We start from the raw sequence: 114222 nt of genomic DNA, 5'->3' as shown, positions 1-114222 counted from the left end.
GGGTTTGCGCCGGCGCAACGGTAATCGAGTCACCCGTGTGCACGCCCATCGGGTCGAGGTTTTCGATCGAGCAGATGATGATGCAGTTGTCCGCCTTGTCGCGTACCACTTCCATCTCGTACTCTTTCCAGCCCAGCAACGATTCTTCGATCAGCAACTCTTTCGTCGGCGAGGCTTCCAGGCCGCGCTTGCAGATGGTTTCGAATTCTTCTTCGTTGTAGGCGATGCCGCCGCCGGAACCGCCCATGGTGAACGATGGACGGATGATGGTCGGGAAACCCAAGGTGCGCTGCACGGCCCACGATTCTTCCATCGAGTGCGCCACGCCGGAGCGGGCCGAACCGAGGCCGATCTTGGTCATCGCGTCCTTGAACTTGGAACGGTCTTCCGCCTTGTCGATGGCTTCCGGCGATGCGCCGATCAGCTCGACGTTATATTTCGCCAGCACGCCGTTGTTGAACAGGTCCAGCGCGCAGTTCAGCGCCGTCTGGCCGCCCATCGTCGGCAGGATGGCGTCAGGACGCTCCTTGGCGATGATGCGTTCAACGACCGACCAGGTGATCGGTTCGATGTAGGTGACGTCGGCCATTTCCGGGTCCGTCATGATGGTCGCAGGATTGCTGTTGACCAGGATGACTTTGTAGCCCTCTTCGCGCAGCGCCTTGCACGCTTGCGCGCCGGAATAATCGAATTCGCAGGCCTGGCCGATCACGATCGGGCCAGCGCCAATAATCAGAATACTTTTGATATCTAAACGTTTAGGCATTTTTCTTTTTCTCCTCCGCAGCCATCAAGTTGATGAAGCGGTCAAACAGGTAAGCAACATCCATCGGGCCCGGCGACGCTTCAGGGTGGCCCTGGAAGCAGAAGGCCGGCTTGTCCGTGCGGGCAAAGCCCTGCAGGGAGCCGTCGAACAGCGATTCATGGGTCACGCGGCAATTCGCGGGCAGAGTTGCCGCGTCGACTGCGAAACCGTGGTTTTGCGAGGTAATCAAGACCTGTTTCGTTTCCAGGTCTTGCACCGGGTGGTTCGCGCCGTGGTGGCCGAACTTCATCTTCAGGGTCTTCGCGCCGGAAGCGATCGCCATGATCTGGTGACCGAGGCAGATGCCGAAGGTCGGGATACCCTTCTCGATCAGCTCCTTGGTTGCCGCAATCGCGTAGTCGCACGGCTCCGGGTCGCCGGGACCGTTCGACAGGAAAATGCCGTCCGGGTTCAGCGCCAGGGCATCGGCTGCGGTGGCTTGCGCCGGCAGCACGGTGACCTTGCAGCCGCGCGCCGTCAGCATGCGCAGGATGTTGCGCTTGACGCCGTAGTCGAAGGCGACCACGTGGTATTTCGCGTCCGCGTCAGCCAGTTGGCCGTAGCCTTCGCCCAAGGTCCATTCCGTTTCGCGGTACTCGTAGGCGGCCTTGCTTGATACCACCTTGGCCAGGTCCATGCCGGCCAGGCCGGGGAAGGAGCGGGCCAGTTCCAGCGCTTGCGCGGCGGATGGCTCATTGCCTTGCGTGCCGACCAGGATGGCACCGCCCTGCGCACCTTTTTCACGCAGGATGCGCGTGAGCTTGCGTGTATCGATGCCGGCGATGGCGACGATATTTTCAGCTTTCAGGTAGTCGGACAGGGAGAGCGTGGAACGGAAATTGGATGCCAGCAATGGCAGATCGCGGATGATGAGGCCAGCGGCGTGAACCTTGGAAGACTCGACGTCTTCCGGATTGACGCCCGTATTGCCGATATGCGGATAGGTCAGGGTGACCATCTGGCGGCAATAGCTTGGGTCGGTAAGGATTTCCTGATACCCGGTCATCGAGGTGTTGAAAACAACCTCGCCCGTGGTATGACCGGCGGCACCGATCGAAAAACCTTTAAAGATCGTTCCATCAGCAAGCGCTAATATGGCTGGAACGGCAGGGCCAGAAAAAAATGGCGGCAAGGGCAACTCCTGATAAAGTTACCGTAGCTGCGCCACGTCAGACCGACCGCCTAGATACCCGAGCCAGATGCACTCAGGGTGTTTCAACGGTCATTTTGAATGAGGGGATGGGTAGTCGCTACGGTATATGTGTGATTGGCTAAACCTTTGAATTATAACCAAAAGGAAGCTTTTCCACAAGGAAGAAAATACAGAAGGCCCGGCATTTTTTGCGCAGCAGCATAAATCCTGCGCCCCATGAAAAAAGCCGCCCGGCTTGCGCGGGGCGGCTGCTTCTGCAACTGCGGCGACTACTTAGGCCGTCAAAGCAGCAATACCTGCTTTGGCGATTTGCGCATCTTCGGCGGACTTCACGCCCGAGACGCCGACGGCGCCCACGTAGTGACCATCAAACACGATGGGCACGCCGCCTTCGAGCAAGCCGTCGATTTCCGGCGCGCTCAGGAACGATACGCGGCCGCCATTGATCATCTCTTCATAGATGCGCGATTCGCGGCGGCCCAGGGCGGCCGTCTTGGCTTTCGATGGGGCGATGTGCGACGAGATCGGCGCCACGCCATCCATGCGCTGCAGCCACAGCAGGTGGCCGCCATCGTCGACGATGGCGATCGTGACCGCCCAGTTATTCTTGACCGCTTCCGCTTCGGCGGCGGCAGCGATTTTCTTTACGTCGTCCAGGGTCAAAATCGGTTTCGATTGCATGGTGCATCCTTGTTATGTTGAATCAAAATTGTATACGAAATGCGCAGCGGCGCGATCGATTACTGATCGCTTACTGCTCGCGTTTGGCTTTCAGCTTTTGCTTGAGCTGCGCCATGACGGCAAACGTCGCCTGCTCGCCCGCCAGGATGGCCTGGTTGCGGCTGTTGAAATCGTTGCCCTTCATGGTGCCCAGGCTGGGCTGGATCACCACGTCCGCATCCTTCAGTTCGAACTGGTTGATGCGCTGGCCCATGATGGCGAAGGTCTGCATCAGCACTTCCATCGAGCTGATGGCCTTTTGCGTATCCGTTTGTGACGAGATATTCACGGCAATGATGAAATCGGCGCCCATGTCGCGCGCAAAGCGCACGGGCACGGGAGCGACGAGGCCGCCATCGACATAGGTGTGGCCGGCGATCGTCACGGGCTGGAACACGCCGGGCACGGCCGACGAGGCGCGCACCGCCATGCCGGTGTTGCCACGCTGGAACAGGATCGGCTGGCCATTTTTCAAATCGGTCGCCACCACGCCAAACGGAATCTTCAGCTTTTCCAGCGGCACGCCGCCGACAGCCTTGTTGACATAGCTTTGCAGCGCCTCGCCCTTGAGCACGCCGGACGACTTGCCGAACAGGGGCAAGGCCCAGTCGGAAATGGCCGCCTCGTCCATGTCGAAGGCCATCTTTTGCAGGGCGAAGCCGGAGTTGCCTGCCGCATACAGGGCGCCCACCACGCTGCCGGCGCTGGTGCCGGTGACGATGTCGGCGTGGATACCCTGCGATTCGAGCGCCTTGATCACGCCAATGTGCGCGAAGCCGCGCGCCGCGCCACCGCCCAGCGCCAGGCCGATCTTGATCTTGCGCGGCGTGACGACGATGGGTTCCGGTGGCGTCAATACTTGTATGGGTTTCGGGGCGGTGGTATCGCAGCCGGCCAGCGCAAAGGCGGCCAGGGCAAGCAGGGTCAGGCGTTTAGGGAACATGGTGGAGAGTGAGAACCGCGCGCGGCAGTGGCAACAAAGGAGAGCCGATTGTAGCGCAAGCGGGGCCGCTGGCACTGAAGACAGTCTTAAATGTTTATGGTGACAAGGTTCGTGTGCACCGCACTCTGCCACCACACGGCTGCTAGACTGGCACCTGGCTTCTTACTTGCTCCCACTATGTCAGAACATCAATTTGCCGACAGCCGCGCCCTGAGCGCCCCTTTTTCACAGCAACTGGTCAGCCACCCCGGCGACGGCGCCCTCGCCTGGCTGACTTCCGTGCTGGCCACGCAGGCGCCCGCGCTGCGCTCATCGAACGCCATTTTGCTGGCCTACACGGGCAATCCGGCCGCCATCGCCTGGATCGACGCGAATATCGGCTCGCCCGTGGCAGGAGCATGGGGCGTGGCGGCGGCCCTGCTGGGCACGCCCTGGCCGCGCATCCTTGACTGGCTGCAGCGCGGCGGCCCGCACCGGCTGATGGCGCTCGATACCCTGTACGCCTACCGAAAACCCGCCGTCAACATGTCGCCGCTGGAACAGATCGCCGCACCCGTGCTGCCGCAAGCGCCCGCGCGCGCCGGCCTCGATGCCGCGCTGGCCGCTTGCCTGGCCGCGTCCGCCACCCCACGCATCCAGGCGGCCGTCAACTCGATCAACATTCATGCGGACGACATCCTGCGCGGCGGCCCACGCGGCGTTGCCGTGGCCGACTTGCCGCGTCTGTACCTCGATCCGGCGCCGTTCAAGCATGCGCCCGCCATTCTGGAGCAGCACGCGACCGTGGTAGACGGCATGCGCGAAAACCTGCAGAACTTGCTCAAGGGCATACTGTGAACAGGCCAGCTCTGGTGACCATCGACTTGAGCGATATCAACACCGCGCGCCAGTTGCATGCCAGCCTGGCAGCCGCGCTGGCCTTTCCTTCCATGTATGGCATGAACTGGGATGCCTTCTGGGATGCCATCACGGGCCTGGTGGACATGCCGCAACAGCTGGAACTGCGCGGTTGGCCAGCCTTCGCGGCACGCCTGCCCGCCGATGCGGCCATGCTGCAGAACATCCTGGCGCGGATGGCGCAGGACATGCCGGCCCAGGCAGCGCAAGTGCGCTATACCTGAGCCTGCGACATTGTCTACTTCGAATACCCCTGTTCATTGAACTGTCCCGCATCCAGGGTGGCCCAAGCATGCCGGATGCCCCACCACATCAGATAGGCATTGCCGCCGCCACGCGCGCGGAACCACGGTTTCACGGGGTCGATCGGGCGCACCTTGGCCGGCGGCAAGATCAGCACGCCGGTCGTCTGGCCGGCATCGCTGGTGCCCGCCACCAGCACGTTCTGGCCAAAGTGATTCGCCTGCGCGATGCCCAGCGCCACATTCGTCAAGGCCGTGGCGGCGCCCATTTCGCCCAGTAGCGCCGGGGTGTTGAAGGTTTGCTTGAGAAAATCGAAGGCCGGCAATTCAGTCGTCAAGGTTTGCGCCAGGTAGGCGATACGGTCAGGCGACGCCGGCCGGGTGTTGTTCGCATCGTGAATCACATAGCCGATATCTACCTCACTCTTGCGCCCATTCGCGGCCGCTTGCGCCAGCGTCGCCTGCCAGGCCTGCACCGTGGGCGGCGGCAAGCCCTTCTGCGCCGTAAATGCACTGACCTGCTGCGTGGCCGGATAGCCTATCCACGCCAGCGCATCGCGCTCCGTCTTGTAATGGGGACCGGCCAGGACCAGCAAGACCATGTTTTCATTGATCTGCTCATCTTTCGGAAAGCTGGGCGCATCCCAGCTCATCACCCACACCGTTTCAGCGGGATGCGCCTGTAAGTAATCGAGGGCAGCCGCCAGAGACACAAAGCCTGCATTCGCGCCGCCGGCCGTCACGCGCACGTCGGGCGGGGTGGACTTGGTCCAGGAGTTGGGGAAGTTCGGGTTGCCGATGGAAAAGGTATCGATGATCTCCTCGCGCAGGACATCGCCAGCCTGGATGGGATCAAGCCGCTCTGCCGGCACCGCATATTCAACATGGATGCCTGCCAGTTCGTTCCAGCCTATTTTGTTTTTTACGTCATGGGCATTGTAAAAATAGGTGGGATTTGAAAAATACATTCCATGAAATCTCAATATAAACCCCAATACGTACTGACTATGAAAATCACTAAAATCACTTTTACTTTTTTCTGATTGCGCGATATCCGAAACAAACCTGACATCGGAAAATTCTTTCGGATATAGTTCCACCATGTCATCTTTTTTATTAGGTCTTACTTTCCCAAGGGTCCATAGCAGCTGCCACTCAGTAGGATAATCTTGACGTTGGAGTGGATTTAACCATTGCACACCCACTACTTGCGCAGTAAATGGCATTCCGATATTCATAGTGTCAATCTTGTTTTTTCCGACAATTAATTCTGATTTGACGATACATGACGATAGCCCCATCGTTGCCATAATTGCCGCCATGGAAGTAGCTATAAAATTTTTAGCCATGGTTACTATCCCTTATTTAAATATTTCTTATGAAATTTCAGGATGCGCTATTTTCTCGTGAGTTTTTTATTTTATCTGGCATCGAACCTTCTGAAGAACTTTCACTCCAGGCTAACGCTGACAAACCTTTAAAAATCCCTTTTGCAAAATATTTGTGCAGCATTTTCATTTCGTTATTACCTAAAAAACCCTCAAGAAACCGCCAATCCGCCATCGTCCTCAACTCCCGCAAATCCGTTTCCAACAGATGGCAGCAGCCCACGGCCACGTCATACGCCAGCGCCTTTCTGGAATGCTCGCTGTTGGTCAGGATGGTGGAGTGATCGGTGGCATAGGTCCCCACGTTGCCGGCCAGGCCGGCCTGGATTTTCCGCTGGCGCCATGCTGTGTATTGCGCGCTCGCCGTCTCGGGATGGTCTTCTTCCGTGACGTGTTTGCCTTTCTCGACCTTGCCTTCGCGCTTGGCCATCATGCGCAGGGAGGCGTGGTATTCGTATTGCAGTGCCGCTTCGCTCTCCTCGTTGCCGCGCGCGGCATCGGTGCGCTGTTTTTCGCCATGCAGGCCGCCACGCGGTATCTCCAGCTCGCGCTCGCCATGGAACGGGTCGCCCTGCGGATGGGCGGCATCCTTGTTGCGATCCCAGCCATGCGGATGCAGTCCCATGTCAAAGCTGGGGCAGATAGCGCCAAATAACTTCGCCTGCGGGAAGAAGGTCTCTGGCAGGTCGGGCGCTTCCAGCGGGATTTTCCAGTACTTGTCGGGCGAGGCATTGATACGCTTGCGCATCAAGGTGGTGGCCACAATGGCGATGGGCGCAAACGCCACGGTGAGTATCTGGAACAGCCAGTTCTCTTGCGCTTCCAGGCCCTTGGCCACGCTATACGTGGAAATCATGGAAGGCGGATTCCAGAAATGGTCGCTGCCAAAGTCGATGGCAGGACGATGATCGCCCCAGTAGTCGTACGCGCCTTTTACGCCGACAGGAAAACCTTCGGCAAACACGCGCTGGGTAAATATTCCCTTCCCGCCCGCTCTGGCGATTTCACCCGGATCGAGCTTGCCCTGGCGGTCTTTCTTTGGCAGGCCACCCTTGTCCAGCACGGGGCCGGCCAGGCCGCGCCAGCCCATGCCTTGCACCGTCAAGGAGGAAATCACCTGGTCGTGCGGATTGCAATACAGGGTCACGCGTCCCACGGTCGCGCCCCGCAGGCCATAACTGTCAATATCGTGCTGCGCCTTGAACGGGTGGTGCGCACTGCTCATGGCCTGGTCGATTTTCCCGGCTGGCCATTGTGCGGCGCGCCGCTCGCCGATGAGGGCGAAAAAGGCGGCCAGTGTGTCGATGCGCGCCGCGGCCGTCTGGCGACCCGTGCTACCGTCGGCCGCCTTCAGATTCGACGACGTCCAGTTCTCCGCCATATTGTTTTCCACCACGCTGTACGGTGGATTGCACAGCACGTAATTATCGGCAATGCAAGGCCACAGCCTGCCTTGGGAGTCCGCCACCTTGGGCAGGCGTTCACCCAGGAAGGCCGCTGCCATGCTGACCATATTGCCCTGGCTATGACACACGATGGTGATCGGCACGTCGGCCTGCTTTTTCCGGATGGCCTCGATCAACCGCGCCAGGCGGTAGGCGGCCAACACGAAATACGGGCGTGGCGGGCAGGCGTACACCTGTCTGTCATTGGTCGGATTCATGTGCTGAATCTGCATCCACAAAAACAACTGGTCCGACAAGCCTTCGCCCCACAGGTCCGGCAGCGAACTACAACCGTTGGCGAACGGTCCGCCACCCCAGTAATTCTGTTCGTTCAGGAATATGCCGTCGCCATACGTCTGCAACTCCTCGTCATTGGCCGCATAACCCCAGCGAAAGCGGATCACGGGCGAATAGCCATCGCCTTCCATGAAGGTTCTGGGTTTCATTAGGGGATTGATGAAACCGTCGCGCGTCAGCTGCTTCAGATAGCGGGCCGGCGTCATGGCGATGCCCTCTTGCGCGCCGCGATCAGGATCATGCTGGCGCCGGTGCAAACGTGCATTCAATCCCGCGCACAAACCTGTTTCCGCCTCGTCATACCACTCGCCATCGGAATTGACGCCATGCACGAAAATCATGATGCCCGGCAAGGGCAAGCGCGTGGTAATCGGCAGCGTGTCATGGTCGAAGCGCAGCAAGCCGTTTTTTTCGCCTATCTGCAGGTATTTGCTTTCATCGAAGGGCAAGGAGCCCGCCTTGGGCCTGTGTACGCTCATGCCTGACTCCCGTGAATGATGGACAACGCAATATCCACGCTCAGTCGCGCGGCCTGAAAATACGCACCTTGAGTTTTTCCAGGCTGTCGCCCACGATGGCGGCGCCCTTGCCTTCGCTGTCGGCATCGACCACTTGCTGCGAGCCATCCTCGCGATCCACGACGATTTTGACGCCGCTGACGGGACTGTCGTCGAGGCCGGAAAGCACCTGCGGCATGCGACCCAGGTCGCCCTCGTCAAAGCTCGGCAGTTCAGCCTTGCTGCTGGCCGGGCCATTCCAGTGATGGCCGTCGGTCTTGATGGTCAGCGCACCCGGCCCACCCAGTTCCACGTTGCCGCCCGCCAGTTTCAGATAGGCGCCACCGGCCGTCATGAACGTGATTTCATCCTGCGCCATGCCGATCATGCGGGTATTGGCCGTTAATTTCAGGGCCTTGGCGGCGTTCAGCTGCATCTCGTCAAACTGGCTCTGCATGAGAAATTTCCCATGGTGCGCGATCTGGGTGATGCCGCCCTTGTGGGCAAACACGGAAACGCCAGCGCCGGCCTGCATGCTGCAGCGCTGGCCCGCGATCACATGCACATGCTGCTGCGCCACCGTGTCGACATTCACGCCGGCGTAGCTGACGATGGTCTTCGGGCTGCTCAGCGCCAGCCCGGCGGGCGCTGTCAGGCTGGCAGCGGGCGCCACGGCACCAGCAACCGCCTCTTTCAAGGCGGCGGCAGGCACCACGTCAACCGGCAGCGCCTGGTGCGCGCCAGCGTATTCGCCCAGCGATTTGAACAGATCCAGGCACTCTTGCATCAACGCCAGATGTTCCTCAGCGGATAACTGGCTGCCTGTCGCGTCGAGGCGCCGCCAGGCCGACAACAGCAGCGCCTTGCCGCTGCGGATCGCGCCGCCGTGATCGCTGCGCAACTCGAATCCGTCGCCGCGCTGCTGACCAGCGCCGCCGGCGCGCGGCTCGACCAGGAACCCAAGGTTGAGCTCAGTGGTGGCGTGATCGCTGGCCAGCTGGGCACTGATCTGCCTGGGCGTGTCGTCAAAACGCAGCTGATTGCCGCCCTGGCCGCGCACTTCGCGGCTGCGCAGGCCCGCCAGGTAGCGGTTGCCCGGCAGTGCGCCGCGCTTGCTGAGTGCAGGCGGCGGTGCCACGGCGTTGAACAATTGTCCCAGTACAATCGGCCGGTCAGGGTCGCCTGCCAAAAAACCGATCAGCACTTCCGAGCCGATGCGCGGCAATGCCAAGGTGCCGCACTGGTGCGCGCTGCCCTGTCCATCGCCAGCCCAGTTGCTGACGACGCGCAGCCAGGCCGTGTCGCGCTCCGTATCCGAGGCGCCGGAACCTTGCGCATGTGCATGGTCGGCAGCGCGGGTGGCAGGAAAACGCACCTTGATGCGCCCTTGCTCGTCGCAATGCACTTCTTCACCGCTGGGTCCGACGACGATGGCGCTTTGCAGCTGCGGCTGTGGCACATCGCGCTGTGGATCGAATGCGGGCACCAAGGCCACGCTGGAACGCACGCAGCTGAAGCGCATGCGATAACGCGGCGTTTCCGGCCCCGTCTCGCCTGCCACCCAGGTTGCGCCTTGCGCCAGCCAATCACTGGCGGCGAACAGACGCGCGATGCGCGCATCCAGGGCGCGCGGCAGGTTGTTACTGGCATGCACTTCCAATGCCGTGACAAGGAAACGCCGGGCATCTGGCCGATGCTGGTCGATTTCCGGATGACCTTCCAGGCTGAACTGCTGGCCGGCACACAGTGAACGCACGACGCCCTCGCCATGAAAACACTTGGTTTCCACGTCATGGCGCGCCATCGCCAGCAAACCCAGCTGGCGAAAATCTTCTGCGTCATTGCCCATGTGCGGCGTCGCCACGAAATAGTCGTCGAGGCTGGCTGCAAGGCAATTGCCGCTGGCACCCTGGTCCGCCATGCCATCCGCATCCGTCTGCATGAACTGGCGGTTGCGCGGCGCCGCATAATCCCAGCTATGCCGCCCCACGCTGCCTGCCTGCAGGGTGCGCACGGCACCCCAGGCCGTGATGGTATCGCTCTCTTCGGTGGCGTCCGCCCGGTGGTAGCGGATGACAGGCGCCACGTTCTCCGGCAGGCGGCTGGCGTCGTCGAACAGCAACAAGACATGCGACGGCATGGCGTCGGATGTCCCATGCCGTGCGGCGCCAGGCTGGATGACCCAGGAAATGCCGCGCCGCCGCAGCAGGCGCCGGATGAATGCGGCATCGGATTCATTGTGCTGCATGGTCAGTTCGCGCGCCGGAAAGTGACGCCCGGCCAAGGCCTGATCGATTTCGCAAGCAAACGTGGCGCCGATGATGGTATTGCCCAGCCGCCATTCGGCAATCAGCAGTTCGACGATCTCCAGCTCCGTCTTGCCGCGGAACACACGCGTATTGCGGCGTTTTCCCATCAAGGTCAGCGCATCGTGCAGCACCAGCTGGTAAGTGGCGAGGCCGCCATCGCTCAATCCAGCGGAGGCCTGCGCGACGATGCCGCACACGCTGCGCAACTGCCCTGCGTCGGTAACGATCTGCAACTCGGCAGGAACACCGATGAACTGCTTGAGCGGCAACTGCGCATCGAGCGAGACGCAACGTATGCGGTACTCCAGGCCGGCGCAAATGGCTTCGCGCCCATCTACCTGCTGCGGTAACAGCACATCGTCGTTGATTCCGTCCGCATACGCCAGCCGCAGGCGCAATGGCCGGTGATGGGCGTTCAGTTCCTTCGCCGCCAGCATGAACTGCATGAATTCGTCCGCGCTCTCCATTCCATCTCCCCAGTGCCGATACGCCTCGCTCCCAGCTCATCAGTATTCATACATTTGCCGGCTGCCAATTGCGGCGCATCAAGCGGCACCGGGAAATCGGATGTCGTAGCACATGGCGTCACAGTCGCGGCGGGCCTCTTCGCTCAGCAAGCGCGCGCCCTGCCCCAGGCCCGCTGCGCCCTGCTCCACCCTGGCCGTCAGGCTGCTGCCATGCACGTCGGCAGCGCGCAGGATCAGACGGATTTCGTATTGCATGCATGGCAAGCCAAACAGGCTCAACATGTTTTTCAAGGCCAGCGCAGCGGAATGTCCGGGGAGAAAATCGTCGAACTGTGCCCGAGTCAAAGGCCCCAGGTACAGGCGCATGCGCAAGTCCCGGCGCCGGCAGCGCGCGCCCAGCATGGCGCCCTGCCCCAGGCTCACATTGCTGCGATTGAGCAGGGAATGCTCATTGCTTGGGCGCACGTGCCAGGTGCTGACGAAGGACTCGATACGCAAGGGCACGCCGAAATAATCCGCCAGCACATCGGCCATCAACTCGGTGCTGACGGGCCGCTGCCGCAGTGCCGCAGCGTAGTAAGCAAGCGCTTCCGGCGGCAGCGCACCGGTGCTTGCCAGGCGCGCCGGCCAAGCGCCAGCCAGCGCCAGCTGTAATGACAAAAACCCGGGGCGGCCGCTTGCGTCGACCTGGCACTCGATCCGACTGCCGGCCCAGGCCTGATAAAACAGCACGGGCGCGCGTTGCGCCAAGGCATCGAGAAAGGCTCGCGCGCCGGCATTGCCCGTGGCACGCTCCTGGCGCACCAGCCGCTCCGTATAGTGCAGGGGCAAGGTGCCATTCACACCCAGCAAGCCCATGAAACTGGGCCGCAGGTGCAGGCGGCCATGCTCGCCGTCATGCCACACCGCCTCTATCTCGCAGGCGGGAAACGCCAGCGCAACGCTCTGATGGAAACGCAAGCCATCGTGCAGTGCGGAATCGGCGCACGCGCCCTGCCGGCATAGCCAGCGTTCGAGCAGGCGCACGGTCTGAAAGAAACCAAAACGGTATGGCGCCTGGGACAGCAGCGCGATTACGCCAGTGCTTGCTGGCCATTGCGGGGCGGGCATCGCAGCAACTCCTTCCCACTTTTGTGCGAAATGACGAACAAACGGCAATAGCTGTTGACATGAACATACATGCCCAGCACATGCTCGATCACTTGCGCAAAGACATGCAGGCCGCTGCCGACGTAGGCCTCTTCATCCACCGTCAGCAAGACGTCGATGCCAAATACCAGCACGCCGCCACTGGCGTCGGGCATCCAGGTGCTGCTGGCGCGCTGCGTCAAGGCCTGGATACCTTGAATTTGCCGTTGTGACGTGAGTGAAGCAGGCAAATCATGCAGCGCCAGCATTTCCTGAAACAACGCCAGACCATCCTCCTGCAAAGACTGATGATTCAACGACAACAATGCCAGCAAACGGGCTTGCGCAGGCAAGTCAGCTTTAAAGCGATACGCCGGACTCGGCTGGCGCAACAGGCGCACCGGCAGCGCGCCAGCCGGCCCCTCGTGCCGCAGATCGCCATCCGGAGCACCGACCGGCAATGCACTCGGCAAGTTGCGATTGCTGCATGTCAGATCGACCGATACCGTCGTTATCCCGGCATAGGTATCGTCCTCGTCGCCGTCGACAAACGCCAGGCTGCTTTCGTAACCGGGATGGCTGAGCGCCCGCGCCTCATCGCGCCGCGCCACCCAGTAACGGCTCTGCGCGCCGCCAGCCTGCCCATGGCGCATGGCATAAAACGGCTGGCAGTGCGTCAGCGTGCCGGCATGGGCGCCCTGCCGCACCAAGCGCACGGCATCGACACTATGAATGTCATACGCGTGCGCATATTTATGCTCGGCCAGCAGCGGATACTCGCTGTGCATTTGCGTCAACCGGATCGGCGCTGCTGCCTGCTGGAACAAATTAATCACCGGCGTGCAGGCAAGCAGCAAATTGCTTGCCGATACAGACCGTAGCAGGCGTGCGCCAGCGCTGCTGGCAGCGATGTTCCGCAGGCCCAGATGCAAGGTCCAGCGTTGGCATCCAGGCGGCAACAGCGGTGTGATCTGGCCAAGGTCGATATCAAAGAACTGGAATTTGTCAGGGCAGGCGAAGTATTCTGTCAGCAGGCAGTAGGCACGGTGGGAACCCGGCTTGCGCGGCAACAGCGCCTCCTCCGGCAAAAAACCGACGGCACGCAGCGGTACTTGCGCCAGCGGCAACTGCACGCCGCCGGCCTCGATCCAGGCATACGCGGCATGCAAAAACAGGGCATCGCGCAAGGTGGCCGTCAGCGATGGCGTGCCATCGATGAAGACGCGCACGGCCGGCAGCCTCAATTGCTCCAGCGTACCGGCGGCCGACGTGGAGACGATATCGATGGCGATCGCAGTCGATATATCGGACGGTAAATTGACCGCCGCAGCAACATCCATCACGGGAACGAAGCGCGCGCCGGCAAGGCTGAGCGGCGCCAGCACCACGTCATAGGCGGTGCGAAACTTGCAGACGACGCCCTGGTATGGCGGTGCATGCATCAATGTTCCACGCGGCAAGATATCGATGCCGTCGCGCGCCTGGCCCGGCACGCCGCTGGCGTCCACGTGGGCAATCGAGCACGCGGGAAACGGCCTCAGGTAGTGTGGAAAATTCACTTCCAGCATGGACTCGGTGAAAACATGGCGTGCGTCATCGATCTTCTTGGCCGTGCGGGCATTGCACAAGGCATATGCCTCGATCAGGCGCTCGATATGCGGGTCCTGGCAACTGTTGCCAGTCAGACCCAGTGCACCGGCGACGCCGGGATAGCGCGCAGCGAATTCCTGCTGATGCGTACGTAACATATCCAGTTCGAGTTCATAGTATTTCAGCAACGATTCCATGCTGGCAGCTCCAAAGCAGGGCGGGCGACACAGGTCGCCAGACGGAAACTGCATTATTCAATAATGATAGAAAAGTAAGTTGCGCAGGAACAATAAGTCGAGCTGCGGCATGGCAGCAGCATCGTTCCCTGCCGAAATATGCTTGACAGCCCGGCCCCACTTCCCTTACATTAAGTGCATGTCCTCCTTCAAACATTCCTCCCCTTCCCTGCTGTCGCTATCGCGACTACTGCTAGCACGCGCATAAGTTTGCCGCATTGCTTCGCCTGGCCACACGCCGGCGTGTTTCAAAAACCCTGGAAGGTTTGATGATGTTTGCACCATCCCCCGCTACACCCGTAACTTCTGACGCGACCGCCACCGCTGGCGCCGTTGCCCTGTTTTGCCTGCTAAAACTACCGACCGCTTGCCTGGCCTAGTGTTGCGTGGCCGCCCGGCAAGCTTGCGCCACAACCATTGATTTCCCCCCTATCTTCAGGAGTACCCGATCATGATGTTGCAAAACCCAGCTTCCAAATACCGCGCCTTTCCTCCCGTCAAATTGACCGACCGTCAATGGCCGAACCAGATCATCAGCAAACCGCCTATCTGGATGAGCACCGACTTGCGCGACGGCAACCAGTCCTTGATCGAGCCGATGAGCGCGGAAAAGAAGCTGCGCTTCTTCGAGATGCTGATCGCCATCGGCCTGAAGGAAATCGAAGTGGGTTTCCCATCGGCATCGCAGACGGATTTCGACTTCGTGCGCAAGCTCGTGGATGAAAAGCGCATCCCGGACGACGTCACCATCATCGTGCTGACCCAGTCGCGCGAAGAATTGATACGCCGCACGGTGGAATCGGTGGTCGGCGCCAAGCGCGCCATCGTGCACCTGTACAACTCCGTGGCGCCCGTGTTCCGCAAGGTCGTGTTCGGCATGTCGCGCGAAGAAATCACGCAGATCGCCACCACCGGCACCACCCTGGTCAAACAGCTGGTGGCGCAGCATCCGCAAACGGAATGGGGCTTTGAATACACGCCGGAATCGTTTTCCACCACGGAACTCGATTTCTCCAAGCACATCTGCGACGCCGTCAGCGCCATCTGGAAGCCGACGCCGGCCAACAAGATGATCATCAACCTGCCATCGACCGTGGAATGCAGCACGCCCAACGTGTATGCGGACCAGATCGAATGGATGTCGCGCAAACTGGCGCGCCGCGATTCCATCATCATCAGCGTGCATCCGCATAACGACCGCGGCACGGCCGTCGCGTCGGCCGAGCTGGCCGTGATGGCGGGCGCGGACCGCGTGGAAGGCTGCCTGTTCGGCAATGGCGAGCGCACGGGCAACGTCGACCTGGTCACTTTGGCGATGAATTTGTACACGCAGGGCGTGCATCCGGGCCTGGATTTCTCCGACATCGATACCGTGCGCAAGTGCGTGGAAGAGTGCAACCAGTTGCCCGTCCACCCGCGCCACCCATATGCGGGCGACCTGGTCTTCACGGCCTTCTCCGGCTCGCACCAGGATGCGATCAAGAAAGGTTTTGCCAAGCAACAACCGGACAGCATCTGGGAAGTGCCGTACTTGCCCATCGATCCGGCCGACCTGGGCCGCAGCTACGACGCCGTGATCCGCGTCAACAGCCAGTCCGGCAAGGGCGGCATGGCGTATTTGCTGGAACAGGAATACGGCCTGGTCTTGCCGCGCCGCCTGCAGATCGAATTCTCGCGCGCCGTGCAAGCCGTGGCCGACGCCACGGGCCGCGAAATCGCCGCGCAGGATATCCACGAAATCTTCCAGAAGGAATACCTTGAGCAGACGGCGCCGTACGCCTACGCTTCGCACCGCATGGTGGAAGACACCAGCAGCGATGAATCCGTGCAGATCGACATCAGCCTGTCGCACCGCCAGACGCCGCTGGCCCTGCAAGGCGGCGGTAACGGCCCCATCGACGCCTTCGTCAATGCGCTGGGCCTGGACATCAAACTGATGGATTACCATGAGCACTCGATCGGCTCGGGCGCCAACGCGCAAGCGGCTTGCTACGTGGAATTGCGCCTCGACAACGGCCCGACCCTGTTCGGCGCCGCCATCGACAGCAATATCGTCACCGCCTCGTTCAAGGCTGTCTTGTCGGCCGTGAACCGCCGCATCGCGCAGACGGACGCCGAAAAAACAACAGCAGCCGACGTGGCGGCCAGCGCCGCCTGAGCACGACTCGGGCATCCCTCATAGGGAGAAAAAGCGGTACGGCTTGATCGCCGTGCCGCTTTTTCATTTCTATTGGGCAATTAGTAGTGCAAATCAGGTATCGCCGACCGTATAATCGATGCATAACAAGACCACCGGAGACAGATCATTAGCTACCGAGGGAATCAGTATGAAATTGACGGATATGAAGATAGGCGTGCGCCTGGGTGCGGGCTTTGGCGTGGTGCTGCTGCTGATGGCAGTGCTGGTGGGTACGGGACTGTTGCGTCTGGATAAAATCGGCGCGCTCAGCGAGTCCATCATCGAGAAGGACTGGGCCAAGGCCGACGCCATCGCCACCATCCGCAGCACCACGCGCTCGAACGCGGCGCTGGTGCTGGAACTGTTCATCCATGAAGATCCGGCCCGCGCCAACGCCATCCACGGCGAAATCAATGCCAACAAGGCCACCATCAGCGATGCGCTGGTCATCCTCGACCGTCTGATCGTGCTGCCTGAAGGCAAGGAACTGCTGGCTACCCTGAAGCAGCAGCGCAAAGCCTATGTCGCTTCGTTCAGCCAGGCCGACAAGCTGCTGGTGGCAGGACAACGCGCGGAAGCGGCCGTGCATGTGCGCGACGATACCCTGCCCGCCCTGAACCGCTTGCAAAAGACGGTGAACCAACTGAACGAAATCCAGCGCGCAGTGGTCGTGCATGGCGGCCAGCAAATCCAGCATAATATTACAGCAGCGAATATGCTGATGGCCAGCCTGGGCACGGTCGCCCTGCTGCTGGGCGTGCTCTTTGCCTGGTGGGTCACGCGCTCGATCACCACGCCCATCGCCTATGCCCTGCGCGTGGCGCAAGCCGTGGCCGCAGGCGACCTGAGCAGTAAAATCGTGGCCGACGGCAAGGATGAAACGGGCCAGCTGCTGCAGGCGCTGCGCGATATGAATACCAACCTGGCCACCATCGTGGGGCAAGTGCGTGGCGGCACGGGCACCATCGCCGTGGCGTCGAGCCAGATTGCCAGCGGCAATGCCGACCTGTCGGCCCGCACGGAAGCCCAGGCCAGCGCGCTGGAAGAAACGGCCTCGTCGATGATCGAACTGACGAGCACCGTGCGCAGCAACAGCGACAATGCGCGCCAGGCGGACAGCCTGGCCCGCTCGGCATCAACCATCGCCCACCGCGGCGGCACGGCCATGGCGGAAGTGATCGGCACCATGGATGCCATCAATGCGTCCTCGCGCAAAATCGTCGACATCATCGCCGTCATTGACGGCATCGCCTTCCAGACGAATATCCTGGCCCTGAACGCGGCGGTCGAAGCGGCGCGTGCCGGCGAACAGGGACGCGGCTTTGCCGTGGTGGCCACCGAAGTGCGCAACCTGGCGCAGCGCTCGGCGGCGGCGGCCAAGGAAATCAAGGAACTCATTGCCGACTCCGTCAACCGCGTCGGACAGGGCGCGCAGCTGGTCAGCCAGGCAGGCGCCACGATGGATGAAGTGGTGGCCAGCGTGGGCCGGGTCAGCGCCATCGTCGGTGAAATCAGCGTCGCCAACCACGAGCAAAGCGAAGGCATCGAGCAGATCAATGCCGCCATCATGCAGATGGACCAGACGACGCAGCAAAACGCGGCCCTGGTCGAGGAGGCAGCCGCAGCGGCGGCGGCCATGCATGAACAGGCAGGCGAACTGGAAACCCTCGTCAGCCAGTTCAAGCTGGAACAGAACGCCGTCGCCAAGGCGCCGCCTCGCCCTGCGCCAACCTCCACACCGCGCTTGAACTAGTTCAGCTATTCCACCTGGCGCGCCAGTCGGATGCCGGAAAATTGCCAGCGCGCACCAGCCGGGAAGAAATTGCGGTAGCTGGCGCGCGCATGGCCAGCCGGCGTGGCGCATGACGAGCCGCGCAGCACATACTGGTTCAGCATGAACTTGCCGTTGTACTCGCCCAGCGCCCCGGGCGCCGTGCGGTAGCCGGGATATGGCGCGTAGCTGCTGCTGGTCCACTGCCAGCAATGGCCAAACATTTGCCGCAAGCCCGCGCCCGGCGCACCGGCGGCCGGATGCAGTTGCCCCACTTGCACGGCGACGCCCTGCGCCGCCACTTCCCACTCCGCTTCCGTCGGCAGGCGCGCGCCAGCCCAGTGCGCATACGCGTCCGCTTCGAACAGCGACAGGTGCGTGGCCGGCGCCTGCAGGTCGAGCGGGCGCAGCCCGAACAAAGTGAATTCCTGCCAGTGCCCGGCGTCATCGCACTGCCAGTACAGCGGACATGCCAGTTGCTGGCTGCGCACCCAGTCCCAGCCTTCGGCCAGCCACAGGTGCGCCGTGCGGTAGCCGCCCGCCTCGATGAAGGCGAGAAATTCGCCATTCGTCACCAGCGCGCTGGCCAGCTCGAACGGCGCCACGTATTGCGGATGGCGTGGCAATTCATTGTCGAAGCAAAAACCATCGCCCGCATGGCCGATCTGCGCCAGGCCGCCGTCAAACGCGAGCCAGGCGGTGGGCTGTGCAGCTTGCGGCGCTGGCGGCGCGGCGTTGTCAAGATAAGGGGGAAACAGGGCGCTCTGCGCCAGCAGGTGTTTGACGTCCGTCAACAGCAGCTCCTGGTGCTGCTGCTCATGTTCGAGGCCCAGCGCCAGCAGCATGGTCAGGCGTTCGCGCTCGTCGCGCGCCAGTTCGCCCGCCAGCAGGCGGGTGATGCGCGCATCGACATCGATCCGGTAGGCGCGCACTTGCGCCATGCCGGGGCGCGTCAGCAAGCCACGCTGGGCACGCGGATGCTTCTCGCCCACGCCGTTGTAGTAGGAATTGAACAGCACGCGAAAGGCGGGGTGGAATGGCGTGAACGCCGCTTCCATGCTTTCCAGAATAAACGTTTCGAAAAACCAGGTGGTATGCGCCAGATGCCATTTCACGGGACTGGCGTCCGGCATCGACTGGGCGCCGCAATCCTCGTCGGACAAGGGTTCGGCCAGGCGCAGCGAGTGCTGGCGCACCTTGTTGTAATGATCGATCAGCATCTTTTCTTAGTCCCTGATGACGCGCGCGTAAATCACGGCAAACCACTGCTGCGGGTCCGTCCAGACTTGCACGGTGGAAAACCCCGCCTGCTCCAGCAAGCCGACGAAGCTTGCACGGGTGTATTTGTAGCTGTCTTCTGTATGGATGCGTTCGCCTTTCGCGAAGCGCCGCTGGCCACCTTTCCAATGGACAACTTGCTCGCTGCGCGCTTCCAGGTGCATTTCGACGCGGCGCTCGTCGGCATTGAAAAAGCCGTGGTGCTGCCAGGCGCGCACGTCGAAGTCCGCGCCGATCAGACCGTTCACGTGGCGCAGCATGTTCAGGTTGAAGGCGGCCGTGACGCCCAGCGCATCGTCATAGGCGGCGTCGAGGATGGCGTCGTCCTTGATCAGGTCAACGCCGATCAGCAAGCCGCCATCGCCGTCCGCATTCGCACGCAGGCGGCGCAAAAAGGCGGTCGCTTGCTCAGGCGCAAAATTGCCGATCGACGAGCCGGGATAGAAGAACAGGCGCCGCACCTCGCGCACGCTGTCGGGCAAGTCCAGGCGGCTGGAGAAATCCAGGCCCAGGCCCGTCATCTCGATATGCGGAAAGCGCTGCTGCAGCCGGCTCAGCGATTCACTCAGGAAATCATAGGAAATATCCACAGCCACATACTGGGCCGGGTGCAACAGGGGGAACAGGCTGGCGGCCTTGGCGCAATTGCCCGCACCGAGGTCGATCAGGGTGCTGCCCGGCCCCACGGCGTGCGCGATCTCGGCGCCGTGACGGGCGAAGATGGCCGCCTCGGTGCGCGTCGGATAGTACTCGGGCAAGGCGCAAATGGCTTCGAACAGTTTCGAGCCCAGCGCGTCGTACAGGTACTTGGGCGAGGTCCAGGCCTCGCGCGCCAGCAAGCCGCTGCTGATCTCGACTATCGTGGCAGGAGTGGCGCAGGCCACTCGGACGTTGCTGGCGGGAGACAAATCTGACTGCTGTTGCGCGAGTGGCATGGTCATGGGCTGGCGTCGTCTATCAAGGTTCACGAAGGGCTTGCACGGTCAGCCACCGGGCGCCGCCCCTGCCACAGCGGTTTGCGGGCGCCTTTTCCGATGACTTTTTCCCATCATAGCGGAATCCGCACAAGCCAGCCGTGCGACAGGTAACTTAAGCTCAAACGAGCAGTACGTACACAAAATGGGTATTACCCAGCAAAAATGATAATCCTGTCGTATACTACACATTGCCGGCCAATCAATCCGCGCCCCTTTGCAGTTCCCAGGCCCCCCTCTCCCCCGCGTGCCTCCCTTTACGATAGCCGTTAACACCATGCTCGAATTGCGCCATCTGTCGAAGTCCTATGCCCATGCCCGTCCCGTGCTGGCCAACATTTCCTGCCGCTTCAAGGCAGGGGAATTCATTGCCATCATGGGTGACTCGGGCGTCGGCAAGTCGACCTTGCTGAACCTGATCGCCGGCCTCGATACGCCCGATGCGGGTGCCGAAGCGCACCCTATCCTGGTGGACGGCATCGCCATGTCCAGCCTCGATGACGCCGCCGCCACCCGGCTGCGTCGCGCCCGCATGGGCTTTATATTCCAGGCCTTCCACGTCTTGCCGCACCTGACCCTGCTGCAAAACGTGGCCCTGCCGCTGCTGCTCAACGGACTGCCCCAGGAGCGTGCCGCCAGCATGCTCGAAGCGGTCGGCCTGGGCGGACGCGGCGGCGACTTTCCGCAGCAATTGTCCGGCGGCGAAATGCAGCGCGTGGCCATTGCCCGCGCGCTCGTGCACAAGCCGGCGCTGGTGCTGGCCGATGAGCCGACCGGCAACCTCGATCCCGATACGGCACACAGCATCCTGCAATTGCTGCGCGCCGAAATCAAGGCCAACGGCAGTTGCGCGATCATGGTCACGCATTCGCTGGCCGCCGCCGAAATGGCGGACAGAACCATGATCCTGACGAAAAACGGCTTACAAAATACAACAATCGTCGACCAAATTGATCAAACAATCAGTTAATTTAACTGACCATCTTTCACAAGTTTTGTTATCGTAGTATTATTGAAAACACTTGCCTGGTTATCAATGTTGTAACGCGAATGGTATCACGTCACCCGGACAGCCGTACTGCGATGACGAACTATAGCTGGGACCACATACAGTGGTCTCGTCCCTTGCATAACCTGAAGGAGGAGTAAATGAACGTTCGGCAAAAGAAGCTGGAAATGATTGAAGCGATGAACCGGGCGCGTGCGCTCGAACCATCGAGTTTTGTGCCCAACAAGCTGCTCGATACCCTGATCGAGAAGATGAACCTGAAAAATGATGCGGAACTGTGCCGTGTTCTGGAAGTCCAGCCTCCCATCATCAGCAAGATTCGTCACGGCAAACTGTCGGTCGGTGCAACGATTTTATTGCGCATGCATGAAAAATCGGACATCACCATCCGCGAACTGAAGGAACTGTCCGCCACGCCAGTCCATTGAATGACCCGCTGTTGTAATGCCATGCCAGGCACCCAGGTTCCCGGCGCCATGAACTTTTGCCATGCAATTCGCGTAGTTCGCTCACCGCAGCACATCCGAGCACGATAGCGAAGAGACCCAGCCCAAACCATGCTGACCGTTTCTCTGCCCATCCGCTCCAGCGTCCCTCCCCGCTTTCACTCCGCATTCCCCCTGCCAGCCAGCATTTCCACTCAAACTTGATCTGACACAACACGCATAGTCTCCGCAGGCATCAAGGTCAGCTTTTAACCAGTGATCCCAACCGCATGTCCAGCGACCCTCTTGCACCGCCCGTGCTGCGCCTGACGCTCACGCGCGATCCCCTCGCCGACGCCGGCGACTGCCCCGCCGCGCCCGGCTGGCACAGCGAGACCCACGTGCTGTCGGGCGCGCGCGGCATCGGCAGTTGCCGCACCGCACTCGATATCGGTCCGGCCGACGTGGTGCAATTGCTGCTGTGCGATGGCAGTTCGCTGCTGGCGAGCAGCCTGGACCTGCCACGCTATCTGGGGCCGGCCACGGCGGCACGCGACGGTGCGCCCGCCAGCATCGAAGTGGGACTGGCCTTGCGCCCGCAGGCGGCGCGCCCGCCGCCCGGCGCCAGCCGCGACGGCCTGGGTGCCTGGATGCTGCGGGCCGTGCGCGTGTACCGCTGCGGCGCCGCCGCCATGACGGCGCTGGCGGCGGCGGGCGCCTTCCAGGACCGCCAGCTGGAACAGCGCCTGGGCCTGTACCGCTGCGGCATCGAAGCGGGCAGCATGACGGCCGTCGCCAGCCTGCCCGCCGGGCCGGAACCGGTGCTGCTGCTATTGCATGGCACCGCGTCATCGACCCAGCGCAGCTTTGGCGGCCTGTGGCGCAACGGCCTGGCGCCACAGTTGGCGGCGCAATACGGCAACCGCATCTACGGCTACGAGCACCGCAGCCTCAGCGACAGCCCCATCGAGAACGCACTGGCGCTCGTGCGCCAGCTTCCGCACGGCGCCGTGCTGCATCTGCTGGCCCATTCGCGCGGCGGCCTGGTGGGCGAATTGCTGGCGCGCGCGCAGCGCATCGACAGCCGCGGCGCCGTCGACCTGGCTGGCGACAGCCTGGAACGGCTGAGCGAAAACACGGTGGGCGGCGAAGCGTTCAACAGCCACGATATCGAACACTTCACGGCGCAGGCGCAGCTAGGCGGGCGCGGCGGCCACGACGCGGATGCGGCGCGCCTGCGCGAACTGGGCGAGGAGTTGAAGACGCGCGCCATCCGCATCGCCCGCTTCGTACGCGTGGCCTGCCCGGCACGCGGCACCACCCTGATGTCGGGCCGGCTCGACCGCTGGGCCAGCGTGATGTGCAACCTGCTGCCGCAGGATGATGTACCCGATGGCGGCATGGCCTTCCTGCTGGCCTTGGTGCAGCAGCGCTGCGACGCGCGCATCCTGCCTGGCCTGGAAGCGATGATGCCCGACTCGCCCCTGGTGGCGCTGCTCAACGCGCCTGACGTGCGCGTGGCCAGCCCGCTGCACGTGCTGGCCGGCGCGTGCAGCGGCGATGGCTTGCTGGGCTGGCTGGGCGACTGCCTCGGCGACCAGCTGTACGGCGGGCAGAACGACCTGGTGGTCAATTGCGCCTCGATGGCGGGCGGCGCCACGCGCAGCACGCCGGTGCGGCAACTGTTGCTGCGCGGGCCGCAGACGCACCACCTGAACTACTTCGAGCGCGCAGCGTCCGGCATGGCGGCAGTGCAGGCGCTGACGGGCGACGACACCGCCTACCAGCCGCTGGCCGGCATCGAGCACGGCGCGCTGGGACGCGGCGGCGAAGTGCCGAAGCGGCGCGCGCACGCCCCCATCGTGCTGCTGCTGCCCGATATCATGGGCAGCCATCTGCAAGTGGGCAGCAACCGCATCTGGTTCGACCCCGTCAACCTGGTCGAAGGGCGCATCGAGCGCCTGGCCGTGGGCCAGCCGCACATCGTCAGCGCCGGCTGGATCGAATCCTGCTATGAGCCGTTGGCCCGCTTTCTCGCGCAAAGCCAGGAAGTGCGGCCCTTTACGTATGACTGGCGTTTGTCGCTGCAGCACTCCGGCAACGCCTTCCTGCCCGTGCTGGACGAGGCCATGCACGACGCCGAACAGCGCGGACAACCGTTGCGCATCCTTGCCCACGGCATGGGCGGGCTGGTAGCGCGCCTGGCATTGAAGGACCGCTGGCAGCGCTTCGGCGCCCTGCCCGGCAGCCGCCTGCTGCAGGTGGGCACGGCCAACCGGGGCACGCAAGCGATGGTGCAAGTGCTGCTGGGGCGCGATCCGCTGGTGCGGATGCTGGCCTGCTGGATAGGCTGGAAGCACACGCGGCGCCAGTTTCTCGGCTTCGTGCGCGCCTTTCCCGGCGTGCTGGACATGCTGCCGTGGCCGCAGCCGCAGGTGGCGGGCAGCATCGATTATTTCGACAGCGGCGCCTGGGCGCAACTGGCCGCCGGCGACGCGCAAGCGGGCCTGCCCGACGGCTGGCAGGCGCCCGAGGCGCCAGCGCTGGCGGCGGCGCGCGCCACCGTGGCCTTGCTGGAGGCCGCCCCGCCCGATGCCCGCCATTGCAGCTACCTGGCCGGCTGCGCCGACACGCCGGTGGCGCTGCGCCTGCGCGACGGCGGCATCGAGACGGCCTGGTCGCCGGACGGCGATGGCCGCACGGCCTGGCAAGGCGCGGTGCCGGACGGCGTGGAAGCGTGCTACCTGCCGGTGGCGCATGGCGACCTGCTGCTGCAAAAAGAAACCTACCCGGCCATCGCGCAACTGCTCGACAACGGCCAGGGCGCAGGCCTGTCCCGGCGCCCGCCGCACGCGCCTGGCGGCGACCCGCCCCGCTTCCGTGCATACGCTCCCGATGCGCGGCCGCTGTACCCGCAGCCGCAGGAACTGCTCGACGCCGCCCTCGGCGCCGCCGGCCCCGCCAGCGCTGTCGAGAGCCGCGCGCCGCAGCTGAGCCTATCCGTCATCCACGGCAGCATGGCCTCGGCCGACGCACCCGTCATGAGCGGCTGCTACGCCTACGAGTCGCTGCGCGGCAGCATGAGTTTTCTGGACCGCCTGCTGGCCGGCAAGCTGCAGGAAATCCACGCACTGGGGCGCTTCCCGCAGCGTCCCGACTCTGCCCTGGTGGTGCTGCAGCCCGATGCCGCGCGCCGGCCCGGCGGCGCCATCGTCATCGGCCTGGGTGCGCTGGGCGAACTGACGCCGGGCGAACTGGCGCGCGCCTTTGCCGGCGGTCTGCTCGAGTACGCGTGCGTCTGCCTGCAGGTGCGTGCCGCCGGCCATGCGGCTGCGCCGCCGATGGGCGCACACGGCTTGCGCGTGGCCAGCCTGTTGTCCGGTTCCGGCTATGGCGGCTTGAGCATCGCCCTGTGCGCGCGGGCCCTGATCGACGGCGTGCGCAGCGCCAACCGGCGCCTGGAAGACGCGGGCATGGCGTGCCGCATCGGCCACATCGCCATCTATGAACAATCCGAGGCGCGCGCCATCGCCGCCGCCGTGGCCATCGAGCAGATCATGGCCGAGGCGCGCTATCAGGGCAGCTTCACGTTCGAGCGGCGCATCCGCCACAGCCCGGGCGGCTACCGGCGCATCCTGCCCAGCCTGAGCGGCGACAATGGCTGGCGCCGCGTGCAGATCGTCGCCGCGGACCTCTCCGGCGCCCTGCGCTTCACCGTGCTGACGGACCGCGCCCACAACAGCGTCGACGAGGAGCCGAACCAGCGCCAGGCCGTCGATGGCCTGATCATGGACGCCACCGACAACACCACCGACCAGCCGGGCCTGTCGCGCGCGCTGTACGAACTGATGCTGCCGAATGGGCTGAAGGCGGCCATCCCCGAGATGCGCGGCCTGATCCTGGCCGTCGACCAGAGCGCCGCCATCTATCCGTGGGAACTGATGCGCGACGAGGCAGGCAGCGAGGAAAGCCCGCTGTCGACGCGCATCGGCATGGTGCGCCAGCTGGCCAGCCTGCGCGAACAGCCACCCGCCACCAGCCCGCCCAGCAACAGTGTGCTGGTGATCGGCGACACCGATTCCGGCCTGCCCGAGCTGCCCGCCGCGCAAGCCGAAGCGCAGGACGTGGCGCGCATGTTCCGCGCGTACGGCTACCAGGTGCGCGAGCTGCTGCGCCCGCAGGCGCAACGCGTGCTGGTGCACCTGTTCGACGAGCGCTATTTCGCCATCCACCTGGCCGGCCACGGCGAAGTGGCCGGCCCCGGCATCGCCCATACGGGCCTGGTGCTGGGGCCGAAGACGCGGCTGACGGCGGCGCAGGTGGGCAAGCTGAAACGCGTGCCGCAATTCGTCTTCATCAATTGCTGCCACCTGGGCGACATGCGCCCGGACGCCATCGCGCCGTGGTCGAAACTGGCCGCCAGCCTGGCCACGGCCTTCATTGAAATGGGCTCGCAGGCGGTCATCGCGGCCGGCTGGCGCATCGACGACCAGGCGGCCAGCATCTTCGCGCACAGCTTTTATCACGCCATGCTGAGCGGCGAATACTTCGGCGACGCCGTGCGCCTGGCGCGCGAGGCAGCGTATCTGCAGTTTCCCGCCTCGAACACCTGGGGCGCCTACCAGGCGTATGGCGACGACCGTTACCGTTTCCCGAATACCCAGAGCCGGCCCTGGCAGGCGCCCGATTACCACTACCACGGCCACCTGCTGGCCGACCTGGAAACCCTGCATGCGCGCCTGGCGGGCGCCGACCCTGCGCGCCGCGCCGCCATCGAGGAAAAGCTGGCCAGCATCGAGGAAGCCGTGCGCGCGCGCTTCTTCGGCTGCGCCGACATCCGCGAAAACATGGCCGCCACGCGCGCCGGCCTGGGGGGACTGGAGAACACCCTGCGCGCCATCGAGCACTACCGGGCGGCGCACAGCGCAGCCGACGGCAAGGTGTGCTTGCGCGCGCTGGCGCACTGGGCGGAATTGGAGATACGCCAGGGCGCGGCCCTGTGCGGCATCGATGCGGGCGCCGGCATCGAGGTGCCGGCCGTGCCGGATATGGCGCAGGGACGCCAGTTGCTGCAGGATGGAAAACAGCATATCGACCTGCTGGTGGCGCTGGCGCCCACGGCGCAGCGCCTGGCCCTGCTGGGACGCTACTGGGCCTTGCAGGCGCGCCTGGCCTGCGCCGGGGGGAGCTCCGGCGCGCCGGCCTTGCGCGCCATGACCGATGCCTGCCTGGGGGCGCTGGAAGAAGCGCAGCGGCGCAGCGGCGTGGCCGACTGCGACCTGATTTTCCAGGTGCTGGCGGGTGCCCTGCTGTTGAAAGCCCATGGCGACAGCGATGCCTGGCGCGCACTCGATGCGCAACTGGGCGACTTGCTGCACGACGCCATCGCCTATGCGCGCCAGCGCCACGCCGACGAACACCGCGCCATCGACGCCGGCGCCCCCGTGCGCGCCGCCCTGCTGGCAGCCCTGTGGCACGTGCCGGACGGCCAGCCCTTCGACGCGCCCGCGCGCGCCGCCTTCCTGGCCCTGTACCACGACGCCGTGCGGCGCCACGGCAGCATCGGCGAACCCGAAGCGATCATGCTGCCGCTGCACTTCCTGCTTGAACTGCTGCCGCCCGACAGCGCGCAGACCGGCTGGCGCAGCGCCGTGCAGGCGCTGGCCAGCCAGCTGCAGTCCTCACTTCCCGCTATCAGCCAGGCACCACGCCGTAATGGCGCGCATAGCGCTCGTCCAGATTCGCCAGCGGCATCATCATGAACATGTCGGCGCTTTCGAAATCAGGGTCCCACGCCGGTTCGCCGCAAATCCAGGCGCCCGAACGCAGATAGCCCTTGATCAGCGGCGGCACTTGCGGCTTGTGCGCCGCTTCCACCTGGTGGATGGGGAAAGGCAGGTGCGGCGTGACGCGGTATTCGCTTGGGGCCATGTGCTTTTCCGCCAGCGCCTGGTACACGGCGACGGCGTTATGCCCGCCATCGGCCAGGCTGATGCTGGCGCAGCCGACCAGATAGTCGCAGCGCTCGCGGCGCATGTACTCGGCCAGGCCAGACCACAGCAGCATGATCACGCTGCCGCCCCGGTACTTGGGATGGATACAGGCACGGCCCGCTTCGACCATGCGGCCGCGCAGGTTCTTCAGGCGGCTCAGGTCGAACTCGTTTTCCGCATACAGCCGGCCGATCTTGGCCGCCTTGGCCGCGCTCAGCACGCGGTAAGTGCCCACCACTTTCAGGGTATCGGCATCGCGCACGATCAGATGATCGCAATGCGCGTCGAACTCATCGCTGTCGAGGCCATCGGCATTCGCCAGCGAGCTCAATCCCATGGTCTCGATAAACACCTTGTAACGCAAACGCTGGACTTCGCGCAATTCCGCCGCGGTAGTGGCCTGGCTCAGCACCAGTTGGACCGGCCGGGCCTTGGCTTCGTTTGATGCGACTATGTTCTGCATGGTTTCATCCCCTGTGATCAAGACGACTCCAGCGTACTTGTCTAATATGTCAGGAAAATGACAGCCGAATGTCATTTCCATGACGCAAGTCAATGTCAGGGGAAGAGCGTGCGCATTTACCACACTCGCCGGCGCCGTCCGTGAAAACGCCGCTTACAGCGTGATGCCAGGCGTGTAGTCGACGAAAGCATCCTGGCGGCAAAAGCCCACCAGTTTCATGCGCGCCTGCGTGGCGATGGAAATGGCCAGCGAACTGGGGGCGGAAATGGTCGCCAGCAGGGGAATCTGCATGCGCGCCGCCTTGCGCGCCAGCTCGTAGCTGCCGCGGCTGGACAGGAACACGAAGCCGCGCCGCATGTCGACATCGTGCAGCGCGAGGTGGCCAATCAGCTTGTCGAGACCATTGTGTCGGCCGACATCCTCGAACACGTGCACGATATCGCCGTCGGGCGTGCACCAGGCGGCCGCATGCACGCCGCCCGTTTCCTGCATCAGCGCCTGGTGTTCGCGCAAGCCGCTCGACGCGCGCGCCAGCGCGGCCGGCAGGTCGATCTGGATCAGGGATGGCGGCAGCGCTTGCGGCTGCAAGTCGAGCATGTCGATGCTGTCGATGCCGCACACGCCGCAGCCCGTGCGGCCCGTCAGTTGGCGGCGCCGGTCCTTCAGGCGCACGAAATCTTCCTGCGCGATGTTCAAAGCCACTTCGGCGGAGTCAGGGCGCAGCAACACTTCGCAATCGAAGATGGCGGCAGCCGAAGCGACCACGCCTTCCGTCAGCGCGAAGCCGTAGGCAAACGCTTCCAGGTCGCGCGGGGTGGCCATCATGACGACGTGGGAAATGCCATTGAAGACCAGCGCCACGGGGATTTCCTCGGCGACGTGGTCGATGGCATCGGTGGACTGGCCCGCGCGGTGGCGGATGATGGCGCGCTCGACGAAGCCGGCGCGTTCAATACTGATTTCTTCTGACATGGCAACCATGGGGGAACTATCACAGGCCCCATGGTAAACCAGAACGGACAAGCGGGGGGACGGCCCCTCCGCTCGCACCATCAATCCTTCTTCGGACGGCCCGTTTTCAGCTGCGGCAAGCCGGCCAGCACGTTTTGCAGGGTGGCCAGGTCGATCTGGCTGATCAGCGCCACACCGATGCGCAGCAATTCGCTTTTCTTGATTTCGAAACCGGCCTTCAGGCAAGCTTTCTTGACCTGACCCAAGACTTCGTATTCCGCTTCCGGCATGGTGAAGCTGTCGCGCACCAGTTTCGGCTTGCGGGCTTTTTCCTTGACGGCGGCGACCTTGGCGACAGGCGCTTTTTTCGCTGGCGCAGGCTTGGCGGCCGCTTTGGCTACCGGTTTGACGGCGGCTTTCGCTACCGGCTTGGCGACTGCCTTGGCGGCTGGTTTCGCAGCAACCTTGGCGGCCGGCTTGGCAACAGCCGGTTTGGCCACGACGGCCTTGGCCGCCGGTTTGGCGACAGGCGCCTTGGCTACCGCAGGCTTGGCGGCAACGGGCTTGACTGCTGCCGGCTTCGCAGCGGCGGCTTTGGCGGCCACTGGCTTGGCGGCGGCCTTGGCCACCGGCTTGGCTGCCGGTTTGGCTACCGGTTTCGCGGCAGGCTTGGCGGCCGGTGCGGCCTTGGCTGCTGCCGCATTGATCGAAGCGCTGGTGGGGAACATCGATACGGGCGCGCTGTCGGCTTTTTTCATGGGGACGGTTTTGGTCATGGATTATCCAATCTAATAAATAATATAAACAATATATACTCTTTTTTGAAATCTTGCTTGCTACACATCAAGCCATGCATACGGCATGACCTCCTAGGCGCTGGCGCGGATGGTGAAATCGACGCCGACCTCATCCCAGAATTCCTGCTCCTTTTCGATCCAGAACGACACGGTGGGATGGTGCGCCACCCAGCCGCGCTTGATGTCGAGCTCAATTCGGCTCTTCATGCGCAGGCGCAGTTCGCTGAAATCGGCTTCGATACGTGCATGCATGAGCAGAATCGACAGGCGCAGCGCCAGCACGGCCTTGGCGAAATCGGGGTCGGACAGCACTTCGCCAATCTTGCGCAAGTTGCCCTTCTGCGCCAGGATCAAGCGGCTCATGGTCTTCTGTTCGCGCGTGGTAAAGCCGGGCAAGTCCGCGTTTTCCACGATGTAGGATGCGTGCTTGTGGTAGCCCGTCTGCGACACGGCCAGGCCCACTTCGTGCAGCAGGCTGCTCCAGCGCAGGCATTTCACCAAAGCGTCTGACGTGGGCTTGAGTTGCGCATACATGGCCAGCGCCTGCTCGGCCACCCGGCCGGCACGCTGCTGGTCGATATGGAATTTCTCCATGCAGCCCTGCACCGATTGTTCGCGGCGGTCGCGCTTGGTCGAACGCAGGTACAAATCCCACATCACGCCCATGCGCAGGCCAGCCTCGATCGGCGTCATGACGGGAATGGCCAGTTCGCGGAACAGGCCGATCAAGATGGCCAGGCCACCGACGATGGTGCTGGCGCGATCAGGGCGCAAGCCGGGCATGTCGATGCGGCTGGTGTGGCCGAGCTCAATGAAGCGCCGTGCCAGCGCATCGAGGCTGACACCAGACAGCAAGCCATCACCGAGCTTGTTGCGGACGATGATGTCAGCGATGGTGCGGATGGTGCCGGAAGAGCCGTAGGCCGTCTTCCAGTGCTGCGGGCGGTACGGCGGTGCGGCATCCTCGAAATGGCTGCGCGCCGACAGGATGGCCGCCTCGAACGACGGCGCATCGATGCGCCCGCCGATGAAGAACGACAGGCTTTGCTTGACGGTGCCCAGGCTGAAGGACTCGACGCGCTCGATATCGTTGCCGCGCCCCAGTATCAGTTCGGTCGAGCCGCCGCCGATATCCATCACCAGCCGGCGTTCGCCGGGAATGGCCAGCGCATTGGCCACGCCCATGTAGATCAAGCGCCCCTCTTCCTCGCCCGAGATGATCTCGATGGGGTAGCCGATGGCTTGCTCGGCCAGCGGCAGGAAGACGGCGCCGTTGCGCGCCACGCGCATGGCCGAGGTGGCCACCACGCGCACGGCATCGAGTTCGAAGCCCGCGAGGATGGCGCGAAAGCGCTGCAGGCAAGCCAGCGCCCCCTGCATGGCCGCCTCGGTCAGGTCGCCATTGGCGTCCAGGCCGGCGGCCAGGCGTATCGGGTCGCGCACGCTCTTGACCACGCGTATGGTGTCGCCATCATGCTTGCCGACGTGTAAACGAAAACTGTTGGACCCCAGGTCCACCGCTGCATACATACTGGCCTCTTGTCTTGTCATTGCTGTGCCAACTGAAAAAGTTGGCAAATTCAGTTGCTAAACTATATAAATCATTTAAACGATTTAAAAATCCTACCACACTACCCCCATCGTATGACAGCGGCGTGACAGGATTGTGACAAGAAGTCGCGCAGCTGCGACGTTTAGGGCACGATGGTGGTAAACAAATACACCGCGAAAATCACCAGGTGCACGGTGCCCTGCATGACCGTGGTGCGGCCCGTGCCCAGCGACAGGGTAGCCACCATCAGCGACAGCAGCAGCAGCACTGTGGATTTGATATCGAGTCCCAGGGTGATCGTCAGGCCCGTGGCCAGCGATACCACCACCACGGCGGGTATCGTCAGGCCGATGCTGGCCAGGGCGGAGCCGAGCGCCAGGTTCAAGCTCGTTTGCAAGCGGTTGGCGCGCGCCGCACGCACGGCGGCCAGGCCTTCGGGCAGCAGCACGATGGCGGCGATGACGATACCGACCAGGGTCTTTGGCGCACCCATGGCGGCAATCGCCGTCTCCAGCGCGGGCGCCAGCGACTTGGCCAGCAGCACCACGGCGCCCAGGCACACCAGCAGCGCGCCGGCGCTGACCCAGGCGACGGTGGGCGTGGGCGGCGCCGCATGCACCTCTTCGTCGCCGACGGCTTCCTTGGGAAGGAAATAGTCGCGGTGGCGCACCGTCTGCACCAGCACGAAAGTGCCGTACAAGACCAGCGAGATGACGGCGATGAAAATGAGCTGGCTGGAGTTGTAGTACGGGCCGGCGGCGCTGGAGGTGTAATTCGGCAGCACCAGCGTCAGGATGGCGATGGCCGCCAGGGTGGCCAGCGACGCGCTCACGCCCAGCAGGCCGAAGGTCTGCTCGCGGTGGCGCCCGGCGCCCAGCAGCAGGCAAATACCGACGATGCCGTTCAAAATGATCATGATGGCCGCAAACACGGTGTCGCGCGCCAGTCCCGTCGTTTCCGGCCCGCCGGCCAGCATCAGCGAGACGATCAGCGCCACCTCGATCAGGGTCACGGCCAGCGCCAGCACCAGGGTGCCATACGGTTCGCCGATGCGGTGCGCCACCACTTCCGCGTGGTACACGGCGGCCAGCACGCTGCCGATCAGGCCAGCCACCAGCAGGATCTGATAGTAGCCGCCGACATTGAAGGTGGAACCGAACAGGAACAGCCAGCCGGCAAGGGGGGCGGCAAGCGGCCATACAGGCAGAGATTTGAGCATTTTCATTGTGGGCCTGGCAAGAGTAAGAAAGGGGAACTGCGGTGCGGACAGCAAAGGACAGCCAGGACAGCCTGACGTGCACCCCACAGCATAACTTGCCTAGCTTAAATGAAAGTTAGAGAATGCACATGTTCGGGTGCCGGCGGCCAGCATGGCCTGTCTGGTAACATGCCGTTGCAATTTTCTTGTCTTTTTGCTTGCTGCCGCCGTCATACTGCAGGGTACGCCTTACCGGCAACGACCAAGGACAGACCATGATTTCAATACACAACACGGCCATGCGCACCTTCTTCTTCGCGGGCAGCGTATTTTGCGCCGCCGCATACGCGGACACGCCGCCAGCGCGCGAAGCGCAGGTTGACGCGAACTGGGCCACCCCGCCTGCGCCTGCCGCTGAGTCAAAGTGGCAAGACAGCCTGCCGCCCGCGCCACCGGTGGCGCCGCGCGAAGAAAAGATCCTGCCCAAAAGCGAATGGCTCACCGTCGAGCCGATGAAGGCGCCTGACCGGCGCTGCGATCCCGGCCTCGACGCCCTGTTCCTGAGCAAGGAGTGCGGCAAGGAACCCAGCTGGCTGGGCTCGCGCAAAAAGTAAGCCGGCTTAAACGTCCAGCGTGCTGGCGCCCTGCGCTTCCACCACCCTGTTGCGGCCCGCCTGCTTGGCCGCCTGCAGCGCCTCGTCGGCCCGCTTGAACAGGCTGACGGTGCTGTCCTCGGCGCGGATGGTGGTCACGCCCAGGCTGGCCGTCAGCTGCAGCACAGCGCGTTCCGTCTTGACCGGCAGCACTTCGACGGCGGCGCGGATACGCTCGGCCACCATCAGCGCATCGACCAGGGTCGTGCGCGGCAGCTGGATGGCAAATTCGGCGCCGCCCAGGCGGCCCATCAGGTCGCTGTCGCGCAGTTGCTGGCGGCACGTATCGACGATGGTTTTCAGCACTGCGTCGCCCACCGGATGGCCATAGCTGTCGTTGACGCGCTTGAAATGGTCGATATTGAGCACCACCAGCGCCGTCGGCAAGCCGGGCCGGCGCGCCAGCGCCATCCACGGCGCCAGCGCCTGGTAAAAACCGCGCCGGTTCGGCACGCCAGTGGCAGCGTCGAGCACCTCCAGGCGCGCCAGTTCGCCGCCCAGTTTTTCACGCGACAGCAGCAGGTAGCCGAAGGCGTTCGTCAGCATCATCAGGTACAGGGCGCCAAAACCGGCCAGCTGCAACAGCTCGGCGTCAAAAGCGGGGATAGCGGCAGCGAGCACGCCGCGCGCGGCGATCAGCAGCGACAGGATGCCCATGCTGACGACGAGGAAGCGGCGCAGCATGCTCGCCTCGCGCCATTTGAGGCACAGCGCGGCCACGCCGGCGAGGAAAAAGCCGGCCACGATCAGCGAGCCGCCGGCACTGCGCAGCAGCGGCGCCACGTCAAACAGGTAGCAGGCGGCAAACAGCGCCACCGACAACCCCAGCGCCGGCAATACATAACGGCGCCAGCCGCTGCGCCCGGCCGCCTGCCACAGCGCGCCCGCGTCCAGCGCCATGCCGGCAAACAGCAGACTGTTGCCCAGCAAGATGGACAGCATATCGGGCAAGACGCCGCGGAAATACAGCAAACACCAGGCCACGGCCTGGCACTGCTTGGCTACCGCCCAGGTGGACAGGCTGAGCGACTTCTTGCGCTCGTACTCGAAGAAGAACAGGGCCGCGCACAGGCTCAGGTTGCCGAGCGCCAGGGCCAGTACCAGAGTCTTGATATCCATGGGCTACGTTATCGATGCGCAGGCGCGGCGCGCCAGGTCAGATTTCGTGTTCGACATTCGTGCTGCCGTCGCCGACCTTACTGGCCCACGCCTGCACGAAATACTGCTTTTCCACTTCACTGGGCGCCTCATGCCAGAACACGATGAGGGTGCCCTTGTGGTCATGAATCTGCGCCACTTTTTCAATGAATCCGAAGTTGGCGGCCACGTCGGCCAGCGCCGCCGCATAACCATATACGCGCGTCAGCCGCTCGATGCGGTCAGGCTCGGTAAAACTGTTCGTCGCGGTAATGATGGGGTGATCCAAAAACATGCTTGTCTCCATGGTGCCCGACTGCGTGGCCGTGCCGCCGCGCGCCATATGCATATACGCATGCTCGGCGCGGATTAATCGGGTATGCTCATGGGAGCTTATCAGATTTCTCTGAATGCAACAAAGCATCTTCCCCAGTCCACTCAGCGAAGTCGTCCTATGCCGGATAGCAAATTACCTGCCGTGCGCGCCCCCCAGGTGCATACCTGCGGCGACCGGCGCCGCCTGGAATTCCAGCCAGGCATGATCCAGAGCGAAATGTTGCTGTCGCGCCCCGACCATCTGCTGCTGCGCTATGCGCGCGCCATGATGTGCTTCACCCTGTTCGTGCCGCGTCCCCGGCACATCCTGATGGTGGGACTGGGCGGCGGCTCGCTGCTGAAATTCTGCCACCGCCACCTGCCAGACGCACGCATCACGGTGCTGGAACTGCGCGCCGACGTGATCGCCCTGCGCGAGCAGTTCATGCTGCCGCCCGACGACGCGCGCCTGCGCATCATCGAAACGGACGCCGTCAGCTATATCCGCCAGCATCCGGGCTGCGCCGACGTGCTGCTGCTCGACGGCTACGACGAAACGGGCCTGCCGCCCGCACTGGGCAGCGCGCGCTTCTATGCGGACTGCCTGCGCACCCTGCTACCCGGCGGCGTGCTGGTAGCCAACCTGTTCAGTTATGACGCGCACTACCCTGCCATGCTGGCGCGCCTGATGCTCACCTTCCGCGGCGCCGTGTGCCACTTCGACGGCATCGCCGGCAACAACCGCATCGTCTTCGCCGCCAGGCCAGACAAGCTCGGGATGGGCCGGGCCCTGCGCGTCGTGCGCCTGGTGCGCTGGCGGCGCGTATGCGGCCTGGGTTTCCTGAACCGCTGGCTGCCCGCATGGCAGTTGTGGCGCGTGCGCCGGCGGTCAGGCGCGGACAGCGACTGAACGTCGCCTTCCCCGGCCATGGATGTTGTTGCTTAATAGCAGTAATTTGGTGCAAAATCAGCATGATGGATGTGGTTTATGACAAACTGTGGCCTGCGGGGCCGGCAGGCGCCGCCGAATCCAAGTATCCATGAAGTGAGATAGGAAAAAACATGCTGCGTGGCCGCCTGCCATTGTCGATTTCTGCCGCGGCCGCGCTGACCCTTGCCTGCGGCGCCAGCATCACCGCCGTGCTGTTCGCCGCCATCAGCCAGCTCGAATACGACAAAATGAGCCTGAGTCTGCAGCAGCGCGCCGGCGCGCGCGTGGCCGCCATCGAGCAGGGACTCGACGACGCGGTCGAGGTGCTGACCACGACCAACCAGCTGTTTGCCGCCGTCGTACCGGTCACGCGCGAGCAGTTCCACGACTTCACCACGCCGCTATTGCAGCGCCACCCGTTCATCCAGGCCTTCAATTTCCACCGCATCGTGCCGCATGCGCAACGCGCGGCATTCGAGGCCGAGCTGCGGCGCATCGTGCCCGATTACGCCATGACGGAAATGCGCGATGGCGTCGTCTTGCCCGCGACAACGCGCGCCAGCTACCTGGTGGTGGATTACCTCGAACCGCTGCAGGGCAACCGCCCCGCCTTCGGCCTGAACGTGCGCCCTGACGGCTTGCTGGCCAGCGCGCTGGAACAGGCCATCATCAGCGGCCAGACCACCGCCACGGGCCTGCTGGCCCTGGCGCAGGGTCCACAGCAGGGTTTCGTCATCCTGCGCCCCGTGTACCGCCATGGCATGCCCTTGCAGACGGTGCAGCAGCGGCGCGCGGCGCTGATCGGCGATACGGCGGCCATCGTCCGCGCCGGCGAACTGGTGCAGAAAATCCTCGCCGGCGCCGACCTGCTGGGCGACCCGCAGCTTGAACTGAGCGTCTACGCCGATGCTGAAGCCGACCCGCGCCAATTGATCTTCCGGCATGGCCAGGCGCCTGCCGCCGCAGCGGGCGACGCCTGGGAGTCGCTGCCACGCTGGCTGCGATTTGCCTATCACAGCCATTATGACCGGGGCTTTGCCTCCGCTGGCCGGCCCTGGCATGTGCGCGTGGTGGCCCATCCGCGCCCCTTCCTGGCCGACCATCTGGGCTCATTGTTCACCCTCATCACGGGTTTGCTGTTCAGCGTGCTGACGGCCGCCTTTGTGCAATCGCTGACGCAGCGCTCGCGCCGCGTGCAGCTGCTGGTGGAGCAGCGCACGGCCGACCTCAAGCGCAGCAATGAACTGCTCAGCGCCGATGTGCGGGCGCGCCAGCGCACGGAACGCGCCCTGCAGGAAAGCGAAAAACGCTTCCGCCGCCTGCTGGCCCTGTCCTCGGACTGGTACTGGGAACAGGATGTCAACTTCTGCTTCACCCACATCACCGGCGGCTTTACGGACAAGTCGAACATGCCGCTGGAACGCTTCATTGGCATGACGCGCTGGGACAACAACCCGGAGATGCGCAATTCGCGCTGGGGCAAACAGCATATCGCCAACCTGGAAGCGCACCTGCCCTTTTCCAACCTCGAATATGCGATGAAAGACCGCGATGGCCAGCTGCGCTGGTTCAGCATCAATGGCGAACCGCTGTTCAACGAGCTGGGCGAATTTCACGGCTACCGGGGCACAGGGTCCGAAATCACGGAACGCAAGCTGGCCGAGCAGCAAATCCAGCACATCGCCCACCACGACGTGCTGACGGGCTTGCCCAACCGCGCCCTGCTGCGCGACCGCCTGGCGCAGGCCATGGCCCTGTCGCGGCGCAAGAACCGGGCCCTGTGGGTGCTGTTGATCGACCTCGACCGTTTCAAGTTCGTCAACGACAGCCTGGGCCACAAGGCCGGCGACGTGCTGCTGAAAACCATCGCCACGCGCCTGCAGGCCAGCCTGCGCGAAAGCGATACGGTGGCGCGCCTGTCGGGCGACGAATTCGTCGCCATCCTGTGCGAACAGGCCGACGAAGTGCTCAGCGGCGCCATCGTGCAGCGCGTGATGGATGCCGTGGCCCAGCCGGTACTACTCGACGGCAAGGAATTTTTCGTTACCTGCAGCATCGGCGTGGCCGTCTACGACATGTCGCGCTACGACGCCCCCGGCGACGTGACCTTGCATGGCGAGACGCAGAACCTGATCGAGCAGGCCGACATCGCCATGTACTGCGCCAAGAAACAGGGCCGCAACAACATCAAGTTCTACACGACGGCCATGAACCAGGCCACGCTGGAGCGCCTGCGCATCGAGACGGCGCTGCGCAACGCGCTGGAACGCCAGCAGTTCGTGCTGCATTACCAGCCGCAGGTGGACCTGGCCAGCGGACGCATCGTCGGCGTGGAAGCACTGCTGCGCTGGCAGCACCCGGAACTGGGCATGGTGGCGCCGCAGCGCTTCATCGCGCTGGCAGAAGATACGGGCCTGATCGTGCCGATCGGCGCCTGGGTCATGCGCGAAGCGTGCACGCAGGTGAAACGCTGGCATGCGGCGGGACTGGACACGCTGCGCCTGGCCGTGAACCTGTCGGCGCGCCAGTTCAACGAGCCGAACCTGGTCGCCTTGATCGCCGAAGTGCTGCAGGAAACGGGCCTGCGACCCGCCTGTCTGGAACTGGAACTGACGGAAAGCCTGTTCATGCACGACGTGGCGCTGGCCGTCAGCCAGCTGCACGACATGAAGGCGCTGGGGGTGCAACTGTCGATCGACGACTTCGGCACCGGCTATTCCAGTTTCGCCTACCTGCGCACCTTCCCCATCGACGTGCTGAAGATCGACCGCAGTTTCGTCGGCGATGTGGCGCGCGACGCGGACGACGCGGCCATCGTCGTCTCCATCATCGCCCTGGCGCACAATTTGAAGCTGCGCGTGGTGGCCGAAGGCGTGGAAACAGCGGAACAGCTGGACTACCTGCGCCAGCACGGCTGCGACGAAGCGCAAGGCTATTACTTCAGCCATCCGCTGCCGGCGCATGAGGTGGAAGTCCTGCTGCGGGCAGCCATCCACGACACCGGCGCCCTGGCCTGAGCGTACGGCGCTGGCCTTACAGCTTGTGCTGCAGGAATTCGAGGAAGCAGCTGATGCGCTGCGCCAGCTGCGTATTGCGGTAATACACGGCGTGGATCTGCTGGCGGTAGCCCGTGTAGAACGGCTGCAGCACCTGCACCAGGCGGCCGGCCGCGATGTCGTCCTTCGTCATGAAGTCGGACAGGCAGACGATGCCCTGGTCATGCAGCGCCAGCTGGCGCAGGGTTTCGCCACTGGACGCGGCCAGCGCGGGCACGATCTGCAGGCTGTTGCCGGCAGCGTGGCGCAGCGGCCAGTGATTGCCCAGTTCATATTGCGCAAAACCCAGCAGCGCATGGCCGGACAGCGCTTCCGGCGTGTCGGGTACGCCGTGGCGCGCCAGGTAGTCGGGCGTGGCCAGCACGTGCAGCGGGCTGGCAGTCAAGGCGCGCGCATGCAGGGTCGAGTCGACCAGGGCGCCGATGCGGATGGCGATGTCGGTACGGTGCTCGAGCAGGTCGGCGATCTGGTCGTTGCTGGTCAGCTCCAGGCGGATGTCCGGGTACATGGCGCGAAACTCGGCCACGTGGGGCACCACGCAATGCAGCATGAAGGGCGAGGCGGCATCCACGCACAGGCGCCCGGCCGGCTTCTGGCGGCGGATGCGGATCGACTCCTCCACGTCTTCCATCGAGGCGAGGATGGCGCGCGCCTTGTCCAGCAAAAGCTGCCCCTCTTCCGTCAGCTCCATACGCCGCGTGGTGCGCGTCAGCAGCGAGGTGGCCAGCTTGTCTTCCAGGCGCGACAGGGCGCGGCTGACGCCCGAGGTGGTTTGCCCCAGGTGCACGGCGGCCGCGCTCAGGGTGCCGCTGTCGATGACGGTGACGAAGATTTTCAGGTCGTCCGAGTTGATATCCATTCTTGCCCTTGTTTCACAGATCGCGCCATTATAATGGAATCACGGCAACAGTGAGGGCGAGCGGCTACGTCAGGCAACGTAGAACAAAATGGCGATAAAATGACAGCTACTGCCAGCCAGCACGAACAGATGCCAGATGCCGTGGCCATGGCGCAGCTTGTGGTCGGTGGCGTAGAAAGCGATGCCGCCCGTGTAACACAGCCCGCCTGCCACCAGCCACAGGAAGCCGTTCCACTCGAGCGCCGCCAGCAGCGGCTTGATGCCGATGACGACCAGCCAGCCCATGGCCACGTAAATCACCAGCGACAGGATGCGCGCGCCTTTCGCGTACACATATTCCTGCACGATGCCAAACAGCGCCAGTCCCCAGACGACGCCGAACAGCGACCAGCCCCACGGCCCGCGCAGGGTCACCAGCATGAAGGGCGTATAGGTTCCCGCAATGAGCAGATAGATGGCGCAGTGGTCGAGGCGCTGCAGCACGGCCTTGGCCTTGCCGCGCACGCTGTGATACAGGGTGGAAGTGAGGTACAAGGTCAGCAGCATGGCCGCATACACGCTGCAGCTGACGATTTTCCAGGGGTCGCCCGTGCGGGCTGCTGCGACGATCAGGATGACGCCGCCGATGGCCGCCAGCGCGGCGCCCACCGTATGGGAAATGCTGTTGAAGCGTTCACCGTGGTACATGCTTAAGCCGAGCGTATCGAGATGCAGCAAAACTCCGGGGTCAGACCTTCAAGGTCTGACCCCAGTCCTTGTTTTGGGGTTTCAATCAAGCCGCTTCCGCCTTCTTGCGCGCGGGACGGCGCGCCGGGGTCTTGCGCGGCGCCTTGGCCGGCTTGTCTTCAACGACCGAAGCGACTTCCACCGGCGCAGGCTCGATGACTTCGACTACCGCCTCAACCGCCTTCTTGGCCGGCTTTTTCGATGCTGCCGCCTTGCGGGCCGGCGTGCGCGGCTTGGCCTTCGGCTTGGCTTCCACGACCGCTTCCACTATCGGCTCAGGTACAGGTTCAGGCATGGCTTCCACCGCAGCGACTTCGACAACTTCGGCGCGCGCTTCACGGGCACCATCGCCATTCTTGCGGCCGCCACGGCCATTGCGGCGCGAACCGCGCTTGGCGTTGCCCTCTGCCACCACCTCGGCCACCGCTTCCACGGCTTCGGCCACCTCGTGCAGCACTTCCGGCTGCGGCGCCGGCGCATACTGCTCGATGACGTCCGATTCGGCCTCGGCCACCGGCACGAAGGCCTGTGGCGCTTCACTACGGCGTTGCTCGTTCTGCTTGCGGCCGCCACGGCCATTGCGGCGCGAATCGCGGCGGCTGCCGCCTTCGCGGCTGTTGCCCTCTTCCGCCGTCGCGCCGGCCTCGCCACTGGCGATGGTCTCGCTGGCGGCATCCGCGTTCACGGCAGCGGGCACGGCCACCAGGCCGCTGCTGCGGTAGACATACGCGCCCGATTTCTCGTCGCGGCCAAATTCCAGCAAACCGCGCGTCTGCGCTTCTTCCAGCAGGTTGCCGAAGGTGCGGAAACCGTAATACGATTCACTGAAGTCCGGTTTGCGGCGCTTGATCGCTTCTTTCAGCATCGAAGCCCAGATCTTGCCGCTGTCGCCACGTTCGGACACCAGCGCGTCAAAGGTTTCGACGGCCATTTCAATCGCTTCCGTCTTGCGCGACTCGTATTTTTCCTTGCGGCGCACTTCTTCGTCGGGCGAGCGCTTGACAGCGGCAGCCGGGCTTTCGCGCGCGTCGCGCTTGGCGGCCGTGCGGCGGCTCTCGCGCACCAGGTCATCGTAGAAAATGAATTCGTCGCAGTTCGCCACCAGCAGGTCGGAGGTCGACTGCTTGACGCCCACGCCGATCACCTGCTTGGCGTTTTCGCGCAGTTTCGACACCAGCGGCGAAAAATCGGAATCGCCACTGATGATGACGAAGGTGTTCACGTGAGCCTTGGTGTAGCACAGGTCCAGGGCATCGACCACCAGGCGGATGTCGGCCGAATTCTTGCCGGACTGGCGCACGTGGGGAATTTCGATCAGCTCGAAGTTCGCCTCATGCATGGTGCCCTTGAAACTTTTATAACGGTCCCAGTCGCAATATGCCTTCTTGACAACGATGCTGCCCTTGAGCAGCAAGCGTTCGAGGATGGGCTTGATATCGAATTTTTCGTAATTTGCATCTCGCACGCCGAGCGCGACGTTCTCGAAGTCGCAAAACACGGCCATGCTGAGGTTTTCTGGGGATGACGCCATAAGGGTGAATTCTCGCTGGATAATAAGGGCGGACGGGAAGCGCAACGCCTCCCTTTTCGCCTAGTATATTCGCCCATCGCCCGTTTCGGCGACAACTATCGTGCGCGGCAGCCTATTGCGCACCGCCGACGGCGCCGGCGCCCGGCCAAACCACGCTTTCATCGACCGAATACAACTGGCACGGCAGGCTGCTGCGCCGCTGGCACGAAGCGAGTGCGCGCACATCGGGACTTTCGCCCTCCTCGGCCCAGCCCCAGGCGCCACTGGCCGACAGGGCAAAGGCGCGCGGCGCGGTTTTCTCCAAGAAGACGCGGTAGGCAGCGCGGCCCTGCTCTTCCAGATACGGCACGGCGGCGATATCGTCCTGCGGCGCGAAATGCGTGGCAGACGGCGGCGGCGCATCGGCCACGCGATAAACCTGCCGCACCGGCATGCCGATTCTCTGCAGGAAGCGCTCCGTGGCGGGCAGCCACACGGCCACGCCATCGCGGCTGCCCAGGGTCAGGTGGGCATCGCGCTTGAACGGGCCATAGGCCAGCAGTTGCGCCCGGCCGCCGGAACCCGTGAAAGAGCGAAACAGGCGCTGCGCCAGCGCCGGCGAAAAATACGAGTCGTTCGCGCCATACAGCCACAGGCTGGGAATGTGGTTGTAGGCGCCCAGGGTGGCGAAAGTCTTGGCCAGCGCCCCTTGCCAGTCGCAGCCGGGCATGTCGACGCGCAGGCCGCCGGCAGAATTGAGCACGCCGCGCACGCCGGGCAGCACCCTGGTGGCCAGCGCCAGCGCCGCCATGCCGCCATACGACTGGCCCGCGACGACGATGCGTTGCGGGTCGACCCAGCTCTGGCGGCGCGCATACGCCAGTGCGGCGAGCATGTCGCGCGCCTGGCCCTGGGCATTGCCCAGCATGTCGCAGCCGAAATCGCGGTAGGCGCCCGTGGAGCGCGCAAAGCCGGCGCGCATGGGCAGCATCACCGCATAGCCGCGGCGCACGAATTCGGTGGCCATATAGATGAAGCGCTCGCGCTGCTGCAGCCGGGCCGGGCCGGCCTGCTTGCCGTGATTCATCAGCAGCAAGGGAAACGGGCCGGGGCCGGCGGGACGGAACACCGTCGTCTCCAGCATCTCGCGCAAGCCGTCGCCGGCCGGCACCATGATCACCTGCTCGTTCAGGCGCGCATCGAGCGGCAACTGCGAGGGAACAAGCTGGGCTTTCAGGGGCAGGCAAGGCAGACTGAGCAGTAAAGCCAGGAAAATGGGGCGACGCAGATGGAAAATGGCGGACTCCGTGGACGACTTCCCTGCCAGTCTAGGCAGTGAAATGCCACAGAGCAATATGAAAATATTATGTGATGCACCTATTTTTTACGGCAATCACTGGCCGGAAAAATTGTTGCCTTGCACCACCACACTTTTCCCGCTGACGGGAGTAAACTGGACGTATTCTGAAGGAGTCGCCATGTCCATCTCCGCCCTCACCAGCGGTACCTCGGGGCTGACCGCCAACCAGCGCGCGCTGGATGTGGCCGCCAACAATATCGCCAATGCGAATACGCCGGGCTTCCAGCCGCAATCGGCCAACTTCCAGGAAGCCAGCCCGGCCGGCACGGGCGTCACGCTCTCCGTCGAAGGACGCAAGCTGGCCAGCGAAAGCGTCAGCGGCACCAATGCGAATGCGCTCAAGGCCGCCGAAAGCCGGCCGAACGGCGTGGGCCTGGCGTCCGAACTGACGGATAACCTGGTCTACAAGGCCGGTTTCAACCTGTCGGCGAATGTCGTCAAGGCGGCCGACCAGGCCTTGGGCAGCCTGATCGACGTCAAGACTTGAAGCCCTGAGACTCTCTACACCATAGCCAGCGCCAGCGGCGCCATGGCCGGCGCAATCAGCGCCAGCAGCCGTTCGGCCGGAATGCCGTCGCGCGCCTGCACCGACAGGCCATGCAGCAGCGCCGCATAATAATCGCCCAGCGCCTGCACGTCGGCGTCCCCTTTTAACTCTCCTGCCAGCTGCGCCGCGCGCAAGCGCTCGATGACGGCTTGCGTGCGCGCGCGGCGGTGCTGCGCCAGCCAGTCGGCGATGCCGGCGTTTTCCGCACTCGTATTCGTGGCGGCCGTCACTACCATGCAGCCTTGCGGCTGGCCGCTGCGCGTGTACAGCAGCACGGCTTCTTCCAGCATGCGCGCCACCGCCTCGCGCACATTCAGGCTGGCCGCCAGCGCGTGCACGGCAAACGCGCCCTCGCCCGTTTCATACAGCTCCACGGCCTCGCGGAACAGCTGCTCCTTCGAGCCGAACGCCGCATAGATGCGCGCCGAGGCGATGCCCAGCGCCGCCACCAGGTCGGCCATCGACACGCCTTCATAGCCGCGCGTCCAGAACGCGTCGCGCGCTTTTGCCAGCGCCAGCGCGCGGTCAAATTCCCTCGGTCTTCCTGCCATGTTGATCCTCTGCTTGCAAACTGGCGGCCAGTATAACGCCTGGCACGCAACCCGCCTTCGCGATTTATTTTGCAGCGACGCCTTGACCGCGCCAACAATTTCACCTATTCTTTGTCGATCGACAAATAATAGGAGCCGATATGAAAACCATCCAAGGACCCAGCCTGCACCTGGCCCAATTCGCCGCCGATACGGCGCCCTTCAACACCCTGCCCGCCATCGCCGAGTGGGCGGCCGGCATGGGCTTCAAGGCCCTGCAGATTCCCGCCTGGGATGCGCGCCTGTTCGACGTGGCCCAGGCCGCACGCAGCCAGCAATACTGCGATGAACTGGTCGCCATGCTGTCCGGCCATGGCCTGGTCATCAGCGAACTGACGACGCACATCCTCGGCCAGCTGGTGGCAGTGCACCCGGCCTACGACGCGCTGTGCGACAGCTTCGCGCCGGCACACCTGCATGGCCAGCCGGCAGCACGCACGGCATGGGCCATCGAGCAGGTGAAACTGGCGGCGATGGCCTCGAAGCGCCTGGGCCTGACGGACATGGGCACGTTCTCCGGCTCGTTCGCTTGGCCGTATCTGTTCCCGTTTCCGCAGCGCCCGCCCGGCCTGATCGAAACGGCCTTCGACGAGCTGGCGCGCCGCTGGCTGCCCATCCTCGACGTGTGCGAGGAACAGGGCGTCAACCTGTGCTACGAAATTCACCCCAGCGAAGACCTGCATGACGGCATCAGCTTCGAGATGTTTTATGAACGCGTAGGCCGCCATCCGCGCTGCAAGATGCTGTTCGACCCCAGCCACTTCGTGCTGCAGCAGCTGAACTATCTGGAATTCATCGATATCTACAAGGAGCACATCCGCATGTTCCATGTGAAGGATGCGGAGTTCAATCCGACGGGACGGCAAGGCATCTATGGTGGCTACCAGTCGTGGGAAAACCGCGCCGGGCGTTTCCGTTCGCTGGGTGATGGCCAGGTCGATTTCAAGGCGATCTTTTCGAAGATGGCGCAGAACGACTACGCGGGCTGGGCCACGCTGGAATGGGAATGCTGCCTGAAGGACCAGGAAGTGGGCGCGCGCGAAGGCGTGGCCTTCATCAACGCCCACATCATTCCCGTCACGGACAAGATTTTCGACGACTTCGCCGGCGCCCCCGTCAGCGCGCAACAGATCCATCAATTGCTGGGCATCCAGCACAACTAATTAGGGAAACCCCATGAACGAATTTACACACGACTACGTCCGCATCGACGGCCAGCGCCTGCATTGCGTCATCGCTGGTCCCGGCACCGGCAAACCCGTGCTCTTGATTCCCGGCTGGCCGCAAACCTGGTATGCGTGGCGCCATGTGATGGCGGCGCTGGCCGCCAATGGCTACCGGGCCATCGCCATCGACCCGCCCGGCAGTGGCCACTCCAGCCGCCCGGCCGATGGCTACGATACGGGCGCTATTGCCGCCACCCTGCACCGGGCCATGCTGGCCCTGGGCCACGCGCAGTACGACGTGGTGGGTCACGACATCGGCATGTGGGTCGGCTATGCGCTGGCCAGCGATTTCCCGCAGGCCGTGACGAAACTGGCGCTGACGGAAGCCGTGATTCCCGGCCTGGCGCCCGCTCCGCCCATCTTCGTGGCGCCGTCCGACAATATCTTCCTGTGGCATTTCATGTTCAACCAGGTGCTCGATTTGCCGGAAATGCTCACGGCGGGCAAGGAGCGCGAGTACATCCGCTTCATTTTCGACCGCTGGTCGTACCGCCGCGACAAGGTGGCCGTCGACGTGTATGCGGATGCCTATGCCACGCCGGGCGCCCTGCGCGCGGGCTTCGCCTACTACCGCGCCATCCCCGAAACCATCCGGCAAAACCTGGAACGGGCCAAGCGCAGCCTGGCGATGCCCGTGCTGGCCATCGGCGCCGACCACGCGACGAATGATGCGCCCCTGCTGACCATGCAAGGCAAGGCGGATCATTTACAAGGCGCCATCGTCGTCGAATGCGGCCACTTCATCATGGAAGAACAGCCGGAAGCGTTCATCGCTCACCTGCTGCCCTTCCTGGCGGGAGAGCCCGCATGAGCCTCGATCCACTGATCGCCGCCTGGCTGGAGGAGAGCAAAAATGCGCCGCCGCCTGCCTCGCAGGCAGACCTGCGCGCCGCCACGGAAACGGGGCTGCGCCAGCTGCACGGGCCATTGGAAGACGTCGCCTCGATCAAGGATTACGTGCTGCCGGGTGAGCATGCACTGACGGTGCGCGCCTACGTCCCGGCCGGCGCGCAGACGGCCCAGCCTCTGCCCGCCATCGTCTTCGCGCATGGGGGAGGATGGTGTCTGTGCTCGCTGGACCTGTACGACAATCCTTGCCGCGCGCTGGCCAACGCCACCGGCTGCGTGATTTTTTCCGTCGATTACCGGCTGGCGCCCGAGCACAAGTTCCCCGTGCCGCTGAACGACTTTTACCGGGCCTTGTGCTGGGTCGCCGAACATGCGGCGGCGCTGGGCATCGACGTGAAGCGCCTCGCCGTGGGCGGCGACAGCGCGGGCGGCAACCTGGCCGCCGCAGCGGCACTGATGGCGCGCGACCAGGCCGGCCCCGCGCTGGCGCACCAGCTGCTGCTGTACCCGGCGCTCGATTTTGCCTTCGACACGGCTTCCTACCAGCGCTATGCGCAGGGCCATTCGCTGACCCGGGAAGCGATGCGCTTTTGCTGGTCGGCGTACCTGAACGAGCCGGCCGAAGGCGCGCAGCCTTATGCTGCGCCCCTGCGGGCCGCCTCGCTGAAGGACTTGCCGCCGGCGACCGTGCTGGTGTGCGAATTCGATCCGTTGCATGACGAAGGCGCGGCGTATGCACGGCGCTTACGCGACGACGGCGTAGCGGCGCAATACGTGCAGCTCGACGGCATGATCCATGCATCGATGCACATGCTGGGCCTGACGCCAGCGGCGCGCGGCCTGTTCGACGTGGCGGGCCAGGCCATGCGGCAGGCGCTGGGAACGTAAAAAAACCGCCGCCGGGGATGGCTCCACGGCGGCGTATCACATCAGTCCACCAGCTTGCGCACCTCGATGCCATTCAACCATTTCACATGGCGCGGCCCCGTGCGAATGTCCTTTGCCGAGATGAGGGCAATCTCTCCATCGTTGTCGTCGAGCGCCTTGCCGTTTTTTTCGTAGTAGACAATCACGCCCTCGCCGGCCGGCGCGTTGTACAGCTCGCCCCAGGAAAACACCACCGCGTAGCCATCGGTGGCCGTGGCGATGATGGCGAGCTTCTTGACGTCGTTATGACCGGGCGCATCGAGTACCGCCTTGTCGAGGATGTCGCGCAGGCGCACGCCCTTGTAGCTGGTGATGGTCTCGGCCTTGTCGCCGTTGTGGCGCGTGACGGAGATTTCCCCGCCGTTGGCCGGCGGCAGCTGGCGCAGGTCGGCCACCTTCAGTGTCAAAGGCGTTTCCACCATGCCCGTCACCCTGAGCGCGTGGCTCATGTTGTCGCGCGCCGGAGCCGGGTCTGCCCATGCGGGCACCGCAGCCAGCAGCAGCGCGGAGGTAAAGCCAGCCAGTATTGTCTTCAACATGCTGTGTCCTTTCATGACAGTGATAAATCAGAACTGGTACTGTGCATTGGCCAGCCAGGTGCGCCCGGCGCTGGGGAAGCCGTCGGACAGCGCGTAATTGCGGTCACCCAGGTTCGCCACGCCCGCTTCCAGGGTCAATGCCGGCAAGGGGCGGTACACGGCCTTCAGGTTCAGCGTCGTAAAACCGCCAAGTTCCAGGGTGTTCGAGACCCAGCGCCCGCTGTTCGATTCAGCGATGGCCACCACGTCGACCTGGCGCGCCGCGTGCAGCACGGCGTGCGCCGTCAGCTTGTGGCGCGGCACGTCCGTCAGGCGGATGGCGCGGTCGCTGACATTTTTCATGTCCGTATACGTGTAGTTGCCGCCGAAGTCCAGCCAGGCGCCGGCGCGGCCGCGCAAACCCAGTTCCACACCGCTGATATGCGCCCGGCCCGCGTTCTGCATCTGCGCGCGCACGCCCGACACGTTCGCCACGCTCTGGATCTTGTCCTTCACGTCGCTGTAGAACAGCGCCGCCTCCAGCGCCAGGCCTTGCGCATTGCCCTGATAGCCCAGCTCATAGTTCATCGCCTCTTCCGCGCGCAAGGCCGGGTTTTCGATATACGTGCCCAGGCGCTGCGAGTAGCGGTCCTTCAGGGTCGGCAGGCGCGACTTGCGCGCCACAGTGGCATACACGCGCGCATCAAGACCGATCTTGTGGAACAGGCCCGCCTGCAGGTCGGTGGCCGATTGATTACTCGGCAAGGTATACGCATTGCCGGCGCTGTAGACGGTGTCCGGGCGCAGTGCATTGCGCGACACGCCCAGCGACAGTTCCGTCGCCACATTGATGGCGATGCTGTCTTCCGCACCCAGGGTCCACAGGGCATCCTTGTACCAGGTATTGCGCACGCCCTTGGCGTCGAGTTCCTGGTGTTCGTCGGCCTTGACGCTGGCAACGACGCGCAGGCTGTGCGCGGCCAGGCGGAACGATTCGAGTTCCACCGCGCCGCCGTTCGTGCGGTCGTTATAGATGCTGCGCCCGCCGCTGACACTGCCCTGGCCGCTGGTTTTCAGGGTCGTGTAGCTGCCATTGGTGAACGAGGTGATTTCATTGTCGTAGCTGTCGTGGTACAGCCGCAATTTCAGGCGTTCCTGCTGGCCCAGGCGCGTCTGCGAGACGAAATACACGCTTTCCTTGTTCCAGTACGGCCATTGCCAGTAGCGCGCGCCGACGGGGTTGGTCGATGGCGGCTGGCCCTTTTCGCCATGCTGCTTGTAGTAGCTCAGTGCATACTCGTCGCCCGCCTGCGCGCCATCGGGCGTATAACCCACCTTGAACGACAGCTTATGGTCCTTGCGATACGCATTGTTGCGCGTGCCGCCGTCTTCCGTGGCCGTGGGACGGAAGTCGGACGACAGGGGGAAACCGTCGCTGTCGATGTACGACACGCCCGCCTGCAGATACCACAGGCCCTGGTTGGTGCCCACGTTGGCCGATACCTGGCGCTCGCTGCCCGAGCCGAAACCGATCGAGGTATCGCCCTCAAGGCGCGCCACGGGTTTGCGCGAGATCAGGTTGATGGCGCCGCCCAGGGTATTGGCGCCGTAGGCCACGGAGCTGAAACCCTTGGCCACCTGGATGGCGGCCAGGTCGCCAGTCGTGAAGCGGTTGAAATCGACGTAGCCGTCATACGGCACGTAGACGGGAATGCCGTCGATATACAGCGGCACCTGGCGCGCATCGAAGCCGCGGATGGCGACGGTTTTTTCGTTGCGCGAATTGGTCGACAGCGACACGCCCGACAGCAGATTGAGGGCGTCGCCCACGTTGTCGCGGTTAAAGCGGCGCATCTCGGCGCGGCTTACTTGCGACCCCACCTGCTGCTCGCCTACTTGCCCCAGCTGATCGCGCTGGCCGATCACCGTCACCGTGCCCAACACGAACGGTGCCGCCGCATCCGCGTCTTCCTTGCCAGCGGCCTGCTGTGCCAGCGCCAGCATCACGGCGCCTGCCATTACCTGTTTCAACATCGTTTCAATCTTTCCATTATCGTTGTATATCGTCTTATATAGCGATATACAAAAAAATACAAAAAAAGCGGCCACACATGCGGCGGCCGTCATCCAACAGCGCAATATACAGAGGTATATAGCGATGCTCAAGCGACAAGACCAAAAGCGTGCGCACAAGTCAAATTCCATGCCTTTTTCATGCAGCGCAGCATTTCGCTGTGCGAACGCATGTTTCACAAAACGGTTGACATGCGAGATCCGGCTAGGCAAACTGGTTTTCAGGGAGTCAAAAAATGAAGACAAATATGACCAATATTCAGGCCGCAGCCGATCCGGAACTCATCGTCTTCAGCGATGACGAAGAAGGCAAGGACCGCCAGTTCGTCAACGCGCTGGCGCGCGGTCTGGAAGTGCTCCGGTGCTTCCGCCCCGGCGAAGTATTCCTGTCGAACGCGGACATGGCCAAGCGCACGGGCATCCCGAAACCGACGATTTCGCGCCTGACCTATACCCTCACCAAACTCGGCTACCTGAATTATTCGGACAGCCTGGGCAAGTACCAGCTGGGCGCTGGCGTGCTGGCCCTCGGCTACCGCATGCTGTCGAACCTCGACGTGCGCAAGATGGCGCGCCCGCTGATGGAGGAACTGGCCGAACATGCGCAGGCCTCCGTGTCGCTGGGCACGCGCGACCGCCTCAGCATGGTCTACGTGGAAACCTGCCGCAGCAGCGCCAACGTCACCCTGCGCCTTGACGTCGGTTCGCGCATTCCCCTGATGACGACGGCCATGGGCAAGGCCCTGCTGTGCATCCTGCCGCAGGCCGAGCGCGACTACCTGATGGACCATGCGCGCGAGCACGAGACGGAGCGCTGGCCGCGCATCAAGGCCGGCATCGAGCAAGGCTTCAAGGATTACCAGGAGCGGGGCTTTTGCATCTCGGCTGGCGAGTGGCAGAACGACGTGCATGCGGTGGGCGTGCCCATGCTGGGTGCAGACGGCGAACAGGTCATGGCCTTCAATTGCGGCGGCCCGGCCTTTTTGCTGTCGCGTGAAAAACTCGAAGGTGACCTGGGACCGCGCCTGGTCGCCCTGGTCAAGACAGTGGAAAAAAACCTGGGCCGCGGTTAGACTGCGCGCCCCCCTCTCAACGACAGCTCAAATCAAAGCGCCGAGGAAACCGATGATACGCGACGAAGAAACCCTGAACATCCTGCTCGACAGCATCGCCCGTTTCGTGCGCGAAGTGCTGGTGCCGAACGAGGCGCTGGTGGCCGAAACGGATACCATTCCGCCCGCCATCGTGGCGCAGATGCGTGAACTGGGCCTGTTCGGCCTATCCATCCCGGAAGCCTATGGCGGCCTGGAACTGAGCATGGAAGAGGAAGTGCGCGTGGCCTTTGAAATAGCCCGCACCTCGCCCGCCTTCCGCTCGCTGATCGGCACGAACAACGGCATCGGCTCGCAAGGCATCGTCATCGACGGCACGGAAGCGCAAAAACAATACTATCTGCCCAAGCTGGCGGCTGGCGAGATCATCGGCTCGTTCGCCCTGACGGAAGCGGGGTCCGGCTCCGACGCGGCCTCGCTGCGTACGAGCGCCGTGCGCGACGGCGATTTTTATATCCTCAACGGCAGCAAGCGATACATCACCAACGCGCCCGAAGCGAGCATTTTTACCGTCATGGCCCGCACGGACCCCGTCAAGCGCGGCGCCTCGGCCATTTCCGCCTTCATCGTGGAAAAGGATACCCCGGGCCTCTCGCTGGGGAAAATCGATAAGAAGATGGGCCAGCAAGGCGCGCATACCTGCGACGTCATCTTTGAAAACTGCCGCGTCCCGGCCGCGAACATCATCGGCGGCAAGGAAGGCGTAGGCTTCAAGACGGCCATGAAGGTGCTCGACAAGGGCCGCCTGCACATCGCCGCCGTCTGCGTGGGTGCGGCCGAACGCATGCTGGGCGACGCCCTGGCGTATGCGATGGAACGCCAGCAATTTGGCCAGCCCATCGCCGAATTCCAGCTGATCCAGGCCATGCTGGCCGACAGCAAGGCCGAGATCTACGCGGCGCGCAGCATGGTGCTCGACGCCGCGCGCCGGCGCGACAACAAGGAAGACATTTCGACGGAAGCGTCGTGCTGCAAGCTGTTCGCCTCCGAAATGTGCGGCAGAGTGGCCGACCGCTCCGTGCAGATCCACGGCGGCGCCGGCTATATCAGCGAATACGCGGCCGAACGCTTCTACCGCGACGTGCGCCTGTTCCGCATCTACGAAGGCACGACGCAGATCCAGCAGATCGTCATCGCCCGCAACATGATCAAGGCAGCGCAAAAGTGAAGGAGGTCGCGATGGATATTCCAGCCTTGCTGGCCGGCTTGCCGGCGCGCCTGTCGGCCATCCCCGCCCGCTGGGCGGCGCGTGCGCCGGACGCACCGGCGCTGCATGAAGGCGGACGGCACTGGACCTACGCACAGCTGCAGCACAGTGTGGAAAGCGCCGCGCAGCTGCTGCGCCAGCTGGACGTGCGTGCCGGCGACCGCCTGATGGTGGTGGGCGAGAACAGCGCGCTGCAAGTGGCGCTGATATTTGCAGCGGCCAGCATCGACGCGTGGATCGTCAACGTCAATGCCCGGCTGTCGGCGCGCGAGATCGACACCATCGCCACGCACAGTTCCGCGCGGCGCGTGCTGTTCCTGGCCGGCGCCTCGCCGGAAGCGGCCGCGCATGCCGCGCGTCTGGGCGCGACCACTGCCACGGTCGACGGCATGGGCGAGCTGCTGGTGGGAGAACTGAATGTAGACAGCATCGCTGAAGCCTGCGTGCCCGACAACGAACAGGTGGCCGCGCTGATCTACACGACGGGCACCACGGGCCAATCGAAAGGCGTGATGCTCACGCACCGCAACCTGCTGTTCATCGCCGCCGTTTCCAGCACCTTGCGTGGCTTGACCAGAACCGACCGCGCCTACGGCGTGCTGCCGATTTCGCACGTGTACGGCATGGCCTCGGTGGCCCTGGGTACGCTGTATGCGGGTGCCGCGCTGTACCTGGTGCCACGCTTTTCTGTCGATGGCCTGCTCTCGGCCCTGAAGAATGACGGTTTGACCATCGTGCAGGGCGTGCCCGCCATGTATGCCAAGCTGCTGCAAACCCTGGGTGGCGCCGATACGCCGCTGCCCACGCGGCTGCGCTTTGCGTATGCGGGCGGCTCGCCGCTGGCGCCGTCGCTCAAGCGCGAGGTGGAAAAGCTGCTGGGCACCGCGCTGCACAATGGCTACGGCATGACGGAAAGCGCACCCACCATCAGCCAGACGCGCCTGGAAGCGCCGCGCCGCGACGATTCGGTCGGCATACCGATACCGGGCGTGGAAGTGCGCGTGGTGGACGTGGCCGGCCTGGATGTCGCGCCGGGCGAGCCGGGAGAATTATGGATACGCGGACCGAACATCATGGCCGGCTACTACCGCGAACCGGCCATGACGGCGGCCACCATGCGCAACGGCGGCTGGCTCAATACGGGCGACATGGCGCGCCAGGAACCGGACGGCGCGTTGTTCGTTGTCGGGCGCACCAAGGAACTGATTATCCGCTCCGGCTTCAATGTGTATCCGCTGGAAGTGGAAACGGCGCTCAATGCCCACCCATCCGTGGTGCAGTCGGCCGTGGTCGGGCGCACCCTGGACGATGGCAACGAGGATGTCATCGCCTATGTGGAGCTGGACCCGCGCCAGCCAGCCAGCGTGGCACAATTACAGGCCTGGCTGGCGCAAACCCTGTCGCCGTACAAATGCCCGTCCGCCATCATCGTCATGGAAGCGCTGCCGGCGGCCGCCACGGGCAAGATTTTAAAGGGGCAGCTGCGGCAAATGGCGCAGAATGCACGATAAGTTGACCATGTAGTACCAGACCCGACAATAAAACCAAGCCACATCACCGGAGGAGACACGATGAAACTCACCTACACACGCATCGCCATGGCAGCGCTGGTTGCCAGCGCCTGGATGACGCAGGCCAGCGCCGACGAATTCCTGGTCGGCGCGGAAATCCCGCTGACGGGCAACCTGGCGCGGGTCGGCGCCGGCATGCAGGAAGGGATCATGGTCGCGGCCGAGGTCTTCAACAAGACCAACGGCAAGCACACCATCAAGATCATCACCGTCGACGACGAATCGGCGCCCGCCAAGGCCATCGCCGCCGTGGAAAAGCTGGCCAGCCAGGGCGTGGTGGCCATCACGGGCGGCTATGGATCGAACAATATCTCGCCCGCCTCGGACACGGCCAATAAACTGGGCCTCGTCTACATCACCTCGGGCGGCGTGGACGACAGCCTGGTAGCGAGCGGACGCAAGAATTTTTTCCGCATCAATAACACGGCAGGCTACGAAAAAGCCATGCTGGGACTACTGCAGGACGTGGGCGCCAAGTCCGTCTCCATCGTGTATTCGACCAAGGACGCCACCACGGGCCTGGCGAAAGACGTGGAAAAGGCCCTGACGGCCAAGGGCGTGAAGGTGACGACGCATTCGTTCGACCCGGCCATTACCGACTTCAAGCCCATCATCAACAAGATCAAGCTGCAGGACAAATCGGAAGTGGTGGCCATGGTCGGCTACGAAAACGATTACGTGGGCATCATCCGCGCCGCCCGCGTCCTGAAACCGAAGATCAAGGCCATGGTGGGCGTGTGGTCGCTGGCCACGCCTAAGATGGCATCCGACTTCCCCGACCTGATGCCGAACGTCTTCGGCACGGCCCTGCTGCCCTTCCCGACCGAATTCAAGACGGCCGACGGCAAGGCCTTCAGCGATGCCTACAAGCTGCTGTACAAGAAAGAACCGGACTACCTGGGCCAGTTCGGCTATGTGCAATCGATGCTGCTGTTCGAAGCCATTGCGCGCGCAGCCGACAAGGGCACGCTCAAAAAAGGCGGCGTGGCCGACGAGATGCGCAAGACGGACCGCGAAACCCTGATCGGCCGGGTGCAGTTCGCCGCCAATGGCGACAACCAGAACTTCGTGCACCGCATGGCGCAGCACCAGGACAAGAAGGTGGTGATCGTCTGGCCGAAGGAACACGCCACGGGCAAGCTGGCCTATCCAGCCCTGCCCTGGTAAGCAGCCTCCCGCTGCACACGCGCGCGCCTGCCGGGCGCGCACCGATGAACGGCAGTTCTGCGCTGTGTACACGCGGCGCCAGGGCTGCCTGACGGGATGACGACATGACAGAATTAATCTTGCAAGCCCTGTATTCGGGCTTGCTGCAGGGCGGCTCCTACGCCCTGATCGCACTGGGACTGGCGCTGGTCTTCGGCACCATGAAAGTGATCAACCTGGCGCACGGCGAACTGGTACTGCTGGCCGCTTACATCGCCTACAGCGTCGAATCGGGCCTGGGACTCGGTCCCATGTTCGCCATTCCCATCGCGCTGGTGATCGTCAGCCTGACGTCCGTGGGCGTGTACCTGATCGTCAGCCGCATCAAGAAGGACCGCGAAATCAATTCGCTGATCCTCACCTACGGCATCGGCGTGATACTCACCAATGTCATTTTGCTGGTCTGGAAGGCGGACATCCGCTCGACCTCATCGAGCTGGCTGCAGGAAGGCATCGAGATCGGCCCGTTTTTCAGCATGCGCAGCGAAGTGATTTTCTTCGGCGTCAGCCTGGTGCTGATGGCGGCCCTGTGGCGCTGGCTGGCCACCAGCTGGTATGGCCGCGCCGTGCGCGCCGTGTCCAGCAACCGCGACGCGGCCAAGCTGATGGGCATCGACCCGGGCCGCACGGAACTGGTGTCCTTCCTGGTCGCCGGCATCCTGGCCGCCTTCGCCGGTGTCGCCCTGTTCAGCTATGGCGTGATCCAGCCTGCCTACGGTGGCGCGTTGACGGTAAAAGCCTTCATCATCACGGTATTGGCCGGCATCGGTTCCATCCCCGGCGTGCTGCTGGCCGCCGTGCTGCTGGGCGTGGCCGAAGCGCTGACCGTCACCCTGGCCAGCTCCGCGCTGCAGGAATTGTCCGGCATGGTGCTGTTCCTGCTGGTGTTGTTCATCATGCCGAACGGCCTGTTCGGCGCACAACGGAGGCGCGGATGAAGCGCTCAACTTTCCTTTCAACGGCGGGTTTGCTGCTGGCCGCGTATATCGCCGTGCCGCTGGCCCTGGGCGGCAACCAATATGTGATGAGCATGGTGGTGGCGGCCCTGATCATCGGCGGCGTGGCCATGTCCTGGGCCCTGCTCGGCAATCTGGGCGGCATGGTCAGCTTCGGCCATGCGGCGTTCTTCGGCGTGGGCGCGTATGTCTCCGCCCTCACGACCGTGAAACTGGGCGTGCCCGTATTTGCCGCCATGCTGCTCGGTGGCGCGGGCGCGGCCATCGCCGCCGTCATCATGTTGCCCGTGCTGCGCCTGCGCGGGCCGTACTTTGCGCTGGCCATCCTCGCCTACGCGCACATCTTCCGCATCCTGGCCACGGAATGGAGTGCCGTCACGGGCGGCGCCGGTGGCGTGAACAATATCCCCACCTTGCCCACCGTCTTCGGCTTCGATTTGGCCAGCAAGACGGGCGCCTACCTGGTGGTGCTGACCCTGGTGGTGGCGTGCGCCTTCGCCTACAGCCGCATCCGCGCCAGCCATTACGGCATCGCCCTGCGCGCCATGCACGACAGCGAAGACGCCACGCGCGTCGTAGGCGTCAACAGCACCTTGCTGAAAGGCGCCATGCTGCTGGTGTCGGCCTTCATGGCGGGCCTGTTCGGCGCCTTCAACGCCCACTACATCAACTTCCTGGAGCCCGACTACGCATTCAACAGCCTGTGGGTGACCTTGCCCATCGTAGCGGCCATCTTCGGCGGCTACCGCACGATACTCGGCCCCGTGCTGGGCGCCGTGGTGGTCTATCTGGTCGACCAGCTGATCTTCAAGTCGCTGATCCCCACCGGGCACCAGCTGGTGCTGGGCGTGCTGCTGGTGGCGATGATCGTCTTCAGTCCGAACGGCCTGCTGCCGCTGCTGAAAAAAGCGCTGATCAAGGAGAAAGCGAAGGAGAACGCACATGCTTGAACTCGATAATGTGTCCGTGCGCTTCGGCGGCCTGACGGCCGTCGATTCCGTCACGTTAAAGGTGGGCAGCCACGACGTGATCGGCCTGGTGGGCGCGAATGGCGCCGGCAAGACTACGCTGTTCAATGCGATTTCCGGCCTGGTGCGCCCTACCAGCGGCAGCATCCGCTTCGAGGGACGCGACATCATGGCCACGCCCATGTACCAGCGCGCGCGCCTGGGACTGGGCCGCACCTTCCAGATTCCGCAACCGATGCATGAATTGACGGTGCGCGAAAACCTGATCGTGGCGCAGCGCTTCGGCACCGGCAAGGTGGACCAGCGCAAGATCGATGAAATCCTCGATTTTACGAGCTTGCTTGATAAAGCCGGGCGCGACGCGGCCAGCGAACTGGCGCTGACGGAACTCAAAGCGCTGGAAGTGGCCAAGGCGCTGGCGACGAACCCGAAACTGCTGCTGCTCGATGAAGTGCTGGCCGGCCTGGAAACGAACGGCAAGCGCCGCTTCATGGGCATGCTGAAGGACTTGCACGCGGCCTTTGGCGTGGGCATCGTCATGATCGAGCACGATATCGAAACCATCAGCAATCTGTGCCAGCGCGTGGCCGTGCTCAATTTTGGCCAGCTGATCGCCGACGGCACGCCGGATTGCGTCTTCCGCGATCCGGCCGTCATCGAAAGTTATACAGGGGCAGCCCATGCTTGAGATAGAAAATCTGCGCGCCGGCTATGGCGCCATCAATGTGCTGTGGGATGTGTCGCTGTCCATCCAGAAGGGCAAGCTGACCACCATCATCGGCCCGAACGGGGCCGGCAAGACCACGCTGCTGCGCGCCATCATGGGGCTGCTGCCTGTGGGTGCGGGCAGCATCGCGCTCGACGGCGTGGCCATCAACGGCACGCCCACCTGGAAGATGAGCGATGCGCGCGTGACGATGATCCCCGAGGGGCGCATGACGTTTCGCGACATGAGCGTGGAAGAAAACCTGATCATGGGCGCCTTCCCGAAAGAGCACCGCAGCCACATGCCGGCGCGCCTGGCCGAAGCCTATGCCATGTTCCCGCGCCTGCACGAGCGGCGCAAGCAACTGGCCGGATCACTGTCTGGCGGCGAGGCGCAGATGCTGGCCATGGGACGGGGCTTGATGTCAGACCCGTCGCTGCTCATCATCGACGAGCCTTCGCTGGGACTGGCGCCGCTGGTGGTCAACGAACTGTTCGAGATCCTCGCGCGCCTGAACGACGGCCGGCGCACCATCATCCTCGTCGAGCAGAACACGGCGCGCGCCGTGGGCGTGGCAGATCACGTGTACCTGATGCAAAGCGGCAAAGTGGCGCTGTCGCAGGCTGCGCTTGACGTCGACCTGGAGCACCTGCACGAACTTTATTTTGCACGCTGAGTGATATCAGCCGCACGCGGTTGGCATCACTCGTCGTCGTCGGCCAGTTTGCCGAACGCCAGCAGCTCACTCTTGCCGAGCCCGGTCGTCACGAAGGGATCGTCGGCAGGAAAGTGGCCGCTATCGGCCAGCATGCGCAGCTTGCTCAAGCGCTCGCCCAGCGCCAGCGCCTGCGCCTGCGGATCGGCATCGGCATCGACGCCCACCTGCCCGATCGCGCGGGTCACGGACTGGGGAAACTCCCACAATTCGGCGATCCGTACCGACAAGATGCGCGCTTGCGCAAACACCTGCGCAATGAAGGCGTCCGATTGCGGGAAGGCATCGGGCCCATGCATCTGGTCGATCAGCCGGAACGCCACCACCAGGCCGACATTGGCCATCAGCCCGGCGAGATAGGCATCGAAGGCGTTGGCATGCATCGTCGGCGCGACCAGGCTGGCCGCCAGCGCACATTTTTCGGACTGGCGCCAGATCAGCGGCGCCGTGCGCACGGTCAGGCCGCCGCTTTGCATGCTGACGATGGGACGGAAGGCGACGCGGGCGAGCAGCATGCGCATGCCGTTTTGCCCAAGCAGCATGATGGCGCCTTCCATGTTGTTGATCGACGGGCTGGCGTTGTAGCGCGACTGGTAGCAGGGCCGGTTCGCTTCGCGGTAGACCTCGGCGACCAGCAGCACGTCCTGGGCCAGCTGGCCCGACAGCTTGGCCGCGCTCATGTTTTCATCTTGCAAGGTACGCATCAACTGCGGAATGATGGCTGGAATGCGCGGCACCAGCGCGGCGCCAGCGATCGGTTCACGGGCCAGGCGCGCCAATTCGTCCAGAATCTGCTGCTCAGTCTCCGCCGGAGCCTGCGCCGAACCGGCAGCCGCCAGCCAGCGGTAGTACATGGCATCGATTTCGGTAATGGTGGCTGGCTGCCGTGTCGCCTCGGGAGCCGCCGCCGCCGTGACTGGCGCAGGCTTGCTTTTTTCGTCGCCGCCGTTCAGTAATTTTCCTATCCAGCCCATTTTGCTGTCCAAACCCTGTATGCATCATTATCGCGAAGTTCGCTCCATGATTTTACTTGATGACAGCAGCGCTGGTGCGGCTGGCGTGAGCGCTTTGTCCACCTGCCGCAACATGCTAAAGTAACACTACATGAACCCTGCCCTGCTCGACCAGCGATCCAACATGAACAATCCACTTGCGCACTACATCACCAGCCAGGCGTATAACAACGCCTGGGCCAACCACCGCCTGCTGAAGGCGTGCGGGCAGCTGACCCAGGCCGAGTTCCAGGCCACGCGCGTCAGCTTTTTCCCCACCATCCAGTTCACCCTGAACCACATATTGACGTGCGACTGGTTTTATCTCGACGCGCTCGAACGCGAGCTGCGCGGCGCAGCGCCCCATGCCGACTGCTATATCTTCTTTGAAAAGGACGAGCCATTTACCGATTGCGCGGCCCTGCAGGCGGCGCAGCGCGCGTCGGACCTGCGCCTGATTGCCCATTGCCGCAGCCTGTGCGACGCGGACCTGGCGCGGCCCGTGACGATCTTGCGCGATAATCCGCAAATCGACACGCGCCAGCGCCTGCTGGCGCATGTGTTCCAGCACCAGATCCACCACCGGGGGCAAGTGCACGCCATGCTGGCAGGCACGCGCATCGAAGCGCCGCAGCTCGATGAATTCTATTGCGCAGGCGAAGCGGGCGAACGGGCGCAGGATTTCCTGGAACTGGGCTGGACGGAAGACGACGTGTGGGGCCCGCGCTGAATCATTCCTCGGCGTGGCAGCAGACGCACAGCTTGTTGCCGTCGAGGTCGCGGAAGTAGGCGCCATAATAATTGGCGTGGTAATGGGGTCGCAAGCCGGGTGGCCCCTCGCACACGGCGCCCAGCGCCAGCGCGGCCTGGTAGCTGCGCTCCACCTGGGTGCGGCTGGCCGCCAGCCAGGCCGTCATCTGGCCATTGCCGGGCGTCGCCGGCAAGCCGTCATGCGGCGCCGTCAGCACGAACAGGGGGCGTGGCGCCTCCCGCGCCATCCAGCCGGCCCAGGGGTGGGCCGGATCATGAAATTTTTCGATCAAATCGAGTTCTCCCAGCAAGGCCGTGTAGAAGGCGTAGGCGCGGGGAAAGTCGTTGGTGCCGAGGCAGATATGGGACAGCATGCTGCTCCTTCATGAAATCAAGCATGTGCGGCGAAATGCGCCAGCTGATTATAATGGCGTGTCGTTTCCGGCTCCATTCCATCTCGGCAAACAGTTCGGCAGACGCGGCCGCAAAACCTGGGGTCGATCGTCGTCATGCAGGGCAACTGCGTTCACCAATACGGCCACTCGGATCTGCTGTACTTTGAACGCCACAAGAAACACGCTGGCGCCTGAAAAACCGAACGAACGCTCTATTTATCCGCAGAGTCTCCCCCTGGCGTTGTAAAATAGGCAAATATGGCATGGCATCGGCCGTGCCGCTTGCAAGTCTTTCGCGCACGCGGATGCGCTCACATTCAGGGAAAACCATGAGTCATACAGACAAAAAAGCCTACCTCGTCGGCGGCGGCATCGGCTCGCTGGCCGCGGCCGCCTTCATGATCCGCGACGGCGGCATGCAAGGTTGCAACATCACCATCTTCGAAACATCGCCCGTGACGGGCGGCAGCCTCGATGGCGGCGGCAATGCCGAGGATGGCTACACCTTGCGCGGCGGGCGCATGCTGACTACCGATAATTACGAGTGCACCTGGGACTTGTTCAAGAGCATCCCTTCGCTCGAACATGCGGGCCAGAGCGTCTACGATGAAACCATCGCCTTCAACGCACAGCACATTCCCCACTCGCGCGCGCGCCTGGTCGACCGCAACCGCTTCAAGGTCGATGTCAGCAGCATGGGCTTTTCCATGCAGGACAGGCTGGAACTGCTGAAGCTGACGGAAGCCGATGAAGACACCCTGGGCAGCAGCGCCATCACGGATTGGCTCTCGCCCGAATTTTTCGACACCAAGTTCTGGTACATGTGGGCCACCACGTTTGCCTTCCAGCCCTGGCATAGCGCCGTCGAGTTCAAGCGCTATCTGCACCGCTTCATGATGGAATTTTCGCGCATCGAAACACTGGCCGGCGTCAAGCGCACCGTCTACAACCAGTACGACTCGCTCGTGCGCCCGCTGGTCGCGTGGCTGCAGGAACAAGGCGTGAACATCATCATGGATTGCACGGTGACCGATATCGAGGTACAGGAACCCGAAGGCCGCCTGACTGCCACCGCCCTGCACTGCCAGCGGCGCGGCCTGGCCGACGTGATTCCCGTCGCCGCCGGCGACCTGGTGTTTTTCCAGAACGCCTCGATGACGGATGCCTCCAGCTATGGCAGCATGCACAGCGCACCGGCCAAGCGCACGAAAACCGACAGCCAGGGTTGGCTTCTGTGGGAAAAACTGGCCGAAGGACGCCCGGAGCTGGGCCGTCCAGCCGCCTTCAACAGCAGCATCCCCGAATCGTACTGGGCCTCGTACACGGTCACCCTGAAGGACAGCGCCTTCTTTGACAGGATGGAGCAATTCACGGGCAACAGCGCGGGCACGGGCGGCCTCGTCACCTTCAAGGACAGCAACTGGTTCATGTCCATCGTACTGGCGCACCAGCCCCATTTCGCCGGCCAGCCCGAGGGCGTGCAAGTATTCTGGGGCTATGCGCTGCACCCTGACCGCATCGGCAACTTCGTCGCCAAGCCCATGTCCGAATGCAGCGGCGAGGAAATCCTGCGCGAGCTGTGCGGCCACCTGAACTTCGACCTCGACATCATGGCCACGGCCAATTGCATTCCCTGCCGCATGCCCTACATCACCAGCATGTTCATGCCCCGCGCAAAGAGCGACCGCCCCCTGCCCGTACCGGCCAACTCCGTCAACCTGGCCTTCGTCAGCCAGTTCGTGGAGCTCGCCTACGATGTCGTGTTCACCGTGGAATACTCGGTGCGCGCGGCGCAGACGGCCGTCTACCAGCTGCTCGGCGTGCAGCGCGCCGTGCCGGCCATCCACGCGCACGACAAGTCGCTCAAGGTCAAGCTCGATGCCGTCATCAAGGCGTTCAAATAGCCTCGTTGCTGACGCTTGCACGCAACAACGGCCGCGCCATCGGCCGTGCAGGCGCTTGATTTAAGACTGGCTTCAGCCTCGCCGTGCATCGTGGATAGGGCGCCAGCAACAATGGCGCCTCCCCTCACACTCACGGGCACGGCCCAGCGAAAGAGCCAAGATGAAAACATGGATGCGCGCCAACAAAGGTTTTTTGATGTTTATCCTGCTGTTCGGCGTGTTCCGCACGGCCGTGGCGGACTGGAATCCGATACCGTCGGCATCCATGCGGCCCAACCTGCTCGAAGGCGACGTGGTCTTCGTCAACCGCCTCGCCTTCAACCTGAAAGTGCCGCTCACCGATATCGTGCTGCAGCGCCTGGGCGACCCGCAGCGGGGCGATATCGTCACCTTTTCCTCGCCGAAAGACGGCACGCGATTGATCAAGCGCATCATCGCACTGCCCGGCGACACGGTGGAAATGCGCAATGAAGAGCTGGTCATCAATGGCCAGCCCGCCCGCTACACGGTGCTCGACACGGCGCCCGAAACCATCGCCCACCTGGGCCAACTGACGGCGCAGCGCATCAGCGAGCGCAACGCGACCGAGCATCACCGCATCCAGGTCTTGCCGCAAATCGCGGGCGCGGCGCGCAGCTTTGCCCCCGTGACGGTGCCCGCCGACCACTTCATGATGCTGGGCGATAACCGCGACAACAGCGCCGACTCGCGCTATTTCGGCTTCGTGCCCCGTGAGTTGCTGATTGGCAAGGCCGAGCGCATCCTCGTCTCGGCCAATATTCAGGAGCATTGGCAGCCGCGGCTGCAGCGTTTCGGCATGAAGCTGGAGTAAACTTCCGCCCTTGCAACGGCGCCCTGCTTTTCGGTTAGCATGGCGCATCATGCAAAACTTTCCCTCAGCCAGCCAGCAGCGCGCCAGCGACGATCCCGCCCTGGAGCAGCTGGCGCAGTTCCTGCAGCGCCATTCCGACGTGCTGCTGCTGACGGGCGCCGGCATCAGCACGGCGTCCGGCATTCCCGCTTACCGCGACACGGACGGCGTGCGACACGGCAATGCCCCCGTGCAAGGCCCCGATTTTCGCCGCCAGGAAGCCGTGCGCCGCCGCTACTGGGCGCGCAGCATGGTGGGCTGGCCCACCCTGGCGCGCGCCACGCCCAATCCCGGTCACCTGGCCATCGCGCAATTGGCCCAGCGCCAGCACATCGGCGGCCTGGTCACGCAAAACGTCGATGGCTTGCATCAGCAGGCAGGCAGCGCCGTCGTCACGGAGTTGCACGGCAGCATACATGGCGTCGTGTGCCTCGATTGTCAGGCCCGCCACACGCGCCGCCTGATCCAGGATCAGCTCGAACGCGACAATCCGCAGCTGCTGGGCGCCACGGCCACGCCGGCGCCTGATGGCGACGCCTTGCTGGAGCCGTCCCAGCTGGCCACCTTCCACCTGCCCGCCTGTCCCCGCTGCGGCGGCACCCTGCAGCCCGATGTGGTGTTTTTCGGCGATGGCGTGCCCACCGCGTGCGCGGCCGAGGCCGAAAGCAAGATGCAGGCCGCCAGCGCCTTGCTGGTGGTGGGCTCGTCCGTGATGGTGTATTCGAGCTTTCGCCTGTGCCGCATGGCGGCCGAGACGGGCAAGCCCGTGGCCGCCATCAACCTGGGCAAGACGCGCGCCGACCATTTGCTGGCATTCAAGACCGAAGCGCCGGCACAGGACATCTTGCCTGCATTAGCGGCCATGCTGGGCTGATCCCGGCTTAGCGGTGCACCACTCTGGCTATACTGTGCGATTGACGAGGAGAATTCATGCTGGAACTGTTGAGTGAACACGCCTGTTTTGGCGGTGTACAACGCTTTTATCGCCACGACGCGCACGCGATCGGCTTGCCCATGCGTTTCTCGGCCTTCATTCCCGATACGCCGCCAGGCAGCGTGGTCAGCACCAAGCGCCCTGCCCTGTTTTACCTGGCCGGCCTGACGTGCACGGAAGAAACGTTCATGATCAAGGGTGGCGCGCAGCGCGTGGCGGCCGAAGAAGGCTTGATCCTGATCGCGCCCGACACCAGCCCCCGTGGCGCGAATATCGCGGGTGAGACGGATGCCTGGGATTTCGGCGAGGGCGCCGGCTTTTACGTCGATGCCACCGAAGCGCCGTGGCGCAGCCACTATCGGATGTATAGCTACCTGCTGGAACTGCGCGCCGTGCTGGAACAGGAACTGGCGATCGACGCGCAGCGCACGGGCATTTTCGGCCACTCGATGGGCGGCCATGGCGCTCTGGTGCTGGCCTTGCGCAACCCTGACCTGTTCCGCTCCGTCTCCGCCTTCGCCCCCATCGCCGCACCGAGCCAGTGCCCGTGGGGCAAAAAAGCCTTCACGGGCTACCTGGGCAACGATGCAGCCAGCTGGCAGCAGTACGACGCCAGCGCGCTGATGCGCGGCCGGCAAGGCCAGCCGCCGCTGTTCCCCGAAGGCATCCTTATCGACCAGGGCCTGGCCGACAAGTTCCTGCCCGAGCAACTATACCCCGACGTCTTCGAAGCGGCGTGCCGCGACGCCGGCCAGCCTTTACGACTGCGCCGCCATGCCGGCTATGACCACGGCTATTACTTTATCGCCAGCTTCATGGAAGAGCACGTCCGCTTCCATGCGAGAAACCTGCGCGCCATTGGCTGATTAGAAACTATTGCGCCGTACTGGTATGCCCGTTGAAATGTCTCGTATACCAATCGGTAGCCAGCAGGGCCGCCTGGTGGCGCGTGTCGGGGCCGCCAGGCGCGGCGATCTGTTCCAGTTGTTTATCGCAGCGCAAGGTGGCAAACGCCATGCGGTTCAGGCCGGCGACGTCGGGGTCGCGCCCGCCCACGATCAGCAACGATGGCACGCGCACGTTTTCCAGCGCCGCCTTGCCCGCCATTTCCACCTGGCCATCGCAGACGGCCAGTGCGGCGATTTCCGCGCTGCGCCAGGCCGCCAGCTGCATCACCACGGCGGCGCTGGTGCCATAGCCATACAGGCCGCAGGGCAAGCGCCGTGTGGAAGGGTCGACCTGCAGCCAGCCCAGGGCCTTTTCCAGTTGACGCGCCAGCAGCACGATATCGCTACGCACGAAATACGCGTGCCCGTTGCTGCCGCCACCAGGCTCGACACCGCCCTGGTCGAAGCGCAAGGTGGCGATGCCCGCTCGCAAAAAATCCTGGGAAGTGGCGTGGCTGGACGCGCCCAGATAGTCGCTATCGGCGCCCGCGCCATGGGCAAACAGGACGATACCCACGGGCCGCTCGGGCATTTCAAGCACACCGTCCATTTGAAGTTCATCGGCCGTGATGCTGACAAATTGTTCTTGCATGGCTGCCTCCGCTATCGAGCTGACATCGAGCTGAAATCGCGCTGATTTTGCCGGACCGGGCACCGCCTGCGCGCCCTGAGCGGCTATCCTCAGTGTAGCAGCCTGCGCCCGTTCACGCGCGGCGCTCGTCAAATTTGCCATGCGCCCGCATCAGACGGTGCCGTGCCGGTCCAGCCCCTTCAGCACGGCTTCCGGGCGAATCGGCAAATGCCGCACGCGCGACGCCACGGCGGCAAAGATGGCGTTGCCAATCGCTGGCGCCACGGCCGTCGTGGGCGGTTCGCCCATGCCCGTCGAAGTTGCCGTGCTGGCCACGAATTCGATGTCGAGCTCGGGCACGTCGGCCATGCGCAGGGGCGTGTAGGTATTCAGGTTGGTATCCTTCACTTCGCCATTGAGGAAAGCCGTGCCTTCATGCAAGGCCATGCTGACGCCCCACAACGCGCCCCCTTCCGCCTGCGCCAGCGCGCCATCGGGGTCGACGATGCTGCCCGCGTCGATCACCATGAACAGTTTTTCGACTTTCACCATGCAAGTGCTGCGGTCCACTTTCACCCGGGCAACGCAGGCCGTCCAGGTCGGCATGTCGCGCTCCTGGCCGAACGTGGCGGCGATGCCCAGGCCCGTGTCGGGCGGCATGGCCGTGCCCCAGCCCGCCTTGTCCGCCACCCGCTGCAGCACGTGGGCCAGGCGCGCGGCGCCGCCGACGGCGTTCGGCGCGCTGCCCGCATTGCGCCCCGTCGCCTGCAGCAGCGACAGGCGGAAGGCCAGCGGGTCGACCTTGGCCGCCTGCGCCGCCTCATCCATGAAACTTTCCACAGCCCAATTCGTCCAGCCCGGCCCCACGGAGCGCAGCCAGCCGGGGCGGAAACTGCTGTTGGCCAGGTCGTTCGACACGGCCCGCACGCGCTGCGCGCCCACCGTGTACCAGTGGTCGGCGCCGGCGATGGCGAACGGGTCATACGGATGGCCCTGCTTATCCTTGGCCAGGAAGGCGGGGATCATCGCTTGCGTGGGCCAGCCTGCGCTCGCTTCGTGCACCATCGCCGAGACCTTGCCGGCGTCGTCGAACGCCATGCGCACATGCTGCACGGATGGCGAACGGGGCGAATCGAAACGCGCATCGTCGGACCGCGTGCAAATCATCTTGACGGGGCGTCCCACGGCTTGCGCCGCCAGCGCGGCTGGCACGCAATAATCGCCATTCAAACGCCGTCCGAAGCCGCCACCCAGCAGATAGCTGTGCAACATCACCTTGCTCTCCGGCACCTTCAACGCCTGCGCCAGCACGGGCAGGATCAACGATTGCCACTGGTTGCCCGCATGGATATGCCAGACGCCGTCGATTTCCTGCGCCAGCGCATTCACCGGTTCCAGCTGGAAATGCAGCACGGTGCTGGTCGTGTAGTGGCGTTCCAGTTGCAGGCTGGCATCCTTGAACGCTTGTTCCACGCCATCATCATCGACCACGCGGGCGCCCAGGCTGGCATCGGCCAGCTGTTTGCCCGCATAGTTGAGGATATCCTGCTCCGCCACGTGGGCCGCCGCGCCGGCCCGCCATTTCACCTGCACCAGGTCGGCCGCGCGCATGGCGGCCGCATACGTCTCGGCCACCACCATGACCCAGCCGGGCACCGTGCCGCTGGGGTCCTGCAAGGCGAACGAGCGCAGGTAGCCCTGCACTTTTTTCGCGGCCGTATCATCGATGGACACGACTTTCGAGCCGTAGCGCGTGGGCGGGATCTTCGGGCGCGCATACAGCATGCCGTCGACCTGCGCATCGATGCCGTACACGGCCGTGCCGTTGATTTTCGCCGGAATGTCCAGCGCCTGCACCTGCTGGCCAATCAGCCTGCGCTGCTGCGGCGTTTTCAGCACGATGGCTTTCAGTTGCTCGGGCGTGTACTGGCGCGCCAACTTGCCACGGCGCACGATTTCGCCATAGCTGATCGAGCGCCCCCGGCCATGCACGACACTCAGTTTGGCGTGGCAGGCGGAGACGGGCACGTGCAGCAGGCGCGCGCCCTCCTCGACCAGCGCGAGGCGCCCGGCCGCGCCGGCACGGCTGAGCGGGTCGAAATTCTGCCAGACGGACCAGCTGCCGCCCGTCACCATCAAGCCCCATTTCGGGTCCGTGTCCACGTAATGCAGGCGCACCTTGCTCCAGTCCGCCTCCAGCTCCTCGGCGACGATGCGCGCCAGGGCCGTGCCGATATGCTGGCCCATTTCCGCCTTGGCGATATTCACGGTGATCATGCCGTCACGCTCGATCTGGAACCAGATGCTGGGATCGAACACGGGCGCGGCGCCTTGTTTTGCTGGCGCGGGCGCCGCCTTGCCGGCGGCCAAGGAGCTGTCGGCGCGCAAAAAGGCCAGGGTAAAACCCGTGCCGGCGGCGGCGATCAGGAAACCGCGCCGTCCCAGCGCGCTGGGACGGGCAGCAGAATTTTCTTTCGGCAACTTAAACACGGGGCGCCTCCTGCATGCCGGCCGCCAGTTTAATTGCCTTGCGGATGCGCACATACGCCATGCAGCGGCACAGGTTGCCGCTCATGACGGCATCGATATTCGCATCCGTCGGCTGCGGATAGTCTTTCAACAAGGTGGCCGCCTGCATGATCTGGCCCGACTGGCAATAGCCGCACTGGGGCGCCTGCGTGGCCAACCACGCCCGCTGCAGCGGATGCGTGCCATCGGGCGAGAGGCCTTCGATGGTGGTAATGGCGCAACCGGCCACGGCGGCAATCGGCGTGATGCACGCGCGCATGGCGCGGCCATCGACGTGCACGGTGCAGGCGCCGCACATGCCGATGCCGCAGCCAAACTTGGTGCCTTTTAATTTAACTTCGTCGCGCAGCACCCACAGCAGGGGCGTCTCGGCGTCGGTCTCGGTGCCGAAGGGCTGGCCATTCACAATAAGGTTATACATGAGTGTTATACATAAGATACTTTCAAGAATTACTTGCCGGCCCGCGCGCGTGCCACGGCCGCTTCCAAGTTCGTCCAGGCGGGCTGGGGGCTGCGGCTGCGGCGCAGATAGGCGGCCAGCTGGGCCACGTCGTTGTCCGTCAGCGAGGCGGCAAAGCCGGGCATCAGCACGCCGGGCATGGCCTCGTCCTTGCTGATGCCGTGCAATATCACCTGGATCAGGTTGGCGGGATCGGGTGCGCTGACGGCGCTGTTCAGGCTCAGTTCCGGACGCAGGGCCACGGGCCGGCCGTCGCTGTTCGAGTGGCACGACGCGCAGGCGGCCACGTACAGGCTGGCGCCACGGTCATTGTCGACCAGGCTGACCCGCTGCGAACGCTGGATGCCGGCTTGCACCACGGTATCGGTATCGATCTGACGTTGCTCGACTCCGGCCACGCCGGCAAAATACGTTGCCAGCGCGCGGATATCGCTGTCGGGCGACGCGCCCATGCCTTCGTGCACAACCGCCGACATCGGGCCGGCCGCCACGCCGTGCAGGGCCGTCGCTCCCGTGCGCAGGAAAGCATACAGCTCATCCTGCGTCCACGGCAAGGGCGCCGTGTTGGCACTGGTCAAGGCCGGCGCATACCAGTGATCGATGGAAGCGCCCAGATACGACGAGCCGGCAAGCTCGGCGCCCAGCGCATTGCGCGGCGTGTGGCAGGCGGCGCAATGCGCCAGGCCTTCGGCCAGGTAGCGGCCCCGGTTCCAGTCCAGCCCTTGCGCGGCATCCAGCTGATAACTGGCCGGCTTGAAAAACAGCAACTTCCAGCCCGCCTGCAAGGGGCGCAGGTTCAAAGGGAAAGGCACGCTATTGGCGGGCGCCACCGCATACACGGGCGGGCGCGTCATGAAATACGCGTACAAGGCCGTCAGGTCGGCGTCCGAGACGAGGTTGAAATGCGTGTACGGAAAGACGGGATACAAATGCGCGCCATCGCGGCCCACGCCTTCGCGCATGGCGCGCTGGAAGGCGGCCAGCGACCAGCGGCCGATGCCCGTTTGCCGGTCGGGCGTGATATTCGTCGCGTAGATCGTGCCGAACGGCGTGGCCAGGCCGTGGCCGCCCGCATAGTCGGCGCCGCCCTTGGCCGTATGGCAGGCGGCGCAATTGCCCATGCCGGCCAAAATGCGGCCCCGCTCCACCACTTGCGGGGAAAATGCCGTGGCGGCAGGCGGATCGATGGGCGCCAGCGCGGGGCGCCAGTAATACAAGTAGGCGGCCAGGGCCGCCACAATGAGCAATGCCAGCGACAGCAGCAGGCCGGAGAAAATCTTTTTGAGCAAAACAGGAGTCCGGTAAAAGGCCAAGCACAAGGCTAAGCACGCGCCTGCCGCGCACGGACGGCAGCAACAGGGCAGATTGTGGCAATGAATAGGAGAATCTTACCGCGATTGTGACTTGTTGTATGTACGCAATGACACGCAGGCAACGCCATGCGCGGGCTGCGCCTTATAATCAGCGTTTCAGCACGCCGCCGCTCCTTCATGCATACCGTTACCATCATCCTCATCCTCGTCTTGAGCGTCGTCCTGTGCGGCTTCATCGCCCGTTCGCGCTGGGTCAAGCTGCCGCTGCCCCTGATCCAGATCGCCGGCGGCACGGGATTGGCCCTGTTTGGCGTGCAAGTGCCGCTCGATCCCGATATTTTCTTCCTGCTCTTCATTCCGCCGCTGCTGTTTCTCGATGGCTGGCGCATCCCCAAGGGCGCCTTCTTTTCCGATGCGCGCTCGATCCTGATGCTGGCCATCGGCCTGGTGCTGTTTACCGTGCTGGGCATGGGTTTCTTCATCGACTGGCTGATCCCCAGCGTGCCGCTGGCCGTCGCCTTCGCGCTGGGCGCCATCCTCTCGCCGACGGACCCCGTGGCCGTCTCGGCGATTGCGGCCGGCAACCCGATTCCGCCGCGCCTGATGCACATCCTCGAAGGCGAATCCCTGCTGAACGACGCCTCGGGCCTGGTCTGCTTCACGTTTGCCGTGGGCGCCATGATGACGGGTGGCTTTTCCATCGGCGCCGCCTCGCTGAGTTTCCTGCAGGAAGCAGGCGGCGGCATCGTCATCGGCCTGGCGATCTCGTGGGGCGTGGGCCTGGCAAATAAATGGCTGGTGAGCAAGGTCGGCGAAGAGCCTGGCTTGCAAATCCTGATCAGCATCCTGATCCCGTTCGCCGCCTACCTGGGCGCCGAGCAAATCCACGGCTCGGGTATCCTGGCCGCCGCCACGGCGGGCGTGTCCATGCATTACGCCGACCTGATCGGCCGCCCGCTGGCCGCCACGCGCACCCAGCGCAAGGCCGTGTGGGATACCGTGCAACTGGTCTTGAATGGCGTAATCTTCGTCATGCTGGGCGCGCAGCTGCCCACCACCGTGGCCGGATTGCCCGCCGCCTCCATGGAAGTGGGCGCCGGCAGCGCCTGGAAACTGCCCCTGTTCGTCGTCGCCATCACGGTGGGGCTGACCTTCATGCGCTTCATCTGGGTCTTCATTTCCATGAAACTGACCCTGTTCAAGCACCACAAGAAAATGGCCGGCGAACCGAAGGATGCGGCGCTGCTGGCGCGCCCCAGCCTGCGCCTGCTGCTGGTGGCCTCGTTTGCGGGCGTGCGCGGCGCGCTGACCCTGGCCGGCATCCTGACCCTGCCGTTGTTCTTGCCTGACGGAAATCGTTTCCCCGCGCGCGACCTGGTCATCTTCCTGGCCATGGGCGTGATCTTGCTGTCGCTGATACTGGCCAGCGTCACCCTGCCCCTGCTGACCAAGGGCCTGGTGTTCGCGCCGCCCGCGCGCCGCTCGACGGAAGAGCGCGATGCCCGCGCCGCTGCCGCCGAAGCGGCCATCGCGCGGCTGGAAAAAGTCTGCGAAGGCATCGACAAGAATGACAAGCAGCAAGTCGTCACCGAGGCGGCCAACCGCCTGATCGAAGCCTACCGGCGCCGCCTCGCGTACGGCGAAAGCAGCAACGACGAGGCGACGCGGCTGCAGGAACTGGCCAAGGCCGAACGGGCGCTGCGCCTGGAAGCGCTGAATGCGGAACGCGATGAACTGTACCGCCGCCGCATCTCGGGCGAACTCGACGACACTATCCATTTGCGCCTGCTGCGCGAAATCGACTTGCTGGAAGCGACACTGGAAGAATAGCAACACTCTGTAGCACGACAATAGTGTCTATCAGTTAATTATCATGGTAAAGAATGCAAGTTTCAGCATTCGTGTTTATAATGCAAGCTTTATGGCGTAGCGCCATCATTTACTTTCAGCATGGACTTCCGTACAGTCTGTGTTGTTGAGTAAGGATGTGAATCGCCGCCCGACCTGCATAAAGATACCCGACGCCGTGCCCTCCTCCCACCGCCACCGGCAGCGCCCCGCGCCGCCTGCCCTGCTCGCAGTGCTGCTGACCTCGCTGCTGGCCTCGCTGTTCGCCTGCGGCGCGCTGACGACATGCGCGGCGTGGGCGCAGACGGGCGCGGCGGCCGACGCCAGGCGACCGGCCGAGGTGGCCCAGGTCCTGTTTGGCATCATCAGTTATGTGCGCTGGCCCGTGGCACGCCCGGAAGTGCGCGTCTGCATGCTCGGTGTGTCCCGCTACGGGGCGGCCATCGTCGACAAGCCCGCCTCCAGCCTGGGCCAGCGCATCCGCGTGAAAGTCCCGGCGGCGGCGGCCGCTGCCAGCGAATGCGACGTCATCTACCTGGGCAGCCTGCCCGAGGGCGAACGCGACCAACTGCTGGTGCAGATCATCGGCAAGCCGATTTTATCGGTCGCCGAACCGGGCACGGCCTGCAGCGTGGGCACCATGTTCTGCCTGCGCCTCTCCGAGATGCAAATCGGTTTTGACGTCAACCTCGACGCCATCGCCCGCAGCGGCCTGCGCGTGCATCCGAACGCCTTGCAAATTGCACGTCGCAAGGCAGCGCAGCCATGAGCGCCAGCATGCCCCCAAAACTGGCACGCAAGCCCCGCCGCACGCTCGACAGCGTGCTGCGGCGCGCCCACCTGAGCGTGTCGCTGATTGCCGTGCTGGCGGCCGGCCTGACCCTGACGGCCGTGGCGCTGCTGGCCCTGCGCGTCTATTCGGACCAGAACCTGCGCCTGGTGGCCCGCTCGATGAGCTACACGGTGGAAGGAGCCGTCGTCTTTGGCGACGCCTTGGTAGCCAAAGAAGCGCTGGCCTTGATCGGCGTGAATGAAGATATCGACCAGGCACAAGTGAGCGACAAGGCCGGCAAGGTGCTGGCCCGCTGGGAACGGGGCGAACACGGCACGCGCTACTACATCGAACGCGCGCTGACGGGCTGGATGCTGCCCGATTCGCTGACCTTCCCCGTCATGCGCAATGAACAGGCCATCGGCAGCATCACCCTGGTGCCGCACAGCCGCAGTCTGCTGCCCTTCCTGCTGAGCGGCCTCTCCTGCCTGCTGGCTTGCCTCGTGCTGAGCCTGGTCGTCGCCGTGCGCCTGTCGCGCCGCATGGAAACAGAGATTACCTCGCCGCTGCGCCACCTGGCGGAAACGGCGCACCGCGTGCGGCGCGACCGCTCGTTCGAATTGCGCGTGCCGCCCGCCAACATCGCCGAACTGAACCAGATCAGTGACGACTTCAACGCCCTGCTCGACGAACTGGAGGCGTGGCAAAGCCATCTGCAAAAGGAACACGCCTCGCTGTCGCACCGCGCCAACCACGACAGCCTGACGGGCCTGTCGAACCGCGCCTTCATGGAAGCGGAGCTGGAACGCGCCATCCTCGAAGCGCGCATCGGCAATGGCAAGGTGGCCGTGCTGTTCCTCGACAGCGACCGCTTCAAGTACATCAACGACACCTTCGGCCATGCCTCGGGCGACCGCGTGCTGGTGACGATCGCCGCGCGCATCAAGCAGCAATTGCGCGAGGGCGACCTGGTGGCGCGCCTGGGCGGCGACGAATTCGCCATCCTGCTCAAGCCGCTGCGCAACAGCAGCGACGCCATGCACATCGCCGACAACATCATCGCCGCCATGGCGCAAGCCATTGAACTGCCTACCGGCAACAGCATCGTCACCTCGCTGACCATCGGCGTGGCCGTCTTCCCCGATCACGCCATCGACGCCGTCTCGCTGGTCGGCGCGGCGGACGAAGCCATGTATCGCGCCAAGCAGGCGCAGCGCGGCACGCGCCAGGTGGCGCGCCTGCCGCAACCCCACACTCACCCCTGACCCAAGGAGCAACACCATGCAATTCATCTACACACAATTACGCCGCGGCTTCCTCGGTCTGTTCATGCTGGGCCTGCTGGCCGCCTGCCAGAGCACGCCAGAGACAAAACCGCTGTTCAACGCCGAACAAGTGACCACCCTGAAGGAACAAGGCTTCAAGCAGACGGACGAAGGCTGGGAGCTGAGCTTTACCGACAAGCTGCTGTTCGATTTCGGCGCTTCCAGCCTGACGGCGCCGAGCCGGGCCGCCATCCAGAAAATCAGCGCCGCCCTGCTGAAAGTGGGCATTACCCACATGCGCGTGGAAGGCCATACGGATAATGAAGGTGCCGAAGTACTCAACAACAAGCTGTCGCTGGCGCGCGCCAACGTGGTGGCCGATGCGATGGGCGTGGTCGGCATTCCACGCGGCAATATCGTCGTCAAGGGCCTGGGCATGAGCAAGCCCGTCGCCTCGAACGCCACCAAGGCTGGCCAGGCAGAAAACCGCCGCGTCACCGTCATCGTTTCGGCGCCTTGAGCTTGGGCGTGCCCGCCGTGCGCTGGGTCGTGATGGGCGTGTCCGGCTGCGGCAAGAGCGCCGTCGGCAGCCTGCTGGCCGACGCCTTGCACGTGCCCTACGTGGAGGGCGACGACGTGCATCCGCCGCAAAACGTGGCCAAGATGGCCGCCGGCATTGCGCTCGACGATGCCGACCGGGCCGGCTGGCTGGCCACCCTGCGCGAGCGCATCGCCACGGCCCGTGCGCAAGGCAGCGGCCTGGTCGTCTCCTGCTCGGCCCTGAAACGCGCCTACCGCGACGTACTGCGCGAGGGCGACCCGGCCCTGCGCTTTGCCCACCTGGACGGTCCGCGCGCCGTGCTGGAACGCCGCATGCAGCGCCCCGGCCATTTCATGCCGCCCAGCCTGCTCGACAGCCAGCTGGCCACCCTGCAGCCCTTGCAGCCGGACGAGGCCGGCATCGTGCTCGACATCCGTCAGCCGCTGCCCGTTTTGCTGGAACAGATCCTGCAGGCGCCCTGACAGGCAGCCGTGCTGCTGGACAGCCTGCGGCCCCCTGTGTAGACTGGCGCGCACTTTCATAGGGATTTTCATGAACACACCAACGACAAAACCAGCACCTGGCCCGGAATTCTGGGAACGCGCCGACCAGGTCATCGCCCTGGCCAACGAGCAGTGCGAACATAGCCGTGGCAACGAAGTGGCCACCTCGCTGCTGTACGCGGCCGCCCGCTTCAACGCCTTCCTGGTCGCCAGCAAGAGCAACGATGTGGCCAAGATGCAGGAAGAGAAGGAAGGCGCCGTGGCGTTCTTCACGGAACAGTACAAGCGCATGCTCACCGACAACTTCAACGACTACATCACCAACTTCGACAAGTACACGCAACCGTCGTCGGCCCCCGAGGGTTGATAACGGCTGCCAGCCTGGACAGCCACCGCGCCCGCGCCACGCGCGCCGACAGCGTCATTGACGGCGCGGTGCGCCATGCGCCTTTGCCATCGCTGTGGCTGACGGCCATGCTGGCCGGCGCCGTGACTGGCGCCCTGTTCTTCTTCAGCTGGACGGGCCTGCTGCTGTTTATCATCAGCACGGCCATCGTGCTGCTGTTCGGCCACTCGCTGGGCAGCCACCGCAAACTGATCCACGACAGCTTTGAATGCCCGCAATGGCTGGAATATCTGCTGGTGTACCTGGGCGTGCTGGTGGGCCTCAGCGGCCCGCTGGGCCTGCTGCGCCAGCACGAACTGCGTGACTATGCCCAGCGCCTGCCCGATTGCCACCCCTATTTGCGCCACGGCGCCGGTTTCTGGCGCGATGCCTGGTGGCAATCATTCTGCCGCCTGGACCTCGACCATCCGCCGCACATCGCCATCGAGCCACGCATCGCGCACGACCGCTTTTACCGTTTTCTGGAAGCCACCTGGATGCTGCAGCAACTGCCGTGGGCCCTGCTGTTCTTTGCCTGGGGCGGCTGGGGTTTCGTCTGCTGGGGTGTCTGCGCCAGGGTCAGCGCCGGCGTGCTGGGCCACTGGCTGATCGGCTACTTTGCCCACAACCATGGACAAATGCACTTTCATGTCGATGGTGCCGCCGTGCAAGGCAGAAATATCCGCCTGACGTCGCTGCTGACCATGGGCGAATGCTGGCACAATAACCACCATGCGTATCCGGGCTCGGCTCGGCTGGGCCTGCTGCCGGGCGAATGGGACCCGGGCTGGTGGGTCTTGCTGCTCTTGCGGCGCCTGGGCCTCGTATCGGGCCTGCGCCTGCCGCAAGACCTGGCGCCGCGGCCGGAACTGCGCCGCCTCGATCATGCCGACAATCAGGCGTTGTCGCCACCTGCCAGGTAATTGTTTTTGACGCGCACGTAATGCTCGGCCGAATAGCGCAGGTAGGCGATCTCCGCTTCGGTCAGCGCGCGCACCTTGGCGGCGGGACGGCCCACATACAGATGCCCGCTTTCCAGCACCTTGCCCGGTGACACCAGGCTGCCCGCGCCCAGCATCACGTGCTTTTCCACCACCACGTCATCCATGACGATGCTGCCCATGCCGATCAGGCATTCGTCGCCGATGGTGCAGCCGTGCAAGATCACGGAGTGGCCGATGGTCACGTATTTGCCGATGGTCAAGGGAGAACCGTCGGGCTTGGCCGCATTCTTGTGCGACACATGGCCCATGGAAAAGTCCTGGATATTGCTGCCCTCGCCGATGACGATGCGGTTGACGTCACCACGCAGCACACTGTTGCACCAGATGGAACAGTCATCGCCGATCTGCACATCGCCAATCACTTGCGCCGTGTCATGCAGGTAGACTCTTTCGCCCAGCACAGGACGGGTATTCAGGTAGGAGCTGACAGGCATCGCTTTCTCGCTTTTCATTAATAGTAAAAGTAAACATTCACACCCAGCCGGCGGCCAGCACAAAAATCGCCAGGCCATGCGCCAGGGACGCGCCCAGCAAGCCGGCACGGCAATATACCAGCCCCGCCACCACGCCTTCGATTACGGTAAACACGAGGATGGGCGCGCCCACCTGCGTGACGGTGGTGGCGAGGAAAGCGTGGCACAGGCCAAACAGCAAGCCCGACGCGAGCGCCGCGCGCCAGGCCGGCAGCCAGGTGCGCAATTGCTGCTGCAGCAAGCCGCGAAACAGCAATTCCTCATAACAGTTGGCCGCCAGCGCAAAACCCAGCAGCAAGGGCAGCGCGGATGGGGAAACGGGCGCCAGGGACCGCAAGTTAAACAGGGCTTTCAAGCCCGTCGCCAGCGCGATGATCACACACGCGCCCGCCACGCCCAGCAATACGGACAGGACCGGGCGCGTGCCGAACCAGCGGATCTGGCGACGCGCATCGCTTTCCAGCCAACAAGTACTTGCCACCAGTCCCAGCGACATGGCGCCCAGCGCCAGCAAGACCAGCGGCGGCGCCGTGAAGCGCAAGCCGCCCGCCGCCACCTGCCAGTAGCCGTGCGCCGTCATCGCATCGCGCGCCAGCACGAAAAACAAGATATGCACGAGCACGCGCAGCAGCGGTACAGTCCGGGGAACGGCCAGCAGCACGGCGGCGCAGACGAGGAAAGCGGACGTGATCGCCAGCAGGTACTGCGCCAGGGAAGTCAGGTCGGCCATCGCTCACATCGAGAAAAGTACGGTGCCAACGGGCACGGGCGCAGCAATTGTATGCGGCGGCTGGCAAAACGGGCAACCTGTCTTGCTATGTCGCCTTGCGCCAGCCGTGCATCAGCCCATGCGCCGCCAGTCCGGCCGCCAGCCCCCACAGGGCGCCGCCCACGCCCAGCAGTGTCACGTTCGCGGCCGTCGCCAGGAAGGTAATCAAGGCCGTTTCGCGCATGCGCACGTCCGCCATCGCCTGCGCCAGGCTGTTGCCGATGGCGCCCAGCAGGGCCAGGCCCGCCAGCGCCGTGATGAAGCTGCGCGGCAAGACCATGAACAGGCTGGCCAGGGTGACGCCGAAGACGCCCACCAGGATGTACAGCACGCCGCACGCCAGCCCCGCGACATAGCGTTTCGACGGGTCCGCATGCGCATCCTTGCCCGTGCAGATGGCGGCCGTGATGGCGGCCACGTTGAAGGCGTGCGCGCCAAATGGCGCCATGAGCAGCGAACCGAGGCCCGTCACCGTCAAAATCGGATTGGCGCTGACGGGGTAACCATCGTTGCGCAGCACCAGCATGCCGGGCATGTATTGCCCCGTCAGCGTGATCAGGAACAAGGGCAGCGCCACGCCCAAGAGCGACGCCACAGAAAAGCGCGGCATCTCGAACACGGGTGCGGCCAGGGCCAGTTCGATACCTTGCGCATCGATGCGTCCCTGCGCCAGCAACAGGCCCAGGCCGATCAGCATGATGCCCACCACGGCAAAGCGTGCCGTGAAGCGGCGCAGCACGGCGTACGACAGCAGCAGCACCACGACCAGCAGCGGATCGGCACTGGCGCCGTCGAACGCATTCACGCCAAACTGCAGCAAGATGCCGGCGAGCAAACCCGCCGCGATGCCGCCAGGAATCAGCCGCACCAGGCGCTCGAAGGCGCCCGACATGCCCAGCAGAATGAAGGCGATGGCGGATACCATGTAGGCGCCGATCACCTCGGCATACGGCGTGTGCGGCATGACGGTGGCCAGGAACGCCACGCCGGGCGTGGACCAGGCCGTGATGATGGGCGCGCGGTAGCGATAGCTGAGCCAGATGCCCGTCACGCCCACGCCGATGCTCAGCGACCAGACCCACGACGCCGTCTGCGCCGCGCTCAGCTGGGCCAGCTGGGCCGCCTGGAACACCAGCACGAAGGTGCCGCCATAGTTGACGAGGACGGAGATGCAGGCGGCCATCGTGGGGGCAGCAAGATCGCGCCAGTGCAGCCGGTCGGCCATGGCGGCGCTTGTGGTGGTGGTGATGGTGGTGGTTGTCATGTGTATGCCCCTGCCATTGAAAGGGAGCATATTAATGGCCACATGGCCTGCCAAAGCAGGCCAATTTATTAACAAACAACAGACCGCTTTGACACATTTATCCCAGCGCGCGCGCCAGGCGGACGATGCCGCTTTCGATCTCGTGCGGGCTCAAGGCCGCAAAGCCCAGCAGCCAGCCGCCGCGCGCCGGCGGCCTCGCATATAGCCGGCTCAGGCCCGGCAGCACGAGACCCGCCCGCGCCGCCTGCCGTATCGTGTCCAGCTCGTCCCTGCCCTCATGCAGCAAGCAAGGCAGTTGCAAGCCGCCCGGCGGCAGCTGCGCCGTGACCACGTGCGGCAAGTGCCGCTGCACGGCCTGCGCCATCGCGTCGCGGCGCACGGCGTAGACCTTGCGCATGGCGCGCACATGGGCCGCGAAATGGCCATCGGCGATGAAACGGGCCAGTGTCAGCTGGTCCAGTTGCGGCGTATGGCCATCGAGGATGCTGCGCGCATACGTCATCGGTTTCACCAGCGCGGGCGGCAGCACCATGTAGCCGATGCGCAGGCCCGGATACAGCGACTTGGCGAAGGTGCCCAGGTAAATCGTGCGCTGCTGCATGTCTAGCCCCTGCACGCAAGCCGTCGGCAAGCCCGCATAGTGAAACTGGCTGTCGTAGTCGTCCTCGATGATCCAGCCCTGGCGCTCGGCGGCCCAGGCCGTCAGCGCGAAGCGGCGCTCGAGCGCCAGCGTGACGCCCGTCGGGTATTGATGCGACGGCGTGACGTAAATCGTGTTGGCCCCGCTGCGGTCCGCCCGCAGGTGTTCGATGGACAAGCCCTGCGCGTCGACAGGCACGGGCACGACCTGCAATTGCGCCATTTCGAAGGCCTTGCGCGCACCAAAATAGCCGGGATCTTCCATCAATATCGGGCCATGCGCATCGGCCAGCACTTGCGCGCACAGGTACAGCGCCTGGCGCGTGCTGCTCAAGACCAGCACCTGATCCGCCGTGGCCCGCGCGCCCCGCTCCAGATTCACATAGTCGGCGATGGCTTGCCGCAGCGGCGCGGCACCTTGCGGGTCGCCGTGCAGCAGCACATGGTGTTCGCTGCTGGCCGCCTGGCGCCGCAAGCGTTCCCACACATCGAGCGGAAAGGCGCGCGTTTCCGGCAAGCCCGTGGCGAAAGCTTTGACGCTCTGCTGGTCGGCCACGCCGCCGCTGGCGAGAATCTGCGCACCGCGCGCGCTGAGGGCCACCGGCTGCGCGGACAAGGGCGGCAGCGCAGCCGCAGGCTTGCCCAGCAAGCTCGCGCCTATCGTCGGCGAGACAAAACTGCCCGATCCCGTCTGCCGCTGGATATACCCGTCCAGGCGCAGCTGTGCATATGCCATTTCCACCGTGTCGCGCGACACGCCCAGCGATTGCGCCAGCGCGCGCGTGGCCGGCAGGCGCAGGCCACGCGCCAGCACGCCATCGAGTATCAACTGGCGCAGCGCGCGCTGCACGCGCACGCGCAAGTCGAGCGCCGCCAGTTCAGGAGCGGCGAGGCGGATTTTCAGGGTGTCGAGTTCGAACTGCGCCGTCATATGATCTTGGCGCGGGCGGCAGCAACGGCAGCCACGGCCGCCATGCTGCTGGCGTGCGAAAAGCCGTGCTGCTGCAGCACCGCCACCAGCTGTTCGCGAGCGCAGCCCAAACGCAGGTTTTCCGCCACCCAGTCCTGCCAGGCGGCGCCGATCTCCGGCATCGGTTCATCTTCCAGCGTGAGACCGAGTATGCAGCTGGCCAGCAAGCCGTTGATCCGTTTTGTGTCGATCAGGTGCTGCACCACCGCGTGGCCCGAATGGGGAAACGGATGCAGGGTGCAGCGGCCGAAGGCGGCCAGGCGCTGCGCGTGCATGGCGTCGAGATTCACCGATTCGCTGGCGCTGGCGCTGGCGCCAAGGTTAGCAGCGTCGGGCCGCGTGCCGAACACCAGGTGCAGCTGCGTATGCTCGGTCGCCCTGGCGCGGCACAGGGCCGCCAGGTCATAGTACCCCGAGAGCGGCGGGTCTTGCGCCAGCGACTCCATCACGGGCAGCCAGCGCAGCTCATGGTACAAACGCGCCTGCTGCACGTCGAGGAAGGACAAAGGGCCAAAGGCGACGATCTGCTGCGCATCGAGCAGCAAGCCAAACATGACGGCCGCATACGCGCCCATGGACTGGCCGAGGGTAGTGAGCTGGCTTGGCGCAATGCGGTTCACCAGCTCGCGCAGGGCCTGCGCCGTTTCATCCACGTGATTACCCAGGCCCGCGATCTGGCGGTGATACCAGGCATTGCCCGAATCGCGCACGAGGATTTTGTTCAGCGGCTGCCCGCTGACCTGCTCCAGTTTTCTCAGGCGTCCATAAAAATCGAAGGCGGGACGCGAGGTCCACGAGACGAAGCCGAAGGCGATCACCAGCGGCGCGCCGGGCACGATGCGGTCGACCAGCACGTCGTCGGCACTGGTGGCGACCAGTCGATTATCCAGCGCTTGCGCTTGCAGCATCGGCCCGGCTCCCCGATAAAGTTGAAACAGCAGAAAGCATGAGTGTAATGCCAAGGCTGGCAAAATGAAAACAATCGCCGCTACCGTACGCGGGCAGGCACGGAAAAACTGCTAGTCTGGCGACTATTCCCCCATGAACAGGAGCCTCCCATGCTGCATCACCTGAAATACCTGTCCCTCGCCGCCGCCATCGCCATGGCCGGCGGCTGCGCCACCACGTCCGACAGCGCCAAGCCGGACACCGGCCTGGCGCCGCAGGCCAGCCTGACGAATACCTACTGGAAGCTGACGCAACTCGATGGCGCCCCCGTGACGATGGCGCCGGAACAGGAGCGCGAAGTGCGCATCACCCTCACCGACGATGGCAAGGTCCACGGTTTCACGGGCTGCAACCGCGTGATGGGCGGCTACACGCTGGCCGGCAATGCCCTACGTTTCACGCAACTGGCTGGCACGCGCATGGCCTGCCCGCCGCCCCTGATGCAGCTGGAAAGCGCGGTACTGGCCAATTTGAACAGGGTGACGGGCTACCAGCTTGAGGGCGAGAAGCTGATCCTGCTCAAGGATGGCGCGCCCGTGGCCCGCTTTGAATCGGTCTACCTGTGAAATAAAAATCGACTGCCGTTACAATGGCTTCCAGCCCATCATCCGGAAGGAAGCCATGTCCGCACTACCCTCGCCGCCGTCTCCATCAATGCCATCGGCCGCCGGCCGCTACCGGGCTTTTCTGTTTGACATGGACGGCACCGTCATCAATTCCATCGCCGCCGCCGAACGCATCTGGGGCACCTGGGCGCAGCGCCAGGGCCTCGACGTGGCAACCTTCCTGCCCACCATCCACGGTGCGCGCTCGGTCGACACCATCGCCAAACTGCGCCTGCCCGGCGTTGACGCGCAGCGCGAATCGCAGGGCATCACGGATGCGGAAATCATCGATGTGGAAGGAATTATTGAAGTCCAGGGCGCGCTGCGCTTTTTACAGTCGCTGCCGCCCGCGCAATGGGCCATCGTTACGTCGGCGCCGCGCGCGCTGGCGACGGCGCGCCTGAAGGCGGCCGGCATGCCCATTCCCGCCATCATGGTGACGGCGGAAGACGTCAAGGCCGGCAAGCCGAAACCCGATTGCTACCTGCTGGCGGCGGAAAAACTGGGTGTGGCACCCTTTGACTGCCTGGTGTTCGAAGACGCCTCGGTCGGCATCGAGGCGGGCGAAGCGGCCGGCGCGAAGGTCATCGTCGTCACCGCCACGCATGCGCACCCGCTGGTCACGCGCCACCCGGCCATCGACAGCTATGAGAGCATCGTGGCGACCGTCGATGCGGATGGGTTCATTGTGCTGGCGCAGTTGTCCGACCCTGCGGTTGCAGTACCCGCGACAAAATAGTCTGCTCCAGCGCGGCAAAAGCCGCATGGCCGCGCTGGCGGGGGCGCGGCAAGTCCACCTGCACGTCCAGGGTAATCCGCCCATCCTCGATCAGCAGCACCCGGTCGGCCAGGGCCACCGCTTCGGCCACATCGTGCGTCACCAGCACGGCCGTAAAACCCCGCGCCAGCCACAGCGACTCGATCAGCTGCTGCATCTCGATGCGCGTCAGCGCGTCGAGCGCCCCCAAGGGCTCGTCAAGCAGCAGCAATTGCGGTTCGTGCACGAGGGCGCGCGCCAGCGCCACGCGCTGCTTCTGGCCGCCCGACAAGGCCGCCGGCCAGTCGTCGGCGCGTTCGGCCAGGCCCACCGTCCACAGCGAGGCGGCCGCCGCGCCGACGGAGCGGGGCAAACCCAGGGCCACGTTGTCGAGCACCGTCTTCCACGGCAGCAAACGCGATTCCTGGAACATGATGCGGATATCGGGCGCGCCCACGCCGCTGCCGACGGCGATCTTGCCTTCATCGATGCTTTCCAGGCCCGCGATCGAGCGCAGCAAGGTGCTCTTGCCACAGCCGCTGCGTCCCACGATGGCGACGAACTCACCCGCTTCCAGCTGCAGGTCGACGTTGTTCAGGACCGGGCGTTCGCCATACGCCTTGCTCAATTGCGTCAGTTCCAAAGGCACGCCGCGGCGCGCCAAAGGAGCTTGCGGCGCGACCTTGGCTTGCGGCGGCGCGCTGGCGGGATCGTATTGCACGAAGTGCGACAAAAAATCCGTTTCGATCTGGATGGGGGCGAGCAGCATGGTTTTTTCTTTCCTCATTATCGGTAGGCGGGATTCCAGCGCAGGCAGTGGCGTTCCAACCCCCGCGAGAATAAATCGGCCAGCTTGCCCAGCAAGGCGTACAGCAGTATCCCCACCAGCACCACGTCCGTTTGCAGGAATTCGCGCGCATTCATGGTCATGTAGCCGATGCCGGCCTGCGCCGAGATGGTTTCGGCAACGATCAGCAGCACCCACACGAGACCCAGCGAGAAGCGCACGCCCACCAGGATGGAGGGCATGGCGGCCGGCAGGATCACGTCGCGGTACAAGGGCCAGCCGGACAAGCCATAGCTTTTCGCCATTTCGATCAAGCCCTGATCGGCCGAGCGAATGCCGTGGAAGGTGTTCAGGTAGACGGGGAAGAAGACGCCGACGGCCAGCAGAAAGAGCTTGGCCGTCTCGTCGATGCCGAACCACAGGATCACCAGCGGGATCAGGGCCAGCGCCGGGATATTGCGCACCATTTGCAATGTCGTGTCGAGCAGGGTTTCCGCGTGGCGGAAGCTGCCCGTCAATAGGCCCAGCAGCAAACCCAGTCCCGCGCCAATGACGAAACCGACCGTGGCGCGCCACAAACTCGTTTTCAGGTGCAGCCACAATTCGCCCGACACGGCCAGGTGCCAGAAAGCCTTCGCCACGGCCCACGGTTCGGGCAGGATGCGGCTCGACAGCCAGCCCCACTGCGCGGCCAGCTGCCAGGCCAGCAGCAGCGCCACGGGCAAGGCCCACGGCGCCAATGCATTGCGCCATGACGTGCCGGGCGGATGCTTGACGGTGGCCGTCGCCATCTCAGGCTGCCTTTTTCTGCGGCGCGGCCGGCACGATATTGCTGGCCATGACTTCGCCGAAAGGCCCCGTCAGTGACTGCTCACCCACGGCCTTGCCCTTGCCCAGCAACGGGAACACCAGCTCGGCGAAGCGGTACGCTTCTTCCAGGTGCGGGTAGCCCGAGAAAATGAAGGTGTCGATGCCCAGGTCCGCGTATTCCTGCATGCGCGCCACCACCGTCGGGCCGTCGCCCACCAGAGCCGTGCCTGCGCCGCCGCGCACCAGGCCCACGCCGGCCCACAGGTTCGGCGACACTTCGAGCTTGTCGCGCCGTCCGCCATGCAGGGCCGCCATGCGCTGCTGGCCCACGGAATCCATCTTGCCGAATGCCGCCTGCGCCTTGGCGATGATGTCGTCGTCCAGGTGGCTGATCAATTCATCGGCCGCGCGCCAGGCCGCCTCGTTCGTTTCGCGCACGATCACGTGCAATCGGATGCCAAACCGGACTGTGCGACCTTTTTTTGCCGCGCGGGCGCGGATGTCCGCGATCTTTTCCGCCACGGCGGCAGGTGGCTCGCCCCACGTCAGGTACACGTCCATCTGCTCGGCCGCCAGTTCATGCGCGGGCTCCGACGAGCCGCCGAAATACAGCGGCGGATACGGTTTCTGCACGGGCGGGTACAGGGTTTTCGCGCCCTTCACCTGGATATGCTTGCCCTCGAAATCGTAGCCGGCCGCGCCGCCCTCGCCGGCCAGGGTGGCGCGCCAGACCTTGATGAATTCATCGGAGATTTCATAGCGCTTGGCATGGTCGGCAAACAGGCCGTCCGCTTCCAGCTCGCCCTGGTCGCCGCCCGTGACGACGTTGATCAGGAGGCGCCCGTTCGACAGGCGGTCAAACGTGGACGCCATGCGCACGGCCAGGCCCGGCGTGGACAGTCCCGGCCGCACGGCGACCAGGAATTTCAGCTTTTGCGTAACGCTGATCAGGGACGACGCCACCACCCACGCATCTTCGCAGGAGCGGCCTGTGGGCAGCAGCACGCCGTCGTAGCCCAGCGTATCGGCGGCTACGGCCACCTGGCGCAAATAATCGGCATCAACGGGGCGTGCGCCCTGCGACGTGCCCAGGTAGCGGCTGTCGCCGTGGGTGGGGATGAACCAGAAGACATTCAATGACATGATATTTGTTCCTTATTTTGCGCTGGTGGCCAGCTGGCGCGCCGGCAGCAGCGCGTCCTTGACAACGATCGGTTTGGGAATCAGCTTCAGGCTGGAAAACGCGTCCGCCACCCTTTGCTGCGAAGCGATGACGTCGACCGACACGGGTTTGACGCCATACGCATAGCGCGAGGCGGCCAGCGCCACCACCTCCTTGCTCAGACCCGTCTGCGCCGACAAAATCGTCGCCACTTCGTCCGGGTTGTTGCGGCCCCAGTCATCGACCTTGGCCACTTCGTCGAGCACGATGCGCAGAATCTCGGGATTTTTTTCCGCATACGTGCGCGAGGCCAGATAAAACTGGTAGTTCGCCACCAACCCCTTGCCATCGGCCAGCACGCGCGCGCCCAGCTGCTTTTCGGCGGCCGCCAGGAACGGGTCCCAGATGGCCCAGGCATCTACGCTGCCCCGCTCGAAGGCGGCGCGCGCATCGGCCGGCGGCAGGAACACGGGCTGGATGTCGGCATACGCGACACCCGCCTTTTCCAGTGCTTTCAACAGCAGGTAATGCACGTTCGAGCCCTTGTTCAGGGCGATTTTCTTGCCCTTCAAATCGGCCAGGGTGCGCAGGCCGGAACCCTTGGGCACGACGATGGCTTCGCTGGCCGGCGACGCCGGTTCATTGCCGACATACACCAGGTTGGCGCCGGCTGCCTGCGCAAAGATCGGTGGCGCCTCGCCCACGGTGCCGAAATCGATGCTGCCCACGTTCAGGCCTTCCAGCAACACGGGGCCGGCCGGGAACTCCGTCCATTTCACGCCCACACCCTGCTCGGCCAGGCGTTTTTCCAGCGTGCCGCGCCCTTTCAGCAGGGTCAGGGTGCCGTATTTCTGATAACCAATACGCACCTGGACCTCTCCCTTGGCCTGCGCGAGGGCCGCGGCCGGCATGCCGGCCGCCATCACGCCGGCGGCAGCGGCAAACAGCAAGCCCAAAGTGGTACGGCGCGAGAGTCGTTGTGCGTGGCGGTATGTCATGGTGCTTCCTTGGTCGGTAAATAATCAGGCGGCTTGAAATTGCGGGGCGTACGGCTGGTCTTGCAGCGAACGCACGGGATGCGGAACCTCTGCAGGCGCGGGCGGACGCCGGCCCTGCAGCAAGAACAGGCCGGTGGAGAGTTCCTCGATGCCGGCCAATACGCGTGCGGCAATCGGCGCGTCCAGGCTCAGGCCCCTCTCTTCGTGCCACGCAAGCTGCTGCGCATTGGCGTAGATGCTGGTGAACACCTGCTTGGCGCCCAGCGCATGCAGCACGGGACGCAGCGCATAGTCGAGCGCCAGGGTGTGGGCGTGGCCGCCGCCCGTGGCCAGCGGCAGCACCAGCTTGCCGGCCAGGCCATCTTGCGGCAACAGGTCGAGGAAGGCTTTCAGCAACCCTGTATACGCGGCCTTGTAGATGGGCGTGGCGATCACGATGGCGTCGGCGTCGGCCACGGCGCGCACGGCGCGGGCAATCGCCGCGTCGTCGTAGTCGGCCAGCAGCAGGGCACGCGCCGGCAGGTCGCGCACATGCAGCTTGGCGTAGCTGTGACCCTGCAGCGCCAGCTGTTCGCCGATATGCAGCAGCAAGCGGCTGGAACTCGATGGTAGCTGGGGGCTACCGCCCAATAACAAGATGCTCATGTGATGCCCGTCCCTGTAGGTTGTCGAAAGTGGATCTGCTCGGATGCTTGCAGCCTATCGCCATCATCAGCCGGGTAAAACGAATGCTTTCGCGCTTCGATATGCGTTTTTTGACTATCCGGGGCTGACGCCCCGCAAGCGAAGGCGCCGCTCCCCGCGCGGCTTTTTTCGCATATCCATGCGCGGTTTTCTTCGTGTACGGCACGCGCCTGGCGGTGCAATATCGGCCTCATCGTCTTTCTGGAATGTCACTCATGTCTAGCGCTTTACTCCATGCAGCCCTTCCCCAGTCGCCCGTGCCGGAACCCTTGCAGGACGCCATCCGCATCGCAACAAAGCTGGCCGCGCGCCTGGCCGAAACGGCGAATGCCCGCGACCAGGCCGGCGGCCATGCGGCGCAGGAGCGTGAATGGCTGCGCGAGTCGGGTCTGCTCACCTTGTCGATCCCCGTGGAATTCGGCGGCCAGGGCGCGTCGTGGCCCCTCGTGTACCAGGTGATCCGCATCCTGGCGCGCGCCGACAGCGCACTGGCGCATGTCTTCGGCTTCCACCATTTGCAGCTGGCCGGCCTGCAGCTGTATGGCAGCGCGCAACAGCAGCGCCGCCTGCTCACCCTGACCGTCGACGAGCGCCTGTTCTGGGGCAATGCCTTGAATCCCCTCGACAAGCGAGTCACGGCCAGCGACACCAACAGTGGCTTTATCCTCGATGGCATCAAGAGCTTTTCTTCCGGCTCGGTCGGTTCCGACTGGCTGACCGTCTCGGCCTGGCACGCGCCCACGCAGACGGCGCTGATCGCCGCCCTGCCCACGCGCCAGGATGGCGTGAGCGTGCAGGCGGACTGGGACGCCTTCGGCCAGCGCCAGACGGACAGCGGCAATGTGCATTTCCAGGCGGTCGCCCTGCCCCACGAGCTGGTGCTGCAGGCGCCCGCGCAGGCCGCCACGCCGCAAGCGACCGTGCGCTCGCAGATCGCGCAGCTGATCATGTGCAACCTCTATCTGGGTATCGCCGAAGGCGCGTTCGAGGCGGCGCGCCGCTACACGGACGAGCAGGCGAAAGCCTGGTTTGCCTCGGGCGTAGCCAAGGCAACGGAGGATCCCTTGATCCAGCACCGCTACGGCCAGCTGTGGCTCTTGCTGCGCCCCGCGCAAGTGCTGGCTGACGGCGCGGCGCAGGAACTGGAAAAGGTGTTCCGCAAGGGCGCGCTGGTGACGGCGCGCGAACGGGGCTTGCTGGCCGTGGCCGTGGCCGAAGCCAAGTGCCTGGCGCACAAGGCGGGACTCGAAATCAGCAGCCAGATGTTCGAACTGACGGGCGCCCGTTCCACTTCGGCCCAATATGGCTTCGACCGCTACTGGCGCAACGTGCGCGTGCATACGCTGCACGACCCCATCGACTACAAGCTGCGCGACCTGGGACGCTTTGCCTTGAACGGCACCGTGCCCGAGCCGACGGCGTATTCATAATTCACCCACCAAGGAGCCAACATGACCATCGCCCGCCGCAGCATCCTCCTCACCGCCCTGACCCTGGCCCTGGCCAGCAGCTTTGTCCACGCCAAGGACCCGAAAGAAATCACCATCGGCACCAGCGCCGGGCCGTACGCGGACCAGATCAAGCTGGGCATCAAGCCTATCCTGGAAAAACAGGGCTATAAGGTCAAGCTGGTCGAGTTCAACGACTACATCCAGCCGAACTTCGCGCTGGCCGAGGGTTCCCTGGACGCCAACGTCTTCCAGCATATCGTCTACCTGAAGAAATTCGCGCTGGAACACAAGCTGGCGCTGACGGACCTGATTACGATACCCACGGCGCCGATCGCCATCTACAGCAAGAAGCACAAGACCCTGGACGATGTGAAGGAAGGCACGACCGTGGGCTTGCCGAACGATCCGACCAACCAGGCACGCGCGCTGGTGCTGCTCGACCAGCTAGGCTGGATCAAGCTGCGCGCCAGTTTCGACCCCGTGCGCGCGTCGGAAAAGGATATCGCCGTCAACACGAAGAAAATCAAGCTGCTGCCGCTGGAAGCGGCGCAGCTGCCACGCTCGCTGGGCGACACCGACTACTCCTTCATCAACGGCAATTACGCGCTGGCGTCGGGACTGAAACTGACGGAGGCGCTGGTGGCCGAGAAGATCTCGCCCAACTACATCAACCTGGTAGCCATCCGCACGGCGGACAAGGACAAGCAGTTCGCGAAAGACCTGGCGGCCGCCTACCGCTCGCGCGAATTCCTCGACATCACGAATAAACACTTTGCCGGCTATTCGAAACCCGACTACCAGCAAGCCTTGCAGACGGCGGCAAAATAAGCCATGGCAAAGACGATACGCTTCAACGCCTTCCAGATGAATACCGTCGGCCACCAGTCGCCGGGACTGTGGACGCATGCGCGCGACCGCAGCCACCGCTATACCGACCCCGGACACTGGACGGAGCTGGCGCGGCTGCTGGAAGCGGGCCTGTTCGACGCGGTGTTTCTTGCCGACGTGCTGGGCGTGTATGACGTGTACCGGGGCAGCCTCGATGCGGCCCTGGAACACGGCGTGCAGGTGCCGCTGAACGATCCTCTGGCCCTCGTGCCCATCATGGCGCAAGCCACCACCCACCTGGGTTTCGGCGTCACCTGCGCCCTCACCTACGAGCATCCATACACGTTCGCACGGCGCATTTCCACCCTCGACCATCTGACGGGGGGGCGCATCGGCTGGAATATCGTCACCGGCTATTTAGACAGCGCGGCGCGCAACCTGGGTTTACAGCAGCAACTGGGTCACGACGAGCGCTACGACCTGGCCGACGAATATCTCGACGTCGTCTACAAGCTGTGGGAGAAGAGCTGGGACGACGACGCCGTCGTCAACGACAAGGCGCGCGGCATCTACGCCGATCCGGCCAAGGTACATCCGATCAACCATGCCGGGCGCCACTACCAGGTGCCCGGCATCCATTTGTGCGAGCCGTCGCCGCAGCGCACGCCCTTGCTATACCAGGCGGGCACCTCGCCGCGCGGCACGCGCTTTGCGGCGCGCCATGCGGAAGCGACTTTTGTCAGTGGTCCCAGCAAAACGGTGGTCAAGCGTTACGCCGACGACTTGCGCGCCGCCGTGCGGCAAAGCGGGCGCGATGGCGATGCGCTGCTGATCTACGCGCAGGCGCTGGTCATCACGGGCGCCACGGAAGAAGAGGCGCGCGCCAAGCACGCCGACTACCTGCGCCACGTGAATATCGAGGCGGCGCTGGTGCTGCTGTCGGGATGGACGGGCGTCGATTTCAGCCGCTACCCGCTCGACGCCACCATCGACTACATCGATTCCCCGGCCGGGCGCTCGGCGCTGGCGTCGTTCAGCCAGGCCGACCCGGACCGCAAGTGGACGGTGCGCGAGGCGGCCGAATACATCGGCCTGGGCGGGCGCGGCCCGGTGCTGGTGGGCGATGCGCGCCAGGTGGCTGACCAGCTGGAAAGCTGGCTGGACGAAACGGGCATCGACGGCTTCAATCTGGCCTTCGCCGTGGCCCACGACAGCATGGCCGACGTGGTGGCCCACATCGTGCCGGAACTGCAGCGGCGCGGCCGTTATCGCACCCATTACGAGGAAGGCAGCTTGCGCCACAAGGTCTTCGGCCAGGGCCCGCGCCTGCCCGCCAGCCACGCGGGCCGGCAGGTCAGCATCGCACCCGGCAGCGCCACCCTGGCTGCGGCCTGAACACCCGCTTCGCCAGCAGCTCTGCATGCAAGGATGCGTTTGCGTCCAGCCCCGTTCCGTGTCAGCATACGCCACCTTGGCAACACGGATAAGGATTGCAATGCCCCTCACTCTTACACGCGCGCTGGTACTGGCGCTGCTGGCAGGCCATGGCTGCCTGGCATGGGCGCAGGCGCCAGCCACGCCGCCGACGCCGGGCTGCGACGTCTGCGCCACCTGGAATGCCGACCAGGCGCCGTTCCGCATCTTCGGCAATACCTATTATGTGGGCGTGAAAGGCCTCAGTTCCGTGCTGGTGACGTCGCCGAAGGGCCACGTGCTGATCGACGGCGGCTTGCCGGAATCGGCGCCCAAGATCATCGCCAATATCGCCACCCTGGGCTTTCGCATCGAGGACGTCAAGCTGATCCTCAATTCGCACGGCCACATCGACCATGCGGGCGGCCTGGCCGAACTGCAGCGACGCAGCAATGCGCTGGTGGCCGCCAGCCCGTCGGCGGCGCTGGACCTGGCGTCGGGCGAAGTGGGGCCGGACGATCCGCAATACCATGCGCTGCCCAAGTACCCGCCCGTGAAGGACATGCGCCTGGCGCGCGATGGTGGCCATTTCAATGTCGGCCCCGTCAAGCTGACGGCACATGCCACGCCGGGCCACACGCCCGGTGGCCTGAGCTGGACGTGGCAATCGTGCGACGGCCCCCGCTGCCTGAACATGGTCTACGCGGATAGCCTCAACGCCGTCTCGCGGCCCGGCTTCAAGTTCAGCGCCAGCAGCGAGTATCCAAACGCGGTGACGGACTTGCGCCACAGCTTCGAAACGCTGGAAAAACTGCCCTGCGACGTGCTCATTTCGGCGCATCCGGAAGCCTCGCAATTGTGGGAGCGGCAAGAAGCGAGCGCCACGTCCGGCAGCGATGCGTTCGTCGACCCGCAGGCCTGCCACGCCTATGTGGCGGCGGCGCGCACCTTGCTCGACTCTCGCCTGGAACAGGAGCGGTAGGCTTTTCAACCGTGCACGCTGGCGTGGCGCCAATCTGCTACGCTGGCGCCATTCATTTGAAGAAGGATTGCCATGTTCACACTCGCCAGACTGATTCCCCTCGCCGCCATCGTCGCCATCACCGCCGGCTGTGCGCAAACGCCCGTGCGCAGCGACGCTGCCGCCGCCGCGCCAGGCGCCACCTCGCCCGCCAAGCCAGCGCCCAAGCTGACGGGCACGCAGTGGAAGCTGAAGGAATTGAAGGGTAAGCAAGTGGTGCGCAAGGCGCCTGAACAGCGCGAAGTGACCCTGCAGCTGGCCGAAGGCCGCGCCAGTGGCCACAGCGGCTGCAACCAGATGATGGGCGGCTACACCAGCGATGGCATCAGCACCTTGAACTTTGGGCAGATGGCCGGCACCATGATGATGTGCCAGCCGCAGGACATGGACCTCGAACGCCTGCTCCTGACCACCCTGGGCGAAGTCAATGGCTACCGCTACGCCGACCAGGAATTGCTGCTGCTGAAAGATGGCGTGCCCGTGGCGCGCTATGAAGCACTGACGGTGAAGTAAGCCCAACCGCAAATACCGGGGTCGTACCCTCAGGGTACGACCCCGGCCTTATCTGGGTTAACTTTTCCTTCCGCCGCACCTAGTCGTTGCGCATCTGCGCCTGCGATACATTACTCTCAGGTGGCACGCTTTGCGTCAGCCACACATTCCCCCCGATGGTCGATCCCGCGCCGATGGTGATGCGCCCCAGCACGGTCGCGCCCGCGTAGATGACCACGTCGTCCTCGACGATGGGATGGCGCGGCGTGCCCTTGATCAGCGCGCCGCTTGCATCAGCCGGAAAACGCTTGGCGCCCAAGGTGACGGCCTGGTACAGGCGCACGCGCTGGCCGATGATGGCCGTCTCGCCGATCACCACGCCCGTGCCATGGTCGATGAAGAAAGACGCGCCGATGTGCGCGCCCGGGTGGATATCGATGCCCGTCAGCGTGTGCGCGATGTCGGCGATCAGACGCGCCAGGAACGGCGCACCCAGCGCATGCAAGCGGTGCGCCAGGCGGTGATACAAAATGGCGATGGTGCCCGGATAGCACAGCATGATTTCAGCCACCGAAGTGGCGGCCGGGTCGCCCGCGTAGGCGGCCTGCACGTCCGACACCAGCAAGGCGCGGATATCGGGCAGGCTGGCGGCAAAGGCGCGCGTGATGTCGCGCGCCTGCTGCGCCAGGGCCGCATCGTCGCTGGCGCCATCCCCCTCATCGCCGGCCGGTACGGCGTGAGCCGGAGCGGAGAACAGCAGGCCGCGCCGTACCTGTTCACTGAGGCGGTTCAGGGTGGTGTTGAGCGTGTCGCCGACAAAATAGTCGATGCTTTCATCCGTCAGGTTGGGCCGCCCGTAATGCGTGGGGAACAGCGCTGCCGACAGGCCGTTGACGATGGTGGTCAGCGCTTCGCGCGACGGCAGTTCGCGCACCCTGCCGTTATGGCGGATCTTGTGCTTGTCTTCGCGCGAGGTGCGCAAGGCCTGGATCACGGGCCCCAGGTTCCACTGGGCCGTGTCGTCGGCGGGCGCTGCGGGATAAATGCTGTGCATGTCGTATCACTTCCAGAAAATGGCAAACAGGCCGGGTCGCCCCAGCTTAACGGCGCAGACAAGCAAAGCCAACGAAGAATTGCGAGCTTTGATATGCGAAAAACGTATATCGATGACCAACAAAGCCCGCGCCAAACCCGATTCCAGTCACTAAGTAACCCCCAATAAATTATTGTGATTTCTGACTTCCATAACCGGCGCTCTGCGGCGTTGCCCGCTGCTAGCAGTGCTCGCACTGCGTCGCAGCGCGCGCCTTGCATAGCATCCGGTTCTGTTCGTCATAAATTCACAATAATTTCCTGAGGATTACTTAGCGTAAAATGACGGACTAACAAAAACACTCTTTAACATGACTAAATTATTAACCTGGATTTTGGCCGGCCTGGCGATGGTCGGACCGCTGGCAATTGACACCTATCTGCCGTCTTTCCCCGCCATCGTGCAAGATTTCAATGCCAGCCCCCTGCTGGTGCAGCAGACCCTGAGCTTTTTCCTGTTCACGTTCGCCTTCATGATGCTGTTTTACGGCACCCTGTCCGATTCGTTCGGCCGCCGTCCCGTGATTCTCGTCTCGCTGGTGCTGTATGTGATCGCTTCCGTGGGCGCAGCGCTGGCGCCGTCGATGGGCTGGCTGCTGGCCTGGCGCGTGCTGCAAGGACTGGCGGCGGGCGCCGGTTCCGTCATCGGCCGCGCCATCGTGCAAGACCGCTATTCAGGCGCCGCCGCGCAAAAAATCCTCTCGCACATAATGATGGTGTTCGCGCTGGCGCCAGCCATCGCGCCCGTGCTGGGCGGCTGGCTGCAGGTAAGCCTGGGCTGGCGCTGGATTTTCTGGTTCCTCACGGCCTTCGGCGTGCTGATGTTCATCGTCGTCTGGCGCGCGCTGCCGGAAAGCCTGCCGAAGGAACAGCGCCACGCCTTCCACCTGGGCGACATCGCCGTCAATTACTGGAAAGTGCTGTGCCACCGCCAGTTCCTGCTGCTGTCGACGGCCATCGGCGCCGCCTTCGGCGGCTTCGCCCTGTACATCGGCTCGGCCGCCTACTTCATCATCAACATCCTGCATTTGCCGGAGACGGCGTTCGCCTGGCTGTTCATTCCCTTAATTAGCGGCATGGTGTTCGGTTCGGCCCTGTCGGCGAAAATCGCCCACCGCTATAGCCAGCGCCAGATGATCTGGGCCGGCTTCATCTTGATGCTGGTCGCCGCCCTGGCCAACATCGGCTATAACTACTTCTTTGCCGCCGAAGTGCCGTGGGCCGTGCTGCCCCTGTTCTTCTACTCGTTCGCCCTGTCGATCGCCATGCCACCGATGACCCTGATGGCGCTGAACCACTTCCCCAACAACAGCGGCCTGGCCTCGTCGATGCAATCGTTCATCCAGATGCTGCTGTTCGCGCTTGTCTCGGGCCTGGTGGCGCCGCTGCTGTTCGACAGCGCCCTGAACCTGGCGTATGGCGTGATGGCGGGACTGCTGGTGAGTTTGATTTGCTGGGTGTTTGCGCAAGGTAAGGCAGAAGCGTAGGTCGGATTAGGCCCGGAGGGCCGTAATCCGACAACATTGTTGGCGACAGACGTCGGATTACGCGCAAGCGCCTCGGCGGCCCCGCTAATCCGACCTACGAGCAATATACAGCCACGATTACGGCCACGGCGCTGGCGTCACATCGACATACTGCGCCCCGCCCTGCTCCGGGGCCGGCTCCGCCGCATCGCGCGCGGCTGGCTGGTTCAACGACCCCGCCGGCGAACGCAAACTCAAAATCTCCTTACGCGTCTCGACGAAGTCGGCAGAACTCAAGGGATGTTGCTGGTCGGGCCAGTGGCTGACGGCCCATTCCTGCAAGGTTTCAAAGCGCCGCCACAGTTCGGCGATGAATTCGCGGCGCGCTTCTTCCTCTTGCTGCGGCGTCTTTTCGGCGCCTTCCCCGATATGTACTTGCATGGCTGCTCCCTGGCTGATCAATCATCCTGCCAGCCTACTCTGGAACCAGCCAGGCGTCTGTTCGCGAACGAACAAAGAGCTTATTCAGGCATCTTGCGAAAGCCCACGGCCAGGCGATTCCAGGTATTGATGGAGCCGATGGCCAGGGTGACGTTGACCATTTCCGCCGGCGTCAATTGCTGCGCCAGCGCCGCATACACGTCATCGGGTGCCTGGCTTTGCGGCAGCAGGGTCAGCGCTTCCGTCCAGGCCAGCACGGCCCGCTCGCGCGCCGTAAAAAACGGCGTTTCGCGCCAGACGGACACGGCATACAGGCGGCGTTCCGTTTCGCCCGCCTTGCGCGCGTCGCTCGTGTGCATATCCACGCAAAAGGCGCAGCCATTGATTTGCGAGGCGCGCAGGCGGATCAGCTCGAGCAGCGAGTGTTCCACGCCCAGCTTGGCAATCGCCGCTTCCAGCGCATACATGGCCTTGACGGCGTCGGGCGAAGCTTGTGTAAAATCGAGTCGTTGCTGTGTCATGATGCATTCCTTGATGATGAGAGATGCACTATTCTAGAAGCGCGACAACAGCGCGCGGCAGGCCAATCCCCCAAAAAAGCAGCAGACCACCAGCAGATACCCCATGGAATTACATATCCTGATCGACGGCAAGCGCGACCTGGGCGGCCAGCTGTACCGCCAGCTCAGCGCAGCCATTCGCTCGGGCCGCCTGACGGATGGCCAGCAATTGCCGCCCACGCGCCTGCTGGCCAGCCAGCTGGGCCTGTCGCGCAAGACGGTGTCCGACGTGTATGAAAAACTCGGCTATGAAAAGCTGCTGGTCGGCAAGGTCGGCGTGGGCAGCTTCGTGCAGACGCCGCACGCCTCGCCGCAGCGCCGCCACGCCAGCACGCCGCTGGCCAGCGCGCAGCGCATCGCCCGCTGGGAAGCGACGCCCACGCCTTTGCGCCGCGCCAGCCAGGAAACGCCCGCGCGCTACGCCTTCATCGGCGGACGCGCCACGCCCGCGCACTTCCCGCAAGATGAATGGCGCGCCTGCATGCTGCACGCGCTGCGCCAGGATGGGCAGGCGCGCGGCCGCTATGGCCCTGTGGAAGGTTTGCCCGCCTTGCGCGCCGCGATCGCCGGCCATGCCGCCTTCAGCCGCGGCATCCATTGCACCGAGGAACAAGTACTTGTCACCAGCGGCGCGCAGCAAGCCTTGCACTTGCTGGCGCTGACCCTGCTGGAGCCGGGCGACACGGTTGCCGTGGAAGAACCCGGCTACCCGGTGGCGCGCGCCGTATTCGCCAGCCAGGGCGCGCGCGTGGTGGGCGTGGAAGTGGACGAGGATGGCCTTGTCGTCGCACAAATTCCCGACGGCACGCGCTTGATCTATGTCACACCCGCGCATCAATTTCCCCTCGGTATGCCGATGAGCATGGCACGCCGCCACGCTTTGCTGGAGCGTGCCCGGCAGTTGGGGGCCATCATCATCGAAGACGATTACGACAGCGCCTTCCGCTATGAAGGCCGGCCCGAGGATGCGCTGCAAAGCATGGACCGCTATGGTGTCGTGGCGCACGTGGGCAGCTTTTCCAAGATCATGCTGCCGGAATTGCGCCTGGGCTATGTGGTGCTGCCGCAAGCCCTCGTGGCCGCCATGCAGACGGTGAAATACCTGAGCGATTGCCATACGGCCAGCCTGGGCCAGCATGCGCTGGCCAAGTTCATCGACGATGGCCATTTGCTGCGCCACATCCGCCGCTGCCACGACATTTATGCGGGACGGCGCGAACGGCTGCAGCATTGGTTCAACGGCCCGTTGTCGCCGTGGTTCCGCCTGGTGCCCGCCAGCGCCGGCTTCCACGTGGCGGCGCTGGCGCAGGCGCCGCTCGATATCGCCGAGTTGCTGCGCCGGGCGCGCCTGGCCGACATCAGCCTGTATGCGCTGGCCAGCTTTTACCATGGCCCCGCCCGCCACGAAGGCCTGTTCCTCGGCTATGGCGCCATCGACAAGCTCGATATCGACACGGCGCTGGCCCGCGTGCTGGCGATCCTGCAAGACATGGCTCCCCTGCCCCGTAGAGCCTATCCCAGTAGATGAATACATCCCCTGTTGGCGCCCCTCAGAAGCGGGGACGGCGTTGCTCGTCGTCGCGTGGCTCGCCACGCGTCCTTCTCACGCCTTGTCCGCGCTCCTGATGATGCTGCCAGCAGAAGACGCTCCCTACTGGGGTAGGCTCTCAGCGCGGTTGCCAGCGATAGTGCCCCGTGATCGGATAGCTGAATAAGATATTTTCCTCGCGCGCGCCTTCGCCGATGTTGTGGATGATCAGCGGCACGCCGCTCCACGACTGCTTGTCGCTGACGATGCCGATGTGCGTGAGGTTGCGCGGCAGGCGCCAGGTGACGATGTCGCCCGCGCGGTAAGCGTTCGCTTCCTTGGCTGGAGGCAGGCTGGTGCCGTGGCGAGCAAAGTAGGTTCCCAGGTTCGGCACGCGGCGGTGGTCGATATTGCGGTCCGGCCCCTTCATCTGCCAGCGCCCCTGCTGCTGGTACACCTGCCACGCCTTGCGCATGTCTTCGTGCACCAGCACCTGCAAGTCCTGCCCCAGCTGGCGGTAAGCCCGAACGACCACGTCCGTGCACACACCCCGCTCCAGCGGCACGTCGCCGCCCGGATAGGCCAGCCGTTCATAGCGCGGATCGTACTGCACGGTCACGCCCACCTGCTTGCGGGCGGCGGCGACGAGGGCTTGCGGGGTGGCAGGGATTGCCGACGCCAGCATGGGCGCCAGGGCAAGCATCACGGTGAAAAGCGGTTTGATGGGCATCAACGTCGGGGCTTGAATGTAAATGCCAACTTTACCGCAGCGGCAAGAAAAACGTCGGACGCTAGGCCGCAGCCAACTGCGCCAGGTGCGCGGGGAAATCCACGGCCGGTCCCGCCGCATTGATGGTCTCAAAGTAATCATGCCAGCCCGTGGCGGCGATGCCGGCCAGCAAGGCGTCCAGTGCCGCCTCGTCCGGGAAGCGCCAGACGGCATAGAATTGCTGGGCAGCCGCATGCAGCTTGCCGCCATCGATGGCGCCCATGGCCAGCGCTTCGGCGCCGCTGCCGGACAAGGCTGCCATGCCGGCGCCCACCGTGGCGAAATACGATTGGCGCGCGGCGCCATCGAGGGCCAGCCAGGCGGGTTTCGGGCTGTACAGTTCTAACAGATAATGCATGTTTTCTCCTTCGGTGATGAATGATCAGGCCAGCGAGCGCTGGGCCCGCTTGCAAATGCGTGCCGTGGCGGCATTGGAACTTTCTTGTAGCCATTGCGCGCACAGGCTGCGCACCCAGTCCGGCTGGCTCTTGGCCGCATCGTTGAGCCAGTTGGCCACGGAATCCTGCACGTAGATGGCCGGGTCGGCGCGCAGGGGCTGCAACAGGGGCAAGGCCAGCTGCGGCTGTTCCTTTAATTGGGCGATATGCGCGCACCACACACCGCGCGGGCGCAGCGCTTCGCAGGCAAAACGGCGCACTCTTTCCGACGGGTCCGCCGTCCACGGCGCCAGCAGCGCGATGGCGTCAGGCAGATGCTCGGCCAGACGGGGCCGCAGCGCCAGCCAGGCCCATTCGCGCACGCCAAAGTGGCCATCGTCAGACAGCGGCCGCATGGCGGCCAGCTGCTGCGGCAAGGTCCAGCCAGCCTGGGCGGCGATGACAAAGCAGGCCCAGCCACGTACCGTGTCGGATGGGTGTGCTTGCAGTACAGCCGGGTCGGCGTCGGCCTCCAGCAGCAACTGCGCCGCCAGCGCCATGCGTTTGGTGATGCCCGCTGCGGCCTGCGCACGCATCCGGTCCAGCCGGGCGGCACCGATGTCGGGTACGGCTGCAGCCAGCAGCTGGGCGAAATCGATGGCCAGCCCTTCCGTCAGGGTAGCGCTGGCCACGCTGCCCCCATTCAGCAGGGCCAGGCGCGCGGGAGCGATGTCGGCGATGCCACGGCTCATGCAGAACCTCGGTCCGTCTTGCGCCAGGCTTTTTCCAGCAGTCCACTCAATAATTGCATCTCGTCCGGCGTGAAATCGGCAAACAGGCTGGCGATCCATTGCGCATGCTCATCGACCAGGGTCGCGGCGGCCGTGTCTCCCTTGGCGCTCAGGCGCACCAGCAGCTTGCGCCGGTCGACCTGGTCCGCGTGGCGCGCCAGGAAACCATCGCGCTCCAGGCCGTCGAGCAAGCCCGTGATGGTGCCGCGCGTCACGCCGGCCCGCTCGGCCAGCGCGTGCGGCGAGAGTCCGTCAGGCACGTCGCGCAGCAGGGACAGCAGCACAAATTTCCCTTCCGACAAGCCATGCCGGCCCAGGCGCGTGGCGCAATCGCCATCGATGGCGGACGCCAGGCCCAGCACTTCAAAGCACAGGCGCAAGCGCGCCGTGGACTGTGTCATGTCGAGACCGATGGCGCGGCGCTGCACGTCACCCAGCAGGGCCGTGTATTTTTGTTCGAGCTTTATCATATGGCGCAATATAATATGGCGCCATACTACATGTCAAATGAAAAATCGTGAAGGTTTTCCCCTAGCCTTAAAGACGGGCTTTATCCCTTGCCCACGCGATGATGGCATTGGCATCGATGGCGCCCGGCTGGCGCGCCACTTCCACGCCCTTGCGAAACAGGGCCAGGGTGGGAATGCTGCGGATATTGAAACGGCTGCCCAGGTCTGGCGACGCTTCCGTATTGACCTTGACGACACGAAACGCCGGCTCCAGTGTCCTGGCGGCTTGCACATAGAATGGCGCCATGCTGCGGCACGGGCCGCACCAGGGCGCCCAGAAATCCACCAGCACGGGAATGTCGCTGCGTTCGATATGCTTGAGGAAACGGGCGCTGGCCAGGTCCACGGGCTGGCCCGTAAACAAATCTTTCTGGCACTTGCCGCAAGTGGGCTGTTCAATCAAGCGGGCGGCCGGCAGTCGGTTGACGGCGTCGCAATGGGGGCACACGATGTGCAGGGAGTCTGGCGTGGTCGGGGTCATGGCATTCCTGGAAAGGGTAGCGTACAGTTGCCGGACATTTTACGGCGTATCGTGCGGCGGCGCTTGTCTGCATAGTCCGCTATAGTGCGCTGGAACGGCGCGCGTATTGCCCGGCCGGCCAAGGAGAAACATGCCTGATGTCGCAAACAACATGGAGCTGAAGACCGCCGAGCTGGCTACTGCCCTGGCCTTGCAGCGTGCCGCCTGCCTGGTCCATTCCATACCCACGTTCGCCGAGCGCAAACGCGACCTGCAAACCTTGCAGCGCTTCATCCGCGACCATAAAGACGCGCTATGCGAGGCGATCAGCGCCGATTATGGCAACCGCTCCCGGCACGAAACCTTGCTGGCGGAGATATTCCCCGCCATCGACGGGATCGATCACGCACTGAAACAGTTGAAAAAATGGATGAAGCCGCAGCGCCGCAGCGTGGACTGGCGCAATTTTCCTGGCGCCCGCAACCGCGTGCTGCCCCAGCCGCTGGGCGTGGTGGGCGTCATCGTGCCGTGGAATTTCCCCGTCAACCTGAGCCTGGTGCCTTTGACTTACATCTTCGCCGCCGGCAACCGCGCCATGGTCAAGATGAGCGAGAATTCGCGCCACCTGGCGCAACTCTTGATCGAGAAGATGCCCGCCTATTTTCCGCCGGAAAAATTGCAGTTTTTCGACGAGACGGGCGGCGTTGGCATCGCTTTTTCACAACTGCCGTTCGACCACCTGCTGTTTACGGGTTCCGGCCAGACGGGCCGCGCCGTCATGGCGGCGGCCGCGCGCAATCTGTGTCCCGTCACCCTGGAGCTGGGCGGCAAGGCGCCGGCCATCGTCTGCGCCGATTTCGATGTGCGCACGGCGGCCGAACGCATTTTGTTTGTCAAATACCTCAACGCGGGGCAGATCTGCACCAGCGTCGACCACGCCTGGCTACCCGAGGCCAGCATCGCCGCCTTCGTCGAGCATGCGCGCCAGATCATGCCCACGCGCTACCCGCGGCTCGATACGCCCGACTACACTTCCATCATTGACGAGGCCGCCTTTGAGCGCTTGCTGCAGGCGCTCGACGAAGCGCGCGCACGGGGCGCGCAAGTGATTTCGCTGCTGCCAGGTCCGGCCTGGGACCACGCTACGCGCAAGATCGCGCCGCACATCGTGCTCGACGCGCCCGCAGACAGCCTGCTGCTGACGCGCGAAATCTTTGGCCCCATCCTGCCCCTGCGCGGCTATACAGATCTGAACACGGTGATCGGCAGCATCAATGCGGGGCCACGCCCGCTGGCCATCTATCCGTTCAGCAACAATAAGCAGACTGTGCAGCTTCTGATCGACACGGTGATGTCGGGCGGCGTGTCCGTCAACGACGCCCTGTACCACGTGGGCCAGCACGATCTGCCCTTCGGCGGCGTGGGCGAGTCCGGCATGGGCCACTACCACGGCGTGGAAGGTTTTCACACTTTCAGCAAGCTGCGCCCCGTGTTCTATCAGGCGCGCTACAGCGCGTTGAAACTGCTGTGGCCGCCGTATGGCAAGCTGGCCAGCCGCGTGCTGGCCTTTCTGACCCGCTGATTACAGGAACAGCGAGGCGGCGATGGCCCACATGACGAGGGCGATAATGCCGTCGAGCACGCGCCAGGCCATGGGCTTGGCGAACACGGGCGCCAGGTAGCGGGCGCCAAAGCCCAGCAGGAAGAACCACAGGGCCGAAGCCATGATGGCGCCGCCGGCGAAGTAGAAGCGTCCCACACCTTCATGCTGGCCGCCGATCGAGCCGAGCAAGATGACCGTGTCGAGGAAGGCGTGCGGGTTCAGCAGGCTGAACGCCAGCGCCGCACCGATCACGGCCCAGTAGCCTTCAGGCGACTTGGCCGCCGACACCGTCAGGGCCGTTGGGCGCCAGGCCGACTTGGCCGCGCGCAAGCCATACGCGATGAGGAAGGTCGCGCCACCAGCCTTGGCCCACAACAGGAAATTAGGATTGTCGGCAATGAAAGTGCCCATGCCGGCCACGCCGGCCGTGATCAGGATGGCGTCGCACACCAGGCAGACCAGGATGCAGGTGAGCACGTAATGGCGCTTCAGCCCCTGCTTGAGCAAGAATGCGTTCTGCGTGCCGATGGCCACGATCAGGCTCGCTCCGAGCCCCATGCCTTTCAAGAAAATTGCGCTGTCCATATCGATTCCTTTCTATTGCTTTCCATCACGCGCACGGCCGCCCACGCTCTGCCGGCAACGGCAAAGTCATCAGAGGTAGGTGGAGGGTGGTGCGGAACCAGGAGGACCGCGCGAGAGAGTGGAGTTGTTACCCTATTTCAATAGTGTAAAGAAAAAGTAAATATAAGTATAATGAATGATTCTAACCATATATAAGAGAATCTTATGCGCGTCGTCGATTACCGTGGATTGGCCGCCCTCGACGCCGTGATCGGCCTGGGCAGCTTTGAAAAGGCCGCGCAGGCGCTGGCGATTAGCCAGCCGGCCGTGTCGCAGCGCATCCGCACCTTGGAAAACCTGGAAGGCACTTTGTTGATCATCCGCAGCCACCCGCCCCTGCCTACGGAAGCGGGCCAGCGCCTGATCGCCCATTACCGGCAAGTCAAGCTGCTCGAAGCGGCGCTCGACGCCCAGCCCGGCCCCACCACGCAATTGCCAGAGCTGGCCATCGCCGTCAACGCCGACAGCGCCGCCACGTGGATCCCGGAAGCGCTGGGGCCGCTACTCTCGCCGCCGTCCTGCCTGCTCGATATCCGCCTCGACGACCAGGACCACACCCTGAGCCAGCTGCGCGAAGGCCGCGTGTTTGCCTGCGTCAGCAGCGCCAACGACCTGGTGGCCGGCACCACGGCCACGCCGTTGGGCGGCATGCGCTACCTGTGCGTGGCGTCGCCCGCGTTCGCGCAGCAATGGTTTCCCCATGGTTTTACGGTGCAAGCCGTCAGCCAGGCACCGGCCATCACGTTTGGCAGCAAGGATGCCCTGCACGAGCGCTATCTGCAGCACCGCCTCGGCTACACGGGCCGCTATCCGCACCATGTGCTCGGTTCGGCGCGCGACTTCGTGCGCTTCATCGAAGCGGGCTATGCCTACGGCATGGTGCCTTTGCTGCAGGCGGAAACGGCACTGGCCACCGGCAGGCTGGTCGACGTGGCAGCCGGGCAGGCGCTCGACGTGCCCCTGACCTGGCATGCCTGGGATATCCAGACACCCCTCACGCGCACCTTGTCGGACGCCGTCATCGCCACGGCACGCAAATGGCTGCTACAAGATTGAAATAAAACATGCAACAGTTACCTGCGCCAGATTGCAACTTCCCCATGTGCGCCCTGCCCTGCCTGGCCTACACTACAAGCATGATCCATCACCATCAGGAGCTGGCATGACGACCCTGCGCACCATATTGCTCGGTTTGCTGACGACCATCCCGCTCGCCGCCAGCCTGGCCGCCTGCTCACCCTTGAGCGCCATCAATGCCCTGTCGTCCGGCAGTGCCTCGCTAGTGACGCGGGGCCTGGCCTACGGCCCCCTGCCACGGCAAAAACTCGATGTGTACGCCCCCAAAATCCGCACGGGGCCCGTACCCGTGGTGGTGTTCTTTTATGGCGGCAACTGGACGGAGGGCGAGCGCGCCGACTATGCCTTCGTTGGCCACGCGCTCGCTGCGCGCGGCTACCTGGCCGTGATCGCCGACTACCGGCTATATCCGGAGGTGCACTACCCGGAAATTTTGCAGGATGCCGCCCGCGCCGTGGCCTGGGCCGCGATGGAATCGAGCCGCCATGGCGGCGACCCCGCCCGCCTGTTCGTCATGGGCCATAGCGCCGGTGCCTACAATGCGGCAATGGTGGCGCTCGACGCCAGCCTGCTGGCGCGCCACGGCATGCACCCGCACGACTTGCGCGGCTGGATAGGCTTGGCCGGTCCGTATGATTTCCTGCCGATCGAAAACACCACCACCCGGCCCGTCTTCTTTTACCCGGACACGCCCGCCGCTTCGCAGCCCATCCATCACGTGACGGCCGAGGCCCCGCCCGCCCTGCTGATCGCCCCCTTGCCCGGACAAGACAAGCTGGTCAATCCGCAGCGCAATACGGGTGGCCTGGCCATGGCCTTGCGGGCACTGCACCGGCCCGTGACGGAAGTGTATTTCGACAAGGTCAGCCATACCACCCTGGTCGCCTCGCTGGCCAGCCCCCTGCGCATGCTGGCCCCCACGCTGGACGCCGTGAGCGCCTTTATCGACGCCAACAGCAATGTGGATACCATGCTGACACGTAAGATGGGCGCGGGCATGCAGGCTGCCGTCGCGCGCGCCCACGACAAAACGCCCGCCCCCTGAAGGACGGGCGCTCTGCCCGGACCACTACGCACGATGCTGCGCCAGCCAAGAGCCTATCCCAAGGCTCGGCCCTTGCGATGCGAATTCAGCTGGCATTCAGCTACCGGCAACAGTGCGCTTAGTCTTTACGGCTGGCGCTGCTGGTTTTGCTTTGTGCGGAGCCCGCTTGCGATGCGCTGCCGCTGGCGGAGCTTTCGCTGCCGGCCGACTGCTGGCTACCCTGCTGGCTGGCGCTTTGCAGGCTTTGGCCGTCACGGCTGTGCGCACCGCGCTGCTGGTCGCGGTTGCTACCATTTTGATGGTTGGCCTGGAATGGTTCGGCGACGCGCTGCATGACTTCCTGCTGCTTGCGCGCGTTTTTCTGCGTTTCTTCCGCAGCCGTGCGGGCCACTTCTTCGGCCAGGGCCTTGGCAGTACGGCTCGTTTCATTCACATGCTGCTCGGCCACATTGGCCAGTTCGACCTGCGTATCGGCGGCCAGACGCGACAGCTGTTGCTGGTACTTGCGCAGTTGCTCGGCGGCTGGCTGGCCCGCTACGGCAGCCACCTGAAACACATCTTCAGCGCGCTCGAGCGTCAGCAGGTTCTGGCTGGTGACAGTGGTTTCTTCCAGCAAGCCTTGCGCCAGCTGCATGTTCAGGTCACTGAAGTGCTGCACCGACTGGAACAAGGACTTCGACAGACCATTGAAAAAAGCCAGTTGCGCTTCCAGGTGGTTTTTGACGGCTGGGGTAACACTACGGGAATATGGATACATGGAGTTCCTCATTAAATAGCGGTTGGGTAAATACAGGCGACACCACCGGTTGTCGAACGGTGAAGCAGACGACCGAGTTACGCCACGAAACGCGAAAAAACATATCCGATTGGTGGGAAGATGCTTTGCAACGCGAGTCCCAAGGCTACGTGAGCACCGCAGGTGAGACATGATCTGGATCAAAGGTGCGCTAAGCTGCGCAGAAAGTTTTGGCTGGACAGCTTGCTCTTGGCAAACGTCAGTGACAGGAAGGAAAATCTGTGCCAGACACGCTCAACGCGCGGCGCCGGTGCCCGGCACGACGGGCTTGTAGCCATGGCTGCGCAGCGAGGCTTCCAGCCAGCGGTTGCCATACCAGCCACGTGCCAGCAGGTAACTGAGCTCCGCGGCGGCCATCAGCAACATCATCGGACCGATGTGCAGTTCGGTGGCCAGATGACTGCCAAACCACAGGCAGACATCCATCGCCAGCATGAGCAGCAATAGCCACCAGCGGCGCTTGGCCACGGCCCAGAACGAGCCCAGCAACAGGGCAGGCCAGGAAAATCCCGCTTTCACGTAGGCATAGCGGCCCGCATCGTCGGCAAACAGGGTGGCGCTTTGCTTCATGCTGCTCTCTTCTGGTAATGAACGGTGTCAGGGTTCGGGATGGTGGCAGACGGCTTCGACATTGTGACCGTCCGGCCCCAGCACGAAGGCGCCGTAGTAATTCGGGTGATACATGGCGCGGATGCCGGGGGCGCCGTTATCCTTGCCGCCCGCTGCCAGCGCGGCCTGGTAAAACGCGTCCACCTGGGCACGGTTGTCCGCCGTGAAGGCGAGATGCATGCCGGCATGCGGCGTGCCGCCCACGCCAAACCAGAAATCGGGCTTGCCATCCTTGCCCAGGCCAACCCAGCCCTGCTCTTCCATCACCACCGACACGCCCAGGGGCGCCAGGGCGGCCGAAAAGAAGGCCTTGCTGGCCTGGGCATCGCTGACATTCAAACCGATGTGATCAAGAATCATGATGGTGCTCCTCGCAGGTAAGGGGACAGGAAGCGCAGCATGCGCCAATATTGCCTTTTAGGCAAGCAAAACTACAGATCCGGCGCGTAGCGGGCGACCATCTGCGCCTGCGTTTCCTGCGGCCCGCTGCCGCCCGTCTGCTCCGCGATCATCTGGCCCATCGTCGGCAAGACGCAGCGTTCGACTTGCGCCGCGCTGTCCCACAGCCGCGCACGCATGAGGGCCTTGGCGCAGTGCAAGTAAGCCTCGGCTACGCGCAGGCGCATGACCATGCGTGGCGGGTTGCGTTCGGCGGCAAAGTGCGCCAGCAGCGCCGGATCGTCGCTGAGACTGGCCTCGCCATTTACGCGCAAGGTTTCATCGACGCCGGGGATCATGAACAGCAGCCCCGCCCTGCCCGTCTCGGCAATATTGCTGAAACTGTCGAGGCGGTTATTGCCCTTGGCATCGGGCAGCAGCAAGGTATGGGCATCGAGCACGTGTACGAAACCTGGCGCGCCGCCGCGCGGCGAGGCGTCGAGCTGGCCGCCAGCCCCGCCCGTGGCCAGCACGACGAACGGCGATAGCCCGATAAAGGCGATGCAATGCGGGTCGAGATGGTCGAGCTGCTTGCTCAGCGCCCTCCCCTGCGCGGGCGGATAATGCGCGCGCAGTTGCTCCAGCGAATCGATTTCCATGCGCTTCCCCTGCCTAGCGCAAGTTGCCCGTATGTCCGAGCGAATAGCGGCCCGGCTGTGGCCACACGGTCAGGCCGTGCGGTTCCTGGCCGACTTTCACTTTCGAGACGTCGCCACTGTTCGTATCGATGCGATACACCACATCGTCGAAACGGCCGGACAGCCACAGATACTTGCCATCGGCGCTCACATTGCCCATGTCGGGGCTGCCGCCGCCGGGAATCGGCCAGTTCGCCACCACTTTTTCGGTGGCGAAATCGATCACGCTGACGCTGCCCTTGCCATTGCGCTTGCCATGGATGCGGTGCGTGCCGCGGTTGGCCACGTACAGTTTCTTGCCGTCACGGCTCGGGTACAAGCCATGCGCGCCCACGCCCGTCTGGATGAAGCCGATTTCCTTCAGGGTGGCGCCATCGACGATGTGCACGCCGTCGGCGTCCATGTCGGCGATAAAGAATTTCTTGCCGTCCGGCGAGATGCGTATGTCTTGCGGCATGCCCTTCTTGACGCTGCAAATTTCATTCGCGGGGCCGCCCACGGGGCCGGACTCGGCAAAGCGCTTGGCCGGCATCTGCAATTTCAGGTAGCCGTCGACCTTGCGCCCCACCAGGTCGATCTTGGCGATGGTGCCGTCGAATTCGCAGGTAAACATGGCGTAGCGGCCGTCATTCGAGAAATCCGCATGGTTGATGCCGCCGCACTGAGGCGTGTCGATCGAATACTGTACCGCCATGGTCTTCGGATCGCGGAAATCGAGGCGGTGGCGCGCTTCGGCCACGACGATGGCCGACTTGCCGTCCGGCGTGAAGTACATATTATAGGGATCATCGACGGGCACTTCCTTGCCCGGCTTGCCCGTCAAGGGGTCGACCGGCGTCAGACTGCCCTTGTCCGTGCGTTCGGCATTGTTCGCCACCCACAGCGTGCGCAAGTCCCACGACGGCACCACGTGCTGCGGGCCGCTGCCGACCTTGAACTTGTCGACCACTTTCAGGCTGTCTTGGTCGATCACGTACACATCATTCGAGCGCAGGTTGGGCACGTAGACTCTGCGCAAGTGATCCTTGACGACGGGGCTCATATTGCTGCTGGCGATACTGCCATACACGTTTTTCGGGTCCACCAGCGGCGGCATGCCCGGCAGCGGCGAATAGGCGGCAGCCGGCGCGGCGGCGGGGACCGGCGTGCTGGCGCCGATGACCTGGCTGGCCACACCCAGGCCGGCCAGAGCGGCAGCCAGGGCGGACAAGGTGACGATGGTGCGTCGTTGAGATTTTTTCATGTGATTTCGCGTCGTTTCGTTGCAAAAGCCGGGAGTTCAGTACTGCCGGCGGAGAATTTACTTGTTACGTTGCAGCAATTGCTTGATGGCGGCCACCGACGTATCCACCTGCAGCTTGATGCCGATCTGGCCCAGTTCAGTCGTGGCACGCGTGGCGTCGCCGCGCACGCCGTCCGCCACACCAGGCTTGGGCCCGTGGGCCATGGCCTCGCTGCGCACCAGCGACGGGTCCGTCGCCAGCATCAGCGCCGCGTCCGCCAAGCCTGCATGCAGGCCGATCTCGGCGCTGCTGTGGCCGCGCTTCTGCAGCTCGGCAATATATTGCGATTGCGTGATGTCATAGTAATCGAGCAAGGCATACGCACGCGCATCTTTCGCCGTGGAAGCTTTGCCCCAGGCCCGATTGAGCTTATTCGCCACATTCTGCTCGTTCTTCTGGTAACCACCGTGATCACCGAGGAAAATGATGTCGCGGAAACCATGCTGGCGCAAACTGGCGGCTGCCCCTTCCAGCACGGCCTCGAAGGCGGCTGGCGGTATCGAAATCGTGCCGGCAAAGCGCATGTGGCCGGCCGGCGGAGAAATCGCGCCTTCCGGCACGTAGGACACGACGGGCGCGACGATGGTGTTGCCCAGCTTTTGCGCAATCTGGCGCGCCAACAGAGCGGCGCGCACATTGTGCTTGCCCAGCGCAATATACGGCCCGCTCTGCTCGACGCCGCCGATCGGCACCAGCACGGTGGTGGCGCCGTGGTCGATACGGCTGCGCAACTCCGTGCTCGTCAGCTCTTCCAGCATGACGCTGCTGCTGGCAGGCGCGGCCGCCAGAGCGGACGCGGCAGGAATCAGGCAGAACAGGGTCAAGGAAAACAGGGAGCCGAATGGCTTGGACAGAATGGAGGGCGCGCGCGGCGCAAGGGATACATTCGGCAGGGGGAACTGCAGAGTCATAAGCAAACATCTTTCCAAGGTCAAAGCGTGACGCCGTGCCCGGCCTTGCCAGGCAAGCTGGCTGCCACGCAGGAATTGTATTCCATCATGACGGGAAGGGCACGTTAATTTGACGCGGTGCTTTGCAAGGAATTGACGAGGGGAAACTATCTGTCAGACTGTTGTCGCCTTGGCCCAGTCCACCTCGCCATCATGGAGAGCCGCGTGGCGTTTCTCGGCATAGGCCTTGAGCGAGCGCATCGTTTTGGGTAGCCCTAGCCGGACTTGTTTGGCAACGCCTGGTCCGAACAGAAAGGCAAGCGCTCCAGTGAACCACACGCGGTGAACGACTTCCGCTCCGCCATCTACTGCGGCAACCGTGTGCTCGAAGTGGATGCGGAACAGGGGGATATAGCCCTCGACGGTGAACGAGCGGCCTGCGGTGCGCTCGGTAACCAGCATCGGAATACCCATCCCCTTGTTCGGCACTATCCTGCCCTGTGTTCCCGCTGCGAATGGCCCATTGAGCCGGGCTTGCTTTGTATCCGGATCCCACAAGTGCCATCGGTCGACTTCGCTCCAGATTTGATCGATGACCGTGGGCGGGACTGCAATGTGGATGCTTTCTTCGATATGCGCCAATTGGGGGATCTCCCTATCATTGTGATAAAAGTAACTGCGCTAGCTATCCGGCATCGCGCAGTGCCTGGGTATTGGTCAGCGGCATAGCATTTATCATGCAGAATATCCATGATAATTGCGCCAAGCAAAGGATCTTCCTCTGGCAGAAACAAACACAGTTATTTTTCCCTTGCATCGACAAAAACATAGCTGCCGGGATCGTAGGATACACTGTTTTTTTATCATATAAATGTAATTAGATTCTGCTTATGCTTGTCGCAGACAGAATCTGGTCATGACGACAGCCTTGTTTTAAGCCAGGTGTAATCGGTATGCAAGTGAGCAGGCATGTATGTCACACCTGGGCACGATGCTGCCCTAAAAATGCCGGCCATGAACGCCTTGGATTTTGAGAGACTATGAACGCAACACATTGGAGGGTTCAGGAGCTAAATCACCACTCAGCGGATATCGTTTGGCTGAATGCCGAGGGTGCCGGCCGTGCATATCATTTAGTGGGCCTTCATGACTCGAAGACGCATCTCGGCCTGGACGTGAACACCGTTGACTCCATCGAGCGCTTCGCATTCGGCAATGATGTGGCCATCGCGACCAGCTGGTTACGTGCGCGTTTGCCGGGAATTCAGCAAGTCGTAGTGGTGTTTGGAGAAGACGACTGTTTTTTATGCAGCAGTGTGTTCCTGATCGAAAATTGGTCGGATATTTTTGTCCCTTCACGTGACGACGCGATGGTCTATTCGAACGACACGTCACTTATCCTGTTTTATTGCCATGAAAATGCATACGAGGTGGGGCAGCGAATAGCCTATGATTAAAGGCAGCGTTCGGCCAGGAGCAGCCGTTGAAGCGAAACCTGAGTAACTAAAACCCATGATAAAAATTATGGAGTATGAAATACAGCTTCAGCTGGGACAGAAACTTTTCCGCATTTCTCTATTTTTTCTCGTTAATCTTCTTTGCTTGCACCTTTGCGCCTGAAGTTGTACCGGTTCATGCAAGGATTTTTTTCCTTGGCGTTATCGCTACTATTTTCTTGCGTAGGGAGCAATAAATCTGCGTTGGCCTCAGCGACGAAGAGCTTGCAATGGAAGTTCATGCAGCCGATACCACGAGCTTTGTTTCCCGCTTTGCTTCAGTTGCTGGTATTGTCGACAGTGACGATGCGGCTGGATGTGTAAATTGCCACGAATTCACTAGACACTGCTGAGCTGCTCATAAGCTGTGGCTGGATGACTGTTGCAAACAGTCAGTAAAGCCTGTCATGGGGCGGGCCTGCCAACGACGGCAACCGGCCATACAGGACATCCAGTACACAATACCTTCCTTCTCACATTCATTCATGATGACTACCCCTACTCTCGATTCTTCCACCGTCGCCTGCGACGATTCAGGTGTCTATCGAACATTGCTGGAGTCGACCCGCGCAATTCCGTGGCGAATCGACTGGGCCACTATGCGCTTTACTTACATTGGCCCCCAAATTGAGGAGTTGCTCGGCTGGAAACAGTCAAGTTGGCTGTCCGTAAACGACTGGGCCGAACGCATCCATGAAGAGGATCGCAAGAAGACAGTCGATTTTTGTGTCGCACAGTCGCAGATGGGCCTCGATCACGAAGCCGACTATCGGGCGCTAACGGCCGACGGCGAACAGCTTTGGATCCGAGACGTCGTGCACGTGGTGCGTCGCCAGGACGGCAGCGTCGAATCGCTGGTTGGCTTCATGTTCGACATTACCGAGCGTAAGCAGGCCGAGGACAAGATCCTCCAGTTGCAGCGCGAACTGGAAGTGCTCACCTACCGCGACAGCCTGACAGGCGTTGCAAACCGCCGCATGTTCGACACGCTGTACGCGATCGAATGGGCCAAGGCGCGTGCCACTGGCGAACCGCTGTCGCTGATCGTGATCGACATAGATTATTTCAAACAGTACAACGATCATTATGGCCACATGCAAGGTGACGACTGTTTGCGTCGAGTGGCCCAGGCAATGGATGAGGGCGCTTCACGTTCGCGCGACCTATGCGCCCGCCTGGGCGGCGAGGAGTTTGTGCTGCTTCTGCCAGCCACGGACGAGGGAGCAGCCCGCAACGTGGCCGAGCGCTGTCGCAAGCTGCTGGCGCGCAAGGAAATCGAGCATGCACGTTCCGGCGTTGGTCGCTTAGTCACTGTCAGCATGGGCGTCGGCACTATCTTGCCCAGCGCCCTGGTTGACCCCCATGTTTTTCTCGATAGAATAGACCGCCGTCTTTATCAGGCCAAGTCCGGGGGGCGCGACCGTATATGCGACGTCGAGTCGTAAGCTTCCACGACAGTGCTCACAAACCGAACCTCCTCTTTGGGGCGGAAGCTGCCGATGATGGCAACCGGCCAGAAGCGGACCTCCATATTAAGAAGGAGCGAGTGCTCGTGGGAAGTGCCGTTTTAAGCCGGTTGTCCATGATGAGTTTTATGGAACGGGGAAAGGATACAGCTTACCAGAGCGTAAACGCACTCCTGCTTCGGGCAAGCTATGACACGGGGCGAGGCTTGGTGGCTTTTAGTCCCGTTTTAACGCGCTTCGACTGCTACGTCCGCCAAGGGGCGGCCCCCGCCTACGGCGGCAACCGGCCAAAATCGGCCTGTCACGTAAGCGCAGAGCATGACTCTATCGCTGCGGGAGCAGGCCTTGTAGAAAATGCTTGGACTTAAGAGGCTGCTTGATTAATGGACAGAATAAGACATGCAGTCGTTAACGCCCAGTGGTTCAGCGCACTAGGTAGCTATCAACCTAGCGAAGGCCAAATAGCTCTCCCGAATTTGAGTGCCTGGGACAGGCCACGCTTCCCAGCGGAGTTAGACACTAGCTTAGCAAAAATTGCTTCAGATATGGACTGGCTGCCCAGCTCCCGCGATCAACCCGACCCGATCCATGGAGAGCACCTCAGGACCATCTTGAAGGACAATGGAACTGGGTACCAGCAAGAAGTCTTGGAGTCCTACAAGTTGGCCTTGAAATCATTGAGGGTGGTACCCGACAGGACGATTTTCTCTGGGGCGAACGACTTCACACAAGCCGCAAAAGATTCGGCAATCTATTGTGTGCGGATGGCTACCTTGGAAGTCTTGAGTGCCCAACCTAATTTTTGGCTTGACGCTTTGATGATTTATCACGAAGGCAATTGGCCATGTGGTCTGTTGCCTGATGGGACGCTTGTGGTCTTCTAATCGCGTTCCTGGGCCGCATCAATTTGCAGCCAGGGAATGGCAGTCCGCATTGGGCCTATTGTGTTGAAAAACGCGGGTACGGTGATGTTTAGATAGAAATCCTGCCAGCCTCGACTGGCCAGAACCGCCGCTATTGAACGATCACCGACTGCTCGGAGGTCTGAGACATCCCGAAATGGTTGCCGCTCGACATTTTCAACACAATAGGCCAGGAGCGGACAGTGACCGCGCCCAGCTAGAGCTGCGATGTGCTACCGCGTTGGACCTCAAGCGACACGAAAAGGATGATGATGGCTCATACAATGAAAGCATACTGGCAGGACCTGGAAGACGTTGTGGAATCATCCGCAGCGCGCGATTTAACGCTTAACGAAGCGCTCAATCACTGGGCAGATGGCAGGGGCGTTCAAGGCAATTTCTTCGGGCTAATCGATGAGGAGGACTACACTGTTCAGTTTTTTTTCATTGACGGAATACCTGACGATGTAGACGACGCACGTTTCTTGCAGATCGTAGCAGTGGACTTTCCAGTACCCGCTCGGGGAGGGTCATTTACTGTAGTTATAACGATCGGTGAAAGCTCAGCGTGGATTGAAAAGGCATTCGCCATCGGTGCAAACCATGAACGCTACGCGGGGCTGGAGTTTGAACCGTGGTAGTAAGCCGGTTCCGCAGCCAAGAAGCCACTCCATCTGTGCCAGCGCTTCCGCCAAGTGAGCCCTGTCTTGCGTGTCCTCTTGGGTGGAAGTTAACGGTCGTGTCATGAATGTCTGCTTTGGGGTGCGGATTCAATCGGTCAACGCAACACACTGTTCAAATCGTTGAGCCGGTGTTTGGTAGTGTAGCGTCTTCCTGGGGCGCTCGTTGAGTCTTCTGGCTACTGCATCGAGTTGCTCTTGC

Annotated in this window: 106 protein-coding genes (1 of these 106 only partly in view); 49 read left to right on the top strand and 57 right to left on the bottom strand. The window is 63.6% G+C overall.

Annotated features, from left to right (window positions below; translation table 11 throughout):
• The 4 genes from carB to ACP7EG_RS24770 all read right to left on the bottom strand — a co-directional run.
• Window positions 1–766, bottom strand: the 5' end (the start) of a protein-coding gene (carB, locus tag ACP7EG_RS24785; RefSeq protein WP_116744059.1) for a carbamoyl-phosphate synthase large subunit. The gene continues 2465 nt to the left of window position 1, outside the view; the window shows 766 of its 3231 coding nt (coding positions 1–766); its start codon is at window positions 764–766; its stop codon lies off the left edge, out of view.
• Window positions 759–1937, bottom strand: a complete 1179-nt coding sequence (carA, locus tag ACP7EG_RS24780; RefSeq protein WP_071077946.1) for a glutamine-hydrolyzing carbamoyl-phosphate synthase small subunit — start codon at window positions 1935–1937, stop codon at window positions 759–761. Before carA ends, carB begins: the two co-directional genes overlap by 8 nt.
• A 294-nt stretch (window positions 1938–2231) precedes the next feature.
• The gene (locus ACP7EG_RS24775; RefSeq protein WP_034786036.1) at window positions 2232–2639 is read right to left on the bottom strand and encodes a GlcG/HbpS family heme-binding protein; all 408 of its coding nucleotides are present in this window, start codon (window positions 2637–2639) and stop codon (window positions 2232–2234) included.
• 70 nt (window positions 2640–2709) lie between these two features.
• The gene (locus ACP7EG_RS24770; protein WP_071077947.1) at window positions 2710–3621 is read right to left on the bottom strand and encodes a patatin-like phospholipase family protein; all 912 of its coding nucleotides are present in this window, start codon (window positions 3619–3621) and stop codon (window positions 2710–2712) included.
• 177 nt (window positions 3622–3798) lie between these two features.
• Between ACP7EG_RS24770 and ACP7EG_RS24765 the strand changes: the two genes are divergently transcribed.
• A complete protein-coding gene (locus tag ACP7EG_RS24765; RefSeq protein WP_426089713.1) occupies window positions 3799–4458 on the top strand; it encodes a hypothetical protein in 660 nt (219 codons plus the stop codon).
• A complete protein-coding gene (locus ACP7EG_RS24760; protein ID WP_426089712.1) occupies window positions 4455–4742 on the top strand; it encodes a barstar family protein in 288 nt (95 codons plus the stop codon). The genes ACP7EG_RS24765 and ACP7EG_RS24760 overlap by 4 nt, the downstream gene beginning before the upstream one ends.
• A 14-nt stretch (window positions 4743–4756) precedes the next feature.
• Here ACP7EG_RS24760 and ACP7EG_RS24755 read toward each other — a convergent pair whose 3' ends face one another.
• The 5 genes from ACP7EG_RS24755 to tssF all read right to left on the bottom strand — a co-directional run bounded on the left by ACP7EG_RS24755 (window position 4757) and on the right by tssF (window position 14078).
• The gene (locus ACP7EG_RS24755; protein ID WP_426089710.1) at window positions 4757–5728 is read right to left on the bottom strand and encodes a hypothetical protein; all 972 of its coding nucleotides are present in this window, start codon (window positions 5726–5728) and stop codon (window positions 4757–4759) included.
• 418 nt (window positions 5729–6146) lie between these two features.
• Entirely contained in the window at window positions 6147–8369 is a 2223-nt protein-coding gene (locus tag ACP7EG_RS24750) for a T6SS effector phospholipase Tle3 domain-containing protein (protein WP_426089709.1), read from the bottom strand.
• 40 nt (window positions 8370–8409) lie between these two features.
• The gene (locus ACP7EG_RS24745) at window positions 8410–11163 is read right to left on the bottom strand and encodes a type VI secretion system Vgr family protein (RefSeq protein WP_426089708.1); all 2754 of its coding nucleotides are present in this window, start codon (window positions 11161–11163) and stop codon (window positions 8410–8412) included.
• Window positions 11164–11241: 78 nt separating this feature from the next.
• Complete coding sequence (gene tssG, locus ACP7EG_RS24740) at window positions 11242–12273, bottom strand: type VI secretion system baseplate subunit TssG (RefSeq protein ID WP_426089707.1); 1032 nt, start codon at window positions 12271–12273, stop codon at window positions 11242–11244.
• Window positions 12237–14078 carry a type VI secretion system baseplate subunit TssF gene (gene tssF / locus ACP7EG_RS24735; protein ID WP_426089705.1) on the bottom strand — a complete coding sequence of 614 codons (1842 nt, stop codon included), beginning with the start codon at window positions 14076–14078 and terminating at the stop codon, window positions 12237–12239. Before tssF ends, tssG begins: the two co-directional genes overlap by 37 nt.
• 490 nt (window positions 14079–14568) lie before the next feature.
• Between tssF and leuA the strand changes: the two genes are divergently transcribed.
• Together leuA and ACP7EG_RS24725 are read left to right on the top strand one after the other, a co-directional pair.
• A complete protein-coding gene (gene leuA / locus ACP7EG_RS24730; protein WP_426089704.1) occupies window positions 14569–16275 on the top strand; it encodes a 2-isopropylmalate synthase in 1707 nt (568 codons plus the stop codon).
• A gap of 169 nt (window positions 16276–16444) precedes the next feature.
• Window positions 16445–18049: a methyl-accepting chemotaxis protein gene (locus tag ACP7EG_RS24725; protein ID WP_426089703.1), complete on the top strand. Its 1605-nt coding sequence runs from the start codon at window positions 16445–16447 to the stop codon at window positions 18047–18049.
• A gap of 5 nt (window positions 18050–18054) precedes the next feature.
• Here ACP7EG_RS24725 and egtB read toward each other — a convergent pair whose 3' ends face one another.
• Complete coding sequence (gene egtB / locus ACP7EG_RS24720; RefSeq protein ID WP_426089702.1) at window positions 18055–19287, bottom strand: ergothioneine biosynthesis protein EgtB; 1233 nt, start codon at window positions 19285–19287, stop codon at window positions 18055–18057.
• Between the two features lie 6 nt (window positions 19288–19293).
• Window positions 19294–20286 (bottom strand): L-histidine N(alpha)-methyltransferase, encoded by a 993-nt coding sequence (egtD, locus tag ACP7EG_RS24715; protein WP_426089701.1) that lies wholly within the window; start codon window positions 20284–20286, stop codon window positions 19294–19296.
• A gap of 310 nt (window positions 20287–20596) precedes the next feature.
• On the opposite strand from egtD, the gene ACP7EG_RS24710 reads away from it, so the two are divergent.
• The 3 genes from ACP7EG_RS24710 (at window position 20597) to ACP7EG_RS24700 (ending at window position 27515) form a co-directional block, all read left to right on the top strand.
• The gene (locus ACP7EG_RS24710; protein WP_426089700.1) at window positions 20597–21289 is read left to right on the top strand and encodes an ABC transporter ATP-binding protein; all 693 of its coding nucleotides are present in this window, start codon (window positions 20597–20599) and stop codon (window positions 21287–21289) included.
• Window positions 21290–21468: 179 nt separating this feature from the next.
• Window positions 21469–21756, top strand: coding sequence for a hypothetical protein (locus ACP7EG_RS24705; RefSeq protein WP_034786045.1), 288 nt, complete (start codon window positions 21469–21471; stop codon window positions 21754–21756).
• 287 nt (window positions 21757–22043) lie between these two features.
• Window positions 22044–27515 carry a DUF7379 domain-containing protein gene (locus ACP7EG_RS24700; RefSeq protein WP_426089699.1) on the top strand — a complete coding sequence of 1824 codons (5472 nt, stop codon included), beginning with the start codon at window positions 22044–22046 and terminating at the stop codon, window positions 27513–27515.
• Here the strand turns inward: ACP7EG_RS24700 and ACP7EG_RS24695 are convergent.
• The 5 genes from ACP7EG_RS24695 to ACP7EG_RS24675 all read right to left on the bottom strand — a co-directional run bounded on the left by ACP7EG_RS24695 (window position 27448) and on the right by ACP7EG_RS24675 (window position 32734).
• A complete protein-coding gene (locus tag ACP7EG_RS24695) occupies window positions 27448–28209 on the bottom strand; it encodes a GNAT family N-acetyltransferase (protein WP_071077956.1) in 762 nt (253 codons plus the stop codon). The genes ACP7EG_RS24700 and ACP7EG_RS24695 overlap by 68 nt on opposite strands.
• A 153-nt stretch (window positions 28210–28362) precedes the next feature.
• Window positions 28363–29190, bottom strand: a complete 828-nt coding sequence (gene fdhD, locus ACP7EG_RS24690) for a formate dehydrogenase accessory sulfurtransferase FdhD (RefSeq protein WP_426089698.1) — start codon at window positions 29188–29190, stop codon at window positions 28363–28365.
• 71 nt (window positions 29191–29261) lie between these two features.
• Window positions 29262–29936 (bottom strand): hypothetical protein, encoded by a 675-nt coding sequence (locus ACP7EG_RS24685; protein WP_426089697.1) that lies wholly within the window; start codon window positions 29934–29936, stop codon window positions 29262–29264.
• Between the two features lie 93 nt (window positions 29937–30029).
• Window positions 30030–31487 carry a Ppx/GppA phosphatase family protein gene (locus ACP7EG_RS24680; protein ID WP_099759685.1) on the bottom strand — a complete coding sequence of 486 codons (1458 nt, stop codon included), beginning with the start codon at window positions 31485–31487 and terminating at the stop codon, window positions 30030–30032.
• Window positions 31488–31651: 164 nt separating this feature from the next.
• A complete protein-coding gene (locus ACP7EG_RS24675; protein ID WP_099759686.1) occupies window positions 31652–32734 on the bottom strand; it encodes a calcium:proton antiporter in 1083 nt (360 codons plus the stop codon).
• 248 nt (window positions 32735–32982) lie between these two features.
• Between ACP7EG_RS24675 and ACP7EG_RS24670 the strand changes: the two genes are divergently transcribed.
• Window positions 32983–33321, top strand: coding sequence for a hypothetical protein (locus ACP7EG_RS24670; RefSeq protein WP_426089696.1), 339 nt, complete (start codon window positions 32983–32985; stop codon window positions 33319–33321).
• Window positions 33322–33327: 6 nt separating this feature from the next.
• On the opposite strand, the gene ACP7EG_RS24665 is transcribed toward ACP7EG_RS24670, so the two are convergent.
• Both ACP7EG_RS24665 and ACP7EG_RS24660 read right to left on the bottom strand, forming a co-directional pair.
• A complete protein-coding gene (locus ACP7EG_RS24665; RefSeq protein ID WP_426089695.1) occupies window positions 33328–34479 on the bottom strand; it encodes a diguanylate cyclase in 1152 nt (383 codons plus the stop codon).
• Between the two features lie 37 nt (window positions 34480–34516).
• Window positions 34517–34792: a hypothetical protein gene (locus ACP7EG_RS24660; protein ID WP_071078435.1), complete on the bottom strand. Its 276-nt coding sequence runs from the start codon at window positions 34790–34792 to the stop codon at window positions 34517–34519.
• Between the two features lie 159 nt (window positions 34793–34951).
• Here ACP7EG_RS24660 and ACP7EG_RS24655 point away from each other — a divergent pair, with 159 nt between their 5' ends.
• Entirely contained in the window at window positions 34952–35722 is a 771-nt protein-coding gene (locus ACP7EG_RS24655) for a transferase spermidine synthase (protein WP_426089694.1), read from the top strand.
• A gap of 152 nt (window positions 35723–35874) precedes the next feature.
• Window positions 35875–38760, top strand: a complete 2886-nt coding sequence (locus ACP7EG_RS24650) for a bifunctional diguanylate cyclase/phosphodiesterase (protein WP_426089693.1) — start codon at window positions 35875–35877, stop codon at window positions 38758–38760.
• 16 nt (window positions 38761–38776) lie between these two features.
• Here ACP7EG_RS24650 and ACP7EG_RS24645 read toward each other — a convergent pair whose 3' ends face one another.
• The 4 genes from ACP7EG_RS24645 to ACP7EG_RS24630 all read right to left on the bottom strand — a co-directional run bounded on the left by ACP7EG_RS24645 (window position 38777) and on the right by ACP7EG_RS24630 (window position 43104).
• Complete coding sequence (locus ACP7EG_RS24645; RefSeq protein WP_426089692.1) at window positions 38777–39658, bottom strand: LysR substrate-binding domain-containing protein; 882 nt, start codon at window positions 39656–39658, stop codon at window positions 38777–38779.
• Between the two features lie 69 nt (window positions 39659–39727).
• Complete coding sequence (gene trhA, locus ACP7EG_RS24640) at window positions 39728–40345, bottom strand: PAQR family membrane homeostasis protein TrhA (RefSeq protein WP_096234910.1); 618 nt, start codon at window positions 40343–40345, stop codon at window positions 39728–39730.
• A gap of 85 nt (window positions 40346–40430) precedes the next feature.
• Window positions 40431–41915, bottom strand: a complete 1485-nt coding sequence (locus tag ACP7EG_RS24635; protein WP_426089691.1) for an NYN domain-containing protein — start codon at window positions 41913–41915, stop codon at window positions 40431–40433.
• A gap of 112 nt (window positions 41916–42027) precedes the next feature.
• Entirely contained in the window at window positions 42028–43104 is a 1077-nt protein-coding gene (locus tag ACP7EG_RS24630; RefSeq protein WP_426089690.1) for a dienelactone hydrolase family protein, read from the bottom strand.
• A 268-nt stretch (window positions 43105–43372) separates the two neighbouring features.
• On the opposite strand from ACP7EG_RS24630, the gene ACP7EG_RS24625 reads away from it, so the two are divergent.
• Window positions 43373–43741 carry a flagellar basal body protein gene (locus tag ACP7EG_RS24625; protein ID WP_426089689.1) on the top strand — a complete coding sequence of 123 codons (369 nt, stop codon included), beginning with the start codon at window positions 43373–43375 and terminating at the stop codon, window positions 43739–43741.
• 14 nt (window positions 43742–43755) lie between these two features.
• Here ACP7EG_RS24625 and ACP7EG_RS24620 read toward each other — a convergent pair whose 3' ends face one another.
• A complete protein-coding gene (locus tag ACP7EG_RS24620; protein WP_426089688.1) occupies window positions 43756–44352 on the bottom strand; it encodes a TetR/AcrR family transcriptional regulator in 597 nt (198 codons plus the stop codon).
• Window positions 44353–44492: 140 nt separating this feature from the next.
• Between ACP7EG_RS24620 and ACP7EG_RS24615 the strand changes: the two genes are divergently transcribed.
• From ACP7EG_RS24615 to ACP7EG_RS24605, 3 genes are read left to right on the top strand one after another with little or no spacing between them, the layout of a single operon-like run.
• Window positions 44493–45554 (top strand): sugar phosphate isomerase/epimerase family protein, encoded by a 1062-nt coding sequence (locus tag ACP7EG_RS24615; protein ID WP_426089687.1) that lies wholly within the window; start codon window positions 44493–44495, stop codon window positions 45552–45554.
• 13 nt (window positions 45555–45567) lie between these two features.
• Window positions 45568–46428, top strand: a complete 861-nt coding sequence (locus ACP7EG_RS24610; RefSeq protein ID WP_426089686.1) for an alpha/beta fold hydrolase — start codon at window positions 45568–45570, stop codon at window positions 46426–46428.
• On the top strand, window positions 46425–47354 hold the full coding sequence (locus tag ACP7EG_RS24605) for an alpha/beta hydrolase (protein ID WP_426089685.1): 930 nt from the start codon (window positions 46425–46427) through the stop codon (window positions 47352–47354). The genes ACP7EG_RS24610 and ACP7EG_RS24605 overlap by 4 nt, the downstream gene beginning before the upstream one ends.
• A 41-nt stretch (window positions 47355–47395) precedes the next feature.
• Here the strand turns inward: ACP7EG_RS24605 and ACP7EG_RS24600 are convergent, their stop codons facing one another.
• A complete protein-coding gene (locus ACP7EG_RS24600) occupies window positions 47396–47932 on the bottom strand; it encodes a molybdopterin-dependent oxidoreductase (RefSeq protein WP_426089684.1) in 537 nt (178 codons plus the stop codon).
• A gap of 27 nt (window positions 47933–47959) precedes the next feature.
• Complete coding sequence (locus ACP7EG_RS24595; protein ID WP_426089683.1) at window positions 47960–49945, bottom strand: TonB-dependent receptor plug domain-containing protein; 1986 nt, start codon at window positions 49943–49945, stop codon at window positions 47960–47962.
• A gap of 287 nt (window positions 49946–50232) precedes the next feature.
• Here ACP7EG_RS24595 and ACP7EG_RS24590 point away from each other — a divergent pair, with 287 nt between their 5' ends.
• From ACP7EG_RS24590 to ACP7EG_RS24555, 8 genes are all read left to right on the top strand, one after another.
• Window positions 50233–51057 carry an IclR family transcriptional regulator gene (locus ACP7EG_RS24590; RefSeq protein WP_426089682.1) on the top strand — a complete coding sequence of 275 codons (825 nt, stop codon included), beginning with the start codon at window positions 50233–50235 and terminating at the stop codon, window positions 51055–51057.
• Window positions 51058–51109: 52 nt separating this feature from the next.
• Complete coding sequence (locus ACP7EG_RS24585) at window positions 51110–52264, top strand: acyl-CoA dehydrogenase family protein (protein WP_096234904.1); 1155 nt, start codon at window positions 51110–51112, stop codon at window positions 52262–52264.
• An 11-nt stretch (window positions 52265–52275) separates the two neighbouring features.
• The gene (locus ACP7EG_RS24580) at window positions 52276–53814 is read left to right on the top strand and encodes a class I adenylate-forming enzyme family protein (RefSeq protein WP_426089681.1); all 1539 of its coding nucleotides are present in this window, start codon (window positions 52276–52278) and stop codon (window positions 53812–53814) included.
• A gap of 60 nt (window positions 53815–53874) precedes the next feature.
• Entirely contained in the window at window positions 53875–55041 is a 1167-nt protein-coding gene (locus ACP7EG_RS24575; RefSeq protein WP_426089680.1) for an ABC transporter substrate-binding protein, read from the top strand.
• A gap of 104 nt (window positions 55042–55145) precedes the next feature.
• On the top strand, window positions 55146–56018 hold the full coding sequence (locus ACP7EG_RS24570) for a branched-chain amino acid ABC transporter permease (RefSeq protein WP_071077978.1): 873 nt from the start codon (window positions 55146–55148) through the stop codon (window positions 56016–56018).
• Window positions 56015–56986 carry a branched-chain amino acid ABC transporter permease gene (locus ACP7EG_RS24565; protein ID WP_426089679.1) on the top strand — a complete coding sequence of 324 codons (972 nt, stop codon included), beginning with the start codon at window positions 56015–56017 and terminating at the stop codon, window positions 56984–56986. Before ACP7EG_RS24570 ends, ACP7EG_RS24565 begins: the two co-directional genes overlap by 4 nt.
• Window positions 56979–57692, top strand: a complete 714-nt coding sequence (locus tag ACP7EG_RS24560) for an ABC transporter ATP-binding protein (protein WP_426089678.1) — start codon at window positions 56979–56981, stop codon at window positions 57690–57692. The genes ACP7EG_RS24565 and ACP7EG_RS24560 overlap by 8 nt, the downstream gene beginning before the upstream one ends.
• Entirely contained in the window at window positions 57685–58386 is a 702-nt protein-coding gene (locus tag ACP7EG_RS24555) for an ABC transporter ATP-binding protein (protein WP_426089677.1), read from the top strand. The genes ACP7EG_RS24560 and ACP7EG_RS24555 overlap by 8 nt, the downstream gene beginning before the upstream one ends.
• Window positions 58387–58412: 26 nt before the next feature.
• On the opposite strand, the gene ACP7EG_RS24550 is transcribed toward ACP7EG_RS24555, so the two are convergent.
• Entirely contained in the window at window positions 58413–59411 is a 999-nt protein-coding gene (locus ACP7EG_RS24550; protein ID WP_426089676.1) for an HDOD domain-containing protein, read from the bottom strand.
• A gap of 151 nt (window positions 59412–59562) precedes the next feature.
• On the opposite strand from ACP7EG_RS24550, the gene ACP7EG_RS24545 reads away from it, so the two are divergent.
• Complete coding sequence (locus ACP7EG_RS24545; protein ID WP_426089675.1) at window positions 59563–60147, top strand: DinB family protein; 585 nt, start codon at window positions 59563–59565, stop codon at window positions 60145–60147.
• A 1-nt stretch (window position 60148) separates the two neighbouring features.
• Here the strand turns inward: ACP7EG_RS24545 and ACP7EG_RS24540 are convergent, their stop codons facing one another.
• Window positions 60149–60541: a VOC family protein gene (locus ACP7EG_RS24540; RefSeq protein ID WP_426089674.1), complete on the bottom strand. Its 393-nt coding sequence runs from the start codon at window positions 60539–60541 to the stop codon at window positions 60149–60151.
• A gap of 350 nt (window positions 60542–60891) precedes the next feature.
• Between ACP7EG_RS24540 and ACP7EG_RS24535 the strand changes: the two genes are divergently transcribed.
• From ACP7EG_RS24535 to fghA, 4 genes are all read left to right on the top strand, one after another.
• Window positions 60892–62466: an oleate hydratase gene (locus tag ACP7EG_RS24535; protein ID WP_426089673.1), complete on the top strand. Its 1575-nt coding sequence runs from the start codon at window positions 60892–60894 to the stop codon at window positions 62464–62466.
• Window positions 62467–62626: 160 nt separating this feature from the next.
• Entirely contained in the window at window positions 62627–63298 is a 672-nt protein-coding gene (gene lepB, locus ACP7EG_RS24530; RefSeq protein WP_426089672.1) for a signal peptidase I, read from the top strand.
• 49 nt (window positions 63299–63347) lie between these two features.
• Window positions 63348–64211, top strand: a complete 864-nt coding sequence (locus ACP7EG_RS24525; RefSeq protein ID WP_426089671.1) for an NAD-dependent protein deacetylase — start codon at window positions 63348–63350, stop codon at window positions 64209–64211.
• 56 nt (window positions 64212–64267) lie between these two features.
• Window positions 64268–65137 (top strand): S-formylglutathione hydrolase, encoded by an 870-nt coding sequence (gene fghA, locus ACP7EG_RS24520; protein ID WP_426089670.1) that lies wholly within the window; start codon window positions 64268–64270, stop codon window positions 65135–65137.
• 7 nt (window positions 65138–65144) lie between these two features.
• On the opposite strand, the gene ACP7EG_RS24515 is transcribed toward fghA, so the two are convergent.
• The 4 genes from ACP7EG_RS24515 to ACP7EG_RS24500 form a co-directional block, all read right to left on the bottom strand.
• Complete coding sequence (locus ACP7EG_RS24515; protein ID WP_086139552.1) at window positions 65145–65810, bottom strand: dienelactone hydrolase family protein; 666 nt, start codon at window positions 65808–65810, stop codon at window positions 65145–65147.
• 150 nt (window positions 65811–65960) lie between these two features.
• Complete coding sequence (locus ACP7EG_RS24510) at window positions 65961–68279, bottom strand: molybdopterin cofactor-binding domain-containing protein (protein WP_426089669.1); 2319 nt, start codon at window positions 68277–68279, stop codon at window positions 65961–65963.
• Window positions 68272–68739: a (2Fe-2S)-binding protein gene (locus ACP7EG_RS24505; RefSeq protein ID WP_426089668.1), complete on the bottom strand. Its 468-nt coding sequence runs from the start codon at window positions 68737–68739 to the stop codon at window positions 68272–68274. The genes ACP7EG_RS24510 and ACP7EG_RS24505 overlap by 8 nt, the downstream gene beginning before the upstream one ends.
• A 29-nt stretch (window positions 68740–68768) precedes the next feature.
• Window positions 68769–70067, bottom strand: a complete 1299-nt coding sequence (locus tag ACP7EG_RS24500; protein WP_426089667.1) for a cytochrome c — start codon at window positions 70065–70067, stop codon at window positions 68769–68771.
• Between the two features lie 201 nt (window positions 70068–70268).
• On the opposite strand from ACP7EG_RS24500, the gene ACP7EG_RS24495 reads away from it, so the two are divergent.
• The 7 genes from ACP7EG_RS24495 (at window position 70269) to ACP7EG_RS24465 (ending at window position 76328) form a co-directional block, all read left to right on the top strand.
• A complete protein-coding gene (locus ACP7EG_RS24495; protein WP_426089666.1) occupies window positions 70269–71921 on the top strand; it encodes a Na+/H+ antiporter in 1653 nt (550 codons plus the stop codon).
• A gap of 196 nt (window positions 71922–72117) precedes the next feature.
• Window positions 72118–72708, top strand: a complete 591-nt coding sequence (locus ACP7EG_RS24490; protein WP_426089665.1) for a YfiR family protein — start codon at window positions 72118–72120, stop codon at window positions 72706–72708.
• An 8-nt stretch (window positions 72709–72716) separates the two neighbouring features.
• Window positions 72717–73976 (top strand): diguanylate cyclase domain-containing protein, encoded by a 1260-nt coding sequence (locus ACP7EG_RS24485; protein WP_426089664.1) that lies wholly within the window; start codon window positions 72717–72719, stop codon window positions 73974–73976.
• Window positions 73977–73992: 16 nt separating this feature from the next.
• Window positions 73993–74496: an OmpA family protein gene (locus ACP7EG_RS24480; RefSeq protein ID WP_426089663.1), complete on the top strand. Its 504-nt coding sequence runs from the start codon at window positions 73993–73995 to the stop codon at window positions 74494–74496.
• A 32-nt stretch (window positions 74497–74528) separates the two neighbouring features.
• Complete coding sequence (locus ACP7EG_RS24475; RefSeq protein WP_426089811.1) at window positions 74529–74999, top strand: gluconokinase; 471 nt, start codon at window positions 74529–74531, stop codon at window positions 74997–74999.
• Window positions 75000–75069: 70 nt separating this feature from the next.
• Window positions 75070–75387, top strand: a complete 318-nt coding sequence (locus tag ACP7EG_RS24470) for a DUF3144 domain-containing protein (RefSeq protein WP_071078001.1) — start codon at window positions 75070–75072, stop codon at window positions 75385–75387.
• On the top strand, window positions 75384–76328 hold the full coding sequence (locus ACP7EG_RS24465) for an acyl-CoA desaturase (protein WP_426089662.1): 945 nt from the start codon (window positions 75384–75386) through the stop codon (window positions 76326–76328). The genes ACP7EG_RS24470 and ACP7EG_RS24465 overlap by 4 nt, the downstream gene beginning before the upstream one ends.
• Here the strand turns inward: ACP7EG_RS24465 and ACP7EG_RS24460 are convergent.
• From ACP7EG_RS24460 to ACP7EG_RS24440, 5 genes are all read right to left on the bottom strand, one after another.
• Window positions 76301–76843 carry a gamma carbonic anhydrase family protein gene (locus ACP7EG_RS24460; RefSeq protein ID WP_426089661.1) on the bottom strand — a complete coding sequence of 181 codons (543 nt, stop codon included), beginning with the start codon at window positions 76841–76843 and terminating at the stop codon, window positions 76301–76303. The two genes, ACP7EG_RS24465 and ACP7EG_RS24460, sit on opposite strands and share 28 nt — an antisense overlap.
• A gap of 37 nt (window positions 76844–76880) precedes the next feature.
• On the bottom strand, window positions 76881–77612 hold the full coding sequence (locus ACP7EG_RS24455) for a CPBP family intramembrane glutamic endopeptidase (protein ID WP_426089660.1): 732 nt from the start codon (window positions 77610–77612) through the stop codon (window positions 76881–76883).
• Between the two features lie 85 nt (window positions 77613–77697).
• A complete protein-coding gene (locus ACP7EG_RS24450) occupies window positions 77698–78876 on the bottom strand; it encodes a benzoate/H(+) symporter BenE family transporter (RefSeq protein ID WP_426089809.1) in 1179 nt (392 codons plus the stop codon).
• Window positions 78877–79012: 136 nt separating this feature from the next.
• On the bottom strand, window positions 79013–80485 hold the full coding sequence (locus ACP7EG_RS24445; RefSeq protein ID WP_426089659.1) for a PLP-dependent aminotransferase family protein: 1473 nt from the start codon (window positions 80483–80485) through the stop codon (window positions 79013–79015).
• On the bottom strand, window positions 80482–81432 hold the full coding sequence (locus tag ACP7EG_RS24440; RefSeq protein WP_426089658.1) for a hypothetical protein: 951 nt from the start codon (window positions 81430–81432) through the stop codon (window positions 80482–80484). The genes ACP7EG_RS24445 and ACP7EG_RS24440 overlap by 4 nt, the downstream gene beginning before the upstream one ends.
• 150 nt (window positions 81433–81582) lie before the next feature.
• Between ACP7EG_RS24440 and ACP7EG_RS24435 the strand changes: the two genes are divergently transcribed.
• Both ACP7EG_RS24435 and ACP7EG_RS24430 read left to right on the top strand, forming a co-directional pair.
• Entirely contained in the window at window positions 81583–82038 is a 456-nt protein-coding gene (locus ACP7EG_RS24435) for an META domain-containing protein (protein WP_426089657.1), read from the top strand.
• A gap of 55 nt (window positions 82039–82093) precedes the next feature.
• Window positions 82094–82816 carry an HAD-IA family hydrolase gene (locus tag ACP7EG_RS24430; RefSeq protein ID WP_426089656.1) on the top strand — a complete coding sequence of 241 codons (723 nt, stop codon included), beginning with the start codon at window positions 82094–82096 and terminating at the stop codon, window positions 82814–82816.
• Here ACP7EG_RS24430 and ACP7EG_RS24425 read toward each other — a convergent pair.
• The 5 genes from ACP7EG_RS24425 to ssuE are packed head-to-tail and all read right to left on the bottom strand — an operon-like array spanning window position 82761 to window position 87236.
• Window positions 82761–83603: an ATP-binding cassette domain-containing protein gene (locus ACP7EG_RS24425; RefSeq protein WP_426089655.1), complete on the bottom strand. Its 843-nt coding sequence runs from the start codon at window positions 83601–83603 to the stop codon at window positions 82761–82763. The genes ACP7EG_RS24430 and ACP7EG_RS24425 overlap by 56 nt on opposite strands.
• Window positions 83604–83620: 17 nt before the next feature.
• Window positions 83621–84412 (bottom strand): aliphatic sulfonate ABC transporter permease SsuC, encoded by a 792-nt coding sequence (gene ssuC / locus ACP7EG_RS24420; RefSeq protein WP_426089654.1) that lies wholly within the window; start codon window positions 84410–84412, stop codon window positions 83621–83623.
• A gap of 1 nt (window position 84413) precedes the next feature.
• Window positions 84414–85574 (bottom strand): FMNH2-dependent alkanesulfonate monooxygenase, encoded by a 1161-nt coding sequence (ssuD, locus tag ACP7EG_RS24415; RefSeq protein WP_096234874.1) that lies wholly within the window; start codon window positions 85572–85574, stop codon window positions 84414–84416.
• A gap of 12 nt (window positions 85575–85586) precedes the next feature.
• On the bottom strand, window positions 85587–86591 hold the full coding sequence (locus tag ACP7EG_RS24410) for a sulfonate ABC transporter substrate-binding protein (protein ID WP_071078016.1): 1005 nt from the start codon (window positions 86589–86591) through the stop codon (window positions 85587–85589).
• Between the two features lie 24 nt (window positions 86592–86615).
• Window positions 86616–87236: an NADPH-dependent FMN reductase gene (gene ssuE / locus ACP7EG_RS24405; RefSeq protein WP_426089653.1), complete on the bottom strand. Its 621-nt coding sequence runs from the start codon at window positions 87234–87236 to the stop codon at window positions 86616–86618.
• Between the two features lie 254 nt (window positions 87237–87490).
• Here ssuE and ACP7EG_RS24400 point away from each other — a divergent pair, with 254 nt between their 5' ends.
• The 5 genes from ACP7EG_RS24400 to ACP7EG_RS24380 all read left to right on the top strand — a co-directional run bounded on the left by ACP7EG_RS24400 (window position 87491) and on the right by ACP7EG_RS24380 (window position 92501).
• Window positions 87491–88705, top strand: coding sequence for an acyl-CoA dehydrogenase family protein (locus tag ACP7EG_RS24400; protein ID WP_426089652.1), 1215 nt, complete (start codon window positions 87491–87493; stop codon window positions 88703–88705).
• Window positions 88706–88726: 21 nt separating this feature from the next.
• Complete coding sequence (locus ACP7EG_RS24395; protein ID WP_426089651.1) at window positions 88727–89554, top strand: MetQ/NlpA family ABC transporter substrate-binding protein; 828 nt, start codon at window positions 88727–88729, stop codon at window positions 89552–89554.
• Window positions 89555–89557: 3 nt separating this feature from the next.
• Window positions 89558–90949 (top strand): LLM class flavin-dependent oxidoreductase, encoded by a 1392-nt coding sequence (locus ACP7EG_RS24390; RefSeq protein ID WP_426089650.1) that lies wholly within the window; start codon window positions 89558–89560, stop codon window positions 90947–90949.
• Between the two features lie 100 nt (window positions 90950–91049).
• The gene (gene bla, locus ACP7EG_RS24385) at window positions 91050–91949 is read left to right on the top strand and encodes a subclass B3 metallo-beta-lactamase (RefSeq protein WP_426089649.1); all 900 of its coding nucleotides are present in this window, start codon (window positions 91050–91052) and stop codon (window positions 91947–91949) included.
• Between the two features lie 72 nt (window positions 91950–92021).
• On the top strand, window positions 92022–92501 hold the full coding sequence (locus tag ACP7EG_RS24380) for an META domain-containing protein (protein WP_099759735.1): 480 nt from the start codon (window positions 92022–92024) through the stop codon (window positions 92499–92501).
• Window positions 92502–92580: 79 nt separating this feature from the next.
• On the opposite strand, the gene epsC is transcribed toward ACP7EG_RS24380, so the two are convergent.
• Window positions 92581–93534, bottom strand: coding sequence for a serine O-acetyltransferase EpsC (epsC, locus tag ACP7EG_RS24375; RefSeq protein WP_426089648.1), 954 nt, complete (start codon window positions 93532–93534; stop codon window positions 92581–92583).
• A gap of 349 nt (window positions 93535–93883) precedes the next feature.
• Here epsC and ACP7EG_RS24370 point away from each other — a divergent pair, with 349 nt between their 5' ends.
• Entirely contained in the window at window positions 93884–95059 is a 1176-nt protein-coding gene (locus ACP7EG_RS24370; protein WP_426089647.1) for a multidrug effflux MFS transporter, read from the top strand.
• Window positions 95060–95176: 117 nt separating this feature from the next.
• Here ACP7EG_RS24370 and ACP7EG_RS24365 read toward each other — a convergent pair whose 3' ends face one another.
• On the bottom strand, window positions 95177–95479 hold the full coding sequence (locus ACP7EG_RS24365; protein ID WP_071078029.1) for a hypothetical protein: 303 nt from the start codon (window positions 95477–95479) through the stop codon (window positions 95177–95179).
• An 80-nt stretch (window positions 95480–95559) separates the two neighbouring features.
• Entirely contained in the window at window positions 95560–96000 is a 441-nt protein-coding gene (locus ACP7EG_RS24360) for a carboxymuconolactone decarboxylase family protein (protein WP_141168623.1), read from the bottom strand.
• A 103-nt stretch (window positions 96001–96103) separates the two neighbouring features.
• On the opposite strand from ACP7EG_RS24360, the gene ACP7EG_RS24355 reads away from it, so the two are divergent.
• Entirely contained in the window at window positions 96104–97567 is a 1464-nt protein-coding gene (locus tag ACP7EG_RS24355; RefSeq protein WP_426089646.1) for a PLP-dependent aminotransferase family protein, read from the top strand.
• Between the two features lie 139 nt (window positions 97568–97706).
• Here ACP7EG_RS24355 and ACP7EG_RS24350 read toward each other — a convergent pair whose 3' ends face one another.
• The 5 genes from ACP7EG_RS24350 to trxC all read right to left on the bottom strand — a co-directional run bounded on the left by ACP7EG_RS24350 (window position 97707) and on the right by trxC (window position 100494).
• Complete coding sequence (locus tag ACP7EG_RS24350; RefSeq protein WP_426089645.1) at window positions 97707–98297, bottom strand: DUF1287 domain-containing protein; 591 nt, start codon at window positions 98295–98297, stop codon at window positions 97707–97709.
• Between the two features lie 61 nt (window positions 98298–98358).
• Complete coding sequence (locus ACP7EG_RS24345) at window positions 98359–98694, bottom strand: DUF6616 family protein (RefSeq protein ID WP_426089644.1); 336 nt, start codon at window positions 98692–98694, stop codon at window positions 98359–98361.
• 24 nt (window positions 98695–98718) lie between these two features.
• Window positions 98719–99465 carry a HEAT repeat domain-containing protein gene (locus tag ACP7EG_RS24340; RefSeq protein WP_426089643.1) on the bottom strand — a complete coding sequence of 249 codons (747 nt, stop codon included), beginning with the start codon at window positions 99463–99465 and terminating at the stop codon, window positions 98719–98721.
• Complete coding sequence (locus ACP7EG_RS24335) at window positions 99462–99971, bottom strand: MarR family winged helix-turn-helix transcriptional regulator (RefSeq protein ID WP_426089807.1); 510 nt, start codon at window positions 99969–99971, stop codon at window positions 99462–99464. Before ACP7EG_RS24335 ends, ACP7EG_RS24340 begins: the two co-directional genes overlap by 4 nt.
• 70 nt (window positions 99972–100041) lie before the next feature.
• Complete coding sequence (gene trxC / locus ACP7EG_RS24330) at window positions 100042–100494, bottom strand: thioredoxin TrxC (RefSeq protein ID WP_426089642.1); 453 nt, start codon at window positions 100492–100494, stop codon at window positions 100042–100044.
• 130 nt (window positions 100495–100624) lie between these two features.
• On the opposite strand from trxC, the gene ACP7EG_RS24325 reads away from it, so the two are divergent.
• A complete protein-coding gene (locus tag ACP7EG_RS24325; protein WP_426089641.1) occupies window positions 100625–102055 on the top strand; it encodes a coniferyl aldehyde dehydrogenase in 1431 nt (476 codons plus the stop codon).
• Here ACP7EG_RS24325 and ACP7EG_RS24320 read toward each other — a convergent pair whose 3' ends face one another.
• Window positions 102056–102661 carry a LysE/ArgO family amino acid transporter gene (locus tag ACP7EG_RS24320; protein WP_034785705.1) on the bottom strand — a complete coding sequence of 202 codons (606 nt, stop codon included), beginning with the start codon at window positions 102659–102661 and terminating at the stop codon, window positions 102056–102058.
• A gap of 204 nt (window positions 102662–102865) precedes the next feature.
• Between ACP7EG_RS24320 and ACP7EG_RS24315 the strand changes: the two genes are divergently transcribed.
• Complete coding sequence (locus ACP7EG_RS24315) at window positions 102866–103756, top strand: LysR family transcriptional regulator ArgP (protein ID WP_426089640.1); 891 nt, start codon at window positions 102866–102868, stop codon at window positions 103754–103756.
• A 106-nt stretch (window positions 103757–103862) separates the two neighbouring features.
• A complete protein-coding gene (locus ACP7EG_RS24310) occupies window positions 103863–104822 on the top strand; it encodes an alpha/beta hydrolase (RefSeq protein ID WP_426089639.1) in 960 nt (319 codons plus the stop codon).
• Window positions 104823–104940: 118 nt separating this feature from the next.
• On the opposite strand, the gene phaP is transcribed toward ACP7EG_RS24310, so the two are convergent.
• The 7 genes from phaP to ACP7EG_RS24275 all read right to left on the bottom strand — a co-directional run bounded on the left by phaP (window position 104941) and on the right by ACP7EG_RS24275 (window position 110118).
• Complete coding sequence (phaP, locus tag ACP7EG_RS24305; protein WP_426089638.1) at window positions 104941–105579, bottom strand: TIGR01841 family phasin; 639 nt, start codon at window positions 105577–105579, stop codon at window positions 104941–104943.
• A gap of 273 nt (window positions 105580–105852) precedes the next feature.
• Complete coding sequence (locus ACP7EG_RS24300) at window positions 105853–106188, bottom strand: hypothetical protein (protein WP_071078049.1); 336 nt, start codon at window positions 106186–106188, stop codon at window positions 105853–105855.
• A 27-nt stretch (window positions 106189–106215) separates the two neighbouring features.
• Window positions 106216–106587 carry a VOC family protein gene (locus tag ACP7EG_RS24295; RefSeq protein WP_426089637.1) on the bottom strand — a complete coding sequence of 124 codons (372 nt, stop codon included), beginning with the start codon at window positions 106585–106587 and terminating at the stop codon, window positions 106216–106218.
• 71 nt (window positions 106588–106658) lie between these two features.
• Window positions 106659–107264, bottom strand: a complete 606-nt coding sequence (locus ACP7EG_RS24290; protein ID WP_426089636.1) for a pyridoxamine 5'-phosphate oxidase family protein — start codon at window positions 107262–107264, stop codon at window positions 106659–106661.
• A gap of 13 nt (window positions 107265–107277) precedes the next feature.
• Entirely contained in the window at window positions 107278–108546 is a 1269-nt protein-coding gene (locus ACP7EG_RS24285) for a hypothetical protein (RefSeq protein WP_426089635.1), read from the bottom strand.
• 57 nt (window positions 108547–108603) lie between these two features.
• Entirely contained in the window at window positions 108604–109497 is an 894-nt protein-coding gene (locus ACP7EG_RS24280; protein WP_426089805.1) for a creatininase family protein, read from the bottom strand.
• Window positions 109498–109650: 153 nt separating this feature from the next.
• Entirely contained in the window at window positions 109651–110118 is a 468-nt protein-coding gene (locus tag ACP7EG_RS24275; RefSeq protein ID WP_426089634.1) for an SRPBCC family protein, read from the bottom strand.
• A 398-nt stretch (window positions 110119–110516) separates the two neighbouring features.
• Between ACP7EG_RS24275 and ACP7EG_RS24270 the strand changes: the two genes are divergently transcribed.
• From ACP7EG_RS24270 to ACP7EG_RS24260, 3 genes are all read left to right on the top strand, one after another.
• The gene (locus tag ACP7EG_RS24270; RefSeq protein WP_426089633.1) at window positions 110517–110933 is read left to right on the top strand and encodes a hypothetical protein; all 417 of its coding nucleotides are present in this window, start codon (window positions 110517–110519) and stop codon (window positions 110931–110933) included.
• Between the two features lie 527 nt (window positions 110934–111460).
• Window positions 111461–112417 carry a diguanylate cyclase domain-containing protein gene (locus ACP7EG_RS24265; protein WP_426089804.1) on the top strand — a complete coding sequence of 319 codons (957 nt, stop codon included), beginning with the start codon at window positions 111461–111463 and terminating at the stop codon, window positions 112415–112417.
• Window positions 112418–113606: 1189 nt separating this feature from the next.
• Window positions 113607–113981 (top strand): hypothetical protein, encoded by a 375-nt coding sequence (locus ACP7EG_RS24260; protein WP_070260005.1) that lies wholly within the window; start codon window positions 113607–113609, stop codon window positions 113979–113981.
• Window positions 113982–114222: the final 241 nt, after the last annotated feature.

It is taken from the genome of Janthinobacterium sp. PSPC1-1 (genome assembly GCF_049897625.1).
Taxonomy (GTDB): domain Bacteria; phylum Pseudomonadota; class Gammaproteobacteria; order Burkholderiales; family Burkholderiaceae_D; genus Janthinobacterium; species Janthinobacterium tructae.
Note: the sequence above shows the minus strand (reverse complement) of the source record. Positions and strands in the feature narration are given on the sequence as shown.

Bases quoted from the DNA above. Each gene is read 5' to 3' on its own strand.
- ACP7EG_RS24430 (WP_426089656.1), top strand. From the start codon at position 82,094: ATGTCCGCACTACCCTCGCCGCCGTCTCCATCAATGCCATCGGCCGCC.
- ACP7EG_RS24765 (WP_426089713.1), top strand. From the start codon at position 3,799: ATGTCAGAACATCAATTTGCCGACAGCCGCGCCCTGAGCGCCCCTTTT.
- ACP7EG_RS24350 (WP_426089645.1), bottom strand. From the start codon at position 98,297: ATGCCCATCAAACCGCTTTTCACCGTGATGCTTGCCCTGGCGCCCATG.
- ACP7EG_RS24475 (WP_426089811.1), top strand. From the start codon at position 74,529: ATGGGCGTGTCCGGCTGCGGCAAGAGCGCCGTCGGCAGCCTGCTGGCC.
- leuA (WP_426089704.1), top strand. From the start codon at position 14,569: ATGATGTTGCAAAACCCAGCTTCCAAATACCGCGCCTTTCCTCCCGTC.
- ACP7EG_RS24285 (WP_426089635.1), bottom strand. From the start codon at position 108,546: ATGAAAAAATCTCAACGACGCACCATCGTCACCTTGTCCGCCCTGGCT.
- ssuD (WP_096234874.1), bottom strand. From the start codon at position 85,574: ATGTCATTGAATGTCTTCTGGTTCATCCCCACCCACGGCGACAGCCGC.
- ACP7EG_RS24455 (WP_426089660.1), bottom strand. From the start codon at position 77,612: ATGGCCGACCTGACTTCCCTGGCGCAGTACCTGCTGGCGATCACGTCC.
- egtD (WP_426089701.1), bottom strand. From the start codon at position 20,286: ATGACCATGCCACTCGCGCAACAGCAGTCAGATTTGTCTCCCGCCAGC.
- ACP7EG_RS24560 (WP_426089678.1), top strand. From the start codon at position 56,979: ATGCTTGAACTCGATAATGTGTCCGTGCGCTTCGGCGGCCTGACGGCC.
- ACP7EG_RS24755 (WP_426089710.1), bottom strand. From the start codon at position 5,728: ATGTATTTTTCAAATCCCACCTATTTTTACAATGCCCATGACGTAAAA.
- ACP7EG_RS24585 (WP_096234904.1), top strand. From the start codon at position 51,110: ATGATACGCGACGAAGAAACCCTGAACATCCTGCTCGACAGCATCGCC.
- ACP7EG_RS24670 (WP_426089696.1), top strand. From the start codon at position 32,983: ATGATTTCAATACACAACACGGCCATGCGCACCTTCTTCTTCGCGGGC.
- ACP7EG_RS24745 (WP_426089708.1), bottom strand. From the start codon at position 11,163: ATGGAGAGCGCGGACGAATTCATGCAGTTCATGCTGGCGGCGAAGGAA.
- ACP7EG_RS24440 (WP_426089658.1), bottom strand. From the start codon at position 81,432: ATGCTGCAAGCGCAAGCGCTGGATAATCGACTGGTCGCCACCAGTGCC.
- ACP7EG_RS24770 (WP_071077947.1), bottom strand. From the start codon at position 3,621: ATGTTCCCTAAACGCCTGACCCTGCTTGCCCTGGCCGCCTTTGCGCTG.
- ACP7EG_RS24315 (WP_426089640.1), top strand. From the start codon at position 102,866: ATGCGCGTCGTCGATTACCGTGGATTGGCCGCCCTCGACGCCGTGATC.
- epsC (WP_426089648.1), bottom strand. From the start codon at position 93,534: ATGCACAGCATTTATCCCGCAGCGCCCGCCGACGACACGGCCCAGTGG.
- ACP7EG_RS24590 (WP_426089682.1), top strand. From the start codon at position 50,233: ATGACCAATATTCAGGCCGCAGCCGATCCGGAACTCATCGTCTTCAGC.
- ACP7EG_RS24595 (WP_426089683.1), bottom strand. From the start codon at position 49,945: ATGTTGAAACAGGTAATGGCAGGCGCCGTGATGCTGGCGCTGGCACAG.
- ACP7EG_RS24290 (WP_426089636.1), bottom strand. From the start codon at position 107,264: ATGGAAATCGATTCGCTGGAGCAACTGCGCGCGCATTATCCGCCCGCG.
- ACP7EG_RS24625 (WP_426089689.1), top strand. From the start codon at position 43,373: ATGTCCATCTCCGCCCTCACCAGCGGTACCTCGGGGCTGACCGCCAAC.
- ACP7EG_RS24580 (WP_426089681.1), top strand. From the start codon at position 52,276: ATGGATATTCCAGCCTTGCTGGCCGGCTTGCCGGCGCGCCTGTCGGCC.
- ACP7EG_RS24445 (WP_426089659.1), bottom strand. From the start codon at position 80,485: ATGACGGCGCAGTTCGAACTCGACACCCTGAAAATCCGCCTCGCCGCT.
- ACP7EG_RS24660 (WP_071078435.1), bottom strand. From the start codon at position 34,792: ATGTTTTTGGATCACCCCATCATTACCGCGACGAACAGTTTTACCGAG.
- ACP7EG_RS24495 (WP_426089666.1), top strand. From the start codon at position 70,269: ATGCATACCGTTACCATCATCCTCATCCTCGTCTTGAGCGTCGTCCTG.
- ACP7EG_RS24365 (WP_071078029.1), bottom strand. From the start codon at position 95,479: ATGCAAGTACATATCGGGGAAGGCGCCGAAAAGACGCCGCAGCAAGAG.
- ACP7EG_RS24400 (WP_426089652.1), top strand. From the start codon at position 87,491: ATGTCTAGCGCTTTACTCCATGCAGCCCTTCCCCAGTCGCCCGTGCCG.
- ACP7EG_RS24555 (WP_426089677.1), top strand. From the start codon at position 57,685: ATGCTTGAGATAGAAAATCTGCGCGCCGGCTATGGCGCCATCAATGTG.
- ACP7EG_RS24370 (WP_426089647.1), top strand. From the start codon at position 93,884: ATGACTAAATTATTAACCTGGATTTTGGCCGGCCTGGCGATGGTCGGA.
- trxC (WP_426089642.1), bottom strand. From the start codon at position 100,494: ATGACCCCGACCACGCCAGACTCCCTGCACATCGTGTGCCCCCATTGC.
- bla (WP_426089649.1), top strand. From the start codon at position 91,050: ATGCCCCTCACTCTTACACGCGCGCTGGTACTGGCGCTGCTGGCAGGC.
- ACP7EG_RS24615 (WP_426089687.1), top strand. From the start codon at position 44,493: ATGAAAACCATCCAAGGACCCAGCCTGCACCTGGCCCAATTCGCCGCC.
- ACP7EG_RS24540 (WP_426089674.1), bottom strand. From the start codon at position 60,541: ATGCTGTCCCATATCTGCCTCGGCACCAACGACTTTCCCCGCGCCTAC.
- ACP7EG_RS24605 (WP_426089685.1), top strand. From the start codon at position 46,425: ATGAGCCTCGATCCACTGATCGCCGCCTGGCTGGAGGAGAGCAAAAAT.
- ACP7EG_RS24450 (WP_426089809.1), bottom strand. From the start codon at position 78,876: ATGGCCGACCGGCTGCACTGGCGCGATCTTGCTGCCCCCACGATGGCC.
- ACP7EG_RS24545 (WP_426089675.1), top strand. From the start codon at position 59,563: ATGAACAATCCACTTGCGCACTACATCACCAGCCAGGCGTATAACAAC.
- fghA (WP_426089670.1), top strand. From the start codon at position 64,268: ATGCTGGAACTGTTGAGTGAACACGCCTGTTTTGGCGGTGTACAACGC.
- ACP7EG_RS24280 (WP_426089805.1), bottom strand. From the start codon at position 109,497: ATGACTCTGCAGTTCCCCCTGCCGAATGTATCCCTTGCGCCGCGCGCG.
- ACP7EG_RS24260 (WP_070260005.1), top strand. From the start codon at position 113,607: ATGATGATGGCTCATACAATGAAAGCATACTGGCAGGACCTGGAAGAC.
- ACP7EG_RS24750 (WP_426089709.1), bottom strand. From the start codon at position 8,369: ATGAGCGTACACAGGCCCAAGGCGGGCTCCTTGCCCTTCGATGAAAGC.
- lepB (WP_426089672.1), top strand. From the start codon at position 62,627: ATGAAAACATGGATGCGCGCCAACAAAGGTTTTTTGATGTTTATCCTG.
- trhA (WP_096234910.1), bottom strand. From the start codon at position 40,345: ATGTACCACGGTGAACGCTTCAACAGCATTTCCCATACGGTGGGCGCC.
- ACP7EG_RS24705 (WP_034786045.1), top strand. From the start codon at position 21,469: ATGAACGTTCGGCAAAAGAAGCTGGAAATGATTGAAGCGATGAACCGG.
- ACP7EG_RS24435 (WP_426089657.1), top strand. From the start codon at position 81,583: ATGCTGCATCACCTGAAATACCTGTCCCTCGCCGCCGCCATCGCCATG.
- ACP7EG_RS24650 (WP_426089693.1), top strand. From the start codon at position 35,875: ATGCTGCGTGGCCGCCTGCCATTGTCGATTTCTGCCGCGGCCGCGCTG.
- ACP7EG_RS24310 (WP_426089639.1), top strand. From the start codon at position 103,863: ATGACGACCCTGCGCACCATATTGCTCGGTTTGCTGACGACCATCCCG.
- ACP7EG_RS24645 (WP_426089692.1), bottom strand. From the start codon at position 39,658: ATGGATATCAACTCGGACGACCTGAAAATCTTCGTCACCGTCATCGAC.
- ACP7EG_RS24355 (WP_426089646.1), top strand. From the start codon at position 96,104: ATGGAATTACATATCCTGATCGACGGCAAGCGCGACCTGGGCGGCCAG.
- ACP7EG_RS24725 (WP_426089703.1), top strand. From the start codon at position 16,445: ATGAAATTGACGGATATGAAGATAGGCGTGCGCCTGGGTGCGGGCTTT.
- ACP7EG_RS24480 (WP_426089663.1), top strand. From the start codon at position 73,993: ATGCAATTCATCTACACACAATTACGCCGCGGCTTCCTCGGTCTGTTC.
- ACP7EG_RS24340 (WP_426089643.1), bottom strand. From the start codon at position 99,465: ATGAGCCGTGGCATCGCCGACATCGCTCCCGCGCGCCTGGCCCTGCTG.
- egtB (WP_426089702.1), bottom strand. From the start codon at position 19,287: ATGCTGATCGATCATTACAACAAGGTGCGCCAGCACTCGCTGCGCCTG.
- ACP7EG_RS24565 (WP_426089679.1), top strand. From the start codon at position 56,015: ATGAAGCGCTCAACTTTCCTTTCAACGGCGGGTTTGCTGCTGGCCGCG.
- ACP7EG_RS24395 (WP_426089651.1), top strand. From the start codon at position 88,727: ATGACCATCGCCCGCCGCAGCATCCTCCTCACCGCCCTGACCCTGGCC.
- ACP7EG_RS24390 (WP_426089650.1), top strand. From the start codon at position 89,558: ATGGCAAAGACGATACGCTTCAACGCCTTCCAGATGAATACCGTCGGC.
- ACP7EG_RS24675 (WP_099759686.1), bottom strand. From the start codon at position 32,734: ATGAAAATGCTCAAATCTCTGCCTGTATGGCCGCTTGCCGCCCCCCTT.
- ACP7EG_RS24680 (WP_099759685.1), bottom strand. From the start codon at position 31,487: ATGTATGCAGCGGTGGACCTGGGGTCCAACAGTTTTCGTTTACACGTC.
- ACP7EG_RS24525 (WP_426089671.1), top strand. From the start codon at position 63,348: ATGCAAAACTTTCCCTCAGCCAGCCAGCAGCGCGCCAGCGACGATCCC.
- ACP7EG_RS24505 (WP_426089668.1), bottom strand. From the start codon at position 68,739: ATGTATAACCTTATTGTGAATGGCCAGCCCTTCGGCACCGAGACCGAC.
- ACP7EG_RS24295 (WP_426089637.1), bottom strand. From the start codon at position 106,587: ATGATTCTTGATCACATCGGTTTGAATGTCAGCGATGCCCAGGCCAGC.
- ACP7EG_RS24685 (WP_426089697.1), bottom strand. From the start codon at position 29,936: ATGACCAAAACCGTCCCCATGAAAAAAGCCGACAGCGCGCCCGTATCG.
- ACP7EG_RS24460 (WP_426089661.1), bottom strand. From the start codon at position 76,843: ATGCCTGTCAGCTCCTACCTGAATACCCGTCCTGTGCTGGGCGAAAGA.
- ACP7EG_RS24535 (WP_426089673.1), top strand. From the start codon at position 60,892: ATGAGTCATACAGACAAAAAAGCCTACCTCGTCGGCGGCGGCATCGGC.
- ACP7EG_RS24470 (WP_071078001.1), top strand. From the start codon at position 75,070: ATGAACACACCAACGACAAAACCAGCACCTGGCCCGGAATTCTGGGAA.
- ACP7EG_RS24700 (WP_426089699.1), top strand. From the start codon at position 22,044: ATGTCCAGCGACCCTCTTGCACCGCCCGTGCTGCGCCTGACGCTCACG.
- tssG (WP_426089707.1), bottom strand. From the start codon at position 12,273: ATGCCCGCCCCGCAATGGCCAGCAAGCACTGGCGTAATCGCGCTGCTG.
- ACP7EG_RS24695 (WP_071077956.1), bottom strand. From the start codon at position 28,209: ATGCAGAACATAGTCGCATCAAACGAAGCCAAGGCCCGGCCGGTCCAA.
- ACP7EG_RS24265 (WP_426089804.1), top strand. From the start codon at position 111,461: ATGACTACCCCTACTCTCGATTCTTCCACCGTCGCCTGCGACGATTCA.
- ACP7EG_RS24775 (WP_034786036.1), bottom strand. From the start codon at position 2,639: ATGCAATCGAAACCGATTTTGACCCTGGACGACGTAAAGAAAATCGCT.
- ACP7EG_RS24665 (WP_426089695.1), bottom strand. From the start codon at position 34,479: ATGGATATCAAGACTCTGGTACTGGCCCTGGCGCTCGGCAACCTGAGC.
- ACP7EG_RS24485 (WP_426089664.1), top strand. From the start codon at position 72,717: ATGCCCCCAAAACTGGCACGCAAGCCCCGCCGCACGCTCGACAGCGTG.
- ACP7EG_RS24410 (WP_071078016.1), bottom strand. From the start codon at position 86,591: ATGACATACCGCCACGCACAACGACTCTCGCGCCGTACCACTTTGGGC.
- ACP7EG_RS24570 (WP_071077978.1), top strand. From the start codon at position 55,146: ATGACAGAATTAATCTTGCAAGCCCTGTATTCGGGCTTGCTGCAGGGC.
- fdhD (WP_426089698.1), bottom strand. From the start codon at position 29,190: ATGGTTGCCATGTCAGAAGAAATCAGTATTGAACGCGCCGGCTTCGTC.
- ACP7EG_RS24360 (WP_141168623.1), bottom strand. From the start codon at position 96,000: ATGACACAGCAACGACTCGATTTTACACAAGCTTCGCCCGACGCCGTC.
- phaP (WP_426089638.1), bottom strand. From the start codon at position 105,579: ATGTATCCATATTCCCGTAGTGTTACCCCAGCCGTCAAAAACCACCTG.
- ACP7EG_RS24655 (WP_426089694.1), top strand. From the start codon at position 34,952: ATGCCGGATAGCAAATTACCTGCCGTGCGCGCCCCCCAGGTGCATACC.
- ACP7EG_RS24380 (WP_099759735.1), top strand. From the start codon at position 92,022: ATGTTCACACTCGCCAGACTGATTCCCCTCGCCGCCATCGTCGCCATC.
- ACP7EG_RS24600 (WP_426089684.1), bottom strand. From the start codon at position 47,932: ATGTTGAAGACAATACTGGCTGGCTTTACCTCCGCGCTGCTGCTGGCT.
- ACP7EG_RS24325 (WP_426089641.1), top strand. From the start codon at position 100,625: ATGCCTGATGTCGCAAACAACATGGAGCTGAAGACCGCCGAGCTGGCT.
- ACP7EG_RS24620 (WP_426089688.1), bottom strand. From the start codon at position 44,352: ATGGCAGGAAGACCGAGGGAATTTGACCGCGCGCTGGCGCTGGCAAAA.
- tssF (WP_426089705.1), bottom strand. From the start codon at position 14,078: ATGGAATCGTTGCTGAAATACTATGAACTCGAACTGGATATGTTACGT.
- ACP7EG_RS24575 (WP_426089680.1), top strand. From the start codon at position 53,875: ATGAAACTCACCTACACACGCATCGCCATGGCAGCGCTGGTTGCCAGC.
- ACP7EG_RS24345 (WP_426089644.1), bottom strand. From the start codon at position 98,694: ATGCATTATCTGTTAGAACTGTACAGCCCGAAACCCGCCTGGCTGGCC.
- ACP7EG_RS24300 (WP_071078049.1), bottom strand. From the start codon at position 106,188: ATGAAGCAAAGCGCCACCCTGTTTGCCGACGATGCGGGCCGCTATGCC.
- ACP7EG_RS24610 (WP_426089686.1), top strand. From the start codon at position 45,568: ATGAACGAATTTACACACGACTACGTCCGCATCGACGGCCAGCGCCTG.
- ACP7EG_RS24320 (WP_034785705.1), bottom strand. From the start codon at position 102,661: ATGGACAGCGCAATTTTCTTGAAAGGCATGGGGCTCGGAGCGAGCCTG.
- ACP7EG_RS24425 (WP_426089655.1), bottom strand. From the start codon at position 83,603: ATGCTGCTCGCCCCCATCCAGATCGAAACGGATTTTTTGTCGCACTTC.
- ssuC (WP_426089654.1), bottom strand. From the start codon at position 84,412: ATGGCGACGGCCACCGTCAAGCATCCGCCCGGCACGTCATGGCGCAAT.
- ssuE (WP_426089653.1), bottom strand. From the start codon at position 87,236: ATGAGCATCTTGTTATTGGGCGGTAGCCCCCAGCTACCATCGAGTTCC.
- ACP7EG_RS24270 (WP_426089633.1), top strand. From the start codon at position 110,517: ATGAACGCAACACATTGGAGGGTTCAGGAGCTAAATCACCACTCAGCG.
- ACP7EG_RS24635 (WP_426089691.1), bottom strand. From the start codon at position 41,915: ATGGCGTCATCCCCAGAAAACCTCAGCATGGCCGTGTTTTGCGACTTC.
- ACP7EG_RS24710 (WP_426089700.1), top strand. From the start codon at position 20,597: ATGCTCGAATTGCGCCATCTGTCGAAGTCCTATGCCCATGCCCGTCCC.
- ACP7EG_RS24515 (WP_086139552.1), bottom strand. From the start codon at position 65,810: ATGCAAGAACAATTTGTCAGCATCACGGCCGATGAACTTCAAATGGAC.